Origin of the sequence: Pseudomonas taeanensis MS-3 (genome assembly GCF_000498575.2) — a bacterium.
In the GTDB taxonomy this organism is placed as follows: Bacteria; Pseudomonadota; Gammaproteobacteria; order Pseudomonadales; family Pseudomonadaceae; genus Aquipseudomonas; species Aquipseudomonas taeanensis.
In genome coordinates this window covers 1-87224 of record NZ_AWSQ01000008.1, presented here as the reverse complement: position 1 = coordinate 87224, position 87224 = coordinate 1, and the positions used below count along the sequence as shown (strand labels likewise).

At 58.2% G+C, this 87224-nt stretch carries 80 protein-coding genes and 15 pseudogenes; 35 read left to right on the top strand and 60 right to left on the bottom strand.

The window, feature by feature from the left end; all coding sequences use genetic code 11:
• A partial coding sequence (locus TMS3_RS20210; RefSeq protein ID WP_025167110.1) for a group II intron maturase-specific domain-containing protein occupies nucleotides 1-516 on the top strand: 516 nt, incomplete at its 5' end.
• A gap of 72 nt (nucleotides 517-588) precedes the next feature.
• Nucleotides 589-1047, top strand: a pseudogene (locus TMS3_RS20205) (IS5 family transposase); the annotation flags it as partial.
• A gap of 1212 nt (nucleotides 1048-2259) precedes the next feature.
• On the opposite strand, the pseudogene TMS3_RS20200 reads toward TMS3_RS20205, so the two are convergent.
• Nucleotides 2260-3293: pseudogene (locus tag TMS3_RS20200) on the bottom strand (IS630 family transposase); the annotation flags it as partial.
• Here TMS3_RS20200 and TMS3_RS24795 point away from each other — a divergent pair.
• Nucleotides 3290-3459, top strand: a pseudogene (locus TMS3_RS24795) (IS1595 family transposase); the annotation flags it as partial. The pseudogenes TMS3_RS20200 and TMS3_RS24795 sit on opposite strands and share 4 nt — an antisense overlap.
• Here the strand turns inward: TMS3_RS24795 and TMS3_RS25685 are convergent.
• Complete coding sequence (locus tag TMS3_RS25685) at nucleotides 3392-3742, bottom strand: LysR substrate-binding domain-containing protein (protein WP_269816595.1); 351 nt, start codon at nucleotides 3740-3742, stop codon at nucleotides 3392-3394. The pseudogene TMS3_RS24795 and the gene TMS3_RS25685 sit on opposite strands and share 68 nt — an antisense overlap.
• Nucleotides 3723-4052: pseudogene (locus TMS3_RS20190) on the bottom strand (transposase); the annotation flags it as partial. The pseudogene TMS3_RS20190 and the gene TMS3_RS25685, both read right to left, overlap by 20 nt.
• A 440-nt stretch (nucleotides 4053-4492) precedes the next feature.
• Between TMS3_RS20190 and TMS3_RS20185 the strand changes: the two are divergent.
• The 19 genes and pseudogenes from TMS3_RS20185 to TMS3_RS20110 all read left to right on the top strand — a co-directional run bounded on the left by TMS3_RS20185 (nucleotide 4493) and on the right by TMS3_RS20110 (nucleotide 22729).
• Nucleotides 4493-5701, top strand: a complete 1209-nt coding sequence (locus TMS3_RS20185; RefSeq protein ID WP_025167106.1) for an alkane 1-monooxygenase — start codon at nucleotides 4493-4495, stop codon at nucleotides 5699-5701.
• 282 nt (nucleotides 5702-5983) lie between these two features.
• Nucleotides 5984-6388 (top strand): rubredoxin, encoded by a 405-nt coding sequence (locus TMS3_RS26100; RefSeq protein WP_025167105.1) that lies wholly within the window; start codon nucleotides 5984-5986, stop codon nucleotides 6386-6388.
• A 40-nt stretch (nucleotides 6389-6428) separates the two neighbouring features.
• Nucleotides 6429-6956: a rubredoxin gene (locus TMS3_RS26095; RefSeq protein ID WP_083491805.1), complete on the top strand. Its 528-nt coding sequence runs from the start codon at nucleotides 6429-6431 to the stop codon at nucleotides 6954-6956.
• Between the two features lie 41 nt (nucleotides 6957-6997).
• Nucleotides 6998-8449, top strand: a complete 1452-nt coding sequence (locus TMS3_RS20175) for an aldehyde dehydrogenase family protein (protein WP_022963143.1) — start codon at nucleotides 6998-7000, stop codon at nucleotides 8447-8449.
• A gap of 38 nt (nucleotides 8450-8487) precedes the next feature.
• Entirely contained in the window at nucleotides 8488-10146 is a 1659-nt protein-coding gene (locus tag TMS3_RS24785) for a GMC family oxidoreductase (RefSeq protein WP_083491804.1), read from the top strand.
• Between the two features lie 84 nt (nucleotides 10147-10230).
• Complete coding sequence (locus TMS3_RS20165; protein WP_029866523.1) at nucleotides 10231-11871, top strand: long-chain-fatty-acid--CoA ligase; 1641 nt, start codon at nucleotides 10231-10233, stop codon at nucleotides 11869-11871.
• Between the two features lie 105 nt (nucleotides 11872-11976).
• The gene (locus TMS3_RS24780; RefSeq protein WP_083491803.1) at nucleotides 11977-12669 is read left to right on the top strand and encodes an OmpW/AlkL family protein; all 693 of its coding nucleotides are present in this window, start codon (nucleotides 11977-11979) and stop codon (nucleotides 12667-12669) included.
• A 117-nt stretch (nucleotides 12670-12786) separates the two neighbouring features.
• Entirely contained in the window at nucleotides 12787-14346 is a 1560-nt protein-coding gene (locus TMS3_RS20160; protein WP_083491802.1) for a methyl-accepting chemotaxis protein, read from the top strand.
• A gap of 239 nt (nucleotides 14347-14585) precedes the next feature.
• A pseudogene (locus tag TMS3_RS26090) lies at nucleotides 14586-14690 on the top strand (lycopene cyclase family protein); the annotation flags it as partial.
• A gap of 453 nt (nucleotides 14691-15143) precedes the next feature.
• Nucleotides 15144-16139 (top strand): BtrH N-terminal domain-containing protein, encoded by a 996-nt coding sequence (locus TMS3_RS20150; protein ID WP_025167100.1) that lies wholly within the window; start codon nucleotides 15144-15146, stop codon nucleotides 16137-16139.
• 35 nt (nucleotides 16140-16174) lie between these two features.
• Complete coding sequence (locus tag TMS3_RS20145; protein ID WP_025167099.1) at nucleotides 16175-16645, top strand: PaaI family thioesterase; 471 nt, start codon at nucleotides 16175-16177, stop codon at nucleotides 16643-16645.
• Nucleotides 16642-17106 (top strand): PaaI family thioesterase, encoded by a 465-nt coding sequence (locus tag TMS3_RS20140; RefSeq protein WP_025167098.1) that lies wholly within the window; start codon nucleotides 16642-16644, stop codon nucleotides 17104-17106. Before TMS3_RS20145 ends, TMS3_RS20140 begins: the two co-directional genes overlap by 4 nt.
• Nucleotides 17107-17272: 166 nt before the next feature.
• On the top strand, nucleotides 17273-17455 hold the full coding sequence (locus TMS3_RS20135) for a hypothetical protein (protein ID WP_025167097.1): 183 nt from the start codon (nucleotides 17273-17275) through the stop codon (nucleotides 17453-17455).
• Nucleotides 17456-17917, top strand: coding sequence for a GAF domain-containing protein (locus TMS3_RS26085; protein ID WP_152985538.1), 462 nt, complete (start codon nucleotides 17456-17458; stop codon nucleotides 17915-17917).
• Nucleotides 17811-18119, top strand: a complete 309-nt coding sequence (tnpB, locus tag TMS3_RS20130) for an IS66 family insertion sequence element accessory protein TnpB (protein WP_407691631.1) — start codon at nucleotides 17811-17813, stop codon at nucleotides 18117-18119. Before TMS3_RS26085 ends, tnpB begins: the two co-directional genes overlap by 107 nt.
• Nucleotides 18120-18137: 18 nt before the next feature.
• Nucleotides 18138-19682 (top strand): IS66 family transposase, encoded by a 1545-nt coding sequence (tnpC, locus tag TMS3_RS20125; RefSeq protein ID WP_025167096.1) that lies wholly within the window; start codon nucleotides 18138-18140, stop codon nucleotides 19680-19682.
• 61 nt (nucleotides 19683-19743) lie between these two features.
• Nucleotides 19744-20310, top strand: a complete 567-nt coding sequence (locus TMS3_RS20120) for a GGDEF domain-containing protein (RefSeq protein ID WP_051394277.1) — start codon at nucleotides 19744-19746, stop codon at nucleotides 20308-20310.
• A 490-nt stretch (nucleotides 20311-20800) separates the two neighbouring features.
• Nucleotides 20801-21502, top strand: a pseudogene (locus TMS3_RS20115) (DUF3363 domain-containing protein); the annotation flags it as partial.
• A gap of 267 nt (nucleotides 21503-21769) precedes the next feature.
• Nucleotides 21770-22729, top strand: coding sequence for an AraC family transcriptional regulator (locus tag TMS3_RS20110; protein ID WP_235576671.1), 960 nt, complete (start codon nucleotides 21770-21772; stop codon nucleotides 22727-22729).
• 39 nt (nucleotides 22730-22768) lie between these two features.
• On the opposite strand, the pseudogene TMS3_RS20105 reads toward TMS3_RS20110, so the two are convergent.
• Nucleotides 22769-24145: pseudogene (locus TMS3_RS20105) on the bottom strand (GMC family oxidoreductase); the annotation flags it as partial.
• A gap of 9 nt (nucleotides 24146-24154) precedes the next feature.
• Here TMS3_RS20105 and TMS3_RS20100 point away from each other — a divergent pair.
• Nucleotides 24155-24979: pseudogene (locus TMS3_RS20100) on the top strand (IS3 family transposase); the annotation flags it as partial.
• Between the two features lie 67 nt (nucleotides 24980-25046).
• On the opposite strand, the gene TMS3_RS20095 reads toward TMS3_RS20100, so the two are convergent.
• Nucleotides 25047-26081, bottom strand: coding sequence for an AraC family transcriptional regulator (locus TMS3_RS20095; protein WP_025167091.1), 1035 nt, complete (start codon nucleotides 26079-26081; stop codon nucleotides 25047-25049).
• Between the two features lie 149 nt (nucleotides 26082-26230).
• Here TMS3_RS20095 and TMS3_RS20090 point away from each other — a divergent pair, with 149 nt between their 5' ends.
• Together TMS3_RS20090 and TMS3_RS20085 are read left to right on the top strand one after the other, a co-directional pair.
• Nucleotides 26231-27265: a 2Fe-2S iron-sulfur cluster-binding protein gene (locus tag TMS3_RS20090; protein WP_025167090.1), complete on the top strand. Its 1035-nt coding sequence runs from the start codon at nucleotides 26231-26233 to the stop codon at nucleotides 27263-27265.
• Between the two features lie 31 nt (nucleotides 27266-27296).
• Nucleotides 27297-27542 carry a hypothetical protein gene (locus TMS3_RS20085; protein WP_025167089.1) on the top strand — a complete coding sequence of 82 codons (246 nt, stop codon included), beginning with the start codon at nucleotides 27297-27299 and terminating at the stop codon, nucleotides 27540-27542.
• Nucleotides 27543-27598: 56 nt separating this feature from the next.
• On the opposite strand, the pseudogene TMS3_RS20080 reads toward TMS3_RS20085, so the two are convergent.
• Nucleotides 27599-27835: pseudogene (locus TMS3_RS20080) on the bottom strand (ATP-binding protein); the annotation flags it as partial.
• On the opposite strand from TMS3_RS20080, the pseudogene TMS3_RS20075 reads away from it, so the two are divergent.
• A pseudogene (locus tag TMS3_RS20075) lies at nucleotides 27835-28065 on the top strand (ATP-binding protein); the annotation flags it as partial. The pseudogenes TMS3_RS20080 and TMS3_RS20075 sit on opposite strands and share 1 nt — an antisense overlap.
• Before the next feature lie 127 nt (nucleotides 28066-28192).
• Here TMS3_RS20075 and TMS3_RS24775 read toward each other — a convergent pair.
• Both TMS3_RS24775 and TMS3_RS20065 read right to left on the bottom strand, forming a co-directional pair.
• A pseudogene (locus TMS3_RS24775) lies at nucleotides 28193-28531 on the bottom strand (IS110 family transposase); the annotation flags it as partial.
• Nucleotides 28532-28755: 224 nt separating this feature from the next.
• Nucleotides 28756-30186, bottom strand: a pseudogene (locus tag TMS3_RS20065) (IS1182 family transposase).
• Between the two features lie 249 nt (nucleotides 30187-30435).
• On the opposite strand from TMS3_RS20065, the gene TMS3_RS20060 reads away from it, so the two are divergent.
• Nucleotides 30436-30702 (top strand): hypothetical protein, encoded by a 267-nt coding sequence (locus TMS3_RS20060; protein ID WP_152985537.1) that lies wholly within the window; start codon nucleotides 30436-30438, stop codon nucleotides 30700-30702.
• 155 nt (nucleotides 30703-30857) lie between these two features.
• Here TMS3_RS20060 and TMS3_RS20055 read toward each other — a convergent pair whose 3' ends face one another.
• The 7 genes from TMS3_RS20055 to TMS3_RS20025 are packed head-to-tail and all read right to left on the bottom strand — an operon-like array spanning nucleotide 30858 to nucleotide 36595.
• Nucleotides 30858-31607 (bottom strand): TIGR03747 family integrating conjugative element membrane protein, encoded by a 750-nt coding sequence (locus TMS3_RS20055; protein WP_025167084.1) that lies wholly within the window; start codon nucleotides 31605-31607, stop codon nucleotides 30858-30860.
• 18 nt (nucleotides 31608-31625) lie between these two features.
• Complete coding sequence (gene traD / locus TMS3_RS20050; protein WP_025167083.1) at nucleotides 31626-33767, bottom strand: type IV conjugative transfer system coupling protein TraD; 2142 nt, start codon at nucleotides 33765-33767, stop codon at nucleotides 31626-31628.
• A gap of 4 nt (nucleotides 33768-33771) precedes the next feature.
• Nucleotides 33772-34041, bottom strand: coding sequence for a hypothetical protein (locus tag TMS3_RS20045; protein WP_025167082.1), 270 nt, complete (start codon nucleotides 34039-34041; stop codon nucleotides 33772-33774).
• A gap of 9 nt (nucleotides 34042-34050) precedes the next feature.
• Nucleotides 34051-34551, bottom strand: a complete 501-nt coding sequence (locus tag TMS3_RS20040; protein ID WP_025167081.1) for an integrating conjugative element protein — start codon at nucleotides 34549-34551, stop codon at nucleotides 34051-34053.
• Entirely contained in the window at nucleotides 34548-35105 is a 558-nt protein-coding gene (locus TMS3_RS20035; RefSeq protein WP_025167080.1) for a lysozyme family protein, read from the bottom strand. The genes TMS3_RS20040 and TMS3_RS20035 overlap by 4 nt, the downstream gene beginning before the upstream one ends.
• The gene (locus tag TMS3_RS20030) at nucleotides 35090-35881 is read right to left on the bottom strand and encodes a TIGR03759 family integrating conjugative element protein (RefSeq protein WP_025167079.1); all 792 of its coding nucleotides are present in this window, start codon (nucleotides 35879-35881) and stop codon (nucleotides 35090-35092) included. The genes TMS3_RS20035 and TMS3_RS20030 overlap by 16 nt, the downstream gene beginning before the upstream one ends.
• Before the next feature lie 9 nt (nucleotides 35882-35890).
• Nucleotides 35891-36595, bottom strand: coding sequence for a hypothetical protein (locus TMS3_RS20025; protein WP_029866514.1), 705 nt, complete (start codon nucleotides 36593-36595; stop codon nucleotides 35891-35893).
• A 250-nt stretch (nucleotides 36596-36845) separates the two neighbouring features.
• Here TMS3_RS20025 and TMS3_RS20020 point away from each other — a divergent pair, with 250 nt between their 5' ends.
• Complete coding sequence (locus TMS3_RS20020; RefSeq protein ID WP_025167077.1) at nucleotides 36846-37124, top strand: type II toxin-antitoxin system RelE/ParE family toxin; 279 nt, start codon at nucleotides 36846-36848, stop codon at nucleotides 37122-37124.
• 12 nt (nucleotides 37125-37136) lie between these two features.
• Nucleotides 37137-37427, top strand: coding sequence for a HigA family addiction module antitoxin (locus TMS3_RS20015; RefSeq protein ID WP_025167076.1), 291 nt, complete (start codon nucleotides 37137-37139; stop codon nucleotides 37425-37427).
• A gap of 44 nt (nucleotides 37428-37471) precedes the next feature.
• Here TMS3_RS20015 and TMS3_RS20010 read toward each other — a convergent pair whose 3' ends face one another.
• From TMS3_RS20010 to TMS3_RS19890, 26 genes are all read right to left on the bottom strand, one after another.
• On the bottom strand, nucleotides 37472-39724 hold the full coding sequence (locus tag TMS3_RS20010) for an SNF2-related protein (RefSeq protein ID WP_025167075.1): 2253 nt from the start codon (nucleotides 39722-39724) through the stop codon (nucleotides 37472-37474).
• A gap of 99 nt (nucleotides 39725-39823) precedes the next feature.
• The gene (locus TMS3_RS20005) at nucleotides 39824-41281 is read right to left on the bottom strand and encodes a DUF6094 domain-containing protein (protein ID WP_025167074.1); all 1458 of its coding nucleotides are present in this window, start codon (nucleotides 41279-41281) and stop codon (nucleotides 39824-39826) included.
• Nucleotides 41282-41334: 53 nt separating this feature from the next.
• The gene (locus TMS3_RS20000; protein ID WP_025167073.1) at nucleotides 41335-41937 is read right to left on the bottom strand and encodes a hypothetical protein; all 603 of its coding nucleotides are present in this window, start codon (nucleotides 41935-41937) and stop codon (nucleotides 41335-41337) included.
• Between the two features lie 79 nt (nucleotides 41938-42016).
• Complete coding sequence (locus TMS3_RS19995) at nucleotides 42017-42388, bottom strand: hypothetical protein (RefSeq protein ID WP_025167072.1); 372 nt, start codon at nucleotides 42386-42388, stop codon at nucleotides 42017-42019.
• Nucleotides 42389-42459: 71 nt separating this feature from the next.
• Nucleotides 42460-42705: a hypothetical protein gene (locus tag TMS3_RS19990; protein ID WP_025167071.1), complete on the bottom strand. Its 246-nt coding sequence runs from the start codon at nucleotides 42703-42705 to the stop codon at nucleotides 42460-42462.
• 8 nt (nucleotides 42706-42713) lie between these two features.
• Nucleotides 42714-43331: a DUF3275 family protein gene (locus TMS3_RS19985; RefSeq protein WP_025167070.1), complete on the bottom strand. Its 618-nt coding sequence runs from the start codon at nucleotides 43329-43331 to the stop codon at nucleotides 42714-42716.
• A gap of 138 nt (nucleotides 43332-43469) precedes the next feature.
• The gene (locus TMS3_RS19980) at nucleotides 43470-43820 is read right to left on the bottom strand and encodes a hypothetical protein (RefSeq protein WP_025167069.1); all 351 of its coding nucleotides are present in this window, start codon (nucleotides 43818-43820) and stop codon (nucleotides 43470-43472) included.
• A 126-nt stretch (nucleotides 43821-43946) separates the two neighbouring features.
• Complete coding sequence (radC, locus tag TMS3_RS19975; RefSeq protein WP_025167068.1) at nucleotides 43947-44441, bottom strand: RadC family protein; 495 nt, start codon at nucleotides 44439-44441, stop codon at nucleotides 43947-43949.
• Between the two features lie 302 nt (nucleotides 44442-44743).
• Nucleotides 44744-44944, bottom strand: a complete 201-nt coding sequence (locus TMS3_RS19970) for a hypothetical protein (protein WP_025167067.1) — start codon at nucleotides 44942-44944, stop codon at nucleotides 44744-44746.
• A gap of 93 nt (nucleotides 44945-45037) precedes the next feature.
• Entirely contained in the window at nucleotides 45038-45202 is a 165-nt protein-coding gene (locus TMS3_RS25500) for a hypothetical protein (protein ID WP_200929732.1), read from the bottom strand.
• Nucleotides 45203-45331: 129 nt separating this feature from the next.
• Nucleotides 45332-45844 (bottom strand): STY4534 family ICE replication protein, encoded by a 513-nt coding sequence (locus tag TMS3_RS19965; RefSeq protein ID WP_025167066.1) that lies wholly within the window; start codon nucleotides 45842-45844, stop codon nucleotides 45332-45334.
• A gap of 344 nt (nucleotides 45845-46188) precedes the next feature.
• Nucleotides 46189-46323, bottom strand: coding sequence for a hypothetical protein (locus TMS3_RS25770; RefSeq protein ID WP_268788227.1), 135 nt, complete (start codon nucleotides 46321-46323; stop codon nucleotides 46189-46191).
• Nucleotides 46324-46562: 239 nt separating this feature from the next.
• Entirely contained in the window at nucleotides 46563-46934 is a 372-nt protein-coding gene (locus TMS3_RS19960; protein WP_025167065.1) for a hypothetical protein, read from the bottom strand.
• 928 nt (nucleotides 46935-47862) lie between these two features.
• Complete coding sequence (gene pilM / locus TMS3_RS19955) at nucleotides 47863-48249, bottom strand: type IV pilus biogenesis protein PilM (protein WP_200929730.1); 387 nt, start codon at nucleotides 48247-48249, stop codon at nucleotides 47863-47865.
• A 296-nt stretch (nucleotides 48250-48545) separates the two neighbouring features.
• Nucleotides 48546-49787, bottom strand: coding sequence for a shufflon system plasmid conjugative transfer pilus tip adhesin PilV (gene pilV, locus TMS3_RS19950; protein ID WP_083491808.1), 1242 nt, complete (start codon nucleotides 49785-49787; stop codon nucleotides 48546-48548).
• 2 nt (nucleotides 49788-49789) lie between these two features.
• Nucleotides 49790-50725 carry an ATPase, T2SS/T4P/T4SS family gene (locus tag TMS3_RS19945; RefSeq protein ID WP_025167062.1) on the bottom strand — a complete coding sequence of 312 codons (936 nt, stop codon included), beginning with the start codon at nucleotides 50723-50725 and terminating at the stop codon, nucleotides 49790-49792.
• Entirely contained in the window at nucleotides 50722-51249 is a 528-nt protein-coding gene (locus TMS3_RS19940; RefSeq protein ID WP_025167061.1) for a type 4 pilus major pilin, read from the bottom strand. Before TMS3_RS19940 ends, TMS3_RS19945 begins: the two co-directional genes overlap by 4 nt.
• A gap of 26 nt (nucleotides 51250-51275) precedes the next feature.
• Nucleotides 51276-52358: a type II secretion system F family protein gene (locus TMS3_RS19935; RefSeq protein ID WP_025167060.1), complete on the bottom strand. Its 1083-nt coding sequence runs from the start codon at nucleotides 52356-52358 to the stop codon at nucleotides 51276-51278.
• Nucleotides 52358-53893 (bottom strand): GspE/PulE family protein, encoded by a 1536-nt coding sequence (locus TMS3_RS19930; RefSeq protein ID WP_029866510.1) that lies wholly within the window; start codon nucleotides 53891-53893, stop codon nucleotides 52358-52360. The genes TMS3_RS19935 and TMS3_RS19930 overlap by 1 nt, the downstream gene beginning before the upstream one ends.
• A gap of 42 nt (nucleotides 53894-53935) precedes the next feature.
• On the bottom strand, nucleotides 53936-54481 hold the full coding sequence (gene pilP / locus TMS3_RS19925) for a type IV pilus biogenesis protein PilP (protein ID WP_025167058.1): 546 nt from the start codon (nucleotides 54479-54481) through the stop codon (nucleotides 53936-53938).
• On the bottom strand, nucleotides 54465-55796 hold the full coding sequence (gene pilO2, locus TMS3_RS19920; RefSeq protein WP_152985536.1) for a type 4b pilus protein PilO2: 1332 nt from the start codon (nucleotides 55794-55796) through the stop codon (nucleotides 54465-54467). Before pilO2 ends, pilP begins: the two co-directional genes overlap by 17 nt.
• A 2-nt stretch (nucleotides 55797-55798) precedes the next feature.
• Nucleotides 55799-57523, bottom strand: a complete 1725-nt coding sequence (gene pilN / locus TMS3_RS19915; protein ID WP_025167056.1) for a PilN family type IVB pilus formation outer membrane protein — start codon at nucleotides 57521-57523, stop codon at nucleotides 55799-55801.
• Entirely contained in the window at nucleotides 57523-58671 is a 1149-nt protein-coding gene (gene pilL2, locus TMS3_RS19910; RefSeq protein WP_025167055.1) for a PFGI-1 class ICE element type IV pilus protein PilL2, read from the bottom strand. The genes pilN and pilL2 overlap by 1 nt, the downstream gene beginning before the upstream one ends.
• A 902-nt stretch (nucleotides 58672-59573) precedes the next feature.
• Nucleotides 59574-60914, bottom strand: a complete 1341-nt coding sequence (locus tag TMS3_RS19900) for a sensor histidine kinase (protein WP_025167053.1) — start codon at nucleotides 60912-60914, stop codon at nucleotides 59574-59576.
• Nucleotides 60911-61606 carry a response regulator gene (locus TMS3_RS19895; RefSeq protein WP_025167052.1) on the bottom strand — a complete coding sequence of 232 codons (696 nt, stop codon included), beginning with the start codon at nucleotides 61604-61606 and terminating at the stop codon, nucleotides 60911-60913. Before TMS3_RS19895 ends, TMS3_RS19900 begins: the two co-directional genes overlap by 4 nt.
• A 164-nt stretch (nucleotides 61607-61770) precedes the next feature.
• Nucleotides 61771-62724 (bottom strand): IS1595-like element ISPsta1 family transposase, encoded by a 954-nt coding sequence (locus TMS3_RS19890; protein ID WP_025167051.1) that lies wholly within the window; start codon nucleotides 62722-62724, stop codon nucleotides 61771-61773.
• A gap of 137 nt (nucleotides 62725-62861) precedes the next feature.
• On the opposite strand from TMS3_RS19890, the gene dsbD reads away from it, so the two are divergent.
• The 5 genes from dsbD to TMS3_RS19865 are packed head-to-tail and all read left to right on the top strand — an operon-like array spanning nucleotide 62862 to nucleotide 67815.
• Nucleotides 62862-64607 (top strand): protein-disulfide reductase DsbD, encoded by a 1746-nt coding sequence (gene dsbD / locus TMS3_RS19885; protein ID WP_025167050.1) that lies wholly within the window; start codon nucleotides 62862-62864, stop codon nucleotides 64605-64607.
• Nucleotides 64607-65422, top strand: coding sequence for a TlpA family protein disulfide reductase (locus TMS3_RS19880; RefSeq protein WP_025167049.1), 816 nt, complete (start codon nucleotides 64607-64609; stop codon nucleotides 65420-65422). Before dsbD ends, TMS3_RS19880 begins: the two co-directional genes overlap by 1 nt.
• On the top strand, nucleotides 65419-66198 hold the full coding sequence (gene dsbG / locus TMS3_RS19875) for a thiol:disulfide interchange protein DsbG (RefSeq protein ID WP_025167048.1): 780 nt from the start codon (nucleotides 65419-65421) through the stop codon (nucleotides 66196-66198). Before TMS3_RS19880 ends, dsbG begins: the two co-directional genes overlap by 4 nt.
• Nucleotides 66199-66253: 55 nt before the next feature.
• Nucleotides 66254-66901, top strand: coding sequence for a c-type cytochrome (locus TMS3_RS19870; RefSeq protein WP_025167047.1), 648 nt, complete (start codon nucleotides 66254-66256; stop codon nucleotides 66899-66901).
• On the top strand, nucleotides 66898-67815 hold the full coding sequence (locus tag TMS3_RS19865; protein WP_025167046.1) for a c-type cytochrome: 918 nt from the start codon (nucleotides 66898-66900) through the stop codon (nucleotides 67813-67815). Before TMS3_RS19870 ends, TMS3_RS19865 begins: the two co-directional genes overlap by 4 nt.
• A gap of 451 nt (nucleotides 67816-68266) precedes the next feature.
• On the opposite strand, the pseudogene TMS3_RS19860 reads toward TMS3_RS19865, so the two are convergent.
• Nucleotides 68267-69697, bottom strand: a pseudogene (locus TMS3_RS19860) (IS1182 family transposase).
• Nucleotides 69698-69822: 125 nt separating this feature from the next.
• Between TMS3_RS19860 and TMS3_RS19855 the strand changes: the two are divergent.
• Nucleotides 69823-70848 (top strand): annotated as a pseudogene (locus TMS3_RS19855) (IS110 family RNA-guided transposase).
• Between the two features lie 346 nt (nucleotides 70849-71194).
• Here the strand turns inward: TMS3_RS19855 and TMS3_RS19850 are convergent.
• The 18 genes and pseudogenes from TMS3_RS19850 to TMS3_RS19770 form a co-directional block, all read right to left on the bottom strand.
• Nucleotides 71195-73174 (bottom strand): DEAD/DEAH box helicase, encoded by a 1980-nt coding sequence (locus TMS3_RS19850; RefSeq protein ID WP_025167045.1) that lies wholly within the window; start codon nucleotides 73172-73174, stop codon nucleotides 71195-71197.
• The gene (locus TMS3_RS25360) at nucleotides 73171-73329 is read right to left on the bottom strand and encodes a hypothetical protein (RefSeq protein WP_160321041.1); all 159 of its coding nucleotides are present in this window, start codon (nucleotides 73327-73329) and stop codon (nucleotides 73171-73173) included. The genes TMS3_RS19850 and TMS3_RS25360 overlap by 4 nt, the downstream gene beginning before the upstream one ends.
• 131 nt (nucleotides 73330-73460) lie before the next feature.
• Entirely contained in the window at nucleotides 73461-75365 is a 1905-nt protein-coding gene (gene topA / locus TMS3_RS19845; protein ID WP_025167044.1) for a type I DNA topoisomerase, read from the bottom strand.
• A 98-nt stretch (nucleotides 75366-75463) separates the two neighbouring features.
• Nucleotides 75464-75643, bottom strand: a complete 180-nt coding sequence (locus tag TMS3_RS19840) for an Rmf/CrpP fold protein (protein WP_152985541.1) — start codon at nucleotides 75641-75643, stop codon at nucleotides 75464-75466.
• Between the two features lie 381 nt (nucleotides 75644-76024).
• Nucleotides 76025-76486: a single-stranded DNA-binding protein gene (locus TMS3_RS19835; protein ID WP_025167042.1), complete on the bottom strand. Its 462-nt coding sequence runs from the start codon at nucleotides 76484-76486 to the stop codon at nucleotides 76025-76027.
• A 13-nt stretch (nucleotides 76487-76499) separates the two neighbouring features.
• Entirely contained in the window at nucleotides 76500-77039 is a 540-nt protein-coding gene (locus TMS3_RS19830; protein WP_025167041.1) for a DUF3158 family protein, read from the bottom strand.
• 5 nt (nucleotides 77040-77044) lie between these two features.
• Complete coding sequence (locus tag TMS3_RS19825) at nucleotides 77045-77779, bottom strand: PFL_4669 family integrating conjugative element protein (RefSeq protein WP_025167040.1); 735 nt, start codon at nucleotides 77777-77779, stop codon at nucleotides 77045-77047.
• A gap of 438 nt (nucleotides 77780-78217) precedes the next feature.
• Complete coding sequence (locus TMS3_RS19820) at nucleotides 78218-78586, bottom strand: hypothetical protein (protein ID WP_025167039.1); 369 nt, start codon at nucleotides 78584-78586, stop codon at nucleotides 78218-78220.
• Between the two features lie 40 nt (nucleotides 78587-78626).
• A pseudogene (locus TMS3_RS19815) lies at nucleotides 78627-79929 on the bottom strand (STY4528 family pathogenicity island replication protein).
• Entirely contained in the window at nucleotides 79926-80633 is a 708-nt protein-coding gene (locus TMS3_RS19810; RefSeq protein WP_025167038.1) for a DUF2857 domain-containing protein, read from the bottom strand. The pseudogene TMS3_RS19815 and the gene TMS3_RS19810 overlap by 4 nt, the downstream one beginning before the upstream one ends.
• Before the next feature lie 28 nt (nucleotides 80634-80661).
• Nucleotides 80662-82446: a ParB family protein gene (locus tag TMS3_RS19805; RefSeq protein ID WP_025167037.1), complete on the bottom strand. Its 1785-nt coding sequence runs from the start codon at nucleotides 82444-82446 to the stop codon at nucleotides 80662-80664.
• Nucleotides 82443-82685: an Arc family DNA-binding protein gene (locus TMS3_RS19800; RefSeq protein WP_025167036.1), complete on the bottom strand. Its 243-nt coding sequence runs from the start codon at nucleotides 82683-82685 to the stop codon at nucleotides 82443-82445. The genes TMS3_RS19805 and TMS3_RS19800 overlap by 4 nt, the downstream gene beginning before the upstream one ends.
• 68 nt (nucleotides 82686-82753) lie before the next feature.
• Nucleotides 82754-83275, bottom strand: coding sequence for a hypothetical protein (locus TMS3_RS19795; protein ID WP_025167035.1), 522 nt, complete (start codon nucleotides 83273-83275; stop codon nucleotides 82754-82756).
• Entirely contained in the window at nucleotides 83265-83453 is a 189-nt protein-coding gene (locus TMS3_RS19790; RefSeq protein ID WP_025167034.1) for a hypothetical protein, read from the bottom strand. The genes TMS3_RS19795 and TMS3_RS19790 overlap by 11 nt, the downstream gene beginning before the upstream one ends.
• Nucleotides 83450-84799 carry a replicative DNA helicase gene (gene dnaB / locus TMS3_RS19785; protein WP_025167033.1) on the bottom strand — a complete coding sequence of 450 codons (1350 nt, stop codon included), beginning with the start codon at nucleotides 84797-84799 and terminating at the stop codon, nucleotides 83450-83452. The genes TMS3_RS19790 and dnaB overlap by 4 nt, the downstream gene beginning before the upstream one ends.
• Nucleotides 84796-85494 carry a DUF2786 domain-containing protein gene (locus TMS3_RS19780; protein WP_025167032.1) on the bottom strand — a complete coding sequence of 233 codons (699 nt, stop codon included), beginning with the start codon at nucleotides 85492-85494 and terminating at the stop codon, nucleotides 84796-84798. Before TMS3_RS19780 ends, dnaB begins: the two co-directional genes overlap by 4 nt.
• Nucleotides 85494-86237 carry a hypothetical protein gene (locus tag TMS3_RS19775; RefSeq protein WP_025167031.1) on the bottom strand — a complete coding sequence of 248 codons (744 nt, stop codon included), beginning with the start codon at nucleotides 86235-86237 and terminating at the stop codon, nucleotides 85494-85496. Before TMS3_RS19775 ends, TMS3_RS19780 begins: the two co-directional genes overlap by 1 nt.
• 1 nt (nucleotide 86238) lies before the next feature.
• Nucleotides 86239-87099: a ParA family protein gene (locus TMS3_RS19770; protein ID WP_025167030.1), complete on the bottom strand. Its 861-nt coding sequence runs from the start codon at nucleotides 87097-87099 to the stop codon at nucleotides 86239-86241.
• Between the last annotated feature and the right edge of the window lie 125 nt (nucleotides 87100-87224).

Genomic DNA, 87224 nt, shown 5'->3' with positions numbered 1-87224 from the left:
GGCCAGAACGTACGCAAGTACGCCGGCAAGCTACTCATCACTCCGGCTCGCAAGAGTGCGAAGGCATTGCTGGATAAGGTGCGGGAAATCGCGAACGCAAACAAGACGGCGACTCAAGCTAACTTGATCTTGACCCTGAACCCGGTGATCCGAGGATGGGCCATGTATCATCGCCATGTTGTCGCCGCCAAGCGTTTCGCATGGATCGACCATCAGATTTGGCAAGTGTTATGGCGCTGGGCAGTTCGCCGGCACGCCATGAAAAGTGCCCATTGGGTAAAACAACGCTACTTTCGTGTCGTGGGTCAACGGCACTGGGTTTTCGCCACCCAGGAGAAAGCGCGCGGCATGAGTCAACCCGCTTGGCTGTATGCCGCCGCCAGTGTTTCGATCGTGCGGCATATCAAAATATGCAGTGCAGCGAACCCGTTTGATCCAGCATGGACGTTTTACCTTGAGCGCCGAAGAGCGCATCGTCAGGTTGCCCAGTCTTACTCAGGCTGCTGGAAGGCTTGAGCCGTATGAGGGGTGACTCTCACGTACGGTTCTTAGGGGAGGCAAGGGTGGTAACACCCTTGCTTTACCCGACTGAAGGCCCATGTCGGCGTGGACGTTGAGTCCGGTCTGGTGCACAGCGTGGTGGGCACGGCGGCCAATGTGGCGGATATCACCCAGGTCGACAAACTGTTGCATGGCGAGGAAAACATGGTCGGTGCTGACGCGGGTTATACCGGTGTCGAAAAGCGTCCGGAGCATGATGGCCGGAAGGTGATCTGGCAGGTCGCGGCACGCCGCAGTACTTACAAGAAGCTGGGCAAGAGCAGCCCGCTGTACAAAGCCAAGCGCAAGATCGAGAAGGCCAAAGCCCAGGTGCGCGCCAAGGTCGAACACCCGTTCCGGGTGATCAAGCGGCAGTTCGGTTATGTGAAGACGCGCTTCCGTGGCCTGGCGAAGAACACTGCGCAACTGGTGACACTGTTCGCGCTGTCGAATCTGTGGATGGCGCGCAGACATTTACTGACGAATGCAGGAGAGGTGCGCCTGTAATGCGAAGAATGGCTGCCGCGAGGTACTTGCGGCGGCTAAAAACCCAAAAATAAGCGGGTGATCTGAGCGTTTTTGATCGATTTACCGCTTTCAAAATCGGCAGAGGCTGAAGTCAGCCAAAAATACACGGCTACTTCAGACCATCCTGTGCGACACGAAGCTTTACCTGTCATTGTCCACCTATTCCGTGTTTGGAATGGTAGCGGACTCGCTGTGCGACCAGCGATAGCCTAACAAGACATGCATCACTGGTAACGGTGGGGTGTGAAGCTCTTGTGACAATGTAGCCCCTTGATGGTGTGTAATCGCTGCGAAGTGAAGCACAGATGCTCGGAGCCGTACCGGGTTGAGGCGCTAGGCTGGCCAGTATGAGCAACGTAAGTGAACTGCTGATAAATGTCGTGACTGAAAACATGCCAAAACGGCTGATAGGCATGAACCAAAAGGTGTGAGGTCGGTTATTTCTGTGGGATGTGGGAATACGTCGTCATCAGACTTCCGGCAAAAAGGCAGGCTCTAACCTGGGCGTGTGACAGGTAAGGAACGTGGTAAGCCCGTATTGCTGCCTTTGTGGCAGGTGAGCCGTAAGGTGAGCTGTTGGCGGTGCGGGTATGGGATCGCAGAGAAAGCGAATGCCGGGCTGTAATGGCTCGGATAGGGGTTGGAACATTACTCCACGGGAAACCGGGCAGACTTCTGCGTGGTCGTTGAACACATGAGCGAAGATTAGGTTGGGCCTGAAAGGGTGCAGGTCAGCGCGCAAGAGCATGGGTTTCCCATGTCCGCGACCTGAGTCCGTATTGCGGAAACTGACCAGCTCAGAGCGGATTGTGAAGATCCATCTTTCCCCAGAAGGAATCAAGGCAGATAGATCGGCTCTTGATCGGGCTTACAACGGCTTGAGCCGTATGCGGTGAAAGTCGCACGTACGGTTCTTAGGGGGCCCTAGGCCAGCAATGGCCTGGGGGCTACCCGACTAGGTTGGGCCTGAAAGGGTGCAGGTCAGCGCGTAAGAGCATGGGTTTCCCATGTCCGCGGCCTGAGTCCGTATAGCGGAAACTGACCAGCTCAGAGCGGATTGTGAAGATCCATCTGTACCCAGAAGCAATCAAGGCAGATAGATCGGCTCTTGATCGGGCTTACAACGGATTGAGCCGTATGCGGTGAAAGTCGCACGTACAGTTCTTAGGGGGGCCCTAGCGGACTGTTTGGTTAGTTCAATAACTTATTCTTGATTGCGGTGAGCTTTGCGCGACTAACAGAGTTGATGATGGATTCAGCCGTTTTGTTCCAGCGAAATGGCTTGGCTGAATGTTCATTATGGGCCTCGATAAAACGGCGAATTGCCGCTTTCAGATCAGCCACGCTGCTGAACGCATCGCGATACAGCGCCCGCCTTCCAATTGAGCAAACCAACCCTCAACGGCGTTCAACCATGAGGCGCTGGTCGGCGTGAAGTGCAGCTTGAAGCGGGGATGCTTCTCCAGCCACGCCTTGACGGCGGCTGTCTTGTGAGTCGAGCTGTTGTCCAGAATCAAATGCAGATCCAGCTCGGCAGGCGTCGCGCGGTCGATCTGTCGCAAGAATTCAAGGAACTCTTTGGCCCTGTGTCGTTGGGTGATGCGACCAATGACCTGGCCCGTCAGGATGTCGAAGGCGGCATACAAACTGGCCGTACCGTGACGCTTGTAGTCATGCGTCCTGCGTTCGATCTGACCCGGCTTGAGCGGCAGCATGGGCTGGGTGCGATCCAGCACCTGGATCTGGGTTTTCTCGTCCACTGACAGCACCATCGCATTGTCAGGCGGGTTCAGGTACAGCCCAACCACATCGACCACTTTGTCAGCAAAGTGTGGGTCGTTGCTGATCTTGAAGGTCTTCAGCCGGTGGGGCTTGAGATCGGCAGCGGCCCACACCTGGGCGACTTGCCAGACGGTAACGCCCACGTATTTGGCCATCAGGCGCAGGCTCCAGTGAGTCGCCTCACGCGGTACACGCTGGGTCGTCAGGGTGAGGATTTCCTTAATCTTCGCCTCGTCGAGCGTGCGTGGATGTCCGCTACGCGGGAGATCGCTCAGCCCATCGAGGCCAGCTTCCTGATAGCGCTTGCGCCATTTGAATACGACAGGTGCCGAAACTTCCAACCGATCACTCACCTGCTTGGGCGTGAGACCGCTGGCCAGCAGCAACAGAATTCGGGCACGTTGCCCAAGGTTTTGCGGCAGAGTTCCCATGCATAACCAGCTGGCTCAAGAGCTGGATGATTCCTTTTCATGGTGTGGCCACCAAGTACCTAACGAACTATCTGGGCTGGCGCGCCTACTGGAACGCTACAAAGCGCAGCTCAACCCATTGATTTTCTTGGGAGAGTCGCTGGGGTATACGGGCGTGCAACAGTTAACTCAGACATAGCCTTATCGAAATAGGACGATGCGCCGACGATGGCCATCGGAATGTCTGGCGAAATGCGTAGCGCGATCATGTCCTTATCGACATCCTCACCAAGGCGGACGCCGGCATCAAAGCGTTCGGCAACGATGTCCGTCAGCCCATAGTCCAAAGTGATATCGGTCTTGATGTCAGGGTAGGTGATCATCAGTTCCCGCAGCACAGGCCACAGGATGGTTTTGGCTGCGTCCTCCATTGATGTGATGCGTATGGTACCTGCAGGCCTACTCAAGAAAGAATTTTTCATCTGCCTCGACAATGCCGCTTTCACGCGCATCGTGATGCGCAGCCGCATCGCGCAAAAAGCGATGACGCCAGCGAAAGGCGGTGTTCTTGCTGACGCTGCAGTGCTTGGCCGCCGCCCTCACGGTCAACCCAGCAATAGGTGCCTGGGCATAATCCAGCCAGCAGTACTTTTTTCGCAAACGCGCCAGGGGTGTACAGGTCAATGCGTTGCACGTGCGGCGACAGGCCTTGCAGCGATAGCGCTGCAAGCCACCACTGCGACCCCATGAGGCCAACTGCGTGGCATCTGCGGCACAGTGAGGGCAGGATTTCAGGTCAGGAATGGCCTCTACAAGGTCATCTCTCGGCACGCTGATTTGGAGAACATGCTGAACGATGGACTTCTGTTTGACCGTCAGGCGATCAAGCCGAGCCAGTAAATGTTGAAAGGATTGGGCATCCATAACGGCACTCCTTGATGAGCACACGTCTTCAGTCTAGGCCTGCAACAGTTAATGGGTACATAGCCTAATTCAAGGCCAGGACACTGGCTCGCCTTGGCCTGGAGGGATGACATTGACTGCGGATCTCGTCGCCGAGATGGTTAATGTTATTCAGATAACTACACCAAGGAGTAGTTGAAGCAGGCTTAAGGTGAGTGCAGTTTTACCATGTCAGATGTGAGAGTAGATGGCCTGATTTTCCCTGTGGGGACAGAAATTAGGTTGTGTGGTGCTCGCAGAGACTTATTGGACAATAGGAGAACAACAAAATGAATGGCAAAAACAGCGTTCTGGATTCTGCTCCAGAATACGTGGATAAAAAGAAATATTTTTGGATACTTTCAACTTTTTGGCCGGCTACTCCGATGATCGGAATCTGGCTTGCCAATGAGACTGGCTGGGGTATCTTTTATGGCTTAGTTCTAGCTGTGTGGTACGGGGTTCTTCCATTGCTTGACGCGATGTTTGGTGAGGACTTTAATAATCCGCCTGAGGAAGTAGTGGAGAAACTGGAGAAAGAACGTTACTACCGAGTTTTAACGTATCTAACAGTTCCAATGCATTACGCAGCACTAATCGTGTCTGCATGGTGGGTAGGGACTCAGTCAATGTCTTGGTTCGAAATCGGCGCACTTGCCTTGTCACTGGGCATCGTGAATGGCCTAGCGCTTAATACAGGTCACGAACTGGGCCACAAAAAAGAAGCCTTTGATCGTTGGATGGCGAAAATTGTGCTGGCGGTTGTCGGGTACGGCCACTTCTTTATTGAGCATAATAAAGGCCATCACCGTGATGTTGCTACACCGATGGACCCTGCGACCTCACGTATGGGAGAAAATATATATAAATTCTCAACCCGTGAGATTCCTGGAGCGTTTCGTCGTGCTTGGGGGCTTGAGGAACAACGCCTTTCGCGCCGCGGGCAAAGCGTTTGGAGTTTCGATAATGAGATCCTCCAGCCAATGGTCATCACAGTTGTTCTCTACACCCTCCTGCTTGCCTTCTTTGGTCCGAAGATGCTGGTATTCCTTCCAATTCAGATGGCTTTCGGGTGGTGGCAGTTAACAAGCGCGAACTACATTGAACACTACGGTTTGCTGCGTGAAAAAATGGCCGATGGACGATATGAACATCAAAAGCCACATCACTCGTGGAACAGTAACCACATCGTGTCAAATCTGGTTCTGTTTCACCTTCAACGGCACTCTGATCACCACGCGCACCCAACTCGCTCTTACCAGTCATTACGTGATTTCCCCGGCCTTCCCGCACTTCCGACTGGCTACCCCGGTGCATTTTTGATGGCAATGATTCCTCAATGGTTTAGATCGGTCATGGACCCTAAGGTGGTAAATTGGGCTAATGGCGACCTGAGCAAGATTCAAATTGAAGATTCAATGCGTGCAGAATACATAAAAAAGTTTACTCATAATGTTGGTGCGGATGATAAACGAGGCGCAACCGCGGTAGCATCATAGTGGTGTGAGCATGCAGAAATAACGGTGGATTTTTAATATATCTGTTTGAGTTCGTCGTGCGTAAACAAGTTAAATTGTAATGAGCCTTATGCACTAGAAGTCTGACGATTGATTAACTGTTGCATTCTGCAAGTTATTTATATAATTGAGCTCTTCCGATAGATTCATTTCTATGGATCTATCGGCAGACGTCCATAATAATAAATTTCATAGTTAGACTTGCTCAGTAAATAAGCGGTAGCCTCAAGGGCTGCGAGCACCGGTCTAAAAGGAGAAGGGGTAATGGCGAAGTACCAGTGTCCAGATTGTCAGTATATCTATGATGAATGCAAGGGGGAGCCGCACGAGGGTTTTCAGCCTAATACTAATTGGGGTGAAATCCCTGAAGAGTGGGCCTGCCCTGACTGCGCTGTTCGAGACAAAATTGACTTTAAGATGCTCGCGGATCCACGGTGCGAAATCACACAATTAAAGCAAAACGATCCCGTCATTAAGCAAGATAATAATATTATCGACGACACGTTATCCGAGCCTTCAATATTGAGTGCAGAGCTAGAGTTTACAGCGGAAAAAATCAGTATAACTGATGAGCGTGAAAATACGCCTGATAATAAAGTTGAGCGACGAAGTCAATCACAAGCTGTGCGTAGGTCTTCCGTAAAGAAGATAAAAAATAACGAGCGTTAACGTACTGTAGAGTACGCAACTCATTAACACGGTAATAGATATGGCTAGGTATCAGTGTCCAGATTGTCAATATGTTTATGATGAAAGTAAGGGGGAAGAACATGAAGGGTTTGCCCCAAATACTCCTTGGATCGTCATTCCTGAGGATTGGTGTTGTCCCGACTGTGCCGTTCGAGACAAGCTAGATTTCGTATTGATTGAGGGAAGTACAGGCGAGAAAAATATCAGTTCAAACAACACTCTTTCAGTTTCGGCAAAAGTGAGCAGCTCTGATGTAAACACTGAAATATCAAATACGACGATGGGTGCAGAGATAGCGCTTGACGTTGCAACTGAAGGACAGCATCTGAACGGGCATAAGCCGCGGGTAACTAATTCGCAGAGCGGAGCAGCATTCCTTAAATGGATTTGTATTACTTGCGGCCATATATATGACGAGGCGTTGGGTGACGAGGTCGAGGGCTTTGCTCCAGGTACTCGCTTTGAGGATATCCCTAATGACTGGTGCTGTCCGGATTGTGGGGCCACTAAAGAAGACTATGTACTCTATCAGGAAAAGTTAGGCTAAAAATATTAAGTCATTCAGAATAATACAGGAAAATAATAAAAATGACTATGCACACTAGGCTAGCTGAGTCCAACTCAAGCACTGAAAGCCATTCAGTCATTGACATCTTTAATGCGCAAAAAAAAGCAAGTAGCGCTCGCCGTGGAAAATTTAGTTTAGCAGAGCGTATTGCGGCCCTTAATATACTGAAAGAAATAATTCAGCGTCGTGAGTCAGAAATTATCGCTGCACTTGCGGCAGACTTCCGTAAACCGGCGAGTGAGGTAAAGCTGACAGAAATATTTCCGGTATTGCAAGAAATCAGTCACGCAAAACGGAACCTAAAAACCTGGATGATGCCACGAAGAGTGAAGGCAGCACTCAGTGTACTTGGCACCAAAGCAAGGCTTAGTTTCGAGCCAAAGGGGGTTTGTTTAATCATTGCGCCTTGGAACTATCCCTTCAACCTTAGTTTTGGCCCACTTGTTTCTGCGCTGGCGGCAGGTAATAGCGTTATTATAAAGCCATCTGAGTTGACACCGCACACTGCTTCATTGATCGGCTCTATCATTCGGGAGGCTTTTTCCGTTGATCTAGTCACTGTGGTGGAGGGCGACGCCGCTGTTTCCCAAGAGCTGTTGACTCTACCATTTGACCATATCTTCTTCACAGGGAGTCCACGAGTTGGAAAATTAGTAATGGAAGCAGCGGCGAAAACACTCGCTTCGGTTACGTTGGAGCTAGGCGGAAAATCCCCAACCATTATTGGTCCGACAGCAAATTTAAAAAAAGCTGCGCGTAACATCGTATGGGGCAAATTTTCGAATAATGGACAGACGTGCATTGCACCTGACCATGTATTTGTGCATAGAAGCATAGCCCATGATTTTCATAAAATCATAATGGAAGAAGTGACGCGGGTTTATGGGAAGGATTTTGAGGCGCAGAAAAAATCGCCGGACTATTGCAGAATTGTAAATGATCAGCACCTTAATAGACTTTATGAGCTCATAGGTGACGCAAAATCAAAAGGCGCGAAAATTTTACAAGGGGGCGAGATTGATGCATTGGATAGATTTGTAGCGCCAACTATAATATCCAAAGTCACGCCTGAGATGGACATTTCGCGTGAAGAAATATTTGGCCCATTACTGCCGATTATTGAATACGATGATATAGATCATGTGATTAAGCAGATAAACGATAACGCCAAGCCTCTAGCGCTTTATATTTTCTCTGAAGACAAAGAGTTTGCTCAGGATATTGTGGGTCGCACAAGTTCTGGGTCAGTTGGGATAAATTTAAGCGTTGTCCAATTTTTGCATCCCAATCTTCCATTTGGCGGAGTTAATAATAGCGGTATTGGTAGTGCTCATGGGTTTTACGGTTTCCAGGCGTTTTCTCACGAGAAGCCCATTCTGCTGGATAGGTTCTCAATTACACATTTGTTGTTCCCCCCTTACACTGGAAAGGTGAAGCGATTAATTAGCATGACGGTAAGGTATTTGAGCTGAAGTGTTATTGCAATATTTATCTTTTAGGATAACAAAAAATGTATGATTATATAATTGTTGGTGCTGGATCCGCTGGGTGTGTTCTTGCTAATCGCCTTTCAGCCGACCCGTCGAAACGAGTTTGCTTACTTGAGGCCGGGCCGCGAGATACAAATCCGCTAATTCATATGCCGCTAGGTATTGCTTTACTTTCAAATAGTAAAAAACTCAACTGGGCATTTCAAACTGCACCACAACAACACCTCAATGAACGTAGTCTATTTTGGCCCCGAGGGAAGACGCTAGGTGGATCAAGTTCGATCAATGCGATGGTGTATATCCGGGGGCATGAGGAGGATTACCAGGCTTGGGAGCAAGCGGGGGGGGAATATTGGGGATGGAAGCGTGCTTTCGCGTTATTCAAAAAACTTGAGCACAACCAGCGCTTTGATAAGTCAAACTATCATGGGACGGACGGAGAACTGGCCGTTAGTGATTTAAAGGATCTCAACCCGCTTAGCAAATCATTCGTTCAGGCCGGTATGGAGGCTAAAATTAGCTTCAACGGTGATTTTAACGGTGCGCACCAAGAGGGAGTAGGATTTTATCAAGTAACACAAAAGCATGGACAGCGCTGGAGCTCAGCTCGTGCATTCTTACATGATGTGATTAATCGACCTAATCTAGATATAATTACTGAAGCGCATGCTACAAAAGTACTTTTCGAAGATCGTAAGGCAGTAGGGGTGTCTTATATTCAAAAAAATATGCATCAGCAAGTTAAGACTACAGATAGTGGTGAAGTGATTCTTTCTCTTGGTGCGGTTAACACACCTCAACTTCTAATGCTTTCTGGAGTTGGGGCGGCAGCCGAGCTTAAGGAGCATGGAATTGCTCTAGTGCACGACCTTCCTGAAGTTGGAAAAAATCTTCAAGACCATTTAGATATTACTTTAATGTGCGCCGCAAATTCTAGAGCGCCGATAGGTGTGGCATTTTCTTTCATCCCTCGTGGTCTTGTGGGTTTGTTTTCCTATATTTTTAAGCGCAAGGGTTTTCTGACGAGCAATGTGGCTGAGTCAGGTGGTTTTGTGAAAAGCTCCCCTGAGCGTGATCGGCCTAATTTGCAGTTCCATTTTTTGCCAACCTATTTAAAAGATCATGGTCGTAAAATAGCCGTTGGTTATGGATATACGCTACACATATGTGATCTTTTACCTAAAAGCCGAGGTAGGATTGGACTTAAAAGTGCTAATCCTATGGATGATCCACTGATTGACCCCAACTACCTTAGTGATCCTGAAGATATTAAGACTATGATTGCTGGTATAAAGATCGGTCGCGCTATCTTTGATGCCCCATCCATGGCTAAGCATTTTAAACGGGAAATAGTTCCTGGCCCTGCTGTTACTAGCGATGATGAAATAGTTGCAGATATTCGTAGTCGAGCTGAGACGATTTATCATCCGGTAGGTACTTGTAGAATGGGTAAAGATCCAGCGTCAGTCGTTGATCCATGCTTGCAGGTGCGCGGTTTAAGAAACATTAGAGTCGTTGATGCATCAATTATGCCGAATTTAGTCGCAGGGAATACAAACGCTCCGACTATTATGATTGCTGAAAATGCCGCGGAAATAATTATGCGAAAAGTTGATATGACATCATTAGATGCAAGTATTGGTTTTGCTCGCCAAAATTTAGAGCCAGAGCTACTGTAGAATTAGTTTGCACGTAATAGAAAACTAATTTTTGACTAAATTTACTGATTCAATTGAATTTAGTTGTCGATATGGAGCAGCGCTATGATTGGTCAGATGATGCGTCAGCCGTTGATCATAAGTTCACTTATTGATCATGCTGCACGATACCATGGTAATACAGAGGTGGTTTCTGTTGAAACCTCTGGTGAAGTAACAAGAACTTATTGGTCAGGAGTGGCGCTGCGTGCCCGTAAGCTTGCTTCTGCGCTAGGCAAGATGGGGCTCACACAAAGTGATCATTGTGCAACCATTGCGTGGAATAATGTCCGCCATCTTGAGATTTACTTCGGTGTCTCAGGTGCAGGGATGGTATGTCATACGATAAATCCTAGGCTTTTCATAGAGCAGATTGCCTATGTGATAAATCATGCGGAGGATAAGGTAGTATTTTTTGACGAGACATTCTTGCCGATAATTGCTGGGCTAGATGGGCTATTAACAACAGCCAAAGCCTTTGTCTTGATGGGATGTGCAAATTTAAAGGCATCCGCCAAGATTCCAGGATTACTTGTCTACGAAGATTTGATTGGACAAGGTGATGATGACTATGTGTGGCCCGATGTAGATGAAAAAGAGGCTTCTAGTCTCTGCTATACTTCGGGTACTACGGGTAATCCTAAGGGCGTACTTTATTCACACCGCTCGACAGTTTTACATTCAATGACGACTGCAATGCCTGATACGCTCAATTTGTCTGCGCGAGATACAATTTTGCCAGTTGTTCCGATGTTTCATGTAAATGCGTGGGGGATTCCATACTCCGCTGCAATGGTTGGTGCAAAATTAGTTCTTCCTGGCCCGGCACTTGATGGCGCTAGCTTAGCGAAGCTAATTGATCAGGAATGTGTCAGTATTGCTCTTGGAGTGCCGGTTATTTGGCAGGGGTTGTTAGCCTCTCTAGCGGAAAGTGGTTCGAAAGCAGAAAGCCTTACGCGAACTGTTGTAGGAGGCTCGGCCTGCCCTCCTTCTATGATTAAAGAATTTAACGATCTATATGGTGTCGAAGTTATTCATGCTTGGGGTATGACTGAGCTTTCGCCATTTGGTACGGCAAACACGCCACTCGGGCATCAAGTGAATTTGCCATGGGATGAAAAACTTGCACTGCGCCAAAGCCAGGGACGTCCACCTTATGGTGTCGAACTAAAGATAGTTGATGATGAGGGTGTCACACTATCTGAAGATGGTGTTACCAAAGGCAATCTTATGGTTCGAGGGCATTGGGTTATTAAAGATTATTTTCGTAGCAATATTGGTACAACACTCTCGAATGGATGGTTTTCAACTGGGGATGTGGCCACTATTGATCAGGATGGCTTTATGACAATTTGTGATCGCGCAAAGGATATTATAAAGTCTGGTGGTGAATGGATTAGTACGGTAGAGCTAGAAGGTGTTGCGATTGCGCATCCCGCGATAGTTGATGCTGCAGTCATAGCTGTAAAGCACAAAAAATGGGATGAGCGGCCTCTTCTTGTTGCAGTCAGAGCCCCTAATTCAGTGCTGACGAATGATGAATTGCTTAGTTATTTCGAAGGTAAGGTGGCTAAGTGGCAAATTCCAGACGCCGCTATATTTATTGATGAACTGCCGCGCAATGGGGCTGGTAAGATTCTGAAGAATCGTTTGCGTGAGAAATATGCTGATATTCTTTCGTGTAATGATTCTTTGGCACTTGAGTAACGCTTTTGGTACGGACTTTGGCTAATTTTTTTCGAAAATCAGCCTCTGTGAAAGGTAGTAACTTGTTTATGAATTCACTTATATAACAAAAAATGGAGAAGTATAATGAATCCGCCTATTGTAAAAAAACTCGCTATGTCGATATTAGCAACTAGTTTTGTGTTGGGTGGGGCCAGTGCGTGGTCAGGTGAAATCTATTCGACTGAAACTGCTGGCTACAATCAGGGCGACTGGGTTGCTAGCTTTAATATGTCTAAAGTTTATGTAGACGAGACGCTAGGCTCCCTAAATGTAGGTGGGGCTACTGTACCCAATGCTGCTGTAAGCATCGGTAATGATACAACAGTTACTTTTGATATTTCCTATTTTATTAGTAACAATGTAGCTCTGGATTTTTTCGCCGGGATTCCAGCTAAAGCTAAGTTTCAAGGTGAAAAATCCATCTCTGCGCTGGGAAGAGTCAGTGAAGTTGATTATGGCCCTGCAATTTTGTCACTTCAGTATCATTTTGATAATTTTGAGCGACTTTATCCATATGTCGGACTAGGTGTCGGTCGAGTGTTTTTCTTCGACAAAACTGATGGTGCCTTGACTTCATTTGATATCAAAGATAAATGGGCGCCTGCTGTTCAGGTCGGCCTTAGATATGATTTTGGTAACTCATGGATGTTAAATTCAGATGTGCGCTATATTCCTTTTAAAACAGATGTTTCTGGTACACTTGGGGCTGCACCTGTTTCTACCAAGATTGAGATTGATCCTTTCATTCTGAGTCTTGGAGCATCATATAAGTTCTGAGGTATTATAATTTTGCTCGTTTAACAGCGCTCTTCTAGATTGTAGAAAGAGTGCTGTTTTATATCTTGCCTAAGAATAAATATATTTCAATATTGGTTGAGATATAATATTCCATTCATGGTGTTAAGGGGTGGTATGAATATCAACTGTTCGCTGCGCTGTCGATTTTTTTTGATTCTTATTATGGCAGGATTTTCTTTTTTTGTTGCGCTGTTCGGGATGCGCTTAATGCATAAGTTGACAGAGTTTTCTTATTATGAAAGGGAGCATGTTGTTGCCTTGAGCAATGTACACTATGAACTGCAGAAAAAAGAAATAAATATAAATGTAAATTTTATAGTAGAGCAGGTGCGGAGGGCGCGTAGACAAACTACGTCTGTAAACAGTTTGTGGGATGGCGATAAAGCTCTTTTAAGATTATTGGGGAAGGGATTGATTCTTGAGCTATCTGATGCTTCAGAAATAAAGCTTGGGCAGCTCGTGAGGTATGCAAGTAGCATTTCTAAAGATGGATTAAACTCTGAGCGCGTTGAGGAAATGAAACGGCTTGTAAGTTGGTCGTACACTAACTCTGATCGCTTTGGGATGGAACTTGCTGATATTTCCAAGCGTGTTAAAAGCTATGTGTATTTTCTTGTTGTGGCAATTAATTGTATCTTCTTTTTTGTTATTTTGCTTCTTATGAAAAAGACTCGCAATTCAATAGATGAGATAGTTCATGTTATGGATGGTATGTCAAAAGGTGATCTTACATACCGCACTATACCGAGCAATGATGAAGTGGGTAAAATGCAGTCATCAATCATGGCGATGGCTGCTGGGGTGTGTGCCTTGATTGAATCGATAAAACACGTACAAGGTGATTTGTTTAATTCAGCAGTCGAGGCTTTAAGTATTTCACAAAGCACGTCAAGTGATATATGTGATCAGGCAGGTAAAATTGATGAATTTGTCAGTGCGCTATCACAGATTTCTTTCGCTATAACTGAAACTTCAAATGCGGCAAGTAAGTCTGAAGTAATATCATCTGAGGGGCGGCAGTTGGCGGTTCATGGTCAAAAAGCTATTGACACAGCCGTATCATCTATAAATGCTTTGTCACAACGGGTTAATGATTCATACGTGGCTATTAAATGCATTGAAACTGATATTTCAAAAATAGGTACAATTATTGAAATTATTGATCAAATCACCGATCAAACAAATCTGCTGGCTTTGAATGCCGCAATTGAGGCCGCGCATGCAGGCGAGGCCGGGAAAGGATTTGCTGTTGTTGCTGATGAAGTTCGAAGCTTAGCTCAACGTACAAATAATTCCACGTATGAAATTCAGGCGATGATTGCTTCTTTAAATAAAAGTATATGTGTTGCTCTTGATGTCATGGGCGACTGTGTCTTTGTGTCAAAAAATAGCGTTATTGCAGCTGGCGAAGCTAGTAGATCAATTGAGGATATTGTAAATTCAGTATCCCAAGTCATGTTGCAGATTACACAAGTTGCAACTGCTTCAGAAGAGCAGAGCGCAGTTGTTGAAGATATGCTAAATAATGCGAATGTTATTAGAGAAATCGCGGCAGGAGTTGAGTTGGGTAGTGAGAGGATTTCGGAGGTAAATCAATATTTAGTTAAGTTGGCTGGTAATTTGGGGGGGGCGGTAGAGGTATTTAAGTTACATTAATTTTTGGCGACTCTGTAATTCTGGGCGGGGACAGCCTTTTTAAGGCCTGCTGAACTCAGCACCATAAGTGCAACGCTCGAGGGTGTGCAGAATTTTGTGTGACCAGGGTTGGGGGGTTACTACTGCGGCAGTCTGTTGTCGCAAAAAGTCAAAAAATGGTCGTAATAAGCCAATAAAGCTCCTACCACAACCACTGAGAATTCCACTGTTCTCCTCGCCACCAATCGAGGCCCGCACAGATGGAATTCGACTACATTATCGTCGGCGCCGGCTCTGCCGGCTGCGTCTTGGCCAACCGACTGAGCGCCAACCCGGACACTCGCGTCTGCCTGCTGGAGGCTGGACCAAAAGATACCTCCCCGCTGATCCACATTCCTGTGGGCGTCGCCGCGACCCTACCAACCCGTCACAGGAGGCACAATGTCATCGATTGAGACCCAATTCCTTTCTCTGACGGAACATCATGCCCGATATGATGCGATCGACCCTGCCTCAGCGTTGAGAGACAGTGCGTCGGGCAAGGTTATATTCATCACCGGCGCACCACGGGGAATCGGTCAGGCCACCGCTGTAGCATCCCTGTGATTGGTAAAATTGATCGACCCGGGGCGCTCTCGGCTACGGTGTTCGGTGACCGGGTGCTGGCGCAGGCCACCTGACGCGAGCGCTGAACTCACCGGCCGCACCTGAAACGTTTCCGGGTAATTGACCGGGCCAACCGTCACGTCAACGCAGATTGCGACGGAACGATATGAGCCCAAGTTTATTCATCAGTCTTCAAAAAGGGTAAGTCGATAATGACATCACATGCAGCAGAGATGGCACCAGTCCCTGCCATTCCCCATCGGCCCGGCCGCCATTGCGGGAGTTCGGCCATCCGGGACTTGCTCGAGTTCCATGGCACGACACTGACCGAGGCCATGTGTTTTGGGCTGGGCTCGGGGCTAGGGATCACGTATCTGACGCTGCCCGATGCGCCGGTACCCTTTCTGGTCCATGTGCGCTCGCTGGGATACGAGGAGCGGGTATTCCAGGCGCTTGACGTACCGTTCGCCTGGACAAGTTACGGCTCGGTCGAGGAGGGCGCGCAGGCGCTGGATGGCCTGCTCGACCAGGGGCGCCCGGCCCTGCTGCTGACCGATATTTTTCACCTGCCGTACTTTGCCAGCCGCACGCATTTTCCCGGCCATGCCATCATGGCCTGGCAGCGCCAGCCGGCGGATGGCTGCATTCTGGTGACGGATACCGAGCGCCCTGCGCCCATCTCGGTGGCACGTGCAGCCTTGGCCCGTGCCCGCTTCGCGGAGCTGCCTCCCTTTTTTCATGCCGGTAACCTGTTCGCTCCTCCCGCCATTCATACCCGGCTTTCGGTCGAGCGGGTGGCGGCAGCCATACGCCACAACGCACGTTTGCTGCTGGAGGGCGGACCCTATACCGGCGTGGCCGCGCTCGATACCTGGCAGTCCGATCTTGGCCGCTGGGAACGCGAGGGCGACTGGCGCTGGACGACGCGTTTTGCTTATCAAATCATCGAACGGCGCGGCACGGGCGGCGGCGGTTTTCGCAAGATGTACGCAGAATTTCTGGAGGAAGCCGCATCGGCTGATCCACGCATCAGCGAGCTGCAGCTGCCGCAGCTGATGACAGGTTGTGCCAGATGCTGGACAGCGCTGGCGCTAGCGCTGAAAGCAGGCTCCGAGAGCGAATGCTTCCCTACGGAGCTACTCGCAGATGCCCTGCAAGCCGTACGGGTGGCGGAGCTTCGTTATGTCGACGCTGCTCTGACGTATTGAGTGAACGCAGTTGCAGTGCACATAGAGGAGTAAGCATGTCGCATATGAAGCCGGAACTGGACCAAGCTGCCATGGCCAAAGCATTTTTCGGCAGCCAGCATCCGCTGTTCAACGCCTTCGGCATCGACGTGGTGGCGGTGGTCGACGCCAGGGCAGAGATGACGATGCCGTTTTCCGAGACTCTGGCCGACGGCCATAGAGCGTTGCATCGGGGCACGCTGGTGACCCTGCTCGACACGACGTGCGGACTGGCCATTTTCTCCGCGCTCCGCTCGCTCCGGCCTATCGCCACCATCGACCTGCGCGTCGATTACCTGCGTGCCATTCCGGCGGGCAGCGGCCTGCGCGCGGTGGTCGAATGCATCGGCTGGACAGACAGCGTGGCCTTTGTCTCCGGCCGAGGTTATGCGGTGGGTGACAAGATGCCGCTTGCCACGGTTACCGGATCCTTTGCCATCGATACCTTGGGGCCGGCTTTCGATACGACGGATAGGAGTGCGGCATGACGGGGTTGGTTCGACCAATACCGGATTGTACCGAGGCGGCAATGGTCCTGGTGCCGGCGGTGCCCTTCCATCGGTTTCTGGGGGTGCGGGAGGAGGTAGTGGAGGGCGAGACACGCTACCTCATGGATTTTTGCGAAAATCATGTCGGCAATCCCCTGATCCGGACCTTCCATGGTGGTGTTCTTGCCAGCTTTGGCGAAGTGGTCGCGGCTACTCATCTTGCACGTTCCCTGGCGAGGGTCGAGTTACCTGCCTGCTCCACGCTTACCTTCGATTATCTGCGGCCGGCTTTCGCCGGCACGATTTGCGCCGTGCCCCACATTGGGCGGGCGGGACGACGTATCACAACGGTCTCGGTGCAGTTGCGTGTGGAAAATAAGCTGGTGTGCATTGGGCGCTTCCTGTTTCCCGTGGGGAGGGGAAGCTTGGGAGGCAGCGCGTGCCCCGCGGTCGGGACATGACTGGGCTAAGAACAGTAAACCTCAGCATCCCTGTGGTTGGTAAAATTGTCGTGTTCTGATTTCTTGCTCTCGCACCTGCCATTAAGAAGCGCACCGCCATCGAGTGCCATTATTGGGGCTACACCAAAAACCCTCTTCTAGTGCTTTAGTAAAGGCATGGTGTTGAATGCCTCGCGAACCAGACGTGACTCGACCCAGCCGTGATCAGCTTGTAGCAATCATTCGTATCCAGACCGAGATGGCAAAGCACGGGCTGGACTTGGCGCAGGTCATGTCTGTCATCGTCGACAGCGCACTTGATCTGGTCAAAGCCGATGGAGCGGCTATTGAGTTGGCCGAAAATGATTAGATGGTCTATCGCGCCGTTTCAGGTGTCGCCTCAGGTCAATTAGAACTGCGTTTGAAGCTTGCCAGCAGCCTGTCAGGCTTGTGCGTCCTGAGTGGCGAAATCACGCGTTGTATCGATACTGAAACCGATAATCGAGTTGATCGTGTGGCATGCCGGCGAATGCACATCCGCTCAATGGTGGCTATTCCCTTGGTGCATTCAGGCATTACTGTCGGAGTACTGAAAGCGCTCCATAAACCCCATCTTCAAATGATCCGCAGGCCAGCCAATGCTGTGCTCCAATTTCTTTCTGGAGCCAGCCGCCATGATGCGCCCCGACGCCAAAGTCGAAAAAGTCTATCTCTACCCCAAGCCGGTGGATTTCCGAAAATCCATCGACGGCTTGGCTGCCCTGGTGGAGCTGGATATCAAGGTGGCGGTGTTCGATCCGGTGCTGTTCGTGTTCCTCAACAAGTCGCGTAACCGGGTGAAGATCTTGTACTGGGAGCGCAATGGCTTCTGTCTGTGGCTCAAGCGCCTTGATGCCGAGCGATTCAAAACATCGCCTGACGATCAAGACGAAGCCATCGTGCTGACGGTCCAGGAATTGAACTGGCTGCTGGATGGTTTTGACCTGTGGCGCAACCGCCCGCATCAGGTTTTGACGCCGCGTTTCGTGACCTGAACCGGTATAATCCACGGCATGATTTCCGTGCCCGAAACCCTTCCTGACGACCCCGAAACGCTCAAGCAGCTGCTGTCTGACGTGCTGCTGGAGCGTCAGTCGAATCTGGGCAAGATCACGCAACTGCAAGAGCAGGTTGCCTTGCTGCGTGATCGCCTGTTTGGCCGCAAGTCCGAGCAGACCAGCGATCCCGAGTCGCCGCAATTGCCCTTGCTCAACGAGGCCGAGGTGCTGGCCGAGCAGCCCAATGGCGATGGTCAGGACGACGTCGAAACGGTCGAACTGCGCCCTGTCGCCGTCAGCAAACCGCGTGGCAAGCGCCAGTCACTGCCGGCCGAACTGCCTCGCATCGAAGTCATTCACGAGTTGCCCGAGCACGAACTGACCTGCGAATGCGGTTGCCGCAAACACGTCATGGGTGAGGAAACCAGCGAACAGCTGGAGATCATCCCGATGCAGATCCGGGTGATCAAACACATCCGCAAAACCTACGCTTGCAAGGGCTGCGAACGCGCGCCGGTCACCGCCGATAAGCCGGCGCAGTTAATCGAGAAAAGCCTGGCCAGCCCCAGCGTCTTGGCCATGCTGCTGACCACCAAGTATGCGGACGGCCTGCCGCTGTATCGCTTCGAGACGGTTCTGAGCCGCCATGGCATCGACATCCCCCGCCAGACCCTGGCGCGTTGGGTGATCCAGTGCGGCGAACTGCTGCAACCGTTGCTCAACCTGATGCGCGACAAGCTGCTGGACAGCCCGGTGATCCATTGCGATGAAACCCGTGTGCAGGTGCTGAAAGAACCCAACCGAGACCCGAGCAGCCACTCCTGGATGTGGGTGCAAACCGGCGGCCCGCCGAACAAGCCGGTGATCCTCTTCGAGTACACCGCCAGCCGTGCGCAGGAGGTACCACTGCGCCTGCTTGCCGGCTATCGCGGTTATTTGATGACCGACGACTACGCCGGCTACAACGCCGTGGCCGCACAGTCGGGTGTTGAACGTCTGGCCTGCTGGGCGCATGCACGGCGCAAATTCGTCGAAGCGCAAAAGGTGCAACCGAAGGGCAAAACCGGACGCGCCGACATCGCGTTGGGGATGATCAACAAACTCTACGGCATCGAGCGCGAACTCAAGGATGTCAGCGATGAACAACGCCACCACGGTCGTCAGCAGCACAGCCTGCCGTTGCTTGCCCAACTCAAAGCCTGGTTGGAAAAAACCCAGCCGCAGGTCACGGCGCAGAATGCCCTGGGCAAAGCGGTGAACTACCTGGCGAGCAACTGGAGCCGGCTTGAACGCTACATCGAGGCCGGACACCTGCCGATCGACAACAACGCTGCCGAGCGGGCCATCCGGCCCTTCGTCATCGGCCGCAAGAACTGGCTGTTCAGCGACACGCCGAAGGGCGCGACAGCCAGCGCGCAGCTCTACAGCCTGGTGGAAACCGCCAAAGCCAACGGTCAGGAGCCTTATGCCTGGCTGTGCCATATCCTCGAGCGCCTGCCCCAAGCCACTACCGTTGAGGACTATGAAGCGCTACTGCCCTGGAACCTGAAGGCGATTTAAAACCAAACTGCCTGAACTGGGTAGGTGGGGTTTATGGAGCGCTTTCGGAGTACTGAAGGTGATGTCTACACTTGTCGGTACCTTTGATCCTGTGGACGAAGCTGTCTTGGGCTTGCTCGCCGAGGTGCTCGGTGCCGACATGTTTTTCGCTGCAAAATATGCAGCAGATGACCTCTACTATCGCGTCACGCATGACGGAATGACAGGCCTAGCCAACCGAGCATTGTTCTTTGACAGGATCAGAAATGAGTTGGCGCGTGTGAAGCGAGAGGGTATTGAATTCGGACTGCTGATGCTCGATATGGAAGGCCTAAATGCGATCAATGACAGTTACGGCCATCGCACAGGGGATGCTGCTGTTTGTGAAGTGGCCAAGCGAGCAAGCCATACCCTTCGCAAGTCGGACACCATCGCTCGCCTGGGCGGTGATGAGTTTGGGGGCATCTTACAGCCCACCAACGGCATGTCCTTTTTGGCAGAGGGTGTTGAAATACTCCGGAAAGCGATCTGTCAGCCGTTTCAATACGAATCACGTCAACTGATGTTGGGCGTCAGTATTGGTGCTGCAGTCGCTATCAAAGACGGCCTTGATCTTGATGCCCTGTTTGAGCATGCAGACCAGCTATAAGGCGGTTTTTTATAGGCTATGTCTGAGTTAACTGTTGCACGGAGCCGAAGCTCTTCGTAGGAGCCAGCTTGCTGGCGATCCAGCTGACAGCGAAAGCATCGTCAGCAAGCTAGCTCCTACATGGGCTGTGTTTTGGCCCGTTAGCCATTGCAACAACCAATTGTGACATAGCCTTTATATTAATTAAGATATTGATTTATAAGCGTTTATTTTTATGTGAAAAAACATCCCCCACTTGTCCCCACAAGCTGGGTTCGCGTGACATGATTTCGCTCTGCAGAGGTTAAGGCTCGAGCTTACGGATATCCCTAGCCCCTGGCTCTTCCTGGCGAGAACCTCGGTCTTCATGGGCATCAAGGGGCTGTGTGCTTTGGTTCATGACGATGACCGAGATTGTACGGGCCAGCTTTCCGGCACCAGTGCAGGTGGCTTGGTCCATGGCTGCTCAACCAAAGCGTCTTGGAACCATTGATCGCAAAGATTAGCGTGCCGCACCGATCACCACCTGGCGATTGTCCAGGGCCAGGCCAAGGATGGCCGTGACCCGCAGCAAGTCGTCGCTGCCCACGTCCGCCGGCTGGAAGCCCTACGCCGTGCCGGCATTGTTGAACGCGTGGCGGAGGGACTGTGGAAGGTGCCGGATGACCTGCCCCAGCGCGGCCGCCAATACGACGCTCAGCGCCTGGGTGGCGTCGCCGTGGAGCTAAAGTCGCACCTGCCTATTGAACGGCAGGCTCGTGTGATCGGTGCCACCTGGCTAGACCAGCAACTGATCCGCGGTGTGCGAGGGGTGGGTGACCTCGGATTCGCTGGAGAAGTGAGGCAGGCCATACAGCAGCGTGCCGATGTCCTGGTCGAGCATGGGCTGGCCGAGAGGCAAGGCCAGCACGTGATCCTCGCGCGTAACCTGCTGGTGAGGCTGCGCAACCGGGATCTGACTCAGTCCGCTCGGGACATCGCCGCCGAAACCGGGTTGGAGCATCGACCTGTGCACGACGGCCAGCGCGTGGCCGGCCTCTATCGGCGCAGCGTCATGCTCGCCAGTGGACGTTACGCTTTGCTGGATGACGGCAAAGGGTTCAGTTTGGTGCCATGGGCGCCAGTGATTGAGAAGCGCCTGGGTCAGCAGATTACCGCGACCGTACATGGTGGCGGCGTGTCCTGGGAGATCAGTCGATCGCGGGGTTTCTAGCTAGATATAGAGCGGTTGAGGTTGGGGATATTTACCGTGGGGGTATTCCATGCATGGGCCGGTGATGTCTATCGAAGCGCGAGCAGTCCATACTCGATGGTGGCGGGTATGCTAAGAGGCTTCGAAAAATCTCGTCTCGTAGGCATGACCATTTGCAGCCAGGTGCATATTTGACGAAAGGGCGGAGGCCGCTTTGATGGTGATTGGACTCCAGTCAACATGACTACTCTTATTCGTACCACTTCCTTTTGGGGGTTCAACGAACTGGTGAGCCAGTTGGGCGGCCAGTCCGAGTCCTTGTTGCGGCAGTATCACATTGACCCCCGGCTGCTTGGGGATGAGGAGGCACACGTTCCGCTTCGTTCGTTTATTGAGGTGCTGGAGCACGCGGCGTTGGTTCTTGACTGCCCCGACTTCGGTTTACGTATGGCCCAGTATCAGGACGTGCATGTACTTGGCCCGATCGCTCTGATCGTGCGCAGTGCTGCAACTGTGGGCCAGGCTCTGGAGGAAATAGTCCGCTTCATCGGTTACCACAGTCCAGGGATTCGTCTTGAGCTAGACAGCTGCGAGCCACAGACATCGCGATTGCGCATCGATATCCGTTTACCGGGTGCTCTACAGCAGCGGCAGCTACACGAGCTGGCCCTCGGGGTTGCCCATAACACTATGAAGCTGCTTTGTGGTTCAAGCTTCAGAGCTCAGTCCGTTCTATTCAGCGGCATCAGTCCGTTACCCGCTGCCCGTTATCGCCGTTATTTCAACACTAGCGTCTTCAATGGACAGGATTGCAATGCTCTGGTCCTTCACCGTGATCAACTGGAGCAGGCCATCGAGCTTCAGGATCCGTTGCTGTACCGCACCATGGTCCAGTACCTCAGTGCCTATGCGGCGCGGCCTCAAGATCTGCGGTCTCAGGTGGAGTTTCTCATCCTGCGCATGCTGCCGACCCAGCGCTGCCGCCTGCCGTTGGTGGCCGAACAGTTGGGGTTACACGAGAGGGTGTTGCAGCGGCGCCTAGCTGAGCGGGGCAGTGGATTCGAGGACCTTTTGGAGGCTGTGCGCCGGGAGCGCGCCGACTGCTACCTAGCCGAACGTAACATGGCGATGTCACAAGTCGCCGGCTTGCTCGGTTATAGCGAACAGAGTGTGTTCAACCGTGCTTGCCGACGTTGGTTCAACATGGCGCCACGGGCGCGGCGCCGCCAGTTGTTGGAAAGGCAGTAAATTCCAGCCTCCGTGTATTGGAGGGCCCTTTCTGTATTACTATCTACCTCTGGCAGAGGCTACCCACTCGGCACCGCGCTCGGCGATCATGATCGAGGCTGCGTTGGTGTTGCCACCTACCAAGGTCGGCATGATGGAAGCGTCTATCACTCGTAGACCCTCAATGCCATGTACTCGTAGCTGGCTATCGACCACAGCCATCTCGTCCTGCCCCATCTTGCAAGTGCCGATCGGGTGATAGATGGAATCGGTGCGGCGGCGTAGCAATTCAATCAGCTGTTCGTCACTGTGCAGGTTCTGGCTGTAGATGTCCTTGAGGCCGAAGCGCGCCATGGGTGCCTGAGCTACTATCTCGCGAGCCATGCCATAGCCCTTGAGAAGAGTCTGCACATCGTCGTCGTGACTGAGGAAGTTGGGGTCGATGCGCGGTGTTGCACTTGGGTCAGCGGATGTCAGGCCGCCGCTGCCGATGCTTTTGGGCCGCAGCACGCAGACATGACAGCTGAAACCGTGCCCCCAGTGAAGCTTGCGGTTGTAGTCATCGACTGTGCCGATCACCGAGTGCAACTGGATATCTGGGCGCGCCAAGTCTGTGGTTGTTTTGAGGAAGCCGCCTCCTTCGGCACAATTGCTTCCCAGTGGGCCTTTTTTTGTTGCGCAGATAGTCGATCAATGCCGTGCCCATCTTCATGTTACCGCCGAGAGAGATGTCCAGCAGCGAGGTGTCGCGGCTTTTGTAGCAGAGCACGATGTCCGGATGATCCTGCAGGTGCTGGCCGACGCCCGGCAGTTCGTGTTGCACAGCGATACCCAGTGGTTTCAGCTCGGCCTCCGGGCCTATGCCAGACAGCATTAGCAGGTGCGGGCTGCCGAAAGCGCCAGCGGCCAGTAGCACTTCCTTGTGCGCCTTCAGTTCCAGGCGTCGGCCCTTGATCAGAGCTTGCACGCCAGTAGCCTGTTTTCCTTGCAGCAGTACGCGCTCGACGTGGGCGCCAGTGAGTACGGTGAGGTTTTCGCGGTGGCGGATCGGTTTGAGGAAGGCGGTGGCAGTGCTCCAGCGGCGCCCGTCACGGATGGTTACGTCGTAGTAGCCGATGCTTTCCTGCTGCGCGCCATTGAAGTCTGATGTGTAGGAGTGGCCAGCCTGAATGGCGGCTTCGACGAAAGCTTCGGTGGCGACATGGCGGTGGGCTCGACCGACGTAAAGTTCACCTTCGCCGCCATGGAGTTCGCTGCTACCGCTCTGGTGCATCTCGTTTTTGCGAAAGAACGGCAGAACATCGGCGAAGGACCAGCCGGGGTTGCCTAGGGCTTGCCAGTCGTCGAAGTCGCTGTGGTGCCCGCGGATGTAGATCATTCCGTTGATCGAACTGCTGCCCCCAACACCTTGCCGCGTGGCTGATAGCCGATATGACCACAAGGTTCTGCTGGCTGCTCGGGGTCAGCCGTTCGGGGTATTACGCCGCACGGAGCCGCCAGCTGAGGCCGATCAAGGCGTGTCCGGTGGTCGTATTCCTAAAAGCCCTGTTCGTGGCGAACGGCAGCGCTTACGGCAGCCGTCGCTTGCAGGCAGCGCTCAAGGCCCAAGGCGTCTGCGTGGGGCGCTATCGGGTCAGGCGAATGATGGCGCAGTACCAACTCCGTCCAACCTGGAGGCGCAAGTTTGTCCATACAACAGACAGCAAGCATGACCTGCCGATAGCGGGCAATATTCTGAACCGGCAGTTCAATCCTGAAGCGGTCAATCTGGCCTGGGTCGCTGATATCACCTATATCCGCACACGCAGCGGCTGGCTGTATCTGGCAGCGGTAATGGACTTGTACTCGCGCAAGATCGTCGGCTGGGCGATGGCACCGAACATGCCGGCAGAACTGGTCTGCTCGGCGCTACAGATGGCGATTGCGCAACGCCAGCCTGCGGCGGGCTTGGTCATCCACTCGGATCGGGGGAGCCAATACGCCAGCGTGGCCCATCGCGCCGTACTCGATCAGCATGGCTTGGTGATGAGCATGAGCCTCAAGGGTAACTGTTGGGACGCGGTGATGGAGCGCTTCTTTCTGAACCTGAAAGTGGAGCGGGTCTGGCAGCATGACTACGCCAATCACGCCGAGGCGATGACGGATATCGCCGACTACATCGCCGGCTTTTACAACAACGTGCGCCTGCACTCGAGTCTCGGCTACCAACCGCCAACGACTTACGAGCGGAAACAGGCAAAACAACCTATCGCAGTGTCCGAAATTATTTGACCACTACAGTCGCCCATGTTTTGACATAGGTTGCGAGTGTCTGTCGGTGTGGGTGGTCGTGCGCTGTTTATTCTGTTGCTTTACCTGCTGTGCTGGGTAGGTGCCTGAGGTAATGAGAGGGAGGCGTGCCCGTCCACCGTTTGAAGGCTCTACGGAAGTTTGCGAGATCTGTGTAGCCCAATGTATAGGCGATCTCCCCCATCGTTAAATGACCAGCTTTGAGATGTTCAACCGCCAGTGTATGGCGTACCTCCTCGAGGATCTCTTTGAAGGACGTGCCCTCTTCAAGTAGTCGGCGATGGAGGGTGCGTGGAGTTAGATGGAACAGCCATGCGGTAACGTTCAGGCTTGGGAAGCCGTGTTGTTTCTCCAGCATTATCCTTCGCACGCCTGCGCTTGTTGATGTCTTGGCTGCCAGCTTTCCCAACTCTTGCTGACAGATTTTTTCGGCTTCTCGGAAGGCTGCCGGGTCGGCCATTTTGAGAGGCTGTTCAAGTAGCTCGGTGTCCAGAGTGAAGCCAGCCCAGCTCTGCCCATAGGCTACTTCGCAACCGAACATGTCGATTGCCAGGTTGGCATAAGTTGGTTCAGGGAAGGGGAAGCTGACTTGTCGAGGTCGAGCGCAACCCAAGGTGATTGCGTCGAAAATATTCTTTACCGCCAGCATCACTGCTTCAAGCAGTGTTCGCTCGCAGGCACCCAGAGTGAAGTTTGCACTGAAGCGGAGGTGCTCTAGCTGGGTTGTCTCGTCGTGCTCGTGCTCAAGGTCAAACAGGGTGGTGCGTAATGCTAGATAGCGCTGTACCAATTGAATGGCCTGGCTAAGCGATTCGCTCTGCTGCGCAGCGAAACCGAGAATTCCATGCGTGTTGATAACCAGCCGCTCGCCCAGTAACAAGCCGAGCGCCGGTTCGTCGGTCAGTATCAAGGCGTCTTCAGTTAGTTGGCGGAACACGTCGAAGCTGGGTTGGAAGCTAGCTTCGCCCATCTGGTTCAGGGTCAGTTGGCTGCGTGCTAGCCAATCTTCTGGATTTACGCCAAAGACCCGAACCAGCTCGGCGATTTGCCGTAAGTACTGCACAGGCAAGACGAAGTCGAGCATAGCTATCCCTCTTCGCGATAATTCAGCGCTGCGTAAATTGTCAATAAATGACCTCTATTTGTCAATCCGGAACCTCTTGCTCGCCCCGGGTCGCCGCTAGGATGTGAACGTCCGCAGCTCCTACTCCAACAATGACTCTCGGAGGGCACATGTTTTCATTTTTCGCCAAGCGCAAGGCTTCAGCAGCGCTTATCAATGGTATCGGGGTAGACGTCAGGCCAGGTGAAACTCTGCTGCACGCTGCTCTGCGCCAGGGCATTGATTTCCCCCATAGCTGCCGTGTGGGCGGTTGCGCCAGTTGCAAGTGCAAGCTGATATCGGGTCAGGTGAAAGAGTTGACTGAAACCGGCTACATCCTCAGTGATGAGGAGCTGGATGCCGGCTACATACTGGCCTGCCAGAGTGTTCCCAAGGGGGAGGTGAGCATTGAAGTGGATCTTGCCGCTTTTCAGACCCGTCGACGGGTACGGGGTAAGGTGGTAGCGCAAGACAAGCTCACCCACGACATCACCAGGCTGGTGATCCAGTTAGAGGAGAGTCTGCCCTACAAGGCTGGCCAGTATGCCGATCTCTGCTTCGACATTTTGCCGCTGTATGCTCGCAGTTTCTCTTTCGCAAACAGGCCGCAGCCTGACGGCAAGGTGTCCTTCTTCATTCGTAAGGTGCAAGGCGGCTGCGTAACTAGCGTAATCAATGATCAGTCGCTGCTTGGGCAGGGGGCGATGGTTGTGGGGCCAGAGGGCGACTTCTATTTGCGCCCGAGCGCTGCTCCACTGCTCTTGGTGGCAGGTGGTAGTGGGCTGGCACCAATCCTGGCTCTCCTCGAAGAGGCTCTTTCCGTAGGGGCTCAGCGATCTGTCACTTTGCTGTTCGGTGCTCGCGAAGAACGTGACCTTTATGCGCTTGATGAAATTAGTGCTCTAGCAGCCCAGTGGCGTGCTTCGTTCCATTTCGTACCGGTTCTCTCTGGGGCGACAAGTGACTCCAACTGGCAAGGTGCCAGGGGGCTGGTCTCTGAACTCATCCCCAAGTTTCTGGAGGATGGTGCTCACGCCTACCTGTGTGGCCCCCCAGTAATGATCGATAGCGCGGTTTTGATGTTGCGCGGTTCTGCGGTGCCCTGTGATCACATCTACGCCGATCGCTTCACAACCCATCATGACCCACTGGCGGCCACCGCCTGATATTCCTCTAGTAATAACAAGAGAGACGACCATGAACGCGCTGCATTACCTGAAGTACTTTCTATTTCATGTGGTTGGCTTATTGTCTGCTGCAGCTATCTTGGCCGGTGGTGCTTGGATAACTATCGGCTTGATAGCCGTGGTATTCATTTACGTCATTGGCGATGCAATTGCCGGGGATGACACCAGCACCCCTAATTTCAAATACCCCGGCATCTTGACCTTTCAGTTGTGGCTGGCTGCGGATTTCGGTGAACGTGACCGCTCATTTTGCTAACTCGTGACCGGTGTTTTCACCCCGGTTGCGCGGGATTTGGATTGTAGCCGCATCGGTCACGATGCGGCTTCTTCCTCCGTGTTTTTCCGTCGCAGTGACTCGCCTTTCATCACGATTCGGTAGGCGTTGTGCACCAGGCGATCGAGGATGGCGTTGGCCAGCGTGGGGTCGTTGATCCAACCGTGCCAATGATCGACGGGAAGCTGACTGGTCAGGATGGTGGAGCGGCTGCCAGCGCGGTCGTCGATCACTTCCAGCAGGTCATGCCGGGCATTTTCTTCCAGCGGAGCCAGCCGAAAAACGGCGGGACATGCTGGAGCTACTGGACGACCGCTACGGCCAGCGCTCGACCCTGGTGACCAGCCAGATGCCGGTGGATAACTGGCATGAACTGATCGGCGACCCGACCCTGGCCGACGCCATCCTCGACCGCCTGGTGCACAACGCCTACCGGATCAATCTCAAGGGCGAATCGATGCGCAAGCGGACGAAGAAATTGACGGCGCCGGGCGCCTCAGACTAACAATGCAAAACCTGCGTCGCTGCGCTCCGACTGCCCGGCCAGATGGCCGTGGAACAGATGGCCGGATGTGCGTGGAATGCCCGGCCGGATAATCGTGGACTGGGTGGCCGGATGGCGTGGAATCCGCAGTCTTGGGTGCGACAAAACGCATGGAGGGTCTGCACGCGGCCTCGCAGATGGCCTCGGCATCCACGAAGTCGTTCTTGTTGCTCTTCACGAACGGTCTGACAAATTGCGGTGAGATCAGTTTGGCGACGTGTCCGAGCTTGTTGAGCTCCCGCGCCGTGAAGTGGGCTCCGGCACAGGCCTCCATGACCACCGTGCAGGCTGGCAGATTGCCGAAGAGTCGCATCATCTGCAGTCGCGAGAGTTTCTTGCGAAAGACCGCCCGGCCTGCCCCATCCTGACCATGCAGATGGAAGCTGTGCTTGCCGAGATCGATACCCACCAGTGCAACTTTGTTCATGGCGATGGCCTCCGAGATAAACCCAGCGAGAGCATAGCCCTCGCGGGGTGTGGGGGTGACCATCTCATTACGTAGCAAGCGATGGCAATCAACTGCCAGGGGATTTTCTCAGCGTCCAGGAGGCCGCCGGAGGCCCAATCAGGCGCATTCGGTGATTCTGGTGGCTATGGCACTTTAGGCTTCGGCGCGCCTGCTGGAGGGCGGTAAGAGTCGTAAAACAGGCCTCAGGCCTTCATCGCTGCCATCAGGGCACCGCTGCCCAACACGCTCAACACGAGTTTGAGATTATAGGCGAGCACATGCAGGCTCATCTCGGTACTCACTCGGTCGAGAGTCTTGGTGAGGAAGTGGGTGGCGCCCATCCAAGACTTCAGCGTGCCGAACGGGTGCTCGACCGTCTGACGACGGATTCGCATCATCTCGAGCGCTTGATCCAGGCGACTCTGCATCGCCTCGAGCACCGCCTCATGCTCCCAGCGGCTCACTCGGCGCTCTGAGCTAGGCGTACAGTGCTCTTTCAACGCACATCCTTGGCAGTGCGAACTCCAGTAGCGGTGCAGCTTCAGCCCTTTCTCGACGCTTGAGTACCGCCAGATCAGGCTTTGCCCAGCAGGGCATCGGTACTCGTTCTTGGCTGCGTCATAGATGAAATCACCTTTGCCGAAGCGGCCAGCCGCTGTCGCACCCGAGGTCAGCGTCTTGGGTACGAAAACGGTGATTCCAGCGTCATGACACGCCAGGATTTCTTCGCCTTTGAAATACCCTCTGTCTGCGACCGCCGAGAGTTCCTCGACCCCCATGGCCTCTCGCGCCTGCTTGGCCATCGAGCTCAGCTGGTCTCGATCAACTCCGTTGTTCGTGACCTCGTGCGTCACGATCAGGTGGTGCTTCGCGTCGACCGCCGCCTGCACGTTGTAGCCGACCACTCCGGTGCCTCGCGTCTTCATCGAACGGGCATCGGGATCGGTCAGGGAGATCTGTTTATCCGGTGTTTCGTTGAGCTGAACCTCGATTTCCTTGAGTTCCTGCAGCTTCGTTTTCAAGGTCGCGATCTTGTCGTGGAGGCGTTCGGCTTTGACCTGCGCCACGGCAGGTTCCTGACGATCTGCAGTATCCAGTGCGCTCAGGTAGCGATTGATGCTGGACTCGATCTCCTCCATTCGCCGCTGAAGCTTGGCGCTGGTGAAGTTGCGGTCGCGGTTGTTGACCGCCTTGAACTTGCTGCCATCGATGGCCACAAGCGCTTCAGAGAACAGGCCAAGCTGCTGGCACAGCACCACGAACTGCCTACAGACGCCGCGGATTGCCTAGCCGTTATCCTTGCGGAAGTTAGCGATGGTCTTGAAGTCCGGCATCAACCGTCCGGTCAGCCACATCAACTCAACGTTGCGCTGAGCCTCGCGTTCGAGACGGCGACTGGACTGGATACGATTGAGGTAGCCGTAGATGTAGATCTTCAGGAGGTCGGCAGGATGGTAAGCGGGCCGACCTGTTTCAGCCGGGACGACACCTTCAAAACCCAGCGTGCCAAGGTCGAGTTCATCGACGAAAACATCGACCACCCGCACCGGGTTGGTGTCCGCCACATAGTCATCCAGGCTCTCGGGAAGCAGCGTGCTTTGGCCTCGATGCTCTCCCTGGATAAAACGCTTCATTGGCGTCTCCCACTAATTTCAAATCCATCAAATCATAGCAAGGTCGATGCCAACGTTATACAGTCTGGGCCGATCACTGCCTGTCGCGACCGGCCGGGTCGCAACGATCGCTACAGACAGAATTCGGCTAGAAAATAGAGCTCAAAATTTGATCAAGAAAACAGTGGGCGATACCCAACGATGTGCGACGCATAACAGCGCGACTCCTCGCTACAATGGCGCTACCCGTAATCGCTGTAGGGATCTCGCTTGACTGACACAAAACTCACCGAAGCCGAGATGCGGCGCGCACTCGGTCTTGACTCTGCTCCCCAGAAGCAGCCAATGCCCAAACCGTCCTCCACCTTCACACTCGTTGAACTTAGCGTGCGCAAGAATGGAGGCTCTCCATTCCGCTTCGAGCACCGCTCCCGCTCCATCAGCACTCTCGCCGCCCAGCTCGAGGCCGAGAAAGCTGCGCGGGAGAAGGGGTTTGAGGTATGGGTGGTGTTGAATATCCGGCAGGTTTCAACATAGAGCAGCAAAAGGCGCCAGTCAGTGCCAACTCGCTTAACGTCGTCCGGTAAACCGCTGCCGGACGTTTGACAATGATAGCCAAAGCTTCCGGCTTATCTTCTTGTGTGGCCTTCTATAATTTTGATATATAAAGAAAATATTACTTCTTTTCGGGCCTAGAGATATTTCTTGAAACTCGCGGCGGTAATGCACACCGATACCCCCAGCAGGGCGGCGCAGGGCAGAAGGATCAGCAGCGGGCTGATGCTGATCGGGATCGCCAGGTAGACCGTCCACGGCACGATGGTGAGCGGCACGATGGTGGCCCGGGCCTTGTGGTACAGGTAGCTCGACTCACGCCCTGAGCCGAATTTGCGCAGGTCGCGGCGAACCAGGCCATCGACCAGTCCGGTGAATGCTGCCATCGCGAACAGCGGAATGGTGAGCGTCAGGATCACCATCCGCACGCAGAAGGTCAGGACGGTATAGAGCGCGGCCAGGCCATAGTCCTGGAATTTGATGAGCACCCAGCCGATCTGGTACCGCAGGTCGAGGCTGCCAGTCTGCCGGTTGGTTCGCGCGTAGTTCGTCAGTGTATTGATCCCGTCCTGCAGGCCGGACTTGACCATGGTCCAGTCGTAGACCAACTGGGCCAGCCAGGTAGCGGTTCGTCCTGGCTCTTGAATGATCACGCTGCGCAGCAGGTCCTGGGACAGCCAGCTGAGCTCATGCTCGAACATCTGCTGGGCATGCTTCCAACCGGCATCCGGCCAGAAGACGTACAGGCACACCCATTCGACCAGGATGGCGCCCAGCAGGGAGCCGAACATCACCCCGATGAAGTGGAAGGGCAGCGCGAACAGCATCCCCAGTAAGGTCTTCTCGCTTTCCTGCTGCTGTTGGGCTTTCTCCGCGACATCTGCCATGGCCTGTCTCCGTTACGCCTAGGCGGCCTGCTCGCCGCTGGCCATGTTGCGGAAGTCGTTGACCAGGTCCGCCGGTAGCGACTCGTTAAGCGCCTGATAGCCGGGCGCTTGCCACCAGTCCGTATTCGCGGCCTGGCCCTTGCGCATGCTGTCGGCCAGGGCCTGGAGATCTTTCGGCATGACCTCGCCGGGATCGCTTGCCGGCAGCGGCATGCGAATCTTCCAGAGGTTGCCGCCTTCGATGAGGGCGAAGCACTGTCCCTTCGGCAGGCCGACCACATGGGCAGGTTCGATCATCGGGACGCTGACGCTCTGAATCTGATCGTGGGTGTTGGAGGTGAAGGCTGTCTTGCCATTGACGGAATCGTTCGCGCTGCTTGCCGGTGTGCTGGTGAACACCTGGACCTTCGGCAGCTGGTTGGTGAGCAGCTCCGCCGTCGCGGTTTCGCGCACGCGCAGCATGAACAGGTTGTTGAAGTTACCGATCACCTGGCCTGCTTTGGCGCGTCTGCCGATCTTCGCCTCGATGTCGCTCATGGTCTGGGTGTAGGCGGTGACCTGCATACCGGCGCCGCCGCCCTTGTTGATCATCGGGATGAATTCTTCGCCCATCAGCTCGTTGAACTCGTCGGCGTGGACGTTGATGGCCACCTTGCCGCTGCCGGCCCCGGGCAGCCCATCATCGATGCCGAACTTGTAGATGTGGCCGGCTACCGACACCAGGTCGCTGAACATCGAGTTGCCCACGGCTGCGGCCACCTCGGTATCGGAGAGGGCGTCGAGTCCGATGTAGACCACGGCGCGTTTGCGGATGACCTGCATCCAATCGAAGATCGGCCGTGGATCTTCCAGGTCTTGGTAGTTTGGCGAAAGCAGCTCTGCGATCCGGCCGGTGGTGAGTTTCTCCAGCAGCGGCAGCAGCGATGCCACGATCTTGTCGAAGTAGGTCTTGTCGTACCGAACCGCTGACCGCAGTCCGTCTATGACCGGATCGGAGATGCGTTGCTGGGTGAGGTACATGTCTATGGCCACCACGCGTAGCGGCCGGTCCTTCATGGCGAAGCTGAGGGTCTTACGGTCGATTTTGCCCTCGATCGCGACGATGGACTCCCAGGCCTTGGGGTCGTGCTCGGCGAAGTATTTCTGGGCGTACTCGACGAACAGCGCATCGATGTTGATCACGTGCTTGAGGATCTGTTCGTAGTCCGGGCGCCGGCCGAGCGCGACCAGGGCACGGGCGATGATGTTGACGAAGCGCCAGGCGAATTCGCGGAAGGCCGCGGAATTGCCCTCGCCGGACAGCTGACCGGCAACCCGGGTTGCGACCTCGGAGATGCGGCCAAACCGCCCTACCGCGTTGTAGCGCGCCGAATGGTCCGGCCACCCCAGGTGGAAGACATAGAACTCGTCCAGCCGGCCGGCGCGCTTGCACTCGACGTACATGCGTTTGAGGAGGTCGGCGTCGCCTTTGGGGTCGAAGACGATCACCACTTCGTGCTGCCCACCGCGTTTGCGACGAATGTCCTGGGTGATGAACAGTTCGGCCAGCCGGGTCTTGCCGACCCGCGTGGTTCCTAGCACGAGCGAGTGACCAACGCGCTCGCCCAGGGGCAGGCTGACGTCATGTTCGCTCGGCTCAATGCCGTGGATGCGCGGCAGGCCTCCAACTGGGGGAAGCGGGCGTGCCGGGTTGAGGGGTACGTCCCAAGCAGTTGCCTTGGCCAACAGGTTCAGCGGGAAAGGGGCGAACTCCAGGCGTGCCTCGAGGCGCCGGGCATGCTGATACAGCGGGGTCGGTTCGACGTAAGGAGCGAATTTAGGCAGGTATGTGTCCATGAGGCGCTGGGTGTGCTTCTGGGTCCAGCGGAAGCCCTTGCCAATGAAGAGCCGCTCATTGCTGACCGGCATGTCCTTGCTGGTCATGGTGTAGTGGGGCAGCCGACGGATGTTGCGGCGGTAGCGCAGCACAAGTAGGGCCTGTTTCAGTCGCATGCTCCCGAGGGCCAGGAAGCCAAGCGCTGCGACCAAGCCGAACAGAGGGGTCAGGGCCAGCGTCCAAGGTGCGAACACACACAGTGCGGCCACCGTGAAGCAGACCTCTGCGGTGTAGAGCTCGACGGCAGGCCGGAGTAGCGTTTCGATGGTATAGGTGCTGGCCATGTGCTTATGCCTTTAAGGTTCCCTGTACCCGCTTGCGCGAGCTGCGAGGTTGTTCCGCGTGCAGGGCAGCCACTTCCTCCCGGGCCTGCTCGACCTCATAGTCGGGAAGCCGCTCCTGCAGCCGTTCGCAGAGGGTCATTTCGTCCTCGAGCGACAATCCCGTGATGCTGCCTCCATAGAGGCTGATGACATGGGTCAGTTGGTCATGCATGAGTTGCCGAGCACGTGGATCGGACGGTTGCTTGATCACCATGGTGATGAAGGGCGCTGTCACAGCTATCTCCTATTGCTGGATGGCGGTGGGCGTGAGCAATACCGGGTAGTGGCGAAGGCCAAGACGTGCAGCTAGGTCGTCCGCTGGTGTGGGCAGCACCTGCAGGTTGCCTGCCCAACGGCGAATCTCCGCCAGGCGCTCTTCACTGGCGACGTTGATGGCCAGGCCTACCGCCTGCAGGTGCTGCAGCTGGTCTCGCCGCTGCAACAGCCAGGAGCGGGACAACTGGTCGTCGCCGACCAGGAACACCGGTTGCAAGCCCGGCGCATTGATGGCTCGGCCCTGAACCGTGCCAGGGCTCAACTGAGCGGATCGGACCGGGAAGGCACCCGACCCGCGCACGCCAATAGTGGGAGAGGAGCTGCCGGTCAGCGGCTCTGGCTCCAGGTCTTGGTAGTAGGGCAGCGCAGTGGCACCGCCGCGGTCCTCGACAACGATCAGGTTTCCGGCTGATGCGCCGGCTGCCCAACTGGTGAGCAGCAGGGATGCAAAGATGTGCAGGGTCTTCATGGATTGGCCGCCAGTAGGTTGATGCCGGTGACCCGGCTGAGGTGTTTCGCGAAAGCCTTGCGGTAATTGGCAGCTGCCTGCCCGCCGGCGGGCCGGTGGTAGCGGCCGGCGACAGTGATCCAGTCGCCTCCCTCCGCTCTCTGTTCATTGAGGATGTTCACGACGGCCATGAGGTTCTGATAGGGGTCGAGGGAATCGCAGGTCGTGGCGAAGCGGTGTCCGTTCCAGCCGATGTTGATCTGTCCCAGGCCTGCGTCGACTCGTTTGGCACCGGCTACCTGGATGGCCACCGTAAGCGCCCTGCAGGCATCGTCGCGGGTGGCAAAGCGATAGCCGGCGCCGGCGACATTCAACGTCCAGGGCCAAGGCACCAGTTGCCCTCGAATGCGTGTTCCGCTCTCCTGCAGGGCTACGGAGTAGAGGACCTCCGACGGAACACCATGGGGCAATGCGATCAACTGGTAGGCCGGAGGCGGAATCTCCGCTGCCTGCGCGAGTGCGCCTATCAGCACCAGGTTGGCGGCCGCGGCCCTCTTGATTAGTGACGCTGCCATTGCCCGTTCACCTCTCGCACCACTGCAGGCAAGTCGCCGCCAAGGCCTAGCCCCATCCAGCGGCCTTGGTCATGGTTCAAGGTGATCTGGCGGCTACGCACATTCTTCGGCTCAATGCCGGCAAGGATCGCCCAGCGACGGATGTGCTCGTCCTCACCCTGACTGCCGATGAAGTAAAGGTCGAATGGTTGCTTCTTAGCCTGGAGGTCCTGCACCTGCGCAATGCAGGGAGGGCAATCGTCCTTCACGAAGATGGCGAGGCGGCCACTGCCCTGTAGCGCCAGCTTGCTGCCGCCGATACCTGGCGCGGGGCTGGACGTGATCTGGATGACTTTCTCGCCGGGGTACATGCGGGCGTGGGCCTCATCGTAAGCCCGCTGGTATGCCAACTCCTTGTCCACTCGTTGCCGCTCCGCCTGGACCTGCAGCTCGGCATAGCGACGTCGTTCTTCCGCGCTACGAGCCTCGATTCCGAGCGTGGTGAGTGGATCCAGCCCAGGGGAGTAGACGCCTCGCGGTCCCTGCATCAGGGTCTGGTAGCGGCTGAACTCTTGAGACGTCAACCCCCACTCCTGTGCCTGCTCCTCGATGGAGCTTGCTTGATGCAGTCCTTGTATGGACGCGTTGCTCTGCCGGGTGCGGATCTCTTGCGACGGTTGTGCCTCGGCGAGTGCCTGCGGCGCGCAGGCGCTCCAGAGGGCAATCATGCCGCTGATTACCAATGTCGGCGTTGCTCTAGTGATGCAGCGCTTGCTCCAGTTGAATGGCTCGAACATGTTTGGTCCCTACGGCTGGATATTGATGGTTCGCGGCGTGCCGGCCACATCGAAGCGGGCCGAGCGATCGTCAAGAGCGTTGAGGTGCCAGGCTGTGCCTGCAACGGCATCTCCCGGGCGAATCAGATAGATCTGGCTCAGACGGGTGCTGCCCGGCGGTGCAACTGAGAGAAAGCGCTCTCCGCCGCGGTACTCCACGCCGACGACATGAAAGGGTGGGGGTTCTGGCGCGGCGGGCTTCGGCTTGGCCTTCTGTGCTGGGGGGCTTTTTGCGGCGGTTCGCTTCGGGATGATCAGGGGTGGAGCTTTGGGCTGGGCCTTACGAAGCTCCTGGACGCTCTCGTCCAGCGTTTCCACGGTGGCCTTCAGGGCCAGTAACTCTCCGCTCGAGGCGACATTCCGGGAAAGGTCCTGGACTGTTTCGTTCACCTGCTTGGCAAACGCCTGCGCGGCGTCTATGCGGTTCGATAGCGCCTGCTGGCCCGCGCGGAAATCTTCGTCGGAGACCAGGTGCTTGCCGTCGACGGAATCCAGGCGCTCGTCGATGTTGTTCAGTCGCGTCAGAATCGCGTCGATCGAAGTCTTTTCGGCGGCACCGTCGATCGAGCTTCGAAGCTGGGTAAGCTGGAAGTGCTGGTAGACCAGCCCTCCCGCCATCAGGACCAGGCAGAAGCTGAGAAGCAGGGTTGAGCGGGTAGGGCGTGGTAGGTTCATGGATGTCCTCGCGCGAAGCCGGGGGACACCCTCTCAAAGCACTGGTAGCTGGTGCAGCAAGAAATACATTTCTAGTGAAGTGGGTATTTTCCGGCGCCGTAAAGGTGGGGCGTGCGGACCTCGTGGCCAGATCAGGCACAGGCCGACCTGTTCGCGCCGGCGCCGCGGGCCGGCAGCGAGCGATTGCTGGCATGCAAGGAATATCTGCAATTTCTTGCCGCCTGTAAACTAACTGTTTACACTCCTGGGCATGATTAAGTCATTCCGACACAAAGGACTTCGGGTCTTCTTCGAAACCAGCAGTACGCGCGGGATCAATGCCGCGCACGCGCCTCGTTTGAAGCGTCAGCTGTTTGCTTTGGACGAAGCCAAGATCCCTACGGATATGGACATTCCCGGGTATCACTTGCATGAGCTGAAAGGCGATCTGGCTGGGCATTGGTCGATTCGCGTGTCAGGCAATTGGCGAATGACTTTCCGTTTCGACGGCGAAGACGCCGAGCTGATCGATTATCAGGACTACCACTAAAGGGTTTGCCCCATGCCTATGCACAATCCCCCGCATCCAGCAGAGATCCTGCGCGAGGATGTTTTGCCGGAACTCGATATGACCGTGACCGCCCTGGCCGAGCGCTTGGGTTTTTCGCGTGTCCAGATGTCCAAGGTGATCAATGGTCGCGCCTCGATTACGGCCGATATGGCCTATCGCTTGGAGCTGGCCAACATCGGCCGCGCTCGCCATTGGCTGGCCATGCAGTCGGCCTATGACCTGTGGCAGGCCGCGCATCGCGAGCAGCCGCGGATAGAGCCCATCGTCTGGGCGCATGCGTGACGGTCACGCGGCCATAAAAAAGCCACCCGAAGGTGGCCTTGAAGTCATGCTGCGATAAGCTGCCTGGCAAGTGCCATCTCGACCGAGTCACCATCCTGGTTCAGCGAGTCGAGGCCTGACTCAGGAACGTCTCCCGACGTGCTCTGCGCCACGGCGATCTTCTTGGCCATCAGCTGCAGGCAGGTGATCTGCGAGCTACCGGCGTAGCCGAAGAACACCACCCGCACCGGGTGTTTCTGCCCGATTCTCCAGGACCTCCGCGCTGCCTGCTGCAGGGTGTACACGTTGTACCCAGTTTGCAGGAACGCGATGGTCGGAAAATCCAGCAAATCCAGCCCGGTCTTTACCAGCTCCGGATTGGTGATCAGCACGTCGATTCCGCGGTCGACCTGGTCGAGGATCCAGTCCTCGCGCCTGGCCGTATCCACCGAGGCGCGCAGTACTGCCACCTTTAAGCCGGCCTGTTCCAGCACCCGCCTGAGCCGACTGGTTGTGTCGCGCGTCCCGCTGTACACGGTGTAGGTCAGCACCTTGCGGTTCTTGGCCTTCTCCGCGAGACAGAGGTCCACTAGCGCCTGCTCTTTGGGCATCAGCTCCTCGTCGCCGAATATCGCTGGCACGAATGCCAGCGTGTCCCGGGAGCGAGGATGCTTCACCACCTCCGTCCGGAAACAGCAGTCCGGCCAGGCCAGCAGCACGTTGAGCACCACGCCCAGGAGCGTGGTATCTCGACGAGCCAGGGCCTGGCGCAGTTCCGCGGTCAGTGTGGCTGCCAGTCGTTGGTAGGCCGAGGCCTGCTCCGGCGACATGGGTACGTCGACGAACTCCTCCTGGTAGTCGGGCAAGACGTTGCCACCGATGTCCTTGAGCTTCAGGAACACGGTGAACGGCAGCACGAAGCGGTGGATGCCTTTCGGGCCGAAGCCCGGAGCCTTCACCGTTCGTACCGAGAGCTTCTTGCCCTTGGCCGTCTTGTGCGACTCGCCGTCGCGCTCGGTGTAGATGTCCTTCAGCACCCCGTGATCGCGCATGAACGACATGGCTGCAGGAGCCATGCTGCCGCGTGCGTTCGGTCGGTAGCCGTCCTCGATCATGCGCTGGGTGAGGATGCGGAACAGGAGGTAGAACAGGTCGTCGGCATAGCCGCCCATGAGCGTGCCGGTCAGCAGCACGGATTTCCGTGCCTTCGCTGCAAGCACGCCCATGGCCTGGCCCTGGGCCGAACCGCTGTTCTTGTACTCATGCCCCTCGTCCACCACCAGCAGGTCGAAGAAGCCATCCGGCAGGTAGCGCTTGATGAACTCCGTAGGTTGGTAGCCGCCTTCGCCGAAGCCGAACTCGATGTTCGCCATGGCGCGCTCCATGCGCTTGGCCTGGCGATCGCTGAAGATGAAGTTGCCCTTGGCGTCCATCAGGTTGATGAACTCGGACACGTTGTCCACCAGCATCGAGGCAAGGAAGTCCTCCCCGAAGTCGTTCAGCAGCCGCTCGGCACGCACGGGGCCGATGGTCGGGATCCGACACATCGACTTCAGGATCGTCGAGCGGCGGTTGCCGCCGTCCGCTCTGCCCGGGCGCATCAGTGTCCACAGAGCCGCCTCACAGTGGGGGCAGCGCCGGCGGCGCTCCTCACGGTGAAACTCCTCGACTGTGATCAGGTTGCCCTCCTGGTCCTCGAGCACACGGCCGCAATCCGGGCAGCCAGCCATCAGCCGGCCGCCGGCGGCGCTCCGCTGCCAGCAGGCCAGGCGCCAGTGGAACCCCATCCGCATGCGCACGCGCCCGAGGATGAAGAACTCCTGACGCCCGTCGTAGGGCTCACCGATCTCCTGACGCAGCTTCAGCAGCTTGACCAGGGTATCGGGTTCGTTGAGCACCCAGACGCGGGCGTCCGGAATGGTTTCGAGGATCTCGCGCCGCCACTTGTAGACCAGGTGCGGGGGAGAGATGACCATCGTGCGGCGATAGCCAGCGCTGTGCATGACGGCGGCCACGGCGATGGCCATCATGGTCTTCCCGGTGCCCATCTCGGCATTGATGACGCCGGCCTGTTCGTTGCGATCGAGCAGCAGCGCGGCGATGGCCTGGACCACCTCCGCCTGGGCGGGGAAGGGTGTGCGTTTGAGACCATCCATCACCAACTGGCGGGCGCCGTTGGCGTCGCCGGCATAGACCGGTGGATTGGAGCGGTTGAGGGAGTCCAGCAACTCGTCGCCGAATTCGTCGATGAAGTCGGTGAGGCCTATGGAGAGTGGTGTGGCAGGGACCTGGGTGAAGGTCTGGGTCAGATCGTTCATGGTGCTTTTCCTGGGGGGGATGAAGCAGGGCATGCACGACACCCGGCCGGGTATGTGCATACCCTGCGGGTTGGTTGAAGGTGCCGGAGTGGCGGTGGGTCAGTAGTCGTCAGGTAACAACAGGGTGGTCACGCTGCGATCGGCTTCGGTGATGATCCAGAGCCTGGTTTCGTCGCCGGCACAGATGTCGTAGCCGGAGAACAGCCGGTCCCCATACTTCAGGGCCTGCTGGTTCGCCTGCTTGTCGTCATCGGTCAGCTCTCCCCAGTCTCCCGCCAGATGGCGTTTCAAGTAGAGGGTCGGATTGAGCAGGCCACCTTCCACCAGATGGTGGACGGAGCTGGCCATTACCACACGACCAGGCGAAAACAACGGGCCAGGAAGCGGGCTCAAGGTCATTGGTGCCGGCGGAGCCTGAGGCTCTTCCGTTGCCACTGCTGTAGAGCTGATGGTCAATACCCTGCCAAGGTTCGGTGAGCCTGGCGTTATGTCCCATGCCCGGATAATGGGCACGAAGCGATCGGTCAGGATCCTCACCTCGGAGACGTTGCCGTCCTCGTCCTCGGTGGATTCGGTCTTGCGGACCTTATCCTTGTAGGTATCGCCCTTGAGTGCCAGGACGCGTCCGTTCCTTGAGGTCACCACTCCGGAGATCGCGCCGGCGGCCAGCGCGAGCGCCAAGTGCCAGCGCGACAACTCACGGACCGGTGGCCGCGGCTGAATGCCAGTCTGACCAAAGTGGAGAGTGAAGTCCGGCCAGAGCCCACGCAGGCGCTGGATTTCGTGACTGAACTGCTCCGGCTCCAAGGTGACCCGGTAGAAGTGCTCCAGGTCGTTCACCGCCGGCAGCACCGCATAGGGCTCCCACGGCCAAATGGCTGGCAGCTCCTCGGCGGTTTCCTGTCCGGCGCCGATCTCCTGTAGGCGATCACGCACCTGGGCCACTTCCCGAGGCCTGGCCAGGTCCTGGCGACGCACACGAATGCCGAAGATGACCACCTGTTTGAAGGTGGGGTCGGCAGCCGCGTAGATCCGCAGTGCGGTGAAGTGGTTGCAGAGCCAGCCAGTCAGTTCGTCGTCCAGGACATAGTGCGGAACTATGAACACCAGCACGCCACCGTACTGCAACAGCGGCAAGGTCCGTTGGTAGAACGCCTTTTCCAGTCGGCGACGACCGTTGCCCTGGTACTGAGATGCACCGGAGTGGTCGGCCACCAGATCGCCATAGGGTGGATTGAGCCAGAGCAACCCGAAGGCCTGCCGGCTGATCATGGTGTCCATCAGGTCGCTGTGCAGCACCCGATCCAGCAAGGTGCGTGCGTGGTCGGCGCGCTCCCGGTCATATTCGACCGCGAACGCCTCGACCTGGTCGCACCCAAGAGCATGGGCTGCCTCGGCCAGGGCCACTCCCTCGCCGGCGCAGGGATCGAAGATCCTCATCTTGCCGGCAGGGGATGGAGCCAGGGCCTGCAGCGCGCGCTCCAGGGTGATTTCGTCAGTGGGGAAGTAGCCGTTGCGGGCGAAGTTGTGCGCCAGGCGCGGGAACATCAAAGCCATAAGGCCTCCTTGGTATGTGAAGTTCAGCAGTTGCGCGAAGTCGGGAAGAGGGCTCAGGCGGTTGCCTGAGCCTCGGTGGTCAATCGCCCTTGGCGGATTAGGTCGCCGAGGGCGGGTTCGAGCACGTCGAGCTGCATGGACAGCCGCCAGGCGCTGATCGCGCCCAGCGCCCCGGGGAGGGGCTGGAGCATGCCGTGTTGGGTGAGGACCTCCATCACCGGCTCCCGCCAGTGCTGCAGGAGCGGCAAAGGGCAGGTTTCGGTGACCAGCGGCCATAGCTGCTGGAGTGGGTCCGTCGCCTCCTCGAGGAGGGCATAGGCGAAGTGGTTGGCCTGGTCGGGCCGAGCGCAGCGCCGGTCGAACAGCCAAAGGTGCAGCAGGCTGCCGAACAAGGTGCCGCGGAACTGCCGTGTGGTGCGCTTTTCCAGCAGATCGACGTTGGGGAAGACCGGAAGATTCCGGTCATCCATGGTGATGTGGAACTGATCCAGGCCGTTCTCGGCGGAACCGAGGGTCAGCCTGGCCAGGAACTCCTGCAGGGCCGTGTCGCGGCCCCAGGCAGAGAGGAAGACCAGGTTGCGCTGTTCATCGCAGACACAGGCGTCAACGTAAAGGTCGGGACATTCCTCGACCTGGTGCAGCGGGGTAGACAGCATAGGGTGTGGCCTCCATTGCAGATGGGGGCCTGCCCGGGGAGGGGCAGGACTGCCCCTCGGGGTGGATGACGATGGTCGATCAGGCGGGCCGGGCCGGCTGGTCGTTGCGAAGGGCCTCGCGCCACGTCGGACAGACGCCGTCCGGCGCCATGTCCAGGAAGTGCAGGGGGCACCCGTAGTAATACGGGCCAGCGGATTCTGGGATCGACTTGCTGCCCCAGAGTCCCCCCTGAACCTCCAACAGATCGCAGTTGATGAAGGTGTAGGTGTCACCGACAGCATTGCCGTTGATGAAGTTCGCTACCTTCAGCTCCAGCTGAACGACGGTCCAGAGTTCTTGGCCGGTCAGTGCGTGCTCCAGAATCGTGCGCTTGTGGGTGAAGCTTTCCGCGGGCTCCAGAAGTAGCTGAACCAGGCGGTCTTTGTCGCGGTGTGAAAATAGCCATCCCATGATGTGGGGCCTCATGTGGTGGCCGGGCTCCCTGGCGGGGAGTCCCCGGCAGGGTGGTGGTTGGTTAAGGGTCAGGCGAGCAGACGATTCAGCCGTTCAAGCAGCCGATGGGCTGCCTGGTTGGCGGACTGCCCGTCATCTGGGGAGGCGTGATGGACACGCATCCGCAGGCCCTGAAGTGCAAGGTCGACGTACTGGCGATCGAAGACCGCCTCTCGGAACAGATCAGCCTCCTGATCCAGGCCGACCTCGCGCAGCGCGCTGCAGGTCAACAGGAGTTCGTTGGAGACTTCCTCGCTGTGGTATCGCGGATCCATAGGCGCTCCTAAGGTTGTGGTTGGCGTTTCCAGAGTTGCAGTTTGAAATCCAGCTCGTACCCCAGCTCGCCGAGGCGAGCGCACTGGGCACGCAGGCGCTGGCGATCCACTGTGGTGTCGAGGCGAACTTCACTGCCCAACGGCCAGATGGTGCCGAATAGCTCGGCGTTTTCGTTTGGCTGGGAGTGCTTCGTGCTCGAGCTGGAACTGTCCATACCGAAAGGCGCATCGTCTGCCGGCATCTGGGCGGCCCGCGTGGGCGTGGGATTCCTTGTTTCGCGAGGAGCCTCTGGGGGCGAAGGCCTGACTGGCTCCTCGTCCAGGGGATCGGGTTCGCTGGGTGATAGCTGCGCGGCATCCTCGGCCGTGAGGTTGTCGACGTCCTCCAGCGTCATGCTGTCGACTTTCGCGCGGATCTCGACCACGAGGCGACCACCAGTGGAGTAGTACGACGGGCGAATTTCCGAAATTGCGAAATTGCCGCGGTACTTCCCTTCGGAGTACTGATCAAGGAGGGCGTCCTTGATGACGAACTCCCCGATAGAGGTTGCCAAGCGTCCGACGTTGAACTTGCCGTTCCGGCCGGTGATGGTGCGAATGGCCAACTGGCCATCGATGTGGATCATTGACGTCCTCCTCATAGAGCGGAGGCCAGCCCGTGAGGGGCGAGGCCTCAGCGGACAGTTGCGAGAAAAGCGAAGCCCTGGTGTGAGGCCAGGGCTCTGAGTGGTTGGAGGAGCGCCTGATGAACCAGGCGCATCCCGTCAAGCCGCCAGTTGCACAGGGTTGGGTTTGAGCGAGATCAGCAACTGGGCGGTTGAGCCCATGACGTCCTGATGACTCGCTTGCAGATCCAGCCAGAGCGGTTGGTGAGGGTTGCCATCGGGCGGTAGGCGGTGAAGACCGAAGTCGACAACGTCATCCGAGGGTGCGGCGAATACAGCTCTGTAGGCTGCAGCCAGAGTGGAGCAGAGGCGGTCTTCGATGTCGGCCAGCTCGTCAGCCGACTCCAGATTCACAGCTTGCTGCCATGCCTCGGGGGTGAATACCACCGGCATGGACAGAATCCGTGCCGCCGCAGGGGTAAGCGCAGTTGCGCCGTACAGTTTCGACATGGTGAATCTCCAGAGGAAAAACGGAGACGCACGTCGCCCGGGCTGGGGAGTGAATCCCCGCGAGGGTGGGTGGAGTAACTGATGTTGCGTAAGTGAGAAAAAGGCGCCCGAAGGCGCCGGTGTGAGCTAGATCCAGCCGTATTCGGCCAGGGACAGAGGACGGCCTTCGCCAACAATCAAATGGTCCAGGACACGCACTTCGACCAGGGCTAGCGTTTCCTTCAGCCGTGCAGTCAAGGTTCGATCCGCCTGGCTGGGTTGAGGGCAGCCTGAGGGATGGTTGTGGGTGAGGATGACGGCCGCGGCGTTGTGGGCCAGGGCACGTTTGACCACTTGCCTGGGGTAGACGCTGGCACCATCGATGCTGCCGTGGAACAGCACCTCGAATTGCAGCACCCGGTGCTTGGCATCGAGGAAAACCACGCCGAATACCTCATGATCCTGCTGCGCAAGCTGCAGTTTCAGGTAGTCGGCTACCAAGCTGGGTGACGTTAATTCGGGGCCTCGGGTGAAAATCCGTTGGTCGAGGATCTGCAAGGCTTTTTCGATCACCCGGTTTTCCTGGGCGATACGAGCGGCTTTGAAGTCCGTGGTTTCAATCAGCGTGAGCTGTGTGTTCATGGTGGTACCTCCGCGTTGAATACAGGGGGGTACGCACCCCATGGGGAGTGAATCCCCGCGTGGGTAGTTCGAAATATGCACTCCATCGCCTGAGGCGATGCGGTCGCGCTGCCGAGTGCTTGGCGACCTTGGGTGAGTCAACGCTTGCGCGCCGGAACCATGAGACTCAGGTTCCCTGGGGTGGTCTGCTGTCGACGACAGCAAGCCCAATCAGCATTCGCTTGGCCTGGCGGGAAATCCCGCCGGCCAGGTTGCTCAGTCCGAGAAGACCGGAACGCTATCAAGGACAAAAGCGAATGGATCTAAGAGTCGCTTCGTTGGGTCCAGGCGTTTCCAGCCAGAGCCTGTGCCGCTACTTCAGCGGTGGGGTAATACTCCACCGACTCCCTCGAGATAGGACCAGACTCGTCAGCCGTGCCGATATAGAAACCGGCACCACTCTTCAGGATCTGCAGCGGGTACTTAGTGTTGAGCTGGGCAAAAGCGAGTTTTCCGTAGGTCATGTGGAATTCCTTGATGGGGAACGGCCATGACCCAGTGGGTCGCGTTTCCCAGTGGGTGTGAGTGAAGCCAGGGCACCGTGAGGTGCCCTTTGGTCATGCAGCCATTACAGCTGGGTCACCGGTGTTGCCAGCGAAGAGGATCCAGACCACGTCGCAGAAGTGACTGCTGGTCAGCAGTTCGGCTTCAACTTCGTTGATGGACACTTCTTCAACTTCCGGCAGAGCGGGCATATCTCCAGCTTGGGCGTTGTAGCTCATGATGATCTCCAAATGAATTTGGAGAACACCATGCCCTGGGGGAATGGTGCCCCCCGGATGGGTATGCGATGACAAGCGGCGCATTGCGTAGGTGATGAAAGGCACCCCGAAGGGCGCCCTGTTTTTCAATCAAGCAGTCTGGCGCTGACGTGCATCAGATTGCTGTTGCTCTTCAGCCGAGGGTTCGTCGGACGATGCTTCAGGTTCACCTTGTTGGTTGTCCTGGGGCTCGCCGGCATCCTTCGGTTTGGCTTCGTAGACAGTTTCACCATCCACCTTGATAAAGCCGATGAAGAGCAGCCGACCCTTGAGGCTTGCGCCAGGCTGACCTTTCTTCTCGCCCTTTTCGTAGGAGAATGCGTCTGCCCAGATGTCACCGATACGGAAGGACACGAGGACCTTCTTACCGGCGTCGACGGCTTGCTCGCAGCGACGCACGAGCTTTTCAGCTTCGGCGCCGACGACGTTGCAGTCGATGTAGGTGTATTCCACGTCATCGGACGAGCCACGGAGGGCTGCAATGGTGGTGGCCATGAAAGGGGAACCCTTACGCGGCTTCACTTCGCGGATACGGTTGAGGTAACCGATACCGGTGGTGTGCAGATCGAAGAACTTGATTTCGTTGGACTGTGCGTTGCTCATGGTGATTCTCCAGTTTCGATAGACTGAAAGCGGAGAAACACTTCGCCCTTGGGGGAAAGTATTCCCCGCGAGGTTTAGAGCTTGGAAGGTGTGTGCTGGAACAGCTAGGTGAGGATGCTTCCATCAATCGCTGTCGATTGACCGATCGCGCTACCGGAAGCTCGGCGATCTTAGGTTTGATCAACACGGTTAACCGTGTCGCAGTCTCACAGATCATGACTGCTTGGGCATGGTCGCTGACGACGTCAGCAGCTCACGGATGAAAATATGTTAACAGCGGAAAGGAAAGTCAAGCCCCATGAAAGAAAAAAGCCCCTCTTTCGAGGGGCTGGGTGTAGTGCAGTTCAGTGATGGCGTTGATGCAGGCGATGCTTGTGGCACCAGTCCTTGAAGTCGGGCCATTTTGCCCAAACAGCCATCCCGGAGCAGAAGAGAAGCAGGCAGGTCATGATGATCATGCCGAAAACGGTCTGACTCATTTCATTCCTCCTGGGTGAGAAAGATCCCGATGGACCAGATGATAACACCGACCAGGAAAGCGTACGCCGTCAGGAGCCGATGCTCGCTGAGGAATACACCTATCAGGGAGGCTGCAACAGCTGTAGTACCGATCTTGCGAAGATCATCTGAGCTTCTTGGGAGACATGGTTTTCCTCGCGTGAATCGCCGGAAAACCTCCCTGCCGGGAGAATTTCCCGACGAGGGTGAGTGTGGTGTATCAGCAGTTCATGGACGGCTCAATCGGAGCGATCAACTCGTTGAGAGAGCCCAGGCGAAGCGCATTGGTCGCGGCCTGAACCGGCTTGGTCTTGGGTTTGCGCGTACGCGGTTTTTTCACCTTCACCTGCACTTCACGGGTGTTGGCTTCATACCAGGCGTTGAGATCGACCTGTTTCCGGCGAACGATTGCGGGCACCTGGCACATTTGCTCCAGGACCTGACCGGAAAGGTGAGGGGCTGCTGCCGGCATGGCCCGCCTGGCCATGAGAGGCTTGGCGGGTGCAGCGGGCGTGGACTGTTTGACCGCACGCAGGAATTCCCGGGTAACAGTACCGAGGGCGTAACCTGCGCGATAGCTGAACGTGGACATGGTGTTTCTCCTGCAGGTTGAAAATGCGGAGAAACACTGACCCCGACGGGGAAGTGAATTCCCCGCTGGGTTGGCGGAAGGTGCTTCTATCGACCGAGGTCGACCGGCCGCGCTACCAGAAGCTAAGCGGCCTTGGGTGGATCAACACGGAAAAACCGTGTCGCAGCTTTTCGGATCCAAGCTGCATGGGCATGTTGCTGACGACGTCAGCAAGGCACGCGCTTATCATCGAAGGGGGCTGGGAATGTGTCAAGCAAGGAGGGATGGGGAAAGCAGAGGGAAGGGGGAGATGGAATAGCGACCGAGGGCAACCATGTCAGTAGTTACCCTCGGCTGTAGTCGAGGGAGCAGAATCGAGAAAAGTACGCCACCTGTGACAGTTGAAGCGTCGATCCCTGGGCATTGATCGTAACGTCTCACATCACCTGGCCGGTTATCGTGGCTGAGGCCAGCAAACAGAAGGCACGCATCCGCGCACAAAGGGAGCCCTGCGTTTCGCCGGCGGGCCACCGGCAGAGACAAGCAATACCCAATGGGTAGCCTGATGACCCTTCGCAAGGTCATCAGGCTACCCATGGAGAATTGGGAAAAGTGTGGGCCGCAACACCAGTGCGGCCCTTGGATCACGGTGCACCGAACCTCTTGAGAACCCTATGTGTCTGTGAACTCGCATTACACGAGTTGACGGCTGCGTGACTAGCAAAAGAACAGGGAGACACAGGGAGAATCATCAACCAGATCCGCACGCCCTTCCCGGAGCTCAGCGTGCTTTTGGTTTGGTGAGGAGGCGAACCTTCAACACCAGGGCGCTACTGATGACCGTCAGTAGCCAGCGGGGTGGAACAGTTGCTGATGGCATTATGTGTTCGACACCCCGAATTGGCAAGTGAACATACGGTTGCGCGCCTTGCCAGACGGGGGCTGCCGTTCAGTTCAAGGCGACAATTGCACCTTCGGGAATTACTGCTGGTAGGGCAATTCCGGTGCTCGCCGAGCGGGGTGATACCAGGATGCCAGAACGCTTCACCCCAACCAGCTCCGACTCCGTAGCACTCGCCAGCGCGTCCAGCATGCCACCTGGCCCGTCAGGGTAGTAGGTGTAACTTCGGCCTCCGCTGACATAGGAGGAGATGCCGGTTGGCTTTCGGAACCATCCGGGAAGATTCAAGGCCGCATCTGCAGGATTGCCGGCGAATGCAGGATTCGCCTTGGCGAACTCCGCAGTTGCGGAACGATACACGAGCAGGCTTTGGCTCAATGTATCGACGGTGGAATATTCCGCGGCTGTGATTGCACGGTCATGGGTCTGCATCATCAGCCCACCTGAGAAGATCAGGACGACCAGGACAAGCCATAGGATTGGCATTCGCCAGAGCTCCGATTAGAACGCACAGAGCTTCATCACACTGCTGAAGCTCTTGTGCTGGTAATTGCGGACAATAGTCCGCGGACGACAATAGTCCGTACACACAGAATTCTGGCCTTAGCATCCGCAAGCGAGACCGTTCTTCAACCCACAGACGAGGAGCCACTGAAAATCAGGCGCGGCGCTTGCCTTCTCTGGCTCTGCCCCCCCCCCCCCCGACATTACCCCAGAGACCGGATTGGCAATCAAGGCTTGTAACAACTGTATGACCTGCATGGCTGGCATCCGAATACAGCTATTGCGAATTGTTGATTAGGAACGTAACCAGCAGGACAACTGCACGCGCCTGTATATGGATTAACAGTGCCGCATCCATTCGCGAATTGTGTTCCAGTCCAAAATGAACCGCCCCATCGGTCACTCGCTGGAGCTCGCCACACCCCGGATTGGCAAGATAGCGTGAGGCCAGCCGCGTTCCGGCCGATCAGACCGTTCGGTGCGCAGCCCGCGCCCTCTGTGGCGACTCCACCGAGTTGTAGGTATTCACCCACGTAGGTCCGGCCATCTGATCGAACCTCTCCACCGCGTACTTGGCCTCCGGTGTAGATGCTCTTGTTCATCCAGGAGCGGACCCAGGTGCTGTCGCTCATGTACCACCCGCCACCCCATTTTTCGCTGTACCAGCCACTGTTACCCCGGGTTCTGAACCAGCCGTTGGTGTAGGTCTCGCCGCGGATGTCAGCATTCTGAGCAGTGATGTTGCCTTGGGCATTTACTTGACCACGGGCGTTCACGTTCTGCGCGTTCACATCGCCAATGGCGTTGACTGTGCCAGCCGCCTCGATGTTGTTCCCCCCCATGTTGAGGGCGGTGTTCATCCGGTTGAGTTCCGGTCTGCCAGGCACGGCGTTGCGATACAGGTAGTCGTTTGCGATAGCCCCGTCCTGAAAGAACAGAGCAGTTGCGAGCCGTCCCGCGCCTGGGGACACGCCGTAGTTGCTCAGCGGCACCTGCCAGGCCGCGCCCTGGGCCACAGCTGTGTTGGTGGATGAGATGTAGCCGCCCTGGGCGCCGATGATCTGAGCGGCGCGACGGATGTCGATCTCTCCGGCTGCAGATCCTCCAGTGGTGATAATCAGGGTCTCCAACTGGTTGGCCTGGGGTTTGCGGGCCAGGATTCGGTAATCCTGGCCGTAGATGTTCTGTTCACTGAACCCTGCCGGCAGGTACTTTGTGTTCTTCAGCATCGCGACAGTGATGACTGCCGGAGTGGTCACCCCTGCCGCGGCGAGTACAGCGGCGAAATTGTCCTTGATGTATTTGCTGCCTGCCTCAGCGACCTTGATCTGCTGCTGCGCAGCCATCTGCTGGTTCAGTCCATCCAGGTGCTGCATGTACAACTGCGTGCCTTTGACGACTGCGATCGCGATGACGGCCAAGGCGATCAGCAACTCGACGCTAATGAAACCGCTGCTCCGTTTTTTCATGGTTATCCCCATAGACTGGCCTGCTTCTGGCGGGTGGTATCGTCTTCGACCAGGTGGATTTCCTGCCGGCGGATCTTGTTGCGTATCGAGGGGGCGTCGGCGCCGGTCAGCAGTAGCGGCTCTGCCACCAGGTGGCGTGTGATCCCGTTTGTATCCAAGGACTGGCAGATCACTGCCTGCAGGCCTTCGGCCGCTACTTCGTAGGCGTTGCCAGCCAAGGGCTTAGCGAGCGTGACCAGCTTCTCGATGGCTTGTGGCCCGGATTTGCTGTGCATGGTGGCGATGACCAGGTGGCCGTTCAGCGAGGCCTTGCAGGCCTGGTAGGCGGTGTCCTCGTCTCGGATCTCGCCGATCAGCACCAGATCGGCGCCGGTGCGGAGCGTTCTGGTCAAGGCTTCCGAGTAACCGCCAGATCGCCGTGAGGTCTGCACCTGGATGCAGCGGCCCAGTCCGTGCTGACCGTTCAGGTTGGTTTCCGTTGGATCTTCAACCGCGAACGCAATGCCGCCGTGGCGGGTCAGTCGTTCGACGATCAGCGATGCCGCCGTAGATGTTTTGCCAGTACCCATATCGCCGCAGATCAGCACCAGGCCGCGCAGGCCTGGGTCGAGCAATGCCTCGGCCACTTCGCGGGGGAAGCCGAGCATGTTGAAGTCGCGGATTTGCGCATTGGACTTACGCAAGACATAGACACTGCCGCTGAACGCATCGTTGAACTGGGTGACCCGCAAGATGGTGCCCTCGACCGAAAGGGCGAACTCGGGGTCCTGACGCTCCTGGTAGACCGCCTGGCAGCGTTGGCGAAACTCCTCGATTTCAGCGGCCCAAGCCTCCGGCACTGGCACCCTTGAGGTGCCGGCGCCTTTCAAGCCCTTCACGTCCGCGAAGTCGTCGCCCAGGTACAGGTCGACGAATTCCGCATCGGTGATCAAACTCACGAATTGACGGTCCAGGTGATGGTGTTGGTGGTTCCGCTGCAGCTGGTGGTGGCCGCCGCAGTCGTCACCTCTGCAGTGGTGGCGGTACCGCTGTTGATCTTGGTTTGCTCGTATTGGTTTTTGGCGACACGAGTGGCCAGAGCGATACAGGCATCCTTGGGCAGAGCCGAGCTGGTAATCGCAAAGCCCATGCCGGTCGAGGTGACGGTCACGGATCCACCGTACACGTTGTAGAGCACGCCCGAGACGACACTCATATTCTTCGGCACACCGTTTACCGCGATGAGGCTGGTGACCAAGTTGGTGCCACTGGTGCCATAGCCATTCGAGCCTTTCAACGCCCTGGTGTTGGTGGTCAGGGCGGCGATGTTGCCCTGCTCTTCGCTGATGTTGGATGAGCCGAACAGGCCGGCGCCGCGGGATACCGCCAGGCCGATGCCGATGGCGACGATGATCAGGACGATGACTGCTTCGATGGAGACGAAGCCTTGTTGGTGGTGCAGGCGTTTCTCTGCGGTTTGCATCTGTGGATCCTCTTTGGGCTTGGGGTTCATTGCGCAATGCCGGCGCGGACGATGGCTTCCATCTCGTAGGTCCCGAGCAGGACCAGGATCATCATGGCGCCGACGAGCAGGAGAGACAGGCCGCGGATCAGGCCGGCGGCGGCGTCGACCTGTTTAAGGCTGGTATTGAGCCAGCGGTCGCTGAAGCGCAGGGCGGCTTCGGCGAAGCCTTTGCGGCTGGCTAGTACACTGAGGAACTGGATGGCCTGCTTGTCCGGAAACTCGTGTCCGGCGTTCTTCAGGGCTTGGCCAAAGTTCTGGCCCAGGCCGACGCCATAGCGAGTGGCCTCGATGCGTTGCTTGAGCCAGGGATTGGCGGTGCGGCTGAGCCTCTGCAGGCTGTCGTAGGGCTTGATGCCCGCACGAAGCATGACCGCGACGTTCAGCAGGAAGGTCGTGCCTTGTAGCGTCCGATAGATGGACCAGGGCGGTAGGCGATCGAGGAATACTCGCCCGCGCCCGGTGTAGTAGGGCAGTGTGGCGAAGATCAGGATTAGCAAGGCGATGCAGCCGCCCAAGGCATAAATGCCTTCGTCAGTCACGAACGTGGCGATGTCATAGAGCGCCGCGGCGGTTCCCGTCCAGGTCTTGGGATCGGACATGCGCGCCATGTTAGGCACCATCTTGTAGGAGATGACGCCCAGCAGGTAGATCAGCAAGGCCCACAGCATGCCCGGATAGAAGGTTGCCTGGGCAACCGACGACAAGATCTTGCCGCGCGCCTCGATGAGGCGCACGCAGTCGTTCAGTGCACTGATGAGGTCGCCGCTTTCCTGGCCGGCATCGATGAGGGCGCGCTCCTGTGAGGGCAGCCAGGCCGCCATGGCGTCGGCCAGTACCTTGCCGTTGGAGACGCCCATAAAGGCCTCACGGCTGGCCAGGGCGATGGGATGGTGCTTCTGCTTGCCACCGTCGCTGTAGATGCCATGAACCTCCCGCACGGCGTCCTTGAGCTGGACGCCGTTCTCCAGCAGGGTCGAGGCGCTTTCGTAGAACTGCAGGCGCTCTTTGGCGCCGAACTGGGTGCTGTACCAGCGCTCTTGGATGTCGCTCAAGAACTCGGCGAGCATCAGGCTGCCTCCTCTGGGTCGAGGACGTACAGGTCCATGTCCAGCGGGCCGATGATGATCTCCGCCGCAGCCGGGTCGTAGAGGCCCTCGTTGATGCGGCGAATGGCATGCGCGTGCTTGGTGATGCCCGCCATGTGCTGTACCCAGTAATTTCGGGCTTCGGCGGGGCCTCGCTCGCGGAACACGCGCATGAACCGCAGGTTGGGCATGAGTACTTCGGCAACGACAGAGCGCCCGGAGAAGCCGGTCTGCCGGCAGTGATCGCAGCCCGGGCCGCGCACGTAGACCGTCTCGGCAGTGCAGGATTTGTCGATGCGCTCGACCAGGTTCTGGTCCAGATGCTGGCGGCGATCGACGAAGCGCTGCTTGCAGTGTTGGCACAGCTTGGGCAGTAGGCTCTGGTTGATCATGCCGGTGAGCAGCGCAGGGTCGTACAGCAGGGTCGGATCGACGCCTAGGTCGAGCAAGCGCTGCAGGATGCCGATGGCGGTGTTGGTGTGCAGGGTCGACCAGACACCATGGCCGGTCATGGCGCCGCGCATTGCGGCAATGGCCGCGAACAGGTCACGGATCTCACCGTACATCAGATAGTCAGGGTCCAGGCGCATGCTGTTGCTGATCGCCGCCGCCCAGGCCTGGGTCTCAGCCTGCGGATCGGTTACGTCATAGACCAGAGGCGTCTGGTTCACCCCGTCGCCGTCGATGTTGTATTCGGGGGGATCCTCGACGGTCAAAATGTGTTTGGTCCCTCCCATCATCTGGTCCAGCAGGGTCAGCACGACCTTCAGGGTCATGGATTTGCCGGAGCCGGTGGGGCCGGAGAGGATGTTGATGCCATAGGGCAGCCGCATCATGCGCTGCAGCAGCTTGGTCTGCTCTGGCAGGTAGCCCAGATCCTCCAGGCTGTTCAGGCTGGCGTCGTTGTAGAGCAGGCGCAGCACCATGATGAAACCGTCGGCCCGGGGCCGGGTCGACACCCGCGCGCCATACAGCCCCAACTGGTCCACGAAGGCCTTGCTGACGCGGGCGTCCTGACTGAGGTGGGGCTGGAACAAGGATTCCGCTACGTCGCACATGGACTGGTAGATGGTCGAGCACAGCGGCTGGATCTGCTGGAAACGCGGTCGGGTGAAGGTGTTCAGCAGGCTATCTATGCGGAAGCGGATCTTGCTCTTGCCGTCATGGGCGACGATGAAATGGATGTCACTCGCTCGCTGCTCGCAGGCTTGGCGGATGATCTTGATGACCTCGGCCTGGTTGTGCGTGACCCGCTCACCGTCGCCGACGATGGTTTCACCGCCCTGGACGATCCCCGCCTTGTAGATACGGTTGATGTTGTCGAGGTCGGCCAGCTCCACCTGGTAATGGAAGTTGGAGCGCTCAAGTCGGTCGCAGAACGCCATGACGTGCAGGTCGTTCTGGTGACTGCCCGACACGAAGAGCGTGCCGTCTTCGGTGAGCGCCATGATCTCGCGCTGTTCTTTTGGCAGCTCCCAGTGTTCGCCAGGCGCGCTCAAGACGCGCGGGGGGAGCATAAGTGCCTTGTTTGCAACCGACAGGCTGGACATGACGGGTCCTCAGCGATCGTAGGTGGACGGGGGCATCTGGCCGGGCACCGCGCCAGGTAGAGCCGGCGCGATGGGCATGGCCAGTCCTTGTGGAGTCGACTCAACGGTGGGGGCCGTGTTGGAGAAGCCGACGGGGAAGCGCTTGCCGTCCTTGCTCAGCAGCACCTTGTCCAGGCTGATCGACTCCACGCGGTACCCCCCAGGCAGATCCTGGCCTTGGCCCGCATCGGCTTCATAACCGCCAGCGAACAAGAAGGAGGCCGTCATCTTGCCGCCAGAGCCGTAGATGGTCCTAACCACCGGTGCAGGCAACGACATCTCCGCCGGCGGCAGGGTAGAACTGATCGTCATTCCCTGCTCCAGGGTGACGTTGCGCCCCTGTAGCTTGGATCTGGCTTCCTCGAGGCGAACCTTGGCCTCGGCCAAGACGGTTTCGGCCTGGACGTCCGACAGCTCGCCCACTGTCGAGGAGGCATGGACCGGAAGCGCGAGCCCTGTCAGGTTGGCCAGCAGAAACAGCGACAGGGACAACAGCGCATCATTGAGGCTTCGCATAAATCTCTCCTGCTACAGACCAGGCGAGCTGGCTGTTCTTGAGGGTGGTTTCGATGAGCGTGGTGCGCACGCCTATGCCCGGCAGGTCTTCCAGTGAGAGCACCGGCGGCAGCGTCGATTCCGCATGGAAGGTGAACTTCGTCCAGGGCGGAGTGACTGTTATGGCTGGCTGGTCGTTACCCGGCAGTTGCTGGATCGGCTCGGCCTGGGCGGGGGCTAGCCGCGGTGCGATGCCTTGCTGGTAGAAGTAGCTGGTCACCGCCTGCAGGACCTGGTCCTGCGAGGGCAACTCCTCGTTGCTGCCAATAGCCACCTTGAGCGGGACGCGCACGCCGACCGTATTACCGTCGTCGATCAGGAAGGCAGGGGCCTCTTCGAACAACAAGGCAGACGCTTCGGTGAATTGCTTGGCGGTGCTGGTCCCAGCCCGCTGGTAGGTGGCGGCCAACGCCAGGCCATCGCACGTGGCCGACTCGAACTGCCAGCCGGTGATCGACAGCGGCAATACCCGTTCGGCCTTGCTGCAGGCCTTCACCAGGTCTTGGGTGTCCGGCAGCGAGGCCCATGGATGTTCCAGGGCGGCGAGATCCAGCGGAGACTTGGCCTGAGCGTTCTTGGCCGCCAGCTCAGCCAGGCGTTGCCGCTCGGCTTCGAGAGCCGCTTGCCGAGCAAGCTCCTCCTGGTGGGACTGCCACAGATGGAAGCCCATGCCGGCGCCGATGAGCAGTCCGGTGCAGACTCCGACGGTGACCAGCTCCTTGCGCGACAGGCCGAATGTGAGTTGACGTAATTTGTACCCATTGCGCAAGCGCTTGGGGGCGAGCAGTTCCTCGATGTCAAAAGGCCTGACGTCGAAGCCGAATCCCTCCGGCACGAAGAGCTGGGCGTTCTTCAGCAGGCCGCGGTTCTGCAGGACGGTGATGCGTTGTTTCGCATCGGCGAACGTCGTGACCAGATCCCCGCCGGGAATGATTGCCCCCTCGGCGGTGCCGGCGATGGCGTATAGGTCCTCGTCGATCTTCCAGCAGGCCACGAAGTCCGCATCGAACTGGCCGGCCAGCGCCGTGGCCATCGAGTACATGCCCTTGACCGCGCCCAATTTCTTGGCGACGAAGCCCGCCTGAATCTTGGTGGGTGCCTCTCGGATGGCCACGATATCCAGCCCGTGCTCCTTGCCGTAGGCACGCGCCTCCTTCATGAACTGCCGGGGAGTGCTCAGTGGATGCCAATAAAGGCCGGTCACGAACTTGCGGCCGTTATAGGTCAGGACGCGGACCCAGGATGCTGGGTCGGGGCGGGTGATGTCATTTTCCATGGTCAGCCCATCACCACCGGCGTAATCAGAACCACGATGACGTTTCGTCCGGTATTACGCATGCGCCCGCCGCCCAGGCCGAAGAAATCGGAATCGCCGGTACCGAGCTTGCTGCTGTCCTCCGTGTCTTGCTCGAAGCCGCTGAGTACCAGGGTTTCGCCACTACGCAGCCTCACCTTCTGGTCGAAGATCTGCACGCCGAAGCTGGGAAATTGAGCTCTGGACTCGCCGCTAGTGACCGTCTCGAATGTCGGCTCAGAGGACATGTTGATGTTGATCTTCAGCAGCAGCTCGCTGTCCGGCATGACGAAGGGGATCAGCGACATGTTGTAGCCGCTGGTCACAGTGCCTGGGATCAGGGAAGTGGTAGTTCCCACTTGCGCCACGCTGCTGACCTGGCTGGAGGCGAGATAGCTCTTGAGCCTGCCAATCTGGATCGGCGCTGACTGCAGGTTGAGTGTCGTGACCGAGGGGGAACGCACGCTCAGGATGCGGCTCTGCTGCGACAGCGCCTGGAGCATCGCGTTGGAGCCTGCCCATGCACTGTTCGCCGTGTCCAAGATGCTGACCGAACCTGAGACCGCACTCGGGTCGATTCCGGGCGTAGTGTTCTTGAGTGAAATGCCCCACTTGTTGCTCAGCGACCTGTAGACAAGATCCCAATCGATGCCGATTTGGTCGCGATCCGTGAGCTCCACCGTGACGACTTTGACGTTGAGGATCACCTGCTTGGTGATGCTGTCGTTTTCATGGTTGATGGCCAGCTCGACCCTGCGCAGCACGTCCGGTCGGTCGGTGACGGTCAGGGTGCCGGTGGCACGGGACAGCGCCATACGACCGACACCTGGCGTGAGCATCGATTTAACGCTGCCCTCAATGTCATTCAGGATCGAGGTCTTGAGGGAGACGCTGGTGGCCTGAGTGCTGCCAGAGTCACCACTGATGCCTGATGAACCGCCGCCACCTCCGCCGGAGGAGCCGTCTCCGCTGGCCCCGGTGGATGCGGTCATGCCGGAGCGGACGGTGGAGTCGACATGGGTCGTGTCGTCGAAGGCGTAGACCCGGAAGGTCTTGGTGTCGAGGTAGTAGATGACGACCGCCTTCTCAGCAGGATCGAATCGCCAGGAGACCCCGCTGCGCGAGGTGATCAAATCGAGGAAGCCCGAGACCTTGTCGTTCCAACTGATGTTGGAGATCAGGCGCGAACCGCCGGCCCCGAGCCCGCCGAATGAGCCAAAGTTATTGCCCAGCGATCCTCCGGCACCGGCCACGGAGCTTGGGAACAGCATGCTTGCCATATCCTGGTTGGACGGGGTGGTGGGCGGGGAGCTGCTGGTCACGGTCGGCGCCGAGATCGACCCCGCGGGGTTGAGCGCATCAGGCGTGATTTGCACGTTCAGCTTGCATTGGCTGATTACCTCCTGCGCCGCCTGCTGAAGGGAGACGCTGCCAACCGGCTTCCAGATGAAGGTGCAGTCCTGGTGCTTAGTCAGCCCGCGCTTCGAAACGATCGGTTGGGTACTGACCCAGGGCCTGTCGGAGAAAACGACGGTATCGCGCTTCGGTTCCACCTGGTTGTTGCGCAGGGTTGCCGCAATGGCGCTGGCAGAGTCGGCGGCCGCCTCGCTGCGCTGCATCGACTCGTTGACGCGCTGGATCCCGCAGCCGGAAATGACGAGTGCTAACAGGGTGAGGGCGGTGATGGATTTCAGGTTGGGCTTGATCATCATTTTTTCTCGACGACCTCGATCAGCCGCTGGGAGGGAGGCGAAATGTTGACGTAGAACGGACGCGGCGCCCTGTCGTACAGCGGGAAGACCTGGCTGATGGCTTCAGGGAAAGAGCCCTCGAAGTGCAGGGGCGCCTCTATTGGGTAGTCCAACCCGACCGCTCGCCAGATAACCGTCCAGTTAGCGCGTTTGGCCCAGTCCTCCACGGAGTCGCGAAGCGTTGAACCAGAGGCGGCCATCCATATCTGAGGCAGCGGCCGCGGAGCCGGGGTAGGGGGCGCAGCGGTCTTGGTCGACAGACCGGCAACGGCGACCGGCGTGCTGGCGGTGCTTGGCTTGGAAGCGACGTCCACGCCGCCAGGGCCCTTGGCCTGGCCTGGCGCCGGGGAAGAGGTGGCCGTGGCAATAGGGCCATCCTTGGCGGGTGCCACTGGGGAGAGCACAGGGTGCTGCGTGGGACTGCTGGAGGCCTTCGGGGGAGTCGCAGTGGATGCAGCGTTAATGGCGGGAGGTGTCGTTACCGTTGAAACGATAACGCCGCTATTGGAGCTGGAGTCGCCAGAAGTGCTGTTGCCGGACGCCGGCGTCGACAGTGTGGCGTTCTGCTTAGCGTAGAGCGTGGTCGATGGTTGCGGTGGATCGGGCAACTGATAGCCCGGGCGCAGCACGAAGCACACCTGGCGGTTGACCTCGTCCACCTTCACCTGCCAGGCGGGACCCGACAGCACCTGCAGGGTGTTACGCAGGGTCATGGGACCGAGCTTGTACTGGGCGGCCGGTAGGGGCCGGGTGTACAGGATATTGACGTGCCCGCTGTCAGTTGGGCAGAGCGAGTAGCCCGAGCGGTCGACGACATACTGCATCGCATCACGGACATTCGGATGCATGTTCGCCGGGATCGTCACGTCGATGATCTGCGCCATCAAGTCACGCTGGCCAGCGCCTGGCTGGGTATTGACGAGCGTGTAGCGGCCGTATCGCACGACTGGCTCTTTCTCGGCGACCGCACCATTGGGGTACAGGTCGGGAGCGAGCAGATCAGGGTTGCGGCTGCTGTCGAAAGCCGGTTTGGGCTGTTCAACTTTCTGGGTGGTGCAGCTGGCGACGAGCGCGAGCAGCGAGAGAGTGGTCAACTGCCTGATCATGTACCGTGAGGCCCCCTTTGATGATGGGGGCCACGTTGGCAGGCCTATTGCCATGGTGCAGCAGGAAATACATACACCAGCAGGCCGGCATTTTTTTACTCACGCCGAGTGAAAAATGCAGCCCTGCTAGGTTAAGTGTTGCCGGAGAGAGGGGGGGGGACAGAAGTTCGTGTTGATCAACGAACTTCCGTGAGACTTCAGTGAGGCAATGCTCGTCATGAAGTGCTGCCATCGATCCCAAACAGCGAGCAGTGACCGACAGCGGTTGACTCAAGCCGGATGGTCGCGACAGGTAGGAGCCGGCCAGGAGCGGTCATCCGTGACCGGCAGCAGTCGACCCAAGGCTGACGTTGGCTCAACCCAGCGGACGGTGTTCAACCTGTTCGCAGTAATGGCGAACGTTTGCCGTCAGGTCAGGCGGACACACGCCGCACTGGTGATCCCCCGGGACAGTATGATCAGTTCTCTTGGAGCAGGGTTGAAGAGCCGCTTGTTGCCAAGGGTTGAGTGACGCCGGTCACCGATCGACTTTCCACACGCTGAGCCAGCGCCATGGCAGGGATAGATGTCCATCCGGTCGCCAAGCGGCAGGTAACGATCAAAGAGGGAGTGGAACAACTCGCCGACCAGTTTTCGCTCGCTGCCCTCGCCAAGCAAATCGGGGTCCCGACAGCGAGGTTGAACAGCGTGTCGCCGATGAACAGGGCGAATGGCTTGTTGCTATGCTGCGCATCGAACAGCAACAGCGAAATGTGTTCGGGTGTATGCCTAGGCGAATGCATGATCTGCCTCCGTACCTGACCGAGCCCCAATGTATCGCCACCTCTATGAAAAGGCAGGGCGGGGTTGCCCAATATTTATTCGGACGATGTGTGCTGCTGGTCGTTCAGGCTTTCGGCCGATCACTGCTCCACATCTCCAGGCTGCAAGCCGACGACGAACTCGACTCGCAGGCCATCATCATGGGACACGAACTTGAGCTCGCAGTCACAGCGCTCTGCGATCGCCTTGACGATGGACAGTCCCAGCCCACTGCCATCGCCTTGGCTGCTTCGCCAGAAACGTTCGGTGAAGCGCTCGACCAGTTCGGGCGCAATGCCCGGCCCCTGATCCTGCACGGTGAAGCGGATCTTGCTTTCGCCCAGTTGCTCCAGCGTCAGGCAAACGACTGTGCCGTCCCGCGTATGGCGACGAGCGTTGTCCAGGAGGTTGCGCAGGGCTGCAATAGCCAATAGAGGTGGCATCGCCAGAACGCTGCGAGACACGTTGTCAGTCGCGTGCAACTCGACAGGTGGGCCGGCCTGCTGGCTGGCGTCGGTAATCGCCAGTTGCGCCACTTCGAGTGCGCTGCAGCGAAGGCCGTCATCGAAGGAAACCCGGCCTTCCACGCGCGCGAGCAGGAGCAACTGTTCCAGCGTGCGATGCAGGCGATCGGTGCCGATTTCCGCCTGGGCCAGGGCACGTTTGGCGGTGTCACCCGCGGTCATGGCCGCGACCTGCAGGTGAGTCTTGATTGCCGTCAGCGGGCTGCGTAATTCATGTGCGGCGTCATCGGTCAGTCGCCGTTCGCGCTCGAGCATCTGCCCGATCCGTGCGAACAGCTGATTTTGCGCTTCGAGCAGCGGCGCCAGTTCCGCTGGCAAGCGCTCGATGTGCAGCGGCTCGACCGAGTCGGCGCTACGTTGCGCGAGGGCGTTGCGGATTCGCCTGAGCGGCGATAGGCCGTTGCCGATGCCGATCCAGAGCACGATCAGGCTTCCCAGCAGGGCAACCAATACCGGCAGCGCCGCGGCCAGTAGCACCGAGCGCTTCAGCGCGTCGCGTTCATCGAGGCGATCGGCCGTGGTGATGCGCATCCCGTGCTGAATCAGGGTAAAGCTTCGCCAGGCCGTGCCGCCGATCAGTTGATCGTGAAAACCAGTGCGCTGGGCATCGAGAGCGCTGTCCGGCGCCGCGTGGCTGCGCGCCAAAACCTCGCCGCGCAAGGAGCTGACCTGGCAGGCGAGGCCATTCTGGATGCCGAGCTGCTCTGCACTCAAGCGAGTCACGCCGCCTTCGCCCAGCTGTGGTTGCGGGAGTTGAATCAGCAGGCCGGCGACCATCCGGGCCGATGCTGCAAGGCGCTGGTCGAGTGTCAGCATGAGCTGGTTACGCACGTCGAACAGCATCCAGGTCGCCGCCAGCGCCCAGAGCAGCACGAAGGCAGAACCGAGCGTGAGCGTCAGACGAAGGCGCAAACTCATGAGTCGGCATCCCCCATCGGGTCCGTCGCCGCTGCGGCGACACCCAGGCGATAGCCGAGGCCCCTCACCGTTTCGACGATGCCATTGCCAAGCTTGCGGCGAAGGTGATGGATATGAACATTGAGTGCGTTGCTTTCGACGTCGTCGCCCAGTCCGTACACCGCATCTTTCAGCTGCTCGGCTGAAAGTACGCGACCGGGATGCTGCAGAAGCGCCTGCAGCAACGCCTGTTCGCGGCGGGACAGGTCGATCGGTTCACCTGCCATGAAGGCCGCGCAGGCGGCAGGGTCATAGGTGAGCGGCCCGTGCTCGATAAGATGGGTCGCTCGCCCGGCGGCCCGGCGCAGTAGGGCGTGCAGGCGGGCAGCCAGTTCACGCAGATCGAATGGTTTGACCAGATAGTCGTCGGCGCCCGCCTGGAGTCCCGAGACGCGTTCGGCCACCGCATCTCGAGCGGTCAGAATCAGCACCGGTAGCTCGAGCCCGCGACGGCGCAGACGGTGAAGGAAATGCAGGCCATCCTCGTCGGGCAAGCCCAGGTCGAGAATCATCAGATCGAAGCGGGCGGCGCGCAGCAGCGCGTCGGCCTGTGCAGCCGTGGCGGCATGGGCCACGGTGAATCCCTGGGCTTCGAGCCCAGCGACTATGCCGCTCGCGATGAGCGCGTTGTCTTCTGTCAGTAGTACATGCATGGGTTGGGATCGCGTGAATACGCCGCTAAGTGTCGTCCGCCAGGATTAACGGAGCATTATGGATGGTACGCCGACTTCGTCCATATCGGCGGCGGCCATCGCTTTGCCAGGTTCAGTGCATGCCCGCAGCTGGCCGTTACCCAGCGCCTGGCGATTCGTTAAGGCTATGTCTGAGTTAACTGTTGCACGTCCGTATACCCCAGCGACTCCCCCAAGCAAATCAATGGGTTGATCTGCGCGTTGTAGCGCTCAAGCAGGCGCCGCCAGCCCAGATAGTTCGTTAGGTACTTGGTGGCCACACCATGAAAAGGAATCATCCAGCTCTTGAGCCGGCTATCGTAGGCGTTCACGTTCTGGATGTGGAAAGCCCCATCAACCCGGCGCTTCTGGCTCGGGTTTATCGGTCGATGAGTAATGCCTGCTGCTTTGGCAAAGTGGGCATAGACACCTGCACTGTCGGTACAAAGAATCGCGTCCACATCAACCAGGGGGCGTAGCTGTTCCCCGACGTGAACCGCATCGAGTTTTTCAAGCTTGAAGTCAGCCTGTTGACCACTGCGATCTCTCACCACCAACACCGGGATCTGTTCGGCAGACAACCCGCGTCGTTTGGCACTTCCTCCGCGTTTGCGAGGTGGCCGGGGCAGTTTTCGCTGGCCCTTGAAGGATTCCAGGAAGAAGGTTTCATCCGCTTCGACAATGCCAGATGCATGCTGGGCTTGGTGACCGGCAATCCGAGAAAGAAACCTGTGCCGCCACAAGAAAGCCGTGTTCTTGCTGACGCCGCAATGGATTGCGGCCTTGCGTACGCTCAGGCTCTGGATCAGTGCTTCTGCATAGTCTTGCCAAAGATGGCGCTTTCGCAATCGCGCCATAGGAGTGCCCGTCAGGGCATTACTGGTTTTGCCGCAAGCCTTGCAGCGGTACCGAGGCAAGTCACTACTGGCGCCCCATGGGCGCAGCTCTCTGGACTGACAATGTGGGCAGTGACTGGGGGCTTTGATTGCGTCCGGCGGGAGCCCGCTAGCCCGCGAAAGGCTAGTTCTCAACTGATCGCGCTGCTTTGGGTTGAGGGTGGAGAGCTGTGCTATCCACCGTGAAAACTGAATCGCCTTCATGATCAATCCCTCGCACTCGGAGATGTCACGATTCAGTTTAGGCCACTGCAACAGTTAACTCAGACATAGCCTTCGTTAATGGCCTCTTAATCCCGGGCCGCCATGCTCACCCCGTATCTGTTTACAGGGTGTAGCGCATGCGAGCGATTATTCTTTTTATGGCCTGTTGCCTCTGGCTGGTTCAGCTGGCAACCGCCTCGCCGTTCACGCCGGGTCAGAAGCAGGAGGAGTTTTTGCCGGTGGACCAGGCGTTCAGCCTGCAGGTCGAACGACTCGACACTGGCGCAGCAGTGCTGAGTTGGGATATCGCACCGGGTTATTACCTCTATCAGGAGCGGCTGCGATTCGTTGGGCTGCCGGCGGGTAGCGAGCCGCTATTGCCCTCCGGCCAGCCTTATCACGACGACTATTTTGGGGACTCGCAGATCTATCGCGGCAGCCTGGAAGTGGTCATCCCGGATGCGGATGTAGGGACGCTCGAGCTGGGATGGCAGGGCTGCGCCGATGCAGGCCTCTGCTACCCGCCGCAGACGCGCACGGTAGATCTGGGCCAAGCCGGCGCGGGCCCGTCAGAATCCGCACAGGCCGATGATCAGGCCTTGGCGGGCGGTCTGCAGCAGCAGGCGCTTGGCTGGAGTCTGCTGATCTTCTTTGGGCTTGGCTTGCTGCTGGCCTTTGCGCCTTGCTCACTGCCCATGTTGCCGATCCTGGCCGGTATCGTGGTGGGCAGCCAAGCCAGCCCGCGTCGCGGTTTGGCCCTCGCTGCTGCGTATGTGGTCAGCATGGCGCTGGTTTATGCCGCACTTGGCGTCGTGGCCGCGCTGCTCGGGGAGAATCTGCAGGGATGGTTGATGCAGCCCTGGTTGATCGGGAGTTTTGCCGGCCTGTTCGTTCTGCTCTCCTTGCCGATGTTCGGTTTCTTCGAGCTGCAATTGCCCGCGGGCCTGCGTGACCGGCTGGAGCATGCCGGTCGCAAACGCAAGGGTGGCAGCCTGGCGGGGGCCAGTGCCCTGGGCGTGTTGTCGGGATTGCTGGTCGGGCCTTGCATGACCGCGCCTCTGGCGGCGGCGTTGCTGTACATCGCACAAAGCGGCAACGCCGTGCACGGCGGCCTGGTGCTGTTCGCCCTGGGCCTGGGAATAGGCACGCCGTTGCTGTTGCTGGTGACGCTGGGCAATCGCTTCCTGCCAAAGCCGGGTGCCTGGATGGATCGCGTCAAAGTCGTGTTCGGTTTTCTCTTTCTGGTCGCGGCGCTCTATGTGCTCCGCCCGTTGTTGCCGGATCCGCTATGGGTCGGGTTGTGGGGCGCGCTTTTGCTGGTAGTCGCGAGCGTGTTGCTGCAACTGTCGGGTCAACTCAAGCGGCATCAGGCGTTGAGCAGGTCCGTCGCGGCGTTATCCGGTCTAAGGGCTGTGGCCCTGGTGTTGGGAGCGGCGGGTGGTGCACAGGATCCGATCCGGCCGCTTGAGGTCTTCACCGGCGGCGTCGCTTCGGCGGCTACGGTCGAGGCTGCGCATGGTTTCGTCGGTTTCAGTGAGCCCGCCGTGCTTGATCGTGAACTCGCAGCAGCCAAAGCGGCGGGGCAATGGGTGCTGGTCGACTATTACGCAGACTGGTGCGTGTCCTGCAAGGTCATGGAAGAAGAGGTTTTCGGCGACGCGCAGGTGCAAGCTTCGCTCAAGGACGTGCGTGTGCTGCGCCCCGACGTGACGAAAACCAACGCGGCCAGTCGAGCGCTGCTGAACCGCTACCAAGTCATGGGGCCGCCGACGCTGCTGCTGATCGGCCCGGACGGCGTCGAGCGCCGCTCGCAGCGCATCACCGGTGAGGTCGACGCCGCCCAATTCCTCAGCAAGTGGAACGAAACCATGGAGCGAGGCTGATGTTGACGATCAATGCCGGTCCCCTGGCACTGGCCGTGCCGCATGTGGTGCTGCTGGTGAGCCTGTTTTTGGCGGTGCTGACCGGCTGGTGGGTCGGACGGCGCAGCGAGCGCAATCCCGAGCAGCAGCTGTTCAGGTTGCTGCTGGTGGCATTGCTGGTCGCTCGCCTGGCCTTCGTGCTGGTGTACTTCGAGCATTTTCGTGACGAGCCCTGGCGCGTGATCGATATCCGCGACGGCGGTTTCATAGCCTGGCCCGGCGTGCTGGCCGCTGTGCTTCTCGGCGCATGGCTCGCCTGGCGCGAGGGAACCTTGCGCAAACCGCTTGGCTGGGCCGTGGCGGTGGGGGTGCTGAGCTGGGGGTTCGCTACCTTTGCACTCCATGCTTTCGAGCAGGGCACGCGCCTCCCCGAGATGGGCCTGCGGGATAACCAGGGCAAGCCGGTGGCCTTGCAGGACTTCGTCGGAAAACCCCTGGTCGTCAACCTGTGGGCTACCTGGTGCCCGCCGTGTCGGCGAGAAATGCCGGTACTGGCCGAAGCGCAGCGCAATGAATCCGACGTGACCTTCCTCTTCGTCAACCAGGGCGAGGGCGAGCGGCTCATCGCTGACTTCCTCCGCGCCGAAGGGCTCGGCCTGGAAAACGTACTGCTCGACACTGGCGGACGGCTTGGCCAGCGCATCGGATCTTCGGCATTGCCGACCACGCTTTTTTACGATGCCGAGGGGCGCCAGGTTGGCAGCCACCTCGGTGAACTGTCGCGCGCCAGTCTGGCACGCGCCCTTGAACAACTAGAGGTAAATACTCCGCCATGAATCTTGTGCGACCGATTTCCCTGTTCTTTTCCTCCATTGCTTTGCTGCCAGCGCCGCTAGCGCTGGCGCAAACCCTGCCACCCGCAATCCAGGCGATTGAAGCCCGCGGTGCCAAAGTTGTCGGCAGCTTTGATGCACCTGGCGGTTTACAAGGCTACGCCGCGCGCTATAACGGAGAGGGCATGGCGCTGTACCTGACGCCGGACGGTGATCACGTTCTGATCGGCAGTTTGCTTGATGCAAGTGGCGAAGACCTGACACGCGCCCCGCTTGAAAAACTGGTGTACGAACCCCTGGGCAAGGAAATGTGGCAAGGGCTCGAAAGCAGTACCTGGATTCAGGACGGCGCAGCTGAGGCGCCGCGGACCGTCTACATGTTTTCCGATCCGAACTGCCCGTTCTGCAACATGTTCTGGAAACAGGCACGGCCCTGGGTCGACGCCGGCGATGTTCAGCTTCGTCATGTAATGGTCGGCATGTTGCGTGCGGACAGCGCAGGAAAAGCCGCGGCATTGCTGGTTGCGAAGGATCCCCAGGCGGCCCTCAACGCCCATGAGGCGGCAGGCAAGGCAAGTAAACTGGAGCCGGTCGAAAGGATTTCGCCTAAGGTAAACGAACAGCTCGAGGCGAACCTGACATTGATGGGTGAAATGGGGGCCTCGGCAACGCCGGCAATTTACTACCTGGACGACGAGGGACGCCTGCAACAACAGCACGGTGCTCCTCGTCCCGATTCGCTGAAGCAGATCATGGGGCCGCTGTCCGCGAAACGTTGAACCGCTACCAAGCGGCCAGTGCCAATACCTAAAACAATAATGATGTGGAGGCTACATGAACGTCTCTCGCTGGCCCCTGGCAGGGCTGCTTTTAGCGATATCCGTGTCTGCCCAGGCGGCAGATCCGACCGCTGTCTATGGCAAAGGCGGCGCCAATACTGCCGCGATGGCGTGCGTCACCTGCCATGGTGCCGAGGCTGAGGGCATGGCCGCAGCCGGATTTCCGCGACTTGCCGGTTTGTCCGCCGTCTACATGCAAAGACAGCTGGCCGATTTCGCTTCCGGTGAACGCGCCAATCCGATCATGCAATCGATCGCTGCCGCCTTGAGTCCCGAGGAAGCGGACGCCGTCACCACGATGCTCGCCAACAAGCCGCGACCCGACGTCGAGCGAATCGGCCGCACGGCTGCGGCTCAAGGCCTTGGAGAAACACTGGCACTGCGTGGCGCATGGGAGCGCAACATCCCCGAATGTGTCTCCTGTCATGGACCTGGCGGTGTGGGTGTCGGCGATTCCTTTCCTCCACTCGCGGGGCAATCCGCCCAGTATCTGTCCTCGCAGCTGATCGCCTGGCGCCAAGGCACCCGTAAGAACGATCCCAACGACCTGATGGGCCACATCGCTCGTGGCCTCACCGAGGACGAGATCAAGGCCGTCTCGGCGTATTTCGCCAACTTGACCGACACAGGAGCCGGAAGATGAGAACTCACACAAGCGCCTTGCTGCTGTTCGCACTTGCCATTCCTGCACATGCGGCCGACATCGCAATGGAGGATCAGTCGCAGATTCGCATCGGCACAGCAGACCCCGCCAGCCGCACGTATTTTCAGCCCCCGCAGGAAAGCGAGCTCCCGGACAACGCCTTTGGAAAGCTGGTGCAGGAGGGCCGTGCCATCTTCGTCGATACAAAAAACCGTGCGCCGGAATATGTCGGTAACGGCCTTGCGTGCGCCAACTGCCACCTCGAGCAGGGGCGAAAAGCCAACTCCGCACCGCTGTGGGCGGCGTACACCATGTACCCGGCGTACCGGAAGAAGAACGACAAGGTGAACACCTACGCCGAGCGGTTGCAGGGGTGTTTTCAGTTCAGCATGAACGGCAAGGCTCCGGAAGCGGACGGTCCAATCATCGCGGCCCTCTCGGCCTATTCGTACTGGCTCGCGACTGGCGCACCGATCGCTCAGGAGCTGCCAGGCCGCGCCTATCCGCAAGTGCCGGAACCCGCAGGCGGCCATGACCTTGCTAAAGGGCAGCAGGTCTACACCGCGCAGTGCGCGGTGTGCCATGGCAAGAACGGCGAAGGGCAGAAGTCAGGTACCGATTATGTGTTCCCGCCGCTTTGGGGGGCGGACTCGTTCAATTGGGGCGCTGGCATGCATCGGATCAATACGGCCGCTGCGTTCATCAAGGAGAACATGCCCCTGGGCAAGGGCGGCAGCTTGTCGGATGAAGATGCCTGGCATGTGGCGGCATTCATGAACAGTCACGAGCGACCTCAGGACCCGCGCCTGATTGATGGCTCGGTAGAGAAGACTCGCGACAAGTATCACGCCAACGATGGCGTGAACCTGTACGGCGAGACGGTTGACGGAAAGCTGCTGGGCAAGGGCATCTAGCCTGGTTGAATGGTCTGTGATGGCGAAGGTCGATGGAGTGCCTGCCTGGGGTACTCTGCCTCTCCGCCATCCGCTGGCAAATGAAGGCCTTTGTTTCTTGCCACTACTCTCGCTCCCCCTGGGATGGATGGCTGTCACGTTGATACCAACCTTGATCTTTGGTCATTGCAACGGAAACCTGTCTTGGCAATCACGATAGCGGGGCGTGTCAATTGCCAAAAAATTGCTTGCCCGATGCATCAAGACACAAAAGCAGTATTACCCGAATGGCCGCTCTTGGCCCAGACCGTGTAAAAACGCAGCAAATGATGGCAATCAACTGCCGGGGGATTTTCTCAGCGTCCAGGAGGCCGCCGGAGGCCCAATCAGGCGCATTCGGTGATTCTGGTGGCTATGGCACTTTAGGCTTCGGCGCGCCTGCTGGAGGGCGGTAAGAGTCGTAAAACAGGCCTCAGGCCTTCATCGCTGCCATCAGGGCACCGCTGCCCAACACGCTCAACACGAGTTTGAGATTATAGGCGAGCACATGCAGGCTCATCTCGGTACTCACTCGGTCGAGAGTCTTGGTGAGGAAGTGGGTGGCGCCCATCCAAGACTTCAGCGTGCCGAACGGGTGCTCGACCGTCTGACGACGGATTCGCATCATCTCGAGCGCTTGATCCAGGCGACTCTGCATCGCCTCGAGCACCGCCTCATGCTCCCAGCGGCTCACTCGGCGCTCTGAGCTAGGCGTACAGTGCTCTTTCAACGCACATCCTTGGCAGTGCGAACTCCAGTAGCGGTGCAGCTTCAGCCCTTTCTCGACGCTTGAGTACCGCCAGATCAGGCTTTGCCCAGCAGGGCATCGGTACTCGTTCTTGGCTGCGTCATAGATGAAATCACCTTTGCCGAAGCGGCCAGCCGCTGTCGCACCCGAGGTCAGCGTCTTGGGTACGAAAACGGTGATTCCAGCGTCATGACACGCCAGGATTTCTTCGCCTTTGAAATACCCTCTGTCTGCGACCGCCGAGAGTTCCTCGACCCCCATGGCCTCTCGCGCCTGCTTGGCCATCGAGCTCAGCTGGTCTCGATCAACTCCGTTGTTCGTGACCTCGTGCGTCACGATCAGGTGGTGCTTCGCGTCGACCGCCGCCTGCACGTTGTAGCCGACCACTCCGGTGCCTCGCGTCTTCATCGAACGGGCATCGGGATCGGTCAGGGAGATCTGTTTATCCGGTGTTTCGTTGAGCTGAACCTCGATTTCCTTGAGTTCCTGCAGCTTCGTTTTCAAGGTCGCGATCTTGTCGTGGAGGCGTTCGGCTTTGACCTGCGCCACGGCAGGTTCCTGACGATCTGCAGTATCCAGTGCGCTCAGGTAGCGATTGATGCTGGACTCGATCTCCTCCATTCGCCGCTGAAGCTTGGCGCTGGTGAAGTTGCGGTCGCGGTTGTTGACCGCCTTGAACTTGCTGCCATCGATGGCCACAAGCGCTTCAGAGAACAGGCCAAGCTGCTGGCACAGCACCACGAACTGCCTACAGACGCCGCGGATTGCCTAGCCGTTATCCTTGCGGAAGTTAGCGATGGTCTTGAAGTCCGGCATCAACCGTCCGGTCAGCCACATCAACTCAACGTTGCGCTGAGCCTCGCGTTCGAGACGGCGACTGGACTGGATACGATTGAGGTAGCCGTAGATGTAGATCTTCAGGAGGTCGGCAGGATGGTAAGCGGGCCGACCTGTTTCAGCCGGGACGACACCTTCAAAACCCAGCGTGCCAAGGTCGAGTTCATCGACGAAAACATCGACCACCCGCACCGGGTTGGTGTCCGCCACATAGTCATCCAGGCTCTCGGGAAGCAGCGTGCTTTGGCCTCGATGCTCTCCCTGGATAAAACGCTTCATTGGCGTCTCCCACTAATTTCAAATCCATCAAATCATAGCAAGGTCGATGCCAACGTAATGGGATGGTCACCCCCACACCCCGCGAGGGCTATGCTCTCGCGGGGTTTATCTCGGAGGCCATCGCCATGAACAAAGTTGCACTGGTGGGTATCGATCTCGGCAAGCACAGCTTCCATCTGCATGGTCAGGATGGGGCAGGCCGGGCGATCTTTCGCAAGAAACTCTCGCGACTGCAGATGATGCGACTCTTCGGCAATCTGCCAGCCTGCACGGTGGTCATGGAGGCCTGTGCCGGAGCCCACTTCACGGCGCGGGAGCTCAACAAGCTCGGACACGTCGCCAAACTGATCTCACCGCAATTTGTCAGACCGTTCGTGAAGAGCAACAAGAACGACTTCGTGGATGCCGAGGCCATCTGCGAGGCCGCGTGCAGACCCTCCATGCGTTTTGTCGCACCCAAGACCGAGGCACAACAGACGCTGTCTGTTTTGCATCGCATGCGTGACGCCTTGGTGCGTGAGCGCACACAGGCCACCAACCAGGCACGTGGTTTCCTGCTGGAGTTCGGCATCTGCCTGCCCAAGGGCCTGGCAACCATGAAGCGACTCCCGAGCACTTTGTCAGAGCACTCGTTGCCGCCGCAACTGATGCAGTTGCTGATGCGACTGCATCAGCACTTCCTCTACTTGGATCAGCAGATCAAGTAGTTGGAGGGGCAGCTGGAGGCTCAAGTAGCCGAGGATGACTTGGGCAGTCGGTTGCTCAGCATGCCGGGAGTCGGACCGATCACAGCCAGCTTGCTGGCGGTCGAGATGGGCGATGGCCGGCAATACGCCAGTAGCCGCGACTTTTCCGCATCACTCGGGCTGGTGCCCCGGCAGTACAGCACAGGCGGTCGCACCAATCTGTTGGGCATCAGCAAGCGGGGTGACAAGCACCTCAGGCGTTTGCTGGTTCAGTGCGCTCGAGTCTATCTAATGCGACTTGAGCATCAGCGCGGGGCATTGGCGACTTGGGTGCGGGGCTTGCTCATTCGACGCCACTCGAACGTGGTGGCTTGCGCCCTGGCGAACAAACTGGCCCGCATTGCCTGGGCGATTGCCGTTAAGCACACTCGATATGAAGCCGAGCCAGATGGCTTGACCGCCTGACCCTACTGACTGAGCAGTACCACGACGACCTTTTCCGGTTTTGCGATAGCTGAATAGACGATGACGAGAACGGCCCACCGGCCTGATGAAGAACCTGATGTAAAAACTGGCTTTCGAAGCCGCCAACGTTTTCAGGATCCTCAGGCGCGACTCTCATCGAGGCGCGGAGCTTGCTCCACCAAGACGCCGGATAGATTTAGGCAAGCCTAACGCTCATCGCTGATCAGTATTGCAAAAGTGGGGGGTGACCATAGATTTTTACACAGCCTGGGCCGATTTCAGCCTGTCGTGAGTTTTTGCAGGCTGCTCGGCTTGTACTCTTGGCTGTAAATAGAGCGCAACGGCGTCAAGTCCAAGCCGTTGCGCAAGCAACAAGTGTCTCCGCCAGTGCTGCCTTGCTCTCGGTGACCGGATCGGGCTCGATCAGGTCCTGGGCCAACTGGCGTTTATCCAGGAGCATCTGCCATAGCTTCTGGTCGATGGTGTTCTCCACCAGCGGAATCTTAACCACCACAAGGCGCAGTTGACCGTTACGGTACGCCCTGTCCTCTGCCTGGTCCTGAAGGCCGGGCGTCCAGGGCAGACCTAGGAACATGACATAGTTCGCCGCTGTCAGGTTGTTGCCAGTGCCTGCGGCCGACGTGGTGCCGATAAAGACACGGGGGTCCGGATCGGCCTGGAATTTGTCGATCGCCTTTTGCCGTTTGGCCAGCGAGTCGCTGCCCATCAGGGTAACGCAGCCATAGCCAGCGACTTCGCAGAGCTCGCGGAGGGTGCTGACGGTCTCCTTGAACTCGCAGAACAGGATCACCTTGTCCTCGATGTCGAGCTCGGCGAGCAGTTCCATGATGACGCGAACCTTCACTTGCTCCAGGAACTGACGGAGCGCGCCGAGCCTGGCGAAGATCGGGCGGTCCTCGAGGCGGATGCGGTCGTACTGGCGGCGCTCCTCCTCGGAGAGCGCCACCGACAGCGTCTGCCGCTGCTTGCCCTTTAGCCCGGGTAGCACGTCCTTGCGCCGGCGGAGCATCCAGTCACCAATGGCATCGCGCAGATCCTTGCGGAACTCCGGGCTGCCGGCGAACTGCTCGCAGAACTCCTTCAGAGGCAGTTGGCCGACCGGGTGGCCGGATAGGCGCAGCAGGGTGTGCAGCTCGGTTTCGCGGTTGAGCACCGGCGTGCCGGTCAGCAGATAGCGACTCGGGACCTTAGCCGCAATGTCGAAGCCGTGGCGTGTCCACATCGCTGTGGGTTCCTTCAGCCGATGGGCTTCATCGATGACCATGACGACGAAGTGGTCCGCCTGTAGGACGTAATCGCCCAAGCGCTCGTAGTTGATCACCATCCACTTCGCCAAGGCATCGAAGACCTGCAGGGCGACAACGGCATCCGGATAGACGACCTGAATCTCGCGTTGCCAGTTGATCAGCAAGGAGGACAGGGTGACGACCAGGATCGGTCGGTCGCCGGCGCGGATCGCGGCGGCGATTACCGCCTGACGGGTTTTGCCCAGGCCCATGTCGTCGGCCAGGAGGGCGCTGGTCCGCTGTAACAGATGACGGATGCCGGCGGGCTGATGATCCAGCAGCGAGTAGCTCAATAGAGCCTTCTCGATCTGCGCGTCGGTGTACTCGGTGCGCTCGATGGAGGGCACGGCCGCCAGGTAGACGTCAGCTGAGGTCTCGTCCTCGGAAGCCTTCGCGACCTGCTCCTGGGCCGGGCCGCCCAGGCTGATGCGCGTGATGGACTCGACTGGGGCGACGGTCCCATCACTGAGCAGTTCCTGGACCGTGTCCAGGATCTCGAATTGCTCCTCGGACAGGCCCAGTTCCAGGATCAGGTTGCTGCGGACCAGCTCCGCAGAAGCGTCGATCCTCCAGGAGCGGGATTGCCCAAGGAAGATTCCCCGCATGCGCCTGGCCACCGCCACCATCCCGGGGTGGTAGTCGCCGGACAGGAGAATGCCGCCGTGCGCGAGTGGGGCGATACGGAAGACCAGACCCCAGGTGAACGCTTGCCGATCGGGCGAGGCCTGGGCGGCTTCCAGTTTCTGGCAGAACGACTTCCAGGATTCAGCGTAACGCCCGTCGACCAGCTCTATGAGGCTATGGAAGAGCAGGTCCAGCTCGGCCAGCAGCTTGCCTTTGGGCAACCGCCAGTAGCGGTAGAGCGGGTGTTCCGACCGGCGCATGTAGAAGCCATCGCGCTCGAGGAGAAGACGGTTGGCGCCCTCTACGAACTGCAACTGCAGACCGAAGTCATACCCGTCGAAGATGGCATTGCCCAGCAGCTCCGGCCGCCGATTCATCAGGCGTGGTCGGCTCATGCATTGCCCTGCTGCTGGATGATCCATTGCTGAGGCAGCAACCGGAAGTGGTCCGCCCAGTTGTTTGCGACAGCGATCTGCTGTTTCGAGTAGTTCTGCAGGGTGGGATCAAGCAAGGTCTGATCCGATGCCGAAGGCGTCTCCTGTGTTGCCATGCGTCTACTCCTCTGTAAGCGCATGGCAATGTCGGCCTTCCAGATCCTTGGTTTCTATGGCAAATGCGTACTTGGGCTAGGGCAGATTTCTCGCACCGCAGCAGCCTTTACGCGGAAAATTGCGCCTGCAGCTACAGCCCCTTGGGCTTGTCGAAGTTCGGCTTGCCGCTCAAGGTGGGGTAGCTGACCTTGCATCCACTGGACTTGTAGCCGGTGCAGCCCCAGAAGTCGTAACCGCCTTCCCCCTTTTTCTGGCGCCTTGCGAGGGGTTGACCGCACTTGCCGCATTTGAATTCGGAGCTCGGCGTCGCGGCCGGCCGGGACGATTGCATCGGCACGCTGGGTAGCCCTCGCTGTTTCGACAGTTCCGCCTCGAGGCGCTTGTGCAGCCGGGAGACCACAGCGCCGTAGGTGTCCTGGCCCTGGGCGATCTTGTCCAGGTCGCGCTCCAGTTCCCGTGTGAAGCCGAGCTCGACGAAACTGAAGAACCCTTCCAGCCGCGCGATCGTCTCCTCTCCCAGGCCGGCCGGGACCAGCTTGCGACTCTTCTCCTCGATCAGGCCCTTGCTGGTGATGTTCTTCATGATCGAGGCAAAGGTGCTCGGACGGCCGATGCCGCGGCGCTCCATCTCCTTGATCAGGCTGGCCTTGGAGTATCGCGCCGGTGGCTGGGTTTTCTTCTTCAGCAGCTCGCCGCTGTGGACCGGGAGGATCTGTTTCGGGGAGAGCGTGGGTACTGGGTTATCCGCCTCGGCATCCTCGTCATCGTCGGTGTCGTCGCCCAGTAGGAGCTTCATCCAACCGCGATAGGAAATCGTCTTGCCAGTTGCGGTGAAGCGCAGAGGCTTCCGATCCGGGCCTACGGCGAGCAACTTGGCAGTGCGCACATCGTAGATGGCAGCCTCCAGTTGGCTGGCCAGTGCGCGGATCCGAATGAGCTTGTACAGCGCCTGCTCTTCAGGACCCTCTCCGGCCACTTCGTCGGCCCAGTAAGTTGGGGTGATGGCAGGGTGGCCTTCTTGGGCGCCTTCTGCCGCGTTGAATGTCCTTCGCTCAGCGACGGCATTCACGCCCAGCGAGCTGGCCACCTTGCGGATGTCCTCCATCGCATCGTCCGGTACGTTGGGGTTGTCTGTGCGGTGATAGGTGATGACGCCTTGCTCGTAGAGGCGTTGTGCGACTTGCATGGTCTTGTCTGGATCCCACTTCAGGGCGTTGCTCGCCGCCTGTTGCAGCGACGAGGAGATGAAGGGCGCCGGTGGATCCCGCTCGGACTGACGGTCCTCACACACCTCGACCACCACGTTGCGCGTGGAGGCGACCAACTGGGCGAGATTGCCGTCCTGGATATAGGGGTGTTCCTTGGTGGCGAAGTCCGGTACCGGCTGCCACTCCGCGCTCCAGGTAGTTTTGCCGCTGGGGGTGACGAAGTGCAGTCGGGCGCCAAAGTGGTTGATTACCACGAAGTTGCGGATCTCGCGCTCGCGCAGTACCACCAGGTAGACGGCAGGTGACTGGACGCGCCCGGCCGAGGTGGGTTTGCCCATCAAACGGCGGAGTTCCTGGGTCACCAGGTAGCCCACCAATCGATCCAGGACACGGCGACACTCCTGCGAGGCAACCCTGTTCAGGTCGATCTGCCGCGGATTGGCCAAGGCCTCCTGGACACGCTTGAGGGTGATCTCGTTGAAGGTGATGCGCTTGTAGTCTTTGACTCCCAGCACCTGCTGGATGTGCCAGGCGATGCTTTCGCCCTCGCGATCCGGGTCAGTGGCCAGGTAGATTTCGTTCGCCTGTTTCGCCGCAGCCTTTATGGCTCGCACATTCCGCGAGCTTTTCTCCAGGACTTCATAGACCGGGGCGTAGTTCTTGCGCACGCCAGTGGTGATCATCGTGTCGTCCTGGCCCTTGGCCGGGAGGTCGCGGATGTGACCGCCGCTGGCGATCACCTGCCAGTCTTCACCTGGGCGCAGCTTCTTCATCATCGGCTGCAGCTTCTTCAGCTTGCCGGGTGCCTCGATGATCAACAGCTTCATGGGATACCCCTCTCGATTTGCCAGAGACCGACTGTCGCGGTAGCAAGGGAGGAGCTTCAACTGGAAATGGTCACCGGGAAAGGGGAGCTTTTCAGGGGCTAGAGGTCCAGCGACAGCTGCTGTGCCTGGGCAAACCCTTTCAGCCAGGACGCCCTCATTGCAGGATGACTATATGGGCAGGCATGCACCGGTAGCCCTTTCCGGGCGGCCTCGGCACCGGCAGCTACCACGGCACGATGGGGGTTATTGAGCCGACGCCTGTCTGCTGGCTTCTGCATCTTGATCGAGTCCCGCATGGACATAGTCTCCCGATGAGCAAGTCAGTCGAACGGTAGCGTCACGCTTGGGCGATTTTTTAGTGACCGCCAGAATTCTACAGCCGCTGCCACGGTTCGCCGATGAGAAAGCTACCAATCAGCGAGAATTTCCCGAATGGCGCGATTTTTACCTGGGCGCATGTCGAGCCGAGTAACACCAGTACAACAGGCCGAGCACCGAGTGGTCCGTTGACACCAGCAGCCAGCCTCTGGGATTTCCCATATCTTCATCTACCTGCATGTTGCAACTGCCCAAAGGTTCCAGAAATGAGAAGGGGGCGACGATGAACCGTCTCCCCCCACCACCACCAGCTTCCCGAATGGGCCGAAATTAAGCCCCTATCAGAGGGGCTCGTCTGGATCGGGATAGGCATCCTGATCGGCGTTGAGCGGCAGTTGGGGTTGTGGCCGATTGCCCTGCTGACCATTTGCACCCTGCGAAGCACTCAGCGTAACCGCCGTGATGCGGTGCGGGAGCATGCCGACCCGACTGGCCTGGATCTTCAGCGCTTCGAACTCGCCCTCGTTGTTCTCCCAGCGATCCATAACCGCACGACCTGACACAGTCACGCGCATGCCTTTCTGGAACAGGCGCGAGTAGCTTTCAGCGTCCTTGTGCCACCACTCGACGTTGGCCCAGAAACCTCCTTTGTCTTCGTAACCGCCATTGCCGTCCGGCACCGAGTTGTCGAAGTAGACATTGAGCCGCAGCAAGCGCCGCGGCTCCTTGTTGCCGTTGGGGAATTCCTTGAACTCCGGCGCGGAGCCGATGTTGCCTTCCCAGCTTTGTACGGATGTACCCATGAACGTTCTCCGGTTAGTTGTGTTGCATGAGGTTGGTGCCCTGCTGCAGCCGCTCCATGAGCACGGCCTCGGCCTGGCCCATCTTCTCGGCGCACTCGGCGGCCTGTTTGCCGATGGAGTGGATCAGGCTGATCTGCATGTTGAGGGTGATGCGCTGCAGCTCCAGGGCGTAGAGGTCCTGCAGCATCGGTATTGGTGTCTTGGGATAGCCGACCATCTCCGCCCAGACGCCGACACCCATCCTGCGAGTGGCGACGTGCTGCCAGCGCAGGAACATGGTGCCGGCCTGGGTGTTCTGCTCGGTCAAGCGGACGGGCAGGAGGGTGAAGGGATGGCGCCGAACCTGGGCCAGCACACCCTGGGCAAGCTCTTTCAAACCCACCTCCAGCACGCGGCATTGCTCCGCAAACTGGGCCAGCTCCCCCTTACCTTTAAAGGGCTTTAAAAGGCCCTTTAGTGAGGCACCCTGTTGCAGCCTCTGAAAGGCATCCTGTTGCAGTGGCCGGAAGGCAGTCTGTTGCAGTGCCTCGTTGGAGGAGTCGATCTGCCACATACCGATCAGTCCTCGCCGTCGCCGATGTCATCGGAGAACGGCTCCGGCGACTCGTTTTCTGGCTGTCCGCGAGTGATCGGCGGAGCGAACGTGGAGCGGCGAGTGCCCTCCAGGATGTCCTGGGGAATCTCGCCGTGACGTTCGTACATCTTGCGAGCTGCTTCAGCCTTCGCATTGTTCGCGGCGAAGTCGTCACGGCAGGCCCCCGAGTAGCGGTAGATCTGTGCCAGCCCGAAGAGTTTGCGGAGCACGGCAGCACCTTCGTCGATCCACAACTCCATGTCTCGGCGGCCTATCAGACCGACGTGCTGGGCCAGCAGGATGCGTCGAACGATCTCGTCATAGGAGGTCAGCAGGTAGACGGCCTTGAACCCGAGGGGGTTGGAAATATAGAGGGGAAGCCTGACCGGCTGGATCGACAGGTTGTTGCTGATGCTGATCGCGGGTGGCAGGTTCGCCATCACGTCATCCAGCCGTTGGTCGATATCCTTCAGCGCGGTGTCGGACTCATTGATCTTGTCCTCTAGTTGGATCATCCACCAGTCGGAGTAGGGATCGTCCTGGGTGGCGCCGCGAGTCATGCGGTTGATGATGGAGCAGAAGCCGGACAGGCCAATGATTCCCGGCTTCTGCTCATTCTTGGGCCGCCCCATCCAGATGCGGGCAGCGTGGTGCGTGTGGAGGGTGAGCTGCACATCGCTCCGCAGGGAGCCAATGTTGAGCCGGTAGTTGTCAGCCATGGTGCGGGTTTTCCTTACAGGGAAGTTCGCGCCCATGCTGCAATTCGGTCGCTACGGCCGCAGCAAGAAATCCATAGCCCGACGGAAGGGGATTTGTTGTTGCCTCTTTATGAATGGGAAGCGGTGCTGCTTCTTATATAGAGAAGTGGTTCCAGTGAAACCACCCGGCTGCCTGTCGGCACCGCTGCCTGGTCCTGACTGGAGCTATTCGGGCCGAATAGCTCAGTTGCCTGTCGGCACCGCTGCCTGGTCCTGGCTGGAGCTATTCGGGCCGAATAACTCGGTTGCCTGTCGGCACCGCTGCCTGGTCCTGGCTGGAGCTATTCGGGCCGAATAGCTCAGTTGCCTGTCAGCACCGCTGCCTAGTCATGGTCGGAGTGTCGCGGGCCGAAACACCTGGCTGCCCGTCGGCACCGATGCCCGGATCACTGAACTGGGTCAGATATTGCGACGCGGATCGGTATAGGCATCACGAGACGTCAAACGCTTCCGTGCCAATGCCACGTTCTTCGCCCGCTCGTATGCTTTGCCTCGTTTCATCAGCACATCCGGGAGTGAGCGGTGAAGGTGGGTGGCGGCGGCATACAGCATCACTGTCACTACCACCGCCACAACCGTGTTTGCCCAGAAAATTTGCAGGGGGTGGAATTCCGCGATCCCAGCAAAGCTTGCCACCACCACATAGACGCATATCAGGATCACTACCAAAGCGAGGATCATCAGTGGTGCCCCCAGCAGCAATCCCAGCAGATCCACCGCCATGCCCTTCAAGCCGAATCTGATCAGCTTGGCCCTATCGTTTTCCATTCTGTTGCTCCTCTTCGATTGCATGATTGACTCTGGTTGTTCACGTCTGGTTTGTGCTGACCAGCCGCGGCTTCAGCAGGTGCTGCATCGCATTGAGCTGCTCCCTGGCCGTTCGCACCGTGTCAGGTGTTCTGACCGCAGCCGCAACCGCAGCAGTTGCCGCACCGCTCCGGGTTGGGGGATGTACTGGGGATCCAGCAGCAGCTACTGCGCCTGGTGTCGGGCCCGCTGGAGGTAGGGAGGTCTCGGGTCGCCAGTCAATGTTGAACTCACCACGAATCGCCCGCTGAACGCAGCTGAGCAAGTAGCCCAAAGGGTTGCGAACCCCACCGGTGTCGCAGCGATGCAGCCATTGCTCGATGACAGCGGGCCGTAACTCGGTAGGCACTCGCTGCATGGCACTCACTGCCTTCAACTTCTGCTCCGATGGCAAGCGTTCCAGGCCGATCAGCCACCGAGCCATGGCGTCTGGCTCTGCGCGCGGTACAGAGCTTTTACATACATCATGGTGTGTATTTGTATACGTACTATATGAGTTCGGATTCCGAACTAAGGCCGAACGCTGTGATTTCTGGCTGATTTCGGATTCCGAACTGAGGGCCAGAGTGCCTTGATTCGCTGAGTTGTCACTGATTTCGGATTCCGAACTCNNGAGTTCGGAATCCGAAATCAGGTGCTGGCAGCGCTGCCAGGTTGCTTTCGATTGCCCACTGCTGGCTGTTCAAACGGTCCTCAACCGTTTCCATGCGGGAGGGTAGGCGCCGGCCAACATCGTGGTCGCTGGCGAATTCACGCCAGGTGATCTCGGCCACTTCGCGGATCGCACGATTGGGGTGTTCCATGGATTGGCCGAGCAACTGCATGTAGTCCCTGTCGAACTCCAGCGCCTCGGCCGGGCTGACGGGCTCATCGTGAAGCAAGTAAACATTGCCCTGGACCTGTCCGCTGAGGTCGTTGCGTACTCGACGGCCCAAACTGAGCCAGCGGGTCAGGCGGAGGACCGTCAGCGCCTTGGCGATGGTTTCCCGCGAGGCGAGTTTGCCCGGGTGCATGCCCAGGTAGGGGCGAAGCTGGTCGTAGGTCGGGAAGGCTGTGATGCCATCCTCATTGACCAGAAGACGGAATACCTGCCAGGCATTGCGCTCCAGAGGCGTCAGCCGGTCATCCAGCAGCAAACGACGGGGCACCGTCTCGTGAGGGTTCCCGCTGAAGATGATGCCGGAGTAAGAAGAGGGGGAGGTGGCCCCGGCTGCTGCCTTCTCCTTCTTTTGAAGCAAATGGGCCTCGAGGTGTCCCGTGGCCGAGTCCAGGAGCGTAGAAATAGGAAACCGCGAAAGCTTCATAGGTCGGGGTCACCTTCCACCGAGGCCAATGCAAGCTGCTGTTGCCGTTGCGCCTGGGAAGCGACCAAGTGAAGTTTTCTGGGCTTCCAAGAGTTCTCCCGGGATGGAGGGTATAAACCTTCGTTGATCCAGGTCTGGATACGGTTCCAGATGATGGCCAGGCTGAGGCTTTCGGTACTGTCTTCGGCCTCCGGCTCCTGGGGGGTGTTCAGCTCCTCGGCCACCATCATGGCGATGTCGAGCATGGCCAGGCTGTCCTTGATCTCGACCTGGTGCTCTTTCATCAGGTGGGTCCAGCGGTACCAGAGCAGGGCGTCCTGGTCTTCACTGAACTCCCGCCAGCGACCGCGACGAACACGGACGCCCATCATGAGGCGTTGCAGCGCCACATCCTGTGGAGACAGGCCGAAAAACTGTTGCAGCATGGTCGTAGTGGCACCTAGACGGAGCGCGCGCTCAATCATGCGTAGTTCTTCGTCAGAGCGTTCGGCGCCGGTGAGCAGCTTTTTCACCATCTCCGTGTCGATGGTGACGTGGCACCAAGACACAGGGGTGTTGAGGAGAAGGCTCAGCACCGCGGGTTGCTGGAGCTGGGCCAGAATCTCTGGCTCCAATCCCATCTCAATGCACCGCCTGAGCTGACCATTGCGCATGTGATTGAGCACCTGCGACAGGATGGCCTCGTTGATCGGTGATTTGGACATTGCGACTCCCTCCTGCGATTGTCCGTACTCAGCTGTCGGTTGGTGGTGTTGTGCCGTTGAACGCCTGGATTTCCAGGTCGATCAGGCGACGCGCGAGGCGGACGATGCGAAATAGCTTCACCAATGCGCCGTCGCTCAGTCGGCCGAAGTCGCCAGGGTTCTGGTCCTTGGCAAGGGGCTGGCCCAGCAGTATCTGGCCGAGGCCTGCAGCGAACTCGAATTCGCCTAGCGCGTCCTTCTGTTCGGGGTGCTCCTCGAGCATCTTCAGGGCGATGCTCATCGAGCCACTGAGGGACTGAAGCAGCGTCAGGGTGTGTTGGGCTGTAGCAGTGACTTCGACATCTTCCGCCGGATGGCGATAGCGGAAGCCGATCCCACCCGCTACGTCGACGAACTCGCCCGGGGCGTCCACCGAACTGGCGATCTCACGGGCCAGTTCGGCAATGTGCTGACGCAGGACGTCTGGCGTGTCGATGTCGCGCTCGATGTACCAGAGGTCTGAAATGGGGTGCAGACCTCCTGCCTGCACAGGGATGGACACCAGGGCGTTCGCATTGAAGTCGGGCAGAACCTCGCCATCCAAGGCGGCCAGCTTTTGCTTCATCTGCTGGACGCGAGGCGAGGTCGTAACCGGGCTGGCCACATGACCGTCGACCCGTGCTTGACGCTCATCCTGGGTCATCTGCTCTACAGGTGGCGGCGCAACTTTCCGCTGTTGGCGAGCAGGGGCCTCGTTGGTCGGTGGAGGTGTAGCGCTCCCATCCTGGCTGTGGGTGCCGGGTAACTCGGGCTCCAGGCCATTGCCTTGGGCGTTCTGCGGCAGCTCTGTTGTGCTCGGCGCCGGTGGCGCGAGCGGTTGCTGGATATCTGCTTCCGGCTGTGGGGAAGGGGGTAGCGTCTGAGGCAGACTCACCACCGGGGTAGAGCGTCGAAGCTGATCCTGGTTCTGGGTAATATCCAGGAGAATGGCCTCATAGCCCATGCCCAGCGGTGTCTTCATCTGGGCGATCAGCTCGTCCTGGAAACGCTGGGACAGGAATTCCTCGGCGTCACCCTCGAACTGGGCCAGGACATCCTGGAACAGCATCTCGAACTCGATGCTTTCATCTTTGTTGTGGCGCTCCCAGCACTGCAGTGCAGTCTTGCGTAGCGATAGCAGCTTGCTGATTCGGTCAACTCCTAGCCCCGAGTAAAGTACCCCTGGGATAGCCGGGAGTAAGTGCCGGATGGTGTCCTGCATCTTGCTGATGTGGGGCTGGGAGACCGGATAGCCATCAGCGCTTAGACGGCGGGCTAATTCACTTTGGGAAATGGGTTTGCCTGCCTCTTCCTCATAGAGGGCTTTAGCTTTGTCGATCCCAACAGCCCGCTCGATGAACATGAGCTGGCCCTGCAGATCGTTTTCCGCCAGGTGACCGGTCAGTGCGATGATTTCGCCGCGGGCCTGATCCCAGGGGCGGAACAGGCAGTTGAAGCGGAAGTACTTCTCGTCGCCGGTCTCGCGGTAGAGCTCATTAAGGATGGCCAGTCGCGTGTTGCCACCGTTGCGAATGCGGTACTTATCTTCCCCGGGGCGCCGGGTGACTGGGGGCGAGGCGTCCAACCCGCGTTGCCGGATCGACTCCTTGATTTCCGCATACTTCGGATTGCGGGTGGTCCTGGGGTTCGAGTCGTAGGGAAGGATATCGTCCAGGGTCAGCACCATCGGGGTGTCGGCGATCGGATCGCTGAAACGCTGGGCTGCGGGAGACAGCGGCTGAAAGCCGGGCTGCAGAAGTTTGTCCTTCAGGGAGGCTACGGTGGGCTTTGTCATGTTCTGGACTCCAGAGCTTCAGCAGTTGTTGCCTTCGAGCCGGACAGCAGCCTGTCGATGACCTGGTGCGCGCGCTCCAGCTCGACCTCGAGCTCGGTAGCCCGCTCGAGGCGATGAACGATCTCGGCGTTCATCGAACGTGAGTTGACGCGGGCTTTGATGGCTATCCGGTCGCGCATGCCAGCAGGCAAGCGGACGACGAACTTCTCTTCTTCTTTGCGTTGCGGCTTGTTGGCCATGGCAATCTCCAAATTCGGTCGGGTTCGATTCAATGGCACGTCAACTGGTCGCGAAGCTGGGTCGGTACTCATTCCGTCCGCTCCTTGTCCTCCAGGCCGTTGCCGACCTGGATGGCGATGATCTCGGGTTCATGGCCAGGGAACTTCGTGCTCAAGTCCGTCAGGAACTCGCGGGTTGCCTCGCGGGGGCCAGGAATGCGGAACACCACGGTGCAGTGCTGCACCTCTGACTGGGCGTCGAGGTAGGGCAGAACAGACACCTTCAAGGCGCGATCCAGCAGGTGACGTGGCACCCAGACCGACCAGAAGTAACTCGACAGGAGAGCACTAGGGCAAAGCAGATTGACCGACACCGTTCCGCTGGTGTTTGGAGACAGCTCGACGTAGCCGAGCTCCTGAAGTTCGGTCAGGTCGGCTTGCATGCTCGCCGGCACTACGGTGTTGTCGTCGCGGGTCAGCCGGTTGATCACTTGTGCAATTGCATCGAGCTCGAAGGCATTCACACCGACACGGTGGGCATGGGCAACTGCCGAGGTGTCGAAAGGGACGCTGGCTGGGATTGACGGGAAGTGGGCTGCGCTACTGTGCATGACCGACCTCCTGCAGCTGCTCGAGGTCGTAGCTACCGCAAATCGGGCAGACCAGCACCTCGACCTCACCTTCAGGCGTGTTCTCGGCAGGAATGCACTGGCGAACCTGATGGCGCGGATGGTGGGCATCGCAATTGCGGCAATGGTGCGTCAGCGGTGTTAGGGCGGTGGTGGTCATGCATGGACTCCTTGCCAATCGCTGCTGGCACTGAGATTCGCGAAGCGGGTCTGGTGAGGAATGAACGCGGTGCGCACCGTCCCAGTGGGGCCGTTGCGGTGCTTACCGATGATTATTTCGGCGATGCCCTTGAACTCGGTTTCTGGGTGGTAGACCTCGTCGCGGTAGACGAACATGATCACGTCAGCGTCCTGTTCGATGGCGCCGCTGTCACGGAGATCCGCGTTGATGGGGCGCTTGTTCGGGCGGCGCTCCAGGTCCCGGTTCAACTGGGAGAGGGCGACGACGGGGCAGTTCATCTCCTTGGCCAAGGCCTTCAGGGCACGCGAGATCTCGCTGATCTCGTTGGCCCGGTTCTCCTGCCCGGGGCAGCGCATCAACTGCAGGTAGTCGACCAGGATCAGAGCGGGCTTGCCGAACCGGCGCGCAGCGCGGCGAGCCTTGGCCCGTATGGCTGTTGGCGTCAGGCCGGAGGAGTCGTCGATGACTAGGCGATCGCCGTAGCCGTGCATCCGTGCGACAGCCGCAGTCAACCGCGGCCAGTCGTCATCATCCAGACGGCCTTTCAGCAGCTTGCCAAGATCGAGGTGACCCAGAATGGCCATCAAGCGGTAGATCAGCGCTTCAGCCGGCATTTCCAGGCTGTAAACCTGAACGGTTTCCTGGGGCTTGTTCTGCAGGGCTGTATCCACGAAGTTAAGGGCCAAGGACGTTTTACCCATCGACGGCCGAGCACCTAGGATGATCAGGTCGGCAGGTTGGAAGCCTGCTGTCAGCTCATCCAGGTCGCCCAGGCCGGATGGCACACCTGTCACCGTCACATTGCCGTTGAAGTGCTCATCAATCTTCTCGATGACATTCGTGATGCATTGGGTGAGGTTGATGAACTCGGAAGCGCTGCGGTCTTGGCCAAGGGCGAACAGCTTTTGCTCGACGGACTCCTGGACTTCGAACGCGTCCGCCTGCTGATCGGATGCTTCTCTGGAGCAGAGGTAGCCCAGAGACATCAAGTGACGTAGATGCGAACGATTGCGCACGATGTTGGCGTAATGCTCGATGTTGGCCACCGAGGGGGTGTTCTTGGCCAGTTCGACGAGGTAGGGCAGGCCCCCGACCTCTGCCGGCTCAGCCAGCGCCTCGCCTAACGTGACTATGTCGAACGGGTGGCCTTTCGTCGCGAGGCCGGCAACAGCCTGGAAGATCATCTTGTGCTCGTGGCGGAAGAAGTCCTCGGCAAGCAGTTGGTCCCCTATGAGATCCCAGGTGTTGTTATCCAGCATCAGGCCGCCCAGGACACCTTGTTCAGCCTCCACCGAATGAGGAGGGGAGAGGTCGAGATGCATCATTGGCCACCTCCATAGGCCAGGGACGCTTGGCGTTCTTGTGCGACACCGCGATGCAGGTTCGCTTTTTTGCCCTGGTCCCAGCCGGCACGAAGCGATCCGCTGTCGTGACCTTTGGCCTTCAGCGGTTCGATGGTGATTTCCTTCAACTGGGGGTGATGGATCTCCAGATAGGCCTTGATCTCCTCCCGGGTCGTTTCGTCCATGCCGTCGGCGAACTGGGCAACCTTGGAGGAAATGGCCCTTAGCCAACCTTCAGCGAACAACTGGCCCCGCCGACGCTTGGTCTTCAGCTGGCAGCGCTTCTGTTGGGCAACATGATCACGGCGAGCGGCGACCAGCTGGTGGTGAAGGGTGGAGTAGGCGTAAGCCGCCAGTTCTGGGGAAATGCCCTTGCCGAGAAACTTGAACGACCAGCCCCACAGGGGGTTGAAATAGGCAAGGTGGCTGCAGTCGAAGGCGGTCGCGCAGATTGATGCCAGTGTGTGCAGCCAGTCTTGGGGGGCGCGGCGGGTGTTGGTGACCACACTCGCCTCATCGACAGCGTGAGCTGCAACCTCGATGATCTCCAGGTTGTACTGCTTCATCAGGCTGCGCGCTTGGCGGAGCGCGGTTTCCACCTCGTTGGGGGCTGCCCCCTTCGAGTTGGCCAGCGCCATGAGCTTGGCCACTTTGTTGAGGACCTTCTGCTTGTCCATTACTCGCCCTCCCGCTTTTCCAGGGAGGCAAGGGCCGTGGCCCATACGCCAAGAGTTTCGGTCTCCTGCTCGAGGACACGTGTACGGATTTCCGCGATCTTCGCTTGCAGGACAGCGTGCTTGTCCTTGACGCTCATGTTGTCGATGTCATGTGCGAGGAGATCAGTAAGCTCCCTGCGGATGTCGTCCCGCAGGTAAGAGGCCTGATTCTTGAGTTCTTTCTCCAAGCCCCAGTCATTTCGGAATGGCTTGGTTTGAGGTGGGAGAGTCGCGGATTGCCGAAGCTTCTGAGAAAACTCCCAGGGGCTGTAGAAGCACTGGAAAGCCCGGGCATGGTTGAGAGTCAGGCCTAGGTGGATTACTTCGAGCATCTGCTCCGGAGTGTCGCAAGGCAGGGGAAACGATTCACTCACGAGTTGCTTCGCTTGCAAGTCACGCTCTTTCAGCCTTACTGCAGCTGCTTTTTCGTCGCGAAGGCGCTTCTCCTTGGCGTGTTCCAGATTGGCATTTACCGACTCGACCAAGCTCGCGGCATCGCAAAGCAACTGCCGCTGCTCGTGAGTCAGCAACTCGCCAATTCGTGAGATCAGGCCTTTGTTACCGGTCAGCGCCCGGACTTCCCGAGCTGCTCCGGTCAGTTTCGACTGCATGCCCCGCAGTTCCTGTGCGCTGTAGAACTGACCAAGCTTGAGAATCGCCTCGGCAGTGATGCTCTTGGCTTCGGTGATGGAGGACTTCGCCATATCAGCGCCCCCCTTTAACCAGCGCGGCCATCGTCTCCTCGGTGACGGACTCAAAGCGGTCGCGCCACTCGGGGAAGACTTCGATCGCCAGCCTGCGGATGATGCTGAGCGCGGACGGAGATTGGCGGTTGGATGGCTGGCGGTATTCGAGCCGGTGCGCCGGGATTCCACGGGAGGCGGCGTTGCGGAACACAACAGCGGCAGGAATGGTGCAGTCCAGGACGCTGATCTCGAGGTTGTCCTGGAATATCTCGCGAACCGACTGGTAGATCATCTGGGCGTCGGCGGTCAGGTCCAAGCAATTGACCACGATGCGGACCGGTGGGATGTTCAAGCCCAGACGTCCATAAGCGCGTAGCCCATCCAGCATCTGCATCGTGCCGCGGCTGAATTCGCGGGCGGTGAGCATGTTCGGTTGGAGAGGGGAGATAGCCAGGTCGGAGGCTAGGACAACCATCTCCAGCATGGCCGAGCGGGCGCCTTGGGTGTCGATCAGGACCAGGTCGAAATGGTCTTCGAACGCCGGCATCAGGTTGGCCAGGCGAAGCCGGCCGTCGGGAGCTTGCAGGATAAGGTTGATCAGATGGTTGTTGATGTCGTTGGAGATCACCAGCGACAGATTCGGGATGGTGGTGCTGGAAACGATCCGGGTACAGTCCGTCACGTTGAAGGCGAGCAGGTCGTAGATTCCGCCCTGCGCTTCTTCAAGTAATGGGTAATACGAGGAAAGTGAGGGCTGGACGGGGTCCAGGTCTATCAGGAGTGTTCTTAGGCCAGCATCAGCGCAAAAAGCGCCGAGGCTGGCCGCTGTTGTGGTTTTCCCAGGGCCACCTTTGGTCGATACGATCGATGCGGTTTTCATGGTAGAGCGCCTCTAATGTGAATTCATTAGAGGCTGCAACAGCTAGCTGGCCGGGCTTCTGCGGGTTCTTAGAGACCCTTCCTAGACGCTCCCGGGCCAATTGTCTTTTAACCAATTGGTCGTAG

Bases quoted from the DNA above. Each gene is read 5' to 3' on its own strand.
- TMS3_RS25685 (WP_269816595.1), bottom strand. From the start codon at position 3,742: ATGAAAAATTCTTTCTTGAGTAGGCCTGCAGGTACCATACGCATCACA.
- TMS3_RS20185 (WP_025167106.1), top strand. From the start codon at position 4,493: ATGAATGGCAAAAACAGCGTTCTGGATTCTGCTCCAGAATACGTGGAT.
- TMS3_RS26100 (WP_025167105.1), top strand. From the start codon at position 5,984: ATGGCGAAGTACCAGTGTCCAGATTGTCAGTATATCTATGATGAATGC.
- TMS3_RS26095 (WP_083491805.1), top strand. From the start codon at position 6,429: ATGGCTAGGTATCAGTGTCCAGATTGTCAATATGTTTATGATGAAAGT.
- TMS3_RS20175 (WP_022963143.1), top strand. From the start codon at position 6,998: ATGACTATGCACACTAGGCTAGCTGAGTCCAACTCAAGCACTGAAAGC.
- TMS3_RS24785 (WP_083491804.1), top strand. From the start codon at position 8,488: ATGTATGATTATATAATTGTTGGTGCTGGATCCGCTGGGTGTGTTCTT.
- TMS3_RS20165 (WP_029866523.1), top strand. From the start codon at position 10,231: ATGATTGGTCAGATGATGCGTCAGCCGTTGATCATAAGTTCACTTATT.
- TMS3_RS24780 (WP_083491803.1), top strand. From the start codon at position 11,977: ATGAATCCGCCTATTGTAAAAAAACTCGCTATGTCGATATTAGCAACT.
- TMS3_RS20160 (WP_083491802.1), top strand. From the start codon at position 12,787: ATGGTGTTAAGGGGTGGTATGAATATCAACTGTTCGCTGCGCTGTCGA.
- TMS3_RS20150 (WP_025167100.1), top strand. From the start codon at position 15,144: ATGACATCACATGCAGCAGAGATGGCACCAGTCCCTGCCATTCCCCAT.
- TMS3_RS20145 (WP_025167099.1), top strand. From the start codon at position 16,175: ATGTCGCATATGAAGCCGGAACTGGACCAAGCTGCCATGGCCAAAGCA.
- TMS3_RS20140 (WP_025167098.1), top strand. From the start codon at position 16,642: ATGACGGGGTTGGTTCGACCAATACCGGATTGTACCGAGGCGGCAATG.
- TMS3_RS20135 (WP_025167097.1), top strand. From the start codon at position 17,273: ATGCCTCGCGAACCAGACGTGACTCGACCCAGCCGTGATCAGCTTGTA.
- TMS3_RS26085 (WP_152985538.1), top strand. From the start codon at position 17,456: ATGGTCTATCGCGCCGTTTCAGGTGTCGCCTCAGGTCAATTAGAACTG.
- tnpC (WP_025167096.1), top strand. From the start codon at position 18,138: ATGATTTCCGTGCCCGAAACCCTTCCTGACGACCCCGAAACGCTCAAG.
- TMS3_RS20120 (WP_051394277.1), top strand. From the start codon at position 19,744: ATGTCTACACTTGTCGGTACCTTTGATCCTGTGGACGAAGCTGTCTTG.
- TMS3_RS20095 (WP_025167091.1), bottom strand. From the start codon at position 26,081: ATGCTCGACTTCGTCTTGCCTGTGCAGTACTTACGGCAAATCGCCGAG.
- TMS3_RS20090 (WP_025167090.1), top strand. From the start codon at position 26,231: ATGTTTTCATTTTTCGCCAAGCGCAAGGCTTCAGCAGCGCTTATCAAT.
- TMS3_RS20085 (WP_025167089.1), top strand. From the start codon at position 27,297: ATGAACGCGCTGCATTACCTGAAGTACTTTCTATTTCATGTGGTTGGC.
- TMS3_RS20055 (WP_025167084.1), bottom strand. From the start codon at position 31,607: ATGGCAGATGTCGCGGAGAAAGCCCAACAGCAGCAGGAAAGCGAGAAG.
- traD (WP_025167083.1), bottom strand. From the start codon at position 33,767: ATGGCCAGCACCTATACCATCGAAACGCTACTCCGGCCTGCCGTCGAG.
- TMS3_RS20040 (WP_025167081.1), bottom strand. From the start codon at position 34,551: ATGAAGACCCTGCACATCTTTGCATCCCTGCTGCTCACCAGTTGGGCA.
- TMS3_RS20035 (WP_025167080.1), bottom strand. From the start codon at position 35,105: ATGGCAGCGTCACTAATCAAGAGGGCCGCGGCCGCCAACCTGGTGCTG.
- TMS3_RS20030 (WP_025167079.1), bottom strand. From the start codon at position 35,881: ATGTTCGAGCCATTCAACTGGAGCAAGCGCTGCATCACTAGAGCAACG.
- TMS3_RS20025 (WP_029866514.1), bottom strand. From the start codon at position 36,595: ATGAACCTACCACGCCCTACCCGCTCAACCCTGCTTCTCAGCTTCTGC.
- TMS3_RS20020 (WP_025167077.1), top strand. From the start codon at position 36,846: ATGATTAAGTCATTCCGACACAAAGGACTTCGGGTCTTCTTCGAAACC.
- TMS3_RS20015 (WP_025167076.1), top strand. From the start codon at position 37,137: ATGCCTATGCACAATCCCCCGCATCCAGCAGAGATCCTGCGCGAGGAT.
- TMS3_RS20010 (WP_025167075.1), bottom strand. From the start codon at position 39,724: ATGAACGATCTGACCCAGACCTTCACCCAGGTCCCTGCCACACCACTC.
- TMS3_RS20005 (WP_025167074.1), bottom strand. From the start codon at position 41,281: ATGGCTTTGATGTTCCCGCGCCTGGCGCACAACTTCGCCCGCAACGGC.
- TMS3_RS20000 (WP_025167073.1), bottom strand. From the start codon at position 41,937: ATGCTGTCTACCCCGCTGCACCAGGTCGAGGAATGTCCCGACCTTTAC.
- TMS3_RS19995 (WP_025167072.1), bottom strand. From the start codon at position 42,388: ATGGGATGGCTATTTTCACACCGCGACAAAGACCGCCTGGTTCAGCTA.
- TMS3_RS19990 (WP_025167071.1), bottom strand. From the start codon at position 42,705: ATGGATCCGCGATACCACAGCGAGGAAGTCTCCAACGAACTCCTGTTG.
- TMS3_RS19985 (WP_025167070.1), bottom strand. From the start codon at position 43,331: ATGATCCACATCGATGGCCAGTTGGCCATTCGCACCATCACCGGCCGG.
- TMS3_RS19980 (WP_025167069.1), bottom strand. From the start codon at position 43,820: ATGTCGAAACTGTACGGCGCAACTGCGCTTACCCCTGCGGCGGCACGG.
- radC (WP_025167068.1), bottom strand. From the start codon at position 44,441: ATGAACACACAGCTCACGCTGATTGAAACCACGGACTTCAAAGCCGCT.
- TMS3_RS19970 (WP_025167067.1), bottom strand. From the start codon at position 44,944: ATGACCTACGGAAAACTCGCTTTTGCCCAGCTCAACACTAAGTACCCG.
- TMS3_RS25500 (WP_200929732.1), bottom strand. From the start codon at position 45,202: ATGAGCTACAACGCCCAAGCTGGAGATATGCCCGCTCTGCCGGAAGTT.
- TMS3_RS19965 (WP_025167066.1), bottom strand. From the start codon at position 45,844: ATGAGCAACGCACAGTCCAACGAAATCAAGTTCTTCGATCTGCACACC.
- TMS3_RS25770 (WP_268788227.1), bottom strand. From the start codon at position 46,323: ATGAGTCAGACCGTTTTCGGCATGATCATCATGACCTGCCTGCTTCTC.
- TMS3_RS19960 (WP_025167065.1), bottom strand. From the start codon at position 46,934: ATGTCCACGTTCAGCTATCGCGCAGGTTACGCCCTCGGTACTGTTACC.
- pilM (WP_200929730.1), bottom strand. From the start codon at position 48,249: ATGATGCAGACCCATGACCGTGCAATCACAGCCGCGGAATATTCCACC.
- pilV (WP_083491808.1), bottom strand. From the start codon at position 49,787: ATGAAAAAACGGAGCAGCGGTTTCATTAGCGTCGAGTTGCTGATCGCC.
- TMS3_RS19940 (WP_025167061.1), bottom strand. From the start codon at position 51,249: ATGCAAACCGCAGAGAAACGCCTGCACCACCAACAAGGCTTCGTCTCC.
- TMS3_RS19935 (WP_025167060.1), bottom strand. From the start codon at position 52,358: ATGCTCGCCGAGTTCTTGAGCGACATCCAAGAGCGCTGGTACAGCACC.
- TMS3_RS19930 (WP_029866510.1), bottom strand. From the start codon at position 53,893: ATGCTCCCCCCGCGCGTCTTGAGCGCGCCTGGCGAACACTGGGAGCTG.
- pilP (WP_025167058.1), bottom strand. From the start codon at position 54,481: ATGCGAAGCCTCAATGATGCGCTGTTGTCCCTGTCGCTGTTTCTGCTG.
- pilO2 (WP_152985536.1), bottom strand. From the start codon at position 55,796: ATGGAAAATGACATCACCCGCCCCGACCCAGCATCCTGGGTCCGCGTC.
- pilN (WP_025167056.1), bottom strand. From the start codon at position 57,523: ATGATCAAGCCCAACCTGAAATCCATCACCGCCCTCACCCTGTTAGCA.
- pilL2 (WP_025167055.1), bottom strand. From the start codon at position 58,671: ATGATCAGGCAGTTGACCACTCTCTCGCTGCTCGCGCTCGTCGCCAGC.
- TMS3_RS19900 (WP_025167053.1), bottom strand. From the start codon at position 60,914: ATGAGTTTGCGCCTTCGTCTGACGCTCACGCTCGGTTCTGCCTTCGTG.
- TMS3_RS19895 (WP_025167052.1), bottom strand. From the start codon at position 61,606: ATGCATGTACTACTGACAGAAGACAACGCGCTCATCGCGAGCGGCATA.
- TMS3_RS19890 (WP_025167051.1), bottom strand. From the start codon at position 62,724: ATGAAGGCGATTCAGTTTTCACGGTGGATAGCACAGCTCTCCACCCTC.
- dsbD (WP_025167050.1), top strand. From the start codon at position 62,862: ATGCGAGCGATTATTCTTTTTATGGCCTGTTGCCTCTGGCTGGTTCAG.
- TMS3_RS19880 (WP_025167049.1), top strand. From the start codon at position 64,607: ATGTTGACGATCAATGCCGGTCCCCTGGCACTGGCCGTGCCGCATGTG.
- dsbG (WP_025167048.1), top strand. From the start codon at position 65,419: ATGAATCTTGTGCGACCGATTTCCCTGTTCTTTTCCTCCATTGCTTTG.
- TMS3_RS19870 (WP_025167047.1), top strand. From the start codon at position 66,254: ATGAACGTCTCTCGCTGGCCCCTGGCAGGGCTGCTTTTAGCGATATCC.
- TMS3_RS19865 (WP_025167046.1), top strand. From the start codon at position 66,898: ATGAGAACTCACACAAGCGCCTTGCTGCTGTTCGCACTTGCCATTCCT.
- TMS3_RS19850 (WP_025167045.1), bottom strand. From the start codon at position 73,174: ATGAGCCGACCACGCCTGATGAATCGGCGGCCGGAGCTGCTGGGCAAT.
- TMS3_RS25360 (WP_160321041.1), bottom strand. From the start codon at position 73,329: ATGGCAACACAGGAGACGCCTTCGGCATCGGATCAGACCTTGCTTGAT.
- topA (WP_025167044.1), bottom strand. From the start codon at position 75,365: ATGAAGCTGTTGATCATCGAGGCACCCGGCAAGCTGAAGAAGCTGCAG.
- TMS3_RS19840 (WP_152985541.1), bottom strand. From the start codon at position 75,643: ATGCAGAAGCCAGCAGACAGGCGTCGGCTCAATAACCCCCATCGTGCC.
- TMS3_RS19835 (WP_025167042.1), bottom strand. From the start codon at position 76,486: ATGGGTACATCCGTACAAAGCTGGGAAGGCAACATCGGCTCCGCGCCG.
- TMS3_RS19830 (WP_025167041.1), bottom strand. From the start codon at position 77,039: ATGTGGCAGATCGACTCCTCCAACGAGGCACTGCAACAGACTGCCTTC.
- TMS3_RS19825 (WP_025167040.1), bottom strand. From the start codon at position 77,779: ATGGCTGACAACTACCGGCTCAACATTGGCTCCCTGCGGAGCGATGTG.
- TMS3_RS19820 (WP_025167039.1), bottom strand. From the start codon at position 78,586: ATGGAAAACGATAGGGCCAAGCTGATCAGATTCGGCTTGAAGGGCATG.
- TMS3_RS19810 (WP_025167038.1), bottom strand. From the start codon at position 80,633: ATGTCCAAATCACCGATCAACGAGGCCATCCTGTCGCAGGTGCTCAAT.
- TMS3_RS19805 (WP_025167037.1), bottom strand. From the start codon at position 82,446: ATGACAAAGCCCACCGTAGCCTCCCTGAAGGACAAACTTCTGCAGCCC.
- TMS3_RS19800 (WP_025167036.1), bottom strand. From the start codon at position 82,685: ATGGCCAACAAGCCGCAACGCAAAGAAGAAGAGAAGTTCGTCGTCCGC.
- TMS3_RS19795 (WP_025167035.1), bottom strand. From the start codon at position 83,275: ATGCACAGTAGCGCAGCCCACTTCCCGTCAATCCCAGCCAGCGTCCCT.
- TMS3_RS19790 (WP_025167034.1), bottom strand. From the start codon at position 83,453: ATGACCACCACCGCCCTAACACCGCTGACGCACCATTGCCGCAATTGC.
- dnaB (WP_025167033.1), bottom strand. From the start codon at position 84,799: ATGATGCATCTCGACCTCTCCCCTCCTCATTCGGTGGAGGCTGAACAA.
- TMS3_RS19780 (WP_025167032.1), bottom strand. From the start codon at position 85,494: ATGGACAAGCAGAAGGTCCTCAACAAAGTGGCCAAGCTCATGGCGCTG.
- TMS3_RS19775 (WP_025167031.1), bottom strand. From the start codon at position 86,237: ATGGCGAAGTCCTCCATCACCGAAGCCAAGAGCATCACTGCCGAGGCG.
- TMS3_RS19770 (WP_025167030.1), bottom strand. From the start codon at position 87,099: ATGAAAACCGCATCGATCGTATCGACCAAAGGTGGCCCTGGGAAAACC.